Origin of the sequence: Nodularia harveyana UHCC-0300, from assembly GCF_034931085.1 — a bacterium.
Taxonomy (GTDB): domain Bacteria; phylum Cyanobacteriota; class Cyanobacteriia; order Cyanobacteriales; family Nostocaceae; genus Nodularia; species Nodularia harveyana.
Genome location: NZ_JAYGHG010000002.1, coordinates 44,179 through 159,521, shown reverse-complemented (window position 1 = coordinate 159,521; position 115,343 = coordinate 44,179). Strand labels below are relative to the sequence as shown.

Genomic DNA, 115,343 nt, shown 5'->3' with positions numbered 1-115,343 from the left:
GCGATCGCAAGCAAGCACAAGATAAAATAAAAGCATCACTTTTAGAAAAAGAAGTGCTGTTAAAAGAGATTTACCATCGAGTCAAAAATAATTTACAGGTTATTTCTAGCCTACTCAACCTGCAATCTGGATATATTGATAATGAGGAATATATGCTGGTATTTCAGCAAAGTCAGCAGCGTATAGCTTCAATGGCTTTGGTTCATGAAAAAATGTATCGTTCAGCAGATTTAGCGAAGATTAATTTAAGAGAATATGTCGAAGATTTAGTTTCTAGTCTATACAGTTTTTACGACTTTAATAGCAATATGATTAGTATAAATATTAATATTGATCATGAAATAGCCCTGGGCTTAGATACAGCAATACCTTGTAGTTTAATTATTAATGAACTAGTTTCTAATGCTTTTAAGCACGCATTTGTTGGGAGGAAAGAGGGTGAAGTTAATATTGATATTAATAGACATTCGGAGAACAAACTTTTACTAATAGTTAAGGATAATGGTATTGGTTTACCTCCAAACTTTGACTTTCAAAATACAGCCTCATTAGGTTGGGAACTGATAGATGCTTTAAGCAGTCAACTTTCGGGAGATATCAATATTAAAAGCGATATTGGAGTAGAATTTAAATTAGATTTCCCTTATATTTTAGATGAAACTTGATGAGATTATGATGAATTCAAAAATTTTAATAGTTGAAGATGAAGCGATTGTTGCTAAAGATTTACGTAATCGGCTGAAAAAATTTGGTTATGTGGTTCCTGCTGTCGCTCATTCAGGAGAAGAAGCAATTAAGAAAGCTCTAGAATTTTGCCCAGATTTAATCCTAATGGATATTAGTTTAAAGGGGAAAATGGATGGTATAGAGGCGGCCTATGAAATTCATAAGTATTTAGATATCCCTATTATCTATCTCACAGCTTATGCAGATGATCAAACTTTAACCCGTGCCAAAATAACAGATCATTTTGGCTATTTACTCAAACCTTTTAAAGAAAGAGAACTACAAATCAATATTGAGATATCTCTGAATCAATATCAACTAAAAAAGCAATTAACAACCAATCAAAAATGGTTATCTACACTGCTTAACAGTATCAGCGATGGTGTAATTTCTAGCGACTTGCAGCAATTTGTCACTTTTATGAATCCTGTTGCTGAAAGTCTCATAGGTTGGAAACAAGAAGAAGCTTGTGGAAGACATTTATCTGAAGTATTCAATATTGCTCACGCAGTAACACACGAACCAGTGAAACTTGAAATGACAAAGGTTTTGCAAGATGGTGTTATTGTTAATTTACCAGTAGAAACTGTTCTGCTTGCTAAAAATGGGGCAGAAATTCCTATTGATAATAGCTTTGCACCAATCAAAGATGATCAAGATCAAATTATTGGGTCAGTGTTGGTTTTTCGAGATGTGACTGAGCGCGAACAGGTTATTAAGGCTCGTCAAAAGGAAGTTGAACAAGAGCAACTTTTAGTACAGCTATCGGAAATTAATCGACTTAAAAATGAGTTCTTAAGTTTATTTTCCCACGAATTGCGATCGCCCCTGACTAATATGAAGGTGATCATTAAAATGTTACAAACATCTTTCGTCTCTCCAGATAATCAGCGCTATTTAGCTATGTTATCAGAAGAGTGCGATCGGGAAATGAGACTAATCAATGATTTATTAGATTTACAAAAGTTAGAAACTCAAGGCTCTGTAGCAATTAACACAGATGTCTTGGTATTGGAACAGTTCATACCTTGGGTTATTTCCCCGTTTAAAGTTCGCGCTCAAGAAAATGAGCAAACTTTACAGTTAAATCTTCCTTCAAATCTACCGACACTCTTATCCGACCCTACTAGCTTAGAGCGGATATTAGGAGAGTTAATCCATAATGCTTGCAAATATACTCCCAGTGGTGGAGATATTATCCTCAGTATAGATCATAATTCCGCAGAAATACCCCCAAAAACTGTAATCACTCTTCGTAATTCTGTAGAAATTCCTACAGAAAAATTACCCCGAATTTTTGATAAATTCTATCGCCTTCCTAATGCAGATATTCGGAATCAAGGTGGTACAGGATTAGGGTTATCGATAGTACAGAAGTTAGTGGAACAACTCCAAGGAATCATCGAAGTTGAAAGTAGCGCCGGATGGACAACCTTCAGGGTAATATTGCATGATTTAGTTATTTCTAGCAGTTAGTAAATTTGTCTGAAATCAACTATCTTATGGAGGAAATAAATAATCAGATTAATTTTTAATTCTCTATCAGATTTATCTGGTTATTGTCTTATCATATAACAACATAATTGAATAGATACTTTAGGAAGATGACTCTAATACAAACTAGGTTTAGATTTATTTTAGTATGTCGAATAACTGCTTTCTATGGAGGTTTAGCATTTGGCTAAACCTTTTTTATGCTTTCAAAGTCAATACATATCAAGTTGTCAAATATGTATAAATGTCCTATGGGATAATGAAATATAGAAATAGTAATCTTAAATTATACTTTAGTAATTTGTTAAGGAAAACAATAATCGAGGTTTGCTTTATACTAAAACTTTTTTATGATTCCAACAGCACTGTTTATCAGATTTTTTGTTATTTGCATACATCCTTTAGGAGGATGAACTAATGGCATAGACAGTTTAAATTACTATTGTTGTAGTAAATGCTTGGTATATATAAGGGCTTGGATAAACCAAGCCTTTTTTTTGAAAGCTTAGTCAAATAATATCAAGTGGGTATGAATATTTTTATTAAAATATATTTCCGTTGTTTTCCCTGTAGGTATACAAAGTAAAATCCAAAGAACTTGCGTCAATTAGTGAACGGTTTAATTTTAAAATTTGTAAATTCTGATAGACTCTCCAGTTGAGTAGAGAGTTTAGGATAAATATCAGGTAAATCTGCGCTAGGAGTCAGTAAAAGTAAAAGTGACGCGCTGACCATAGTGGAAATTCACCTCTACAGCCCCACAGAGATGGCTGAGTTAGATTTGCCGGATTTGTATAGTTCTTTAATTCCATATCGTAAATTTATGACACTCAAACTCACAGTTCCCAATATGGCTTGTTCTGCTTGTGCGAACAATATTACTAATGCAGTTAAGGCTGTTGATGCCAATGCTACCATTCAAGCTGATCCTGAAACCAAGTTGGTGAGCGTAGAAACTCAAGCATCAGAAGCTGCAATTAAGGATGCTTTGGCTGCTGCTGGCTATCCAGTGGCTTAAAAATATCAGCTGTTGCACATTTATAGCTGGGTATTAGGGACTCTACTCAGTTGCAAACTAAATGTGTTTCAGCTGATGAATGCAATTTCTGCTCTACACTGGTTTACTTAGTATGGATACTCTGACTCTGAAGCTGCGAGGTATGAGTTGCGCCTCCTGTGCGAATAATATTGATGAAGCAATTCGGCTGGTTCCTGGGGTGATTGACTGTAATGTTAATTTTGCTGCGGAACAGGCGACAATTAGTTATGACTCAAAACGCACTGATGTAGAGACAATCCAAACTGCTATTGATGGTGTGGGATATTCTTCTTCTCCGCTTCAAGAAAATGTATTGGCTGGAGAAGATGAGACGCAGAAAGAAATTAAGTTAGCCGAAGAAAGGGAAATGATCCGCAAGGTGATTGCTGCTTGTGCGATCGCTATAATTATGTTTGTGGGTTCTATCCCGATGATGACTGGGCTACACCTGCCGTTTATTCCCGCCTTTCTGCATAATAATTGGGTGCAGTTAGTGTTGACTACCCCTGTGCAGTTTTGGTGTGGTGGGAGTTTTTACGTGAATGGCTGGAAAGCCTTAAAACACCGGACAGCCACGATGGATACGCTGATATCAGTGGGGACAGGTGCAGCATTTCTCTATTCTGTGTTTGTGACTCTGTTTCCTGGATTTTTGATATCTCAGGGTTTAATTCCTCATGTCTATTATGAGGTGGCGGTGATTGTGATTGCTTTAATTTTGCTGGGGCGATTATTAGAACATCGCGCTAGGGGAAAAACTTCGGAAGCTATTCATAAACTGATTGGACTACAACCTAAAACTGCAAGGGTAATCCGTGATGATGGGGAAATTGATCTTCCCATTACCGATGTGAGAATCAATGATGTGATTTTGGTGCGCCCTGGGGAAAAGATTCCTGTAGATGGTGAGGTGATTAGTGGTGCTTCTACGGTAGATGAGGCGATGGTGACTGGTGAAAGTTTAGCTGTGCAGAAGCAAGCAGGTGATGAGGTAATTGGGGCGACGATTAACAAAACTGGGAGTTTTCAGTTTCGGGCGACACGGGTGGGAAAGGATACGTTTTTGGCGCAAATTGTCAAACTTGTACAGGAAGCACAGGGTTCCAAAGCGCCGATTCAAAGATTAGCAGATCAAGTTACGGGGTGGTTTGTCCCTGTTGTGATGGCGATCGCAATTGCTACTTTTGTGATTTGGTTTGACTTTATGGGTAACTTTACCCTCGCAATCATGACAACGGTGGGTGTGTTAATTATCGCCTGTCCTTGTGCTTTGGGTCTAGCGACTCCGACATCAATTATGGTGGGGACTGGCAAAGGTGCGGAAAATGGTATTTTAATTAAGGATGCCCAAAGCTTAGAGCTAGCACACAAAATTCAAACTATTGTTCTCGATAAAACCGGGACTTTAACTGAAGGAAATCCCACGGTTACAGACTTTGTATCTGCCAATGGTACAGCTAATCACAATGAACTCCAGCTTTTACAGTTGGTGGCGGCGGTGGAACGTAATTCTGAGCATCCCTTAGCCGAGGCGGTGGTAAAATATGCCCAATCCCAAGGGGCGAGTTTAACTGAGGCGAATGACTTTGCTGCTGTGGCTGGTTGTGGTGTTCAAGCTATGGTTGCAGAAAAGTTGGTACAAATTGGGACAGAACGCTGGATGGGGGAATTGGGAATTAATACTGATGATCTCCAGGAATATCAACTAGCCTGGGAATCGGCAGGGAAGACTGTAATTTTAATGGCTGTAGATGGGGAAATTCAAGGGGTGATGGCGATCGCAGATGCTCTCAAACCTTCTTCGGCAGCAGCAGTAAAAACACTGCAAAAGTTAGGTTTAGAAGTAGTAATGTTAACTGGAGATAATCGCCAAACTGCGGAGGCGATCGCCCAAGAAGTTGGTATTCAGCGAGTTTTCCCAGAGGTACGCCCAGAGCAAAAAGCCGCAATGATTCAATCTCTGCAAGGGGAAGGAGGAAAAGTTGTGGCGATGGTGGGAGATGGGATTAATGATGCACCTGCACTCGCACAAGCAGACGTAGGAATTGCCATTGGGACGGGAACTGATGTGGCGATCGCTGCTAGTGATATTACTCTGATTTCTGGAGATTTACAAGGCATCGTCACCGCCATTCAACTCAGCCGGGCTACCATTAACAACATTCGCCAAAACCTGTTCTTTGCCTTTATTTACAACATCATCGGCATTCCGATAGCTGCGGGAATCCTGTTTCCTTTCTTTGGTTGGTTACTCAATCCCATTATCGCCGGGGCTGCAATGGCCTTATCTTCTATCTCTGTGGTGACGAACGCTCTGAGATTACGCAAATTTAAACCAAAAGTCCTCTCTGTAACTGTACAATAATTCCACCAATGTTCAACAAAAATATACTTTGGGCTAGTTTGACAGCCTTCAGTCTATCTCTAGGAACTGCATCAGCAGCAATTCCACCCGGTGAAACTCAGCCATTTCAAGCCATCGAGCAACCTTTGGGATTGAAAATTGGTGTCACTGTTGGCGGTTTAGCCTTAATTGGTTTAGAGCTATGGTGGTTTCTGTTTAGTAAATCATCAGCAGCAACCAATGGCAAACAAGAGTAGTGAATTTTGGAGAGGGAAGCGATCGCAGTTCCGTATAGTAGGGTATAGCGATCGCTTGATTGATTGATCCCTAGCCACAGGGATCGATCATCAAAATTGTAATTCTCTTTTGGGCATAAATGATTGCAGTGGCCAGCCCCTCATCTGCCCTAAATCCCGGTTCAGCTTAGGCAAAACTCTTTCTCTGACTCGGTTTTACATCTCCCCTGCGATTTGGAAACTCTTGGCCTCTGTGCTTTCTGCTTCCCTAACTTATCAGTAAATTCTGGATTAAAATTGCTTAGAACAGATAAATTTGTGATGATTACTGAAATTTTTCCCTTCCGTTTTGAGGTCAACACCGTAGCGATCGCAGGTGCAACTTTATGGTCATTGGCGTTATACTTAGCCTTTTCCTCAGTGCGGGAAAAGATCATTGATCTGTTAAATCGTTGGTTTAATTTTGCCGAGCGATCGCTTTATACCAGCCAAACCGAATTTGAAAAGACACGGGAAGCCAGAGAATCCCAAAACGCTTTTTACGCCTCACTACTTAGTATTCTTCCCTTTCTTTTAACTGGCGCTTTATCCAACTGGCTGATCGATATTAGCTTAGGACGCAGTTGGGGCATCAGCATGGGTATAATGGCTTGTATTATTTGCGGTGTCTATGAACTAGGTAGACAAAATGCTAGTTTTCCCGATTAAACCCCCAAACGCGAACCCTACTACACAAACAAAAGTTCCCCTAAATTTCCTTCTTCCTTCTTCCTTCTTCCTTCTTCCTTCTCCCAAGGGGAGACGCTACGCGAACGTGTCCTTCGTGTCCTTCTCCCAAAGGGAGAGGCTAGCGCCAACGTGGTTCGTTCCTCCTAATATTTCAGCGCATCCTTAACACAGAATTAGTGTAAATATAACCACGACTTTTCATTAAACCCAGGTCGCTGGATTTCGTTTAGATGGTTCCGCAAATTCTAGTCACCAGGGCTAATTGATAAAACCTCAGTTACTAAACTGACTAACCTTTCGGCTGCACCACTTTCTCCCCTGACACTGCGTAATTTTGCCCTAATTGCTGCCAATTTTTCAGGATGATTCAAAAAGTCCAAAACCATTTCTCCTACCTCTGGCGGCTGGAGTTTACCCACTAATTCTGGTACTATCTCCTCCTGCGCCCAGATATTCGGCCATGCTAATAAACCTTTATTCCTTAATACCAGCCAGTTAATCACCTTAGCGAAACTAGAACCAACTCCCGGTAAATTAGCTAATAGTCCCGGTAAACCATCCCAAGAACGCATCGCATCAAGTTGTTGTGTCGGTATCATCACAATCATCGGTACAGCTAAAGCACCGAGTTCAGCTGTGTTCGCCCCGACAGTGGTTAAACAGATAGCACATTGGGATAGGATTTCATAGGCGGGATTTTCTCTGCACAACTCCACGCACAAACCCTTTTCAGTTTGCAAAACCGGCGGCTCAGACTCCACTAAACTAGCTGAAAATCCACCAAATATCTGCACCAAAGGATTTTTTTCAGAGTCCGCAAAACTAGCTAAAGTTTGTAAATCCAATGTTGGCGCAACGGGAATCACAAATTTGGTTTCGGGTCTTCGGGCGTGAATATATTCTGCGATCGCCAAAGATAATGGTACACCTTGAGCTAATTTTGCCGCCTTCGACCCAGGAAGTAAACCAATTATTTCAGTTTTGGGGTCAGAATCAGGAGTGGAAATCTGCTCAAGTTTCTGCGCCTCTAGCATTAAATCTCCCACAACCGTGAATTTATGAGCATATTTAGGGGAAACTTTTTCTGCAACTTTACCTTGCATTACTGCGAAACGGTCAATCAAATTATGCCAACGTGCATCCCATTCCGCGTAAACCACTGTGGAATAGCCGAGTTTTTTACCAATGACTACGGGAAAAATTTGATCACCACCCAAGAAAACCACCACACCGCGATCGCGCCAGTCCCAATTTTCCGCAGTCTTACCCCACAGCAAAAACTGCCAAAAATCCTCTGCTGCTTGGACTCTATCTACTTCTGGATAGGAAAGGGCGATCGCCCCTTCCTTACCCGTAGCATTTGGACAAGGAGACAAAACCACAGAAATCCTCACCACAGCAGGATCATCCCCTAATTCTTGCCGCAAAGCCTTAACAACAGGACGCACCCAAGTAGTCACCTCACCGGGTCCATTCGAGAGAATCACAATATCAACTGGTTTAGTCATTAGTCATGGGGTTTTGAAATCACGTAATATCATTTTCATACATGAAATCAGCAACGCCTACAAAAAGTTCATTAATGAAATTTAACGCACCTTAGCAAGAGGGGCGATCGCACTCCCAACTTATTCCTAAATGGCGATTAATTGTTGCTTTCCATTAACGATAATTTGCGTTTATTTTCCATACATTCACGCAGATAAAGATTAATTAAATTCAAATAAGAAATACCTGTTTCTTGAGCTATTTCTTCAAAGTATTGAATAATCTCCTTTTCTAAATCAATTGTAACTTGTTCTTTTAATTCTTTAGAATAGGGATTTTTAACAGATGTAGAAAAATCATAATTTTCTCTCATAGGAACTCCTGATATTGTTTTTGTTCTAGTTTATTTGCTTTTCTAGCTGAAATAATCCGAATTATTGTATCATTTTCTCGATAACAATGACAAACAACTAAAAGGCGATAATAAACACTGATTCCTAATAAAATAAATCTATCTTCACCTTGAGAATGATCGGGATCATAAATTAAACGAGCATTATCATCAACAAAGGCAGATTTTGCTTCTTCAAAAGAAATTCCATGTTTTTGAATATTACTCTCGGCTTTTTGTGAATCCCAAGTAAATTCCAACTTATTCATTATTATACTAAATTTAAAATTTCTATTCCTAAAATTTACATTATGATTATGCCACAAGTTATAGATTATTCAGGCGATCTCTCACAAGTACCACAATTTTCGGCGATCGCAATTCCAACTTATACTTAAATGGCGATCGCAGTGGATTAGTAAAATTACGGAATTTACGCTATAAAATACGGTTAACCGTATGGCTGATGTATTATTTTTTATCTAGAATAGGGATAGTAAATAACAAATCAAACTAAAGTAGGTGCAAATTATTATTGTGAAAGACTTTGACAAATATAAATTAATTGGCAAAAAATTAGATGATGCAATTCAGATTTTACAAAATGAGATATCAGAAGAATATGAGCTAAGAACTTCACTTTATGACGGTACTGATGATAGCAAGCGTCATACAAAGCCATTAAAAAAACCTATTATTCTTTTATTGCATAGAGACAATATAGTTAAGTGGGTAGAGATTTATTGTAATTAATGAACTTGCCAAAATAGAAATTACAGTTACAGGAGATTAAATAAAAGTTCACACCCTTAACTGTTGATGTACAACGGTTAAGGGTTTATTTTATCATTGATCATTTATCGCACTACCTCCATCTACCTCCATTTTAGGCGATCGCTCTCCCAACTTATTCCTAAATGGCGATCGCACTCAAACGACGAATAAAGCCAACAAGTGAAAATTTATACCACTTAAAATCTTTAAGGAAAGCAGTGGAGGCATTTATTGATGGCATATTCGGCTATTAAATCGCCTGTTTCAAGATCATAAACTGGCACAGAGAAACCATCACGTAATTTATGAATTTCAAGAACTCCAATGTTAACAAGACCTATAAAGTCTTCTAAATTAGAAAGTACGAGGTTATGAGATCCTAGAAATTTATCCGAACCCACAAGATGAAGTTCTTGGGTGTCCGGATTTAAGATGTAGTCGAATCCTATATCTTGAAATTCTCGGTATATCTTTGAATTTTTTAATTGTTTGCCGTAAAGTCGCTTCCTAAGATTATTCATTATCTTCTCTCTCTTTTCTCTTTATTACAAGGATGTGCAATGTTGAGCAACAAGTGTAGGTCTATCTAGTTATTATACAAAAATCTTTTGTATAAAACCACATGGTAAGCATTACGGGCGAGTCTTCTCAAGTTATGCAGAAATTTTCTTGCTTGATAATATCTCTATCAGCGCACTATACAGAAAAATTGAGCGGTAAGCGATCGCGCTATCTTAGCCTGACACGTAATTGCCCTATCCAGTTAGAACTAGATAGGACAAGATTAAGTGGAAAAACGCGATGAATTTACCTAACCTTTAAAGACTCGATAAATTCCATAGCCAGCAAGACCTGCTAATGCGCCAACTGCCGCCCCAACAGGACCTGCTGCCGCTCCAAAACCTGCACCGCCACCAACCATACCAGCCGCAGTCACACCAGTTACAGCAACTACACCATATCCTGCTGCCGCACCAGCACCTGCTGCACCCGCAGCTTTTGCCGCTTCATCCATAATTTCCCTCCTAACAGTAAATCAATTTTATTGGACAAAATTATAGTTCCCAAAACTGAGGACTAACTGCACAATTGAGGCAAGCGATCGCCCAACTTATTTCTCAATGGCGATACCTACGGCGATGGAAGCTATCGCTTTCTAGGAGAGCGATTTTTAACTCTCGGTTATCGGCTTCTGTCTTTGGGCGACTTGCATAAGCAGCCGAAGTGCTTCATTAACCGCGTCACTTGTTGGAAATGCTTGAGCAACATCAGGATCGAGCAACACTACATTCGTTCCTGTCCTGTAGCGTTCGACATATTTTCCTTTAACGCCACCCTTCATCTTACTAAAATCATACTCAGGACGTAACTCGTCCCCTAGCTCTTGATTACTCTCCATCTTCGTAAAATCTCCGCTCATTTCGGGTTGCCTCTCGTGCGCTGATAATCCGAACGCCATCTGCTCGATCTGTGTGAGATACAATTAAGATGCGAGCCTCACTAGATAATCCAATAATAACGTAACGCTCCTCACTGAAAGAATGATCTGGGTCAGAGAATGTCACAGATAAAGAATCGTTGAAAACGGTAGATGCTTCATTGAATGAAACACCATGCTTTTTCAAGTTTAAGTTTGCTTTATCTGGATTCCACTCAAATTGCATCTAAATAAAACTTGTTACGGTGCTTCTAAAATCTAAGTTTAATATCAAATTTAAATACTAAAATCTAATTAACCTTAAAAAGGTGCGTTACATTTCATTAACGTACCCTACAAGATAGGCGAACTGCTTGCAGCAGCGCTTCGCTATCGCTCTCCCAATATCCCCAATTTTAGGCGAAGTTAATAAAATTGCACTTATTTGTTATAATATTATTTGTGGTTAATAAGAGATAAATTATCTTGTGAAATCTACATTTAACTGGAATCCAGAACAGACTTTACTCGAAAAACTTATCAATCTGGCTAGTAAACGTGGTCAATCACCAGAATCAATTATTAGTGAAGCTGTCAGATCATACCTGGAAATCCAATCACTAGAAACAGTTAATGATGCTGTATCTGATCCATTAATTGGCTTATTTGCAGCCACACCTGATTTAGCTCTTAATTCCGAAGAGATTCTCCAAAATGATGTGACAGAAAAATCAGGTTGGACATGGAAAGAACCCCAGCAGTAGCTGATACTGGCTTTGTTGTAGCATTGTTGAATCGTTTGGATACAATGCACAATAGTGTAGCACCAGTATATGTACAACAAAAACAAATTTTATTGCCACAAACAGTATTAGCAGAAGTGGCTTATTTAGTAGGACGTAATGCAGGTTCAGCAACATTAGTCGCTTTCTTAAAAGGAATATCTGCAAGTAGATTTATTTTAGTAGCTTTGACCGATCAAGATTTAGTGCGTGTTGCGGAAATTTTGGATGAATATGCAGATAGTCGGATTGATTTTGTAGATGCAAGCGTTATGGCTATAGCTGAACGTTTTAATATTAAAAGAATATTGACTTTAGATCAGCGAGATTTTAGATTATTTCGACCTCAGCATTCTGATTGTTTTGAAATTTTGCCTTGAAGAAAAGAATAGTTAATTAATATATAAGCGCGATCGCACCCCAACATCCCTAAACAGCGATCGCACTGTTTTCTATTCCACCTTCACCAGCGTTAGATATTGTCAGTGTTAACTCCCATCACATTACTATTGCCAGTAATATTGCCACCCTCAAGTGTGCCAATTAGAATATTTTTGTCGGATCTGCTCTGTTGTCGCAAATACCCTGCTTCACGAATCGCTTTTCTTAGAGCTTCGTTGGGAGTTACATGATCCTGTTCTGCAAGTTGCTCAAGGATATCGATCTCCTCATCTGAAAGCTCAATAGTAAGTTGGAATAATGTCATTTTCCCTCTTTTTAGATGTTCAAAAGCGAATATATCAATGCGTTTAGGTCAAGCATTCAATCCGATTGAGATGAACTTCATGAGAACACGCCTCAAAGGAGCTTATTCTACCAAATCATCCCCAAATGTAAAACAAAACCCTTTAAAACATCTTCCCCCGAAACCATAGCAGGAGAATCCAAAACCTCAACCTCTTTTCCCGGTCTATAAATCTCCACTTGACGAGATTTCCGATTAATTAATATCCCCAAACGCACACCATTATCTATATATTCCTGCATCTTTTCCTGTGTAGTCTTCAAACTATCACTAGGAGAAAGTAACTCAATTACAAAATCAGGAGAAATGGGAGGAAACTTTTGTTTTTCTTCATCACTTAAAGCATTCCATCTTTCTAACTTGATCCAAGAGGCATCAGGAGAACGATCTGCACCATTTGGTAACTTAAAACAAGTAGAAGAATCAAAAACTATACCCTTCTGATTTTGATCATTCCAAATCCAAAGTTGAGCAGTAATACCCGCATTACGATTTCCCGTTTCTCCTCCCGTTGGTGGCATAATTATTAACTCTCCATTTGCATTTCTTTCAAATCTCAATTCCGGGTTATTTTGACATAGGTGAAAAAACTGCTCATCAGTCATTTCTATTAATGATTTCAAATTGACAGTTAAAGCATTCATGGTCATATCCTCATTGAATGTTCAGGGAGAAAATTTAACTATCTCATATCCTATTTTATATTATTAGTTACTAATTAATAGCTTTATTTTGTCATACTCTTGGAGTTCCTGGTGTCAAATAGAACTACAAAATGTCAAATTTGCTGAATAATTCCGTTATTTAATAACTAAGTAATTATTTAGCTATGTAAACAAAATTTAAAATCAGGTGAGAGAATCTGCATTCTTTGTTAAGATTTGCTAATAATTATGTTGTTTTCTATATCATTTTGTGTCAGATATAGGATAAAACCCCCACAGAATCAGAGTTTTCTGCTAAAAAACTCTTATTGCCGAAAATAATTGAAGTTACAAACGGCCATATCAGCCATGATGAACTTCACGAGAACACGCCTCAAAGGAGCCTATCTGAATGTTCACCCAGGTCAAGTCCACAATTAGACATATTGCACCTGACGATTTACGGGGACGTAAGTTAATCAAGGTCGTTTACATTGTCCTTGAGTCCCAATATCAAAGTTCTTTATCGCAAGCAGTGCGGGAAATTAACGCTAATCATCCCAGCGTAGCGATAGAAATTAGCGGTTACTTGATTGAAGAACTACGCAACTCAGACAATTATGAGGACTTCAAGCGCGATATAGCCACCGCTAATATATTCATTGCTTCTCTAATTTTTATTGAAGACCTAGCACAAAAAGTAGTTGCGGCGGTTGAACCCCATCGTGATAACCTAGACGTATCGGTTGTCTTTCCCTCAATGCCCGAAGTAATGCGCCTCAATAAAATGGGTAGCTTCTCTTTGGCGCAATTAGGACAATCGAAGAGTGTTATCGCCAACTTCATGAAGAAGCGCAAAGAAAAATCTGGCGCTGGTTTCCAAGATGGAATGCTGAAGTTGCTGCGAACCCTTCCCCAAGTGCTGAAATTCCTCCCCATTGATAAAGCACAAGACGCGCGTAACTTCATGCTGAGTTTTCAGTATTGGTTAGGTGGTTCAGCCGAAAACCTGGAAAACTTCCTATTAATGTTGGCTGATAAATACGTCCTCAAAGGGGAAGACAAAGAAAAATTAGCTGCTGCTGAATATGAAGCACCAGTTGTTTATCCTGACATGGGTATTTGGCATCCTCTAGCGCCAAATATGTTTGAAGATGTGCGAGAATACCTGAATTGGTATGATGTCCGCAGGGATATTTCCCGAAACCTCAAAGATCCCCTCGCACCATGCGTAGGTTTGGTTTTACAAAGAACTCACCTTGTTACCGGAGATGATGCACATTATGTAGCAATTGTCCAGGAATTAGAATCATTAGGTGCAAGAGTTCTCCCTGTCTTTGCTGGTGGTTTGGATTTCTCTAAACCAATAGAAGCTTATTTCTATGAACCTACAACTAAATTACAGTTAGTAGATGCGGTTGTTTCCTTAACTGGTTTCGCTTTGGTGGGTGGACCCGCTAGACAAGATCATCCTAAAGCTATAGAAGCATTAAAACGCCTCAACCGTCCCTACATGGTGGCTTTACCTTTGGTCTTCCAAACCACCGAAGAATGGCTAGAAAGCGATTTAGGTTTACATCCCATTCAAGTAGCTTTACAAATTGCTATTCCTGAACTTGACGGCGCAATTGAGCCAATCATATTATCAGGTAAAGATGGGGCAACAGGTAAGGCGATCGCACTCCAAGATAGAGTAGAAATCGTAGCTCAACGGGCATTAAAATGGGCTAACCTGCGACGCAAACCCAAATTAATCAAAAAAGTCGCCATCACCGTTTTCAGCTTCCCCCCCGATAAAGGTAACGTGGGAACTGCTGCATATTTAGACGTATTCGGTTCTATTCATGAAGTCATGAAAGGACTGAGAAACAACGGTTACGATGTCCAAGACATCCCCGAAACCGCGCAAGAGTTGATGGAACAAGTCATCCACGACGCACAAGCACAGTACGCAAGTCCTGAACTCAACATTGCTTACAAAATGTCAGTCCCCGAATATGAAGCACTGACACCATACTCCCAACGCTTAGAAGAAAACTGGGGACCACCTCCCGGAAACCTCAACAGCGATGGACAAAACCTCTTAGTTTATGGTAAGCAATTCGGTAACGTCTTCATTGGTGTGCAACCCACCTTTGGTTATGAAGGCGACCCCATGCGCTTATTATTCTCCCGTTCCGCTAGTCCGCACCACGGTTTTGCAGCGTACTACACCTACCTAGAAAGGATTTGGGGCGCTGATGCTGTGTTACACTTTGGTACACACGGCTCGTTGGAATTTATGCCTGGTAAGCAAATGGGGATGTCTGGTGATTGTTACCCAGACCAACTAATTGGCACAATTCCTAACCTGTATTATTACGCAGCTAATAACCCCAGTGAAGCGACAATTGCTAAACGTCGCAGTTATGCAGAAACCATTTCTTACCTCACACCACCTGCGGAAAATGCCGGTTTGTACAAAGGTTTGAAAGAACTGGGTGAGTTAATTGCTTCTTACCAAACTTTGAAAGATAGTGGACGCGGTGTTTCCATTATTAACGCTATCATAGACAAAGCCCGTATCGTCAATCTGGATCAAGATATTCACTTACCAGACACTGATGCTAAGGATATGAAACCCGAAGAACGGGATAATGTCGTTGGTAGCGTTTATCGCAAGTTGATGGAAATAGAATCCCGCTTGTTACCATGTGGACTACACGTAATTGGTAAACCACCGACAGCAGAAGAAGCGATCGCAACTTTGGTAAATATTGCTAGTCTAGATCGTGAAGAAGATGATATCATCGGTCTACCCAGCATTATTGCTCAGAGTCTGGGACGCAACATTGAAGATATCTACAGAAGTAACGATGCCGGCATTTTAGCTGATGTGCAGTTATTACAAGATATCACCCAAGCTACCCGCGCAGCAGTCACAGCCTTAGTCCAAGAACAAATTGATGCAGAAGGTAGAGTTTCCCTAGTTTCCAAGTTGAACTTCTTCAACATGGGTAAAAGAGAACCTTGGGTAGAATCTCTATATCAATCAGGTTTTAACAACGTTGACACCTCTGCGTTAAAACCCCTGTTTGAATATTTGGAATTTTGCTTAAAACAAGTTTGTGCAGATAACGAACTCGGTGGACTTCTCCAAGGTTTGGAAGGTGAATATATTTTACCAGGACCCGGTGGCGACCCCATCCGTAACCCTGACGTATTGCCCACAGGTAAAAATATACACGCCCTAGACCCCCAATCTATCCCCACATCTGCGGCTGTTCAATCAGCGAAAGTTGTTGTTGATAGGCTGTTAGAACGGAATAAAGCAGAAAACGAAGGTAACTGGCCAGAAACCATCGCCTGTGTCCTCTGGGGTACAGATAACATCAAAACCTACGGGGAATCACTGGCACAAATTATGTGGATGATTGGTGTGCGTCCAGTTCCCGATGCTTTGGGACGGGTGAATAAGTTGGAATTGATATCCTTGGAAGAATTGGGTCGTCCGAGAATTGACGTAGTAATTAACTGTTCTGGTGTCTTCCGTGACCTGTTCATTAACCAAATGAACCTCCTTGACCAAGGTGTGAAAATGGCCGCAGAAGCAGATGAACCTGTGGAAATGAACTTTGTCCGCAAGCACGCTGTGAAGCAAGCAGAGGAAATGGGAATAAATCTGCGTCAAGCAGCAACCCGTGTTTTCTCCAACGCTTCCGGTTCTTATTCTTCTAACATCAACTTAGCGGTGGAGAATAGCACTTGGGATAGTGAAGCGGAATTGCAAGAAATGTATTTGAAACGCAAATCTTTCTCTTTCAATTCTGATAATCCTGGTGTAATGGATGAGTCGAGGGAGATTTTTGAAACTTCCTTGCAAACTGCTGATGCAACTTTCCAAAATCTGGATTCTTCAGAAATCAGTTTAACAGATGTTTCTCACTATTTTGACTCTGACCCCACCAAGTTAGTTGCAAGTCTGCGTAAAGATGGGAAGAAACCAGCTTCTTACATTGCAGATACAACTACCGCGAATGCACAGGTGAGAAGTCTATCAGAAACTGTGCGTTTGGATGCGCGGACTAAGTTATTAAATCCCAAATGGTATGAGGGGATGTTGTCTCACGGTTACGAAGGTGTGCGCGAACTTTCTAAACGGTTGGTAAATACCACTGGTTGGAGTGCGACTGCTGGCGCTGTGGATAACTGGGTTTATGAGGACACGAACGAAACCTTCATCAAAGATGAGGAAATGCAGAAACGTCTGATGAATCTCAATCCTCATTCTTTCCGCAAGATTGTTTCTACTTTGTTGGAAGTCAATGGTCGCGGTTATTGGGAGACGAGCGAGGAGAATTTAGACAAGTTGAGAGAGTTGTATCAGGAGGTAGAAAATCGGATTGAAGGAATTGATTAAAAATTCTCAGTCTAGATAACGCGTAGCAAGTTTAGGGACATGGATATCTGTGTCCCTATTTTTTATGTATTTATGATGATAAATTAATCACCCAGAGTAACCAACTGTTTTGAGATTATTCTTTTAGTTGACCTATTGATATCACAATATGATATCATAATAGTGAGGTCGTAACCAATTACAAATTAAAGAAAGGTGTTAACAAAACAATGAAACATTCTGGAAAACTAGGTTCAACGCTTTTAAACTTGATATGTGATGTTAGTAGCTTTATTGAAAGGTTACAACTTTCTCTCGCTTGGCTGGCTTATGAACCAGTAGTAACATCACCGGGGAGTAATGAATCTAAATAGTAAACAAAGAAAAACTTTAGAATTAATTTTTACAAATCCTGTACCAGCAAACATTATTTGGCAAGATATAGAAAATTTATTTGCAGCTTTGGGTGCTGATATTAGTCAAGGTAGCGGTTCAAGAGTTAGAGTTAAATTAAATGATGTTAGAGGTTATTTTCATGAACCACATCCAGAAAAAGAAACCGATAAAGGAGCGGTTAAATCAGTGAGAGAATTTTTGACAAAAGCAGGAGTTGAACCATAATTAGTTGATTTATAATTAGTCCATATTGAAGATTTGGGGTAATTCCAAAAATTGCCCCTACCACAATAAAATCTAGTTGAGGTTATTAGAGTTATGTTGACTTATAAAGGATATACAGCATCAATTGAAGTAGATGTAGAAGCAGGAATACTTTTTGGTCGTGTTCTTGATATTAATGATGTAATTACTTTTAAAGCGAAAACTGTAGAAGAAGCACGTCAAGAATTTGAAACTTCTATTGATGGTTATTTAGCTTTTTGTGAAGAATTAGGAGAAGAACCGGATAAACCTTTTTCCGGTAAATTACCATTTCGTACAACTCCAGAACATCATCGGAAAATTTTTATTGCAGCTAAAAAAGCTGGAAAAAGTATCAATGCTTGGATGGATGAAATTTTGACTAATGCTGCTGAAAAATCAGTCAAAGCATAGATTATTATATGGATAATATAACGTTGTATCTACCTCCAATAATTCAAATAACTCATGATCAATTTTTTGAATTATGTCAAATTAATGAGTTAATCAAAATTGAACGCAATGCTGATGGTAGTCTGATATTAAAACCTTTATTGGGCGGTATATCTAGCAATATTAATGCAGAGAATTAATTATGATCATACTCGTCAGAAAAAAACAAGAATCCAATTCTTCTAGATCCTCTTCAAATCCCTCATTTACCAGTTCCTTTAACGACTTACAAAACATTTTTTCAACTTGATTTTCCCAAAGATATGATATCAGAGAATCAGTTAAAAATGCTTGTTTATGATGTAGAGCAAGAGGTAATTTTTAAATGGATACATTAACTAGATATCGCCAGCTTGTACAAGAAATATTACAGGAATATAGTAAGCAAAGACCAGCTTACGGCAATATAGAAGTTGAGACAATTTTTGATACAGTACGTGACCATTATCAAATAGTTAATGTTGGTTGGGAAGGTCAAAATTGGGTACATAGTTGTATCATTCATATTGATATTAAAGGTGATAAAATTTGGCTGCAATGGAATGGTACAGAAGATGATATTGCTGCTAATTTGGTAGCTGCGGGAGTTCCCAAGGATGATATTGTGTTAGGTTTTCAGTCTCCTTTTATGAGGCAGTTTACAGAATATGCTGTAAGTTAAAATATTTAAGGAGTATTGATTATGAATAATTTGCAAGATATTACTCAAGATAGATTAGTAAGACCAATACATCCAGGTGAAGTAATTGCAGATATTTTAGATGATTTAGATATTAATCCTAGCAATTTTGCAGAAATTTTAGGAGTATCGAATCAAACAATTCAGAAAATTATTAATGGTGAAAAATAAATTACTGTGTAAATTTTTTGTACCAAACCGAAGGCGATCGCCTGTGCTAGAATCAAGCAAATAAATTGTAGACTTCGGGGAAACGGGAGCGGTTCAATCAAAAAACCAGATTAAAGCATGAGTGTCTAGGACATATTTCATAATATATTATGACCAGTCTAGGCTATCCTCAGTATCCCCATGAAATTCAGTAATTTCAAAATCCGCTTCCTCTGACTGATGATTTCCAGAAAACATACCAAACTGTATTTTTTTGGTGATTTTTTGGTGATTTTTTGGTGATTTTAAAAAGGTGACAATAACAAGACTTTCTGAGATATCAGATGGTAATTCTTTAAGTTCTACTTTACCATCTTTGTAAATTCCTTCAATTGCTTGCAACATACTTTTACTATCAGAAAATTTGGCTGATGTTATTACCTTAACTCAACTGTACACCATATATAAGTCATCGCTCTTTTGAGATGTGAGAATGCGTTAGCGAAACTGACCGAAGGTATCGCTTTTTGGGGTGTGGGGATGTGCGATCGCGCCAGCGCTAAATTATTAATTCGCTGTTGATGTCTAATTTACCACATTAATTCTTTTTTAAATTATCCAAATAATAGTGTCATTAGTAGTAATATCACTTAGGAAAATCAATTTATTTACATACATAATTACCATGACGACTTCATTTTCATGTCTGCTTACAGCGAAAAAAAACATATCGGAAATTAAAGGGACATTATCTAATGCAACTATAGATAATCAAGGACCAAAAGGTAACACATCAGTACACATTACTGGTGCAGATGATTCCTTTGTTTCCTTTGGTACTGAGATTGGTCAATTTGGCAGCAACGATTTTACCGTAGCTTTTTGGGTGCAGACAAGTGAATCCCATCGGTACTTTGATATAGCAGGAAACCGTACAGCCGGGTCTCATGGCAACTTTTTCTGTATTCGGATGACCGGTAAACATGAATCACGACCAGCTGGTATAATTTCAGTAGAAGTAGATCAAGATCAGAATGGTACTAACTATATAGCTGTAGACAGTAAAACTGCTGGGTTCAATGATGGCAAATGGCATCATATAGTAGTAGTACGCCAAGGTACATCTCTGAAACTTTATATTGACGGAGTAGTTTCAGGCAATACTACAGGCAAAGGAGTAACCAATATTGCTAATGGTAACGCTTTTAAACTAGGCCGTTCTCTTGCAGGATTTGAGAATAAATTTGCAGCTAACGCTCGATATAGTGGTTTTAGTGTTTACGACACAGCCTTGAATGAGAGTGATATCTCCAGCTTATTTTCTGGTGATGAAACCACCGTACCTGCTCTGATAGGTATTGGTATGGGTAATCAATTATGGACAAGAAAGACCTTAACCAGCAACTGGGAACATATTCCTAACAGTGGTGCAGTCTTAGGAATTACAGCCATGCCAGACGGTACTATCGTTGGTATTGGCATGAATAATCAACTATGGACAAGAAAAACCTTAACCAGCAACTGGGAACATATTCCTAACAGTGGTGCAGTCTTAGGAATTACAGCCATGCCAGACGGTACTATCGTTGGTATCGGTATGGATAATCAACTATGGACAAGAAAGACCTTAACCAGCAACTGGGAACATATTCCTAACAGTGGTGCAGTCTTAGGAATTACAGCCATGCCAGACGGTACTATAGTTGGTATTGGCATGAATAATCAACTATGGACAAGAAAAACCTTAACCAGCAACTGGGAACATATTCCTAACAGTGGTTCTGTTTTGGGGATTACAGTCATGCCAGACGGTACTATCGTTGGTATCGGTATGGATAATCAACTATGGACAAGAAAAACCTTAACCAGCAACTGGGAACATATTCCTAACAGTGGTTCTGTTTTGGGGATTGTATCTTATTCAGGTGTAGCAGCATCTGCTTCCAGTGTTGCAAATTTAATATCAGGAACAAAGATTAAACTCAAGTCGTGGAAAGGAGATTATTTACATCGTCCTGACTCACAACAAGGTGTGACAACTTGGAATACTGGTATTGGTAATGAGTGGGTTGTCGAGTTAATTGGTGACAACAAAATTAAACTGAAGTCGTGGAAAGGGGATTATTTACATCGTCCTGACTCACAACAAGGTGTGACAACTTGGGGTACTGGTATTGGTAATGAGTGGGTTGTCGAGTTAATTGGTGACAACAAAATTAAACTGAAGTCGTGGAAAGGGGATTATTTGCATCGTCCTGACTCACAACAAGGTGTGACAACTTGGGGTACTGGTATTGGTAATGAATGGGGACTGGAAGTTATTTCTACAGATGCTGAATTTATTAAACCCGCACCAGAACCAACACCAGAAACACCAGTTACTGACTCAGACGAATTTACCACCACTGCAACTCAAGGTGTAACTATTTCCAAATTAGTTCATAAAGGTCAAGTCAAACGGACTCAATCGGATGAATATATAGAGATTAGCAACACTGATAAGACTCCATCTGATATTTCTGGTTGGAAAATCACCTCTGCTGGTAGTTCTAAACAAGTATTCACTTTCCCAGAAGGTACTATTTTAGAAGGTGGAAAAAGTTTCTGTGTTTACACAAATGAAGTACATCCTGAAACTGGTGGTTTCTCCTTTGGTAGTAAAAGCGCAATTTGGAATGATGCTGGAGACGAAGCTAAACTTTTTGATGCAGCAGGAAACAATGTTTCTACTTTAGCTTATGGTAGAAATACAGTAGCCGGAATCAAAAAAGAATTCAAAGTTCCGGAATTAAAGTTTGTTGCTACCTATAATGCAGTTAACAAACAAATGTCTTTAGGTGGAAAAGTCACATTTACCGAAGCTGTATCCTTAGCAATTCAGAGTTTTCTGGAAGATGACAATGAGATTGAAAGTCCTTTAGGATTAATTATGAATGATCCTGGTTCTTTTGACTTAACTGGTGATGTTACTAAAGCAATGGCTACTGAAAAAGTGCGTTCTTATCTGAACGAAGGTGGGGTATTGACTTTATATCCTACTGCTGAACTTAGCACCGCAGAAAATGGCGAAACTGTAGAAGAAAATTGGATTTTTGAGCTATCATTACCAGCAATGGGTGATACAATTTTTTGGGCAATTGTACCCCGTTCAGGTGAAGAAAAGGTCTATAACTACGGTTTTTCATAATCGGTTTCATAGTTAAAAGTTATCTGATTAAGGCGTTACTGAATTAAGAGTATGATTTTTATTCACGCAGAGTCGTAGAGAATAAGAGTCTAAGATCAGTGATTTCATGCTTCAATTCAGTAATGCCATTTTTTGAGTGTAATGCGATCGCACCAGCGCTGACTTTACTAATGAATGACAAAGTTAGCCGGGTCTTGGTCTCGTCGATGCTTAGTGGGAATGGGTTCTGGCTGACCATCACCTGCAAGGGCTGCGGTTTTTTCCAGGGATTCCCTCAATCGCTTGGCTGCATAGATAGACATATCTCGTGGTACATTAATGCGATCGCGCAGATATCTTAGAGCAACATCAGACCCCGATGGAGGTACACAGTCCTCACCAGTCATCATCTGTGTTAAAGCACAACGTAGCGCTTGATCAAACAACTGATCATCTAACGGGTTGACTCGGATAATATTCACACGGTGTTCGATAGTTCGTTTAAGAGCTTCCATCCGGGAGTTTTCCGGTTCTGGATAAGTAACATCTGGTAGCCCAAACCAGGGACCGTTATCCACCCGCGCTTTATTCACAAGCATCTGAGCTTCGCCGTTTTCCCAACAGCCCCCCATCTGGGGAGGTAAATCATGTGCATGGGTGTGAAAGTCGCTTTGAGTACCGCAGTAGGTCGGTCGGCTTTCCATAGCCGTAAACCATGCGCTCAGGCGAGGATTTTCCTCACGCAGAGAGTAGCCCTTGTAGTAGTAAAGGCTCGCATTCATCCGTTCGACATATGGCGTAAAAATCACATCGACGATGCCGAAACTGTCCAGAAAGTAAGGGCTTGGTGTGCGACCCAGAGCCTCCTCAACCCTAGCCACCACGCCGATAAATTGCTCTCGATTCCGTTTTTCTTGTTGAGAAGAACCTGCTCTAGAACACAGCCAAATACACCAGGCTCTAAATAAAATTCGTTCTAATTGACGTAGTGGAAGCACCTTGTCGTCTTCCATCCCTTGGTTCAATGGACCAAAAACCCTTTCCAAAGCGATCAAAATATCATCACTTTCCGTAATAATCCGTCCATCTAGTGCGATCGCAGGGAGCATTCCTGATGGGACCTTACGTTTGTACCAACTTTCCTTCTCCCCATAGCAAAACATTGTCACTTTTTCGATGCGGTAGGGGATCTGTTTTTCCTCTAGCCATAACCAAACTTTTTGACAGTAAGGACACCAAGCATGATTATCGCGGTACAGCGTTACCCGCACATCAGATTCAGTCCGACCAAACAAGCGTAACCGCGCTTTAGGATTCGTGGGACCATTAACAGTATCTATTTTATAGTCTGTGAGGGTTTCTAGTTCTTCCCAGCTTAAGGGTGTAGTAGTCATGGTGTGAGTTGAGTAGGGTAATACTTAGCACTATTCTTGACTCTACAATATTTTGAATTAGACCAAGGCTTAATTTAACTAATTTCCGCTACACCATAGATAATCCCACATAATAAATTTTGAGTAGGATGGTGAGGAAAACTAACTTTAACTGCCTATTTATTCAGCAAATAAAATAATTTTCCCCCAACCAAAATAGATTATTTCACTATATAAAAAGGTGAAGTGAAATATAAACTTCTAGGAAGTAATTTCAGATTCCTGATAAGTAGGAAAATCAATATAACCCTGTGGTACAAAAGAATACCAATCTTTCATTTCTGCGGGTGGATTCAGTGGCCAATTATGAGTAAAACGTTCCACCAAGTCAGGATTACTAATAAATGGACGACCAAAGGCTATTAAATCGGCAAGTTCACTTTTAATAGTCGCTTCTGCCTGTTCTTGGGTATAGCCACAATTACCCATAAGTGTCCCTTTAAAAACATTGCGGAACTCGGCTAATGTCATCGGTGTTCCTAACTCATGGAATCCAAAAGCTAACCCATCAAGTAAATGAAGATAGGCTAACCCATAACTATCTAATTGTTCAGCTATATAGAGAAAAGTTTCTCGGTAATCTGGAGAACCCATATCATTAAAAACACCATTCGGAGATAAGCGGACTCCAATCCGATTTGATGGCCATATAGTCAAAGTAGCCTCAACAATTTCTTTGAGGAAACGATAACGATTTTTCATATCTCCTCCCCACTGGTCAGTTCGCTGATTCGTTTTGGATTGTAGAAATTGATCAATTAAATAACCATTTGCGGCGTGAATTTCAATCCCATCAAACCCTGCTGCTTTTGCTCTTTGAGCCGCTTGACGATAATCCTCCACGATTAACGGTATTTCATCCGTTTCCAGCGCCCGTGGGGTCTCATAGGATTCTTTGCCATTGGGGGTGTGAACGGAATCTGCATTTATCTTAATTGCAGATGGTGCTACTGGCAGTTGACCATTTTCTTGAAAACTACTGTGTGAAGCTCGCCCACAATGCCATAATTGTAGAAAAATCGGCGTTCCTTGAGCGTGAACAGCAGATACAATCTCTTTCCAAGCTTCACCTTGTTCTTCTGAATAAATACCTGGAGAATTTACCCAGCCATTAGCCTGATGAGAAATCACAGTTGCTTCTGCGATAATCAACCCAGCCCCAGCACGTTGAACGTAATACTCTGCCATAAGGCTATTGGGCATACGTGTAACACCAGCCCTTGAGCGTGTCAGTGGAGCCATGACAACGCGATTTTTGAGTGTTAGATCTCCCATTTGAAATTGACTGAGTAAAGCTGGAGATACTGCTTGAGTAGTCATAGTTAATACTTCTAAGTTTGCACTCTTAGTTTTACCAAAAAACAGGGTCTAAAGCCTCACCATTTGAAGGTAACTTTTATGTGATAGAGTGTTCCAGGTGGAAATTTTATACATAAAATGACGATTTTAGAGTTCAAAACCAAAGAGAAAACAACTCAATACACTGTTATTTATGGAGCCATTACAACCGCTCAATTTATTTCCTTGGGTAATATTCCAATTGCACTTATACTAAAATTAGGCTATATTTAATAACATTTATATTATTTCACCGAACTAATGCAAAAAAGTATTTTCATCTAACCATGTTTTTGAGCGTTTAGATTTTGATGATTATAAGTATAATTGGATGTTATGCAGATAGTAAGATAAGAGAAAATTGAGTAGTTTACAAATTACCATATAATAGCAACCAAACCAGAATTAGTGATATTCTCATCGCAGGTCAATAACTCCACATCTTCACCTTTATTTCCTAGAACTAGTGCAGTTGCTACAACTTGCCTATTGTGCATTTCATCAATAGCAGATAATCTCATAGTCATTTCTACCACATCTTTATCAAACGGGTAAATTACCACACGGCTATCAGCTTCTACTATAGAAAATATATCTTTAGGATCAGGAATAGATGTTCTCCCTTTTTCCACAATCCAAACAGCCTCAGCTAATACCGTTGCCGGAATAATTAACTGAGAATTAGCTTGAGAAAGGATAAATTTAGCCTTTTCACTTAATAGAGAATTACCTTCGAGAAACCAAATTAAAGCATGAGTATCTATCACATATTTCATAACTAATTATCACCAATCTAAGCTATCCTCGATATCATCATAAAATTCTGCAATATGGAAATCTGCCGCCGTTGACTGGTGATTCCCGTGAAAAATCCCAAAGGACATCATTTGTTTTTTAGGTTGATTTTTTCTAGCATCTAAAAAAGTCACAATCACACGACTCATACCAATATCAGATGGTATTTCTCTAAGTTCCACCTTACCGTGTTTGTAAACACCTTCAATTGATTGCAACATCATTTTTACCAAAATAAAATAATCAGCATTACCGAATTTGAAGATGAAATGCTAAAACTAAATCTCTTTCACTCTTCCTCTCTGCGCCTCTGCGCCTCTGCGTGAAAAAAATTATCTTTCAACCTTAAAAATTGGGGACACCACCTACTAAAGTGAAGCATCCCCAAAAACCTATTGCCAAAGATAAATTAGGATAAACAAAATAATCCAAATCACATCGACAAAGTGCCAAAATAACGATGTCGCATTTACGCCAAAGTGACCAGAATCGTAGTTACCAGGAAGGAAAGAACGGACAAAAATAATTAACTGCAACAGAATACCGGTGAAAACGTGCAAACCGTGAAAACCAGTTAGCAAGTAAAACATCCCACCGTATACCCCGGAAGTAAAGCCAAATTCGAGGTTACTCCATTCAATGGCTTGACCTACTAAAAAGTAGCTACCCATTGCCATTGTAGCGGCGAGGTATATGCGAAATCCCTTTAAATTGTGGTTTTGCAGGGCGCGTTCTGCTAAGTAAATCACGAAGCTACTGGAAACCAGAATGACTGTGTTGATTGCAGGTTCTGTGATTTCTAGCCCGGAAACTCCGGCTGGTAGCCAGTTAGGAGTTGTGGTTTTGTAGACGATATATCCGGCGAAGAAACTCAGAAAGATGACGCTTTCCGAGAGGAGAAACACGATGAAGCCAAACATTTTGTTGCCTTCTTCGTCGTGTTCGTGTTCAACGCCTGTATGGTGGTGAGATATTTGCAATTCTTCTGGGTTGATGGAACTGTCCATTGAGGGAAATTCTCCTTTTTTTAAACGCAGAGGAACGCTAAGAAAAGCGCAAAGGTGCGCGGAGGTTTAGTCTGCGTTTTTTAATGCAGGGTTGTTGGCTGTTAAGGGTTCGGATTTACCGTAGCCGTAAGGGTCGGAGATGATGATGGGAATTTGTTCAAAGTTTTCCACTGGAGGAGGTGAGGAAACCATCCACTCTAGTCCTATGGCGTGCCAAGGATTATCCGGTGCTTTTTCTCCTTGCATCCAGGAAATTACCATGTTGAAAATGAAGGGTAGGGTAGACATTCCTAAGAGGAACCCGCCCAAGCTAGCGATAATGTTCCAAAATTCGTATTCTGGGGCGTAGGAGGAAACTCGGCGTAACATTCCTTGCAACCCTAATGGGTGCATGGGTAAAAAGTTGAGGTTAGTACCAATGAATGTTAACCAGAAGTGTAGTTTACCCCAGCCTTCGTGGTACATTCGTCCGGTCATTTTAGGGAACCAGTGATAGATGGCGGAATATAACCCCATCGTCACTGTGCCAAAGAGAACGTAGTGAAAGTGACCGACGACAAAGTAGGTGTTATTTACGTGTACGTCTACAGGTACGGAGGAAAGCATAATTCCTGTGATACCTGCAAAGACGAACATCACTAAAGCACCAAGGGAGAACAGCATGGCTGTATCTAACCGCAGTTTACCGCCCCAAATCGTGCCTAGCCAAGCGAATACTTTAATCCCTGTGGGTACGGATACAAACATGGTGGTCAGCATGAATATCAACCGCATCCAGCCTGGTGTACCACTGACGTACATATGGTGTACCCAAACAATACCACTGACTACGGCAATTAACATTGAGGAGATGGCGACGACTTTGTAGCCAAACAATGGTTTGCGGGCGTAGACAGGGAATATTTCGGAGAAAATGCCAAAGATGGGCAGAATAATCACGTAAACGGCAGGGTGGGAGTAAAACCAGAAGTAGTGTTGAAACATAACTGGATTACCCCCGTGGCTGGGGTTGAAAAAGGCTGTACCAGCTGTGAGGTCTAGTAGCAGCATGACCGCGCCTGCTGTAAGTGCAGGTAGTCCAAATAATTGGATAATTTGGGCGCTAAATACTGCCCAGACAAATAAAGGCATCCGGAAGAAGCCCATACCTGGGGCGCGCATTTTGACAATTGTGGTGACAAAGTTAACTGCCCCCATGATTGAGGATACGCCGGATATGGCTACTGCTAGTAACCACAAGACTTGACCATTAATTAGGTTACCTGTGGGGTTTTGCAAACTGACTGGGGGATAAGACCACCAACCGGATTGGGCTGGGCCACCAGGGACTAAGAAGCTACCCATGAGGAGTATCCCGACGACTGGTACCATCCAAAAGGCGACGGCGTTGAGTCGGGGAAATGCCATATCTCGCGCCCCAATCATTAGCGGGACTAGATAGTTAGCAAAACCTACTAGGGAAGGAAATGTCCACAAAAACAGCATAATAGTGCCGTGCATGGTGAACATTCCGTTGTATACGGTGCGGTCAACTAAGTCAGATTCGGGTGTAATTAGTTCTCCCCGAATCACCATTGCGAAGATACCGCCGATGAGAAAGAAGAAAAATGAGGTGACTAGGTATTGTATACCTATTACTTTGTGGTCGGTGCTAAAGCTGAAGTATTGCTTCCAGCCACCTGGGTTCTCACCATGGTGACTGATGCCTGGAAGAGGGATATTTGTCATTGGTGAGTTTCCTTTTAACCAGGATAATTGACTAGAGGAGATGCCGCAGGTGCTACGGTAGTCCAACCATTTTTGACTGACCGATTTGATGCTTGGGCATACTCTGAGGCGGCTTGATTATGGGCTGGGGTAAGTTTGTTTTTTGCAGCGCTGGTCAGCCATTCATGGTAATCTTCGGGAGATTCTACGATGACATTGGCTTGCATTGTGGCAAAGTATGTACCGCTATATTGAGAGTCGGTTAAGCTATACTTTCCTGGACGGATGGGTGTAAATTCAAAGTCAATGCTGTGGTTGGGAATAATATCCTGCTTGAGGCGGAATGCAGGAATATAGAATCCATGCAGCACATCTTCTGATGTTAGTGCTAAACGTACCCGGCGATCGCTTGGTAAATGCAATTCAGTACTAGTAATATTTTTTTCAGGGTAGTGAAACACCCACGCCCATTGTTTAGCCAGTACGTCAATGTTTTCCACAGGTTCAGCCAAGGCCATCGCTGGTTCATCTTCTGCGGCTGCATAGGCCGATTCCATGCCTATAGGATTATGCAAATGCACAATTTCCGTCGGCCCTTGAATACCCATTTGTTCATAGACTTGGTAGCTGTAATTAGCAATCCACAGCACCAACATAATGGGAATGGCTGTCCAGACAACTTCTAGGGCGATATTACCCTCAATGTGGGGGCCATCGGTGAAATCGCCAGTTTCCGCCCGATGAAACACAATAGAATACATCAAAGTACTGGTTACGCCCAAAAAGATGAACGCCCCCAAGGTAACTAAAAAGCTAATCAAATCATCAATTAGCTGTGATTCTGCTGCCGCTTGGGGGGGAAGCCAGGTATAAGCCTGTTTTCCTATCCAGAGACTGATGACAGTCACAATGGTTGCACCCACAAACACGGTGAAAATATTTGAAATCTTCCGCACTTCCATAATTTTTAGTCATTAGTTGTTAGTCATGAGTCATTCGTCGAAAATGACCAACATTGCTTACTTCAGCATGGTGTTGAGGTCTTCACCCAATCGCAATAAGCTATCGGCTGTGTTATGCACGCCAAATTCAGCGGCCATTTGCGCCCCTAGTGTGCCGTGGATGTACAGAATAAACATCACGGCTATACCTGTAGCCAGATAACTCCACTGCACTTGTTCGTCTGGGTCGTGACTCCAACTAAAACGCTGCCATCCTCTCCAAATGGTCATGCCAAAAATTAGCCCCAGCAAGAATACACCACCGATTCCATGCCACAGCATTGTTTCCATTGCCCGCATTCCCCAGGCACTTTCGACCTCACCAGGTGGTGTAGCCAACAGCATTTCATAAAAGCCGGCGGCGACAGTGAAAATGGTAATGATACTGGAACCTATCATGTTGTACCAGCCCACATCAAAGAAGTTAGCTGGTTGTACAGGAATTGCTAAAGATGTGAAGATCCACTTTTGTAAGGGGAAGACTTTACCTAAAATATCAAAGGTGATGCCAATGATAAATAGTCCCAAAGTCAGATGCACTAAGTTAGGATGAATGGGGATGGAGTAAGGTAATCCATTTGCTCCCATTGGGCTTAATTGATCAATGATTTCAGAGTTCATGGCAAGATACCTTCCTTGACTGCTTCAACAACTGGTACTGTGTGCAGTCCATATACCCAAACCAATTGATCTCCTAGATATACTTGCACGCCCACAATAGCTATTAAACACAACCCCGCCAACATATAAGGAAGTGGCACTTTTTCAGGGTTGCGGGTCCGAATTACATAGCGCCAAGCCGTAATTGATACGATAATTCCAGACAGCGACCAACCAATCAATGTATGTACATTTAATACTGATTTGGCTACGGCATAAGGTTGTGCTAAACCTGCTTCAAACTGACCAAAAATAATCGCCACAAAAATGGCAACTGTCGCCACCAACATATTCCACCAACTCACTTCAAAAAGATGAGTTTTGCCAGTAAGAGAACCTATAACATCACAGACAAATGCAAACAAAACCATCGCAATTACGAAGTGAACAACGATAGGGTGCATCGTATCTGGATACGGCAAATTGTGATCATTCAAAGATGTAAGATACTCAAGCATTGTGTTCTCCTGGACATATCTATTGCACCTCAGTCGTCAATATTGACAGCCCTCACACCACGAGAATTACTTGCACCTAACCGGAGTTTGTATGGCTAGGTTACACAGGCTATCAGATACCCATAGCAAAATCTGCTCAATGCCAAGATATAGTACTGCTACGTCTCTATTTTTAGCCCAAGGCGATGCAGTTACTATTTATCATCAATGATTGAGTTCAATTCATTTGTTCATGCCGATAATCTACAACAGCAATTTTTAATTTATCTCACGAAAGTGCTGTATTCTGTTTGATTTGTTTCATCTATTCTTTAGCTTAAAGATTTTTGAACTAATTGTCAAAATAATTAAGATAAACTTTAAAAGTTACTTACATAGTTCAAATAAGAATTTAAAGAATGTAAATTAAATTGCTATTTACTATATGTTGCACATATCAAAGGCTGAAAATGTACAATTTGGAACATTATGCAATTATTATTTTGTGATCTCAATTACTAACCTATATATTATTTAATTTTAAATTTCAAAGTAAAGATTAAATAATCCCGATCATATTTCTTATATTCAGCTTTATGCACATTAATTGAAAGGGGAATTTTAGTAATAGCTAAATGTTCAGTGAAGATGGGGATAAAGTCGGGAAAAACATTATATTTCCACTTCAAAAGTTTGACCTTCTACGGTTACTTTATCGCCTAATACTAATTTGCGTCCTCGTCGAGTTTCAACTATGCCATTGACTTTTACGCCACCATCAATAATTATCATTTTGGCTTGTCCTCCAGTTGAGGTTACACCCATAAACTTTAAAAACTGGTCGAGTTTAATCATTTAATTTGAGGAATTTATGCTGGATAATAATTTTATTTTAGGTCGAATAGTTCACCCTGTGGCCATCTTGTCCAGTGATTAGCTATGCTGGCAATATATTGGGTTGAGGGTGCAGAATGATCAGATATTGGCGACTGTTAAGGATATTTTGGAGTACTGCGATCGCAGCAGAGATGGAGTATCGCCTCAATTTTCTCATAGCTACTCTCACCAGTGTCGGTAATCTCGCAGGCAGTTTATTCGGATTGTCCTTATTTTACAGTAATGGCTACACCTTTAATGGTTGGTCATGGTCAGCCGCTTTACTGGTTTTGGGAATTTTTACGTTGTTACAAGGTTTTGCAGCGACCTTTCTCTCTCCCAACTTGAATCGCATTGTTCGCCATGTCCAGGAAGGGACATTAGATTTTGTTCTCCTCAAGCCTATCCCCAGTCAGTTTTGGCTTTCTACTCACACCTTTTCACCTTGGGGACTACCAGATTTACTGTTTGGCAGTATGATCATTGGCTATGCAGGTAAAAGCCTCGGTTTGGGAATCAATAATTACCTCATGAGTGCAGTACCTTTGATATTTGGCTTGGTAATTCTTTATAGCTTGTGGTTTATCCTGAGTGCAACTAGCATTTGGTTTGTGAAAATATACAATGCTACTGAAGTTTTACGGAGTTTCTTAGAAGCAGGTAGATATCCTATGGTAGCTTATCCCACTGCTTACCGCTTTTTCTTCACCTTTGTAGTGCCTGTGGCATTTTTAACAACTATCCCCGCCGAAGTCATGCTGGGTCGGGGTCAAATTAATTGGTCTATAGGTGCTGCTGTTTTAGCGGTGGTGTTGTTGTGGGTTTCCAGTAGTTTTTGGCGTTTAGCTCTGCGTTCTTATACTAGTGCATCGAGTTAGGGCGATCGCATAGCTAACGGCTAAAGCCGCATCGGACCTCCACAAATTTTTAGCTAAGTTTTGTGAAAATATTGCCTAATTTCCCAGAAACTTCTTCATCAAATATGATGTCATACAAGTATACTCAGGAAATATACTTGACTATTCACTGCTGAAAAATCCAAAAATATACAATATGAGTTCTCAATCTAATGTCACACTCACGATCACTCTTGCCAATCCCGACTTAGATGCAGAGGAACAAGAGCGGGAAACGCGAAATCTCTTGCGAGAGATCAAAGAGTTAGATGTAGAAAGTGCCGAACTCGTAGCAGTTACAGAAATACCCGAAGCCAGCAAGTCGGTTGGCGGTTTTCTGCTGGGGGTTTTACGAGCTGAAGTCAGTATTGACAATACGAAAAAATTTCTGGGATTTTTAGGCGATCGCCTCGGTAACAAAACCATTGAATTGGAAGTCGAAGCTAACGGTAAAAAACTGAAAGTTAAAGCTAGTAGTAGTCAAGAGTTAATCACTGCTATTGAACAAGCTCAAAAGTTTATTACAGGTAGCTGAGATACTGCAAGAGGAAAAATAGTAAGATGGCGAAAGTTGCACTGCTAATCGGAGTTAGTCAATATCAAGTTGGTCTTAACCCATTACCAGCAGCAGTCAGAGATGTAGAGGCAATGGAGCGAGTTTTAAAAGACCCAAAAATTGGTAACTTTGATGCAGTAAAAAAGCTGATAAATCCAGAAAGACAAGTAATGGCAGAAGCCATAGAACATTTATTTGATGGTCGTCAAAAAGATGACCTGATATTGCTATTTTTTTCTGGACATGGCATCAAAGACGAGAGCGGAAAGCTGTATTTTGCCACTCGCAACACCCGCAAAACTGACAAAGGCTTACTAGTTAAAGCCACAACAGTACCAGCTAGCTTTGTCCATGATGTCATGAGTAATAGCCGCTCCAAACGGGAGGTAGTGATTCTTGATTGCTGCTTTAGTGGCGCGTTTGCTGAGGGGATGTCAGCAAAAGAGAATGGTTTTGTGGATGTCAAGAATCAATTAGGAGGAGAAGGAAGGGCAGTTCTCACATCTTCCACTTCCACCCAATATTCCTTTGAAGATACAGGGACAGATACCTCAACTTACACGCGCTATATAGTAGAAGGATTAGAAACTGGAGCCGCAGATAAAGATGAAGATGGTTGGATAACTGTTGATGAATTACATGAATATGCTACTACAAAAGTGCAAGAAGCAGCCCCAGCAATGAAACCGGAAATATATGCGATTAAAGAAGGTTTTAAAATCAATCTTGCCAAAGCACCAAATGATGACCCTTATTTAAGATATCGTCGAGAGGTTCACTATTGGGTAGAAGCTGGTAAAGGTGAAATTTCTTTTATAGGTCGTGCTGCACTAGAAGAGCAAAGAAATCAGCTAAAACTAACAACGGCTGAAGCTGATGAAATTGAAAGGCAAGTTTTAGAACCTCGGAAAATTTACGAGCAAAAATTGGATAAATATAAGGAGATTTTCAAGAAACAAATCGAAATTGGATTTCCTCTGAGTGATCAATCTCTCAACGAATTGAAACGGCTTCAAGAAATATTAGGACTAACAGATGAAGCGATCGCCCTAATTACATCCCCTATACTTGCCGAAAAACTAGGTAATAAATATCCAAGATATACATCTATTTTTAGTTACATAAATGGGAAGATTTGGAATTATCTAGCGGGGGTAATTTGTGGAATAATTATAGGTATTACGTTAAGTGCTATGCGCCCTGAACCTATATCTAAATCTTGTCCCGTGCCTGAAGAGGATACAGGCGATAGAATTAGTATCGGTGAACAAATTTTATTGACACAAAATAAAAATTCAGATAAACAAGCCGGAGTTCAAGCATTTACTCAAGGTGATTGTACGACTGCTATTGAGAAATTCGAGTCTTATCGGAAAATAGAACCTGCTGATCCAGAAGCACTGATTTACTTGAACAATGCTAGAGCTATTCACAGCAAGAAATACCTCAAAATTGCTGTAAGTGTACCCATTGGCACAGAATTCGGTATAGCGAAGGAGATGCTGCGTGGTGTAGCTCAAGCTCAAAATGAGGTGAATGACATTGGTGGTATTAATGGCAAACTTTTAAAAGTGGCGATCGCTAATGATAATAATGACCCAGGTAAAGCCGTGGACATTGCTGAAAAGTTTGTTGAAGATACCGACATTTTGGCCGTCGTGGGACACAATTCTAGTAATGTTTCTAAAGCCGCAGCTTCAGTGTATCAACAAAAAGGGTTAGTAATGATGTCTCCCACTAGCTATGCCCAAAGTATTGCTGATAATGCCAACTATATCTTTCGGACAGCGCCCAGTGTTAAATCAATAACAGATATTGTGGCTCGTTATGCTATCAAGAATCTGAATAAAAGAAACTTTCTCATCTGTGTCGATAGAAATATAGATAATGGGTCAGTTAAGGAGAATTTTATCCAAGCACTCAAAGCAGCCGGTGGTACTATTAATCCTACAGATTGCGATATTGATTCCTCTAAATTTGACGCTAAGACAGTCATTTCTGAAGCTCAGGATAGTGGCGCTGATGGCTTAGTATTAGCTCACTATGTAGACAAAAGCCGCGACAAAAAAAGAACAGCTTTAGCTTTGCTAAAAGCTAATCAAGGGCAATTAAGTTTATTTAGTACTCCTGCAATCTTCACGAAAGAAAGCTTAGAGGAAGGAAAATACATTAAGGACATAATAATCTCTGTACCTTGGCATTCTACACCGTTTCCTAATGATGCTTTTGCGTCAAATGCTCAGATATTATGGAAAGCTCCGGTGAGTTGGCGAACGGCTACGTCTTATGATGCAACTAAAGCGATTATTGCAGGTTTGCAAAAAAGTAATACCCGTGAGGGACTAAAAGAGGCACTGCGAGATTCAGATTTTTCCGTTGATGGTGCAACGGGAACGATTCAGTTTGATAGATCAGGCGATCGCGTGAAAAGTCCCATGTTCTTAGTCCAAGTTCAACAAAAACCTGGCACTAATACCTATGAGTTTGTGCCGATTAAGGATTAGTTTACTTGTAATTGAAATGTGAAATCAAAAATTATTATAAATTACTGTTGAGCCAAGTTCTAAAATTACGCATAGCTTGACTTCTCCCAATAGTTAAACATTGCTGAACATATTCATTAACTAATTCCACAATGGGGATATTAGGAAAATTAGGACTAGATGGCACTTTGATATACTTTCCTTCCTGTAGCAAAGAAATTTCTAAACCTTCCTTTGTATATCGCCACAGTTCAGGAACTCCCAAAATCTCATAGTTATCAAATCTAGTTCGGGAAGTAATATCAATTTCAATGGCTAAATCTGGTGGTGGATCTACAGTTAAATCAAGACGATTTTTACCAATTACAGCAGCTTGATTTTGAATATAAAAACAAGTATCTGGTTCCACTGCTTGGCACATTTGTTCATTTTTTAGTGTAGTAGAACCAAAAGGTTCAAAATCAATTTGGAGTGTTTCTAGCAAGATTTTAACTAAATCTCCAATATATTCTTTATCTTTTTCGTGTTCAGGTAAAGGAACCATAATTTCTAACCAACCATCACTATAAGAAATACGTGCAGCCCGTTTTTCTCCCATTTCTACCAAAATATTCTCTAATTGCTGCCAACTAATATCTTGTAGCAACATTTCTTGTCCAGGCTTGACGATAATCTGTTGTAGTTCTAAGAGCATACCGCCTCACAGAGTGGGTGTAGATATTATTCTAAATCCTGCTGGGAAATTTACGCGACGATGCTCCGCTCTGCCAAAGGCGATCGCTCAACCATAATCGCATTTGCTCAAACACTCTCTAAAATTCGGTAAAATCAAAACTCATGGGATTATAGACAGGGAGATACAAGGGTGCCTACACTGGGAGTTAACATTGACCACATCGCCACCATTCGCCAAGCCCGGCGGACAGTGGAACCAGACCCCGTAGCGGCGGCGGTACTAGCAGAATTAGCAGGTGCAGATGGAATTACAGTACATTTGCGGGAAGATCGGCGACATATTCAAGACAGAGATGTGCTACTCTTGCGGCAGACAGTGCGATCGCACCTCAACTTAGAAATGGCCGCCACCGATGAAATGGTAGCGATCGCCCTAGACATTAAACCCGATTACGTCACCTTAGTCCCCGAAAAGCGCGAAGAAGTAACCACAGAAGGCGGATTAGATATCGTCGGACAAATTGCTAGAATAGGTGAGATAGTTGATAAATTGCAGAGCGCTGGTATTCCTGTTAGTTTATTTATTGACGCACAACCTGCACAAATTGAAGCATCTGTCAAGGTACAAGCACAATTTATTGAACTGCACACAGGACAGTACGCCGAAGCCAAAGACGAAAAACATCGCCAGCAAGAATTAGCCATATTAGCTCAAGGCTGCGAAAAAGCCATAAAAGCCGGCTTGCGCGTCAATGCTGGACATGGACTCACCTACTGGAACGTTTATCCTGTAGCCACACTACCAGGAATGGAAGAACTGAACATTGGTCATACCATTATCAGTCGAGCCGCATTAGTAGGAATAGAGAGAGCAGTCCGCGAAATGAAACAAGCAATTACAGTGAACAGTAAACAGTTATCACAATTTTCTTTCTAGCCTGATAACTGATAACTGACACCTGATAACTGAAAAAGAGGGGTTGTAACTGCGAAATCCGGAAATTTGGAGTTAAATCTTTCAGCAGAACTTCTATGACCTCAACAGATTCCAACAGCCTTCCCCTTTGGGTACAGCACAGAGATAAAGTACTAGAACAAAGCACTGATATCGAATGGCGCTATGGCAAATTTCCCGACTATACCCGTTCCAACGAAAATATCGCCAAAGAAAGCACACGCAATCATCCCGAAGGTTCACTAGAAGCCATAGTGCAGAACTTGGTGAGAACCTTCGATGTCGAAGCTAACTTTAAAACCAACCCCCAACAGTGGATATCGGTTGTCAACGACAAGTTCCGCATGAGTACCAATGGAGGTCCAGGCTACACAGTATCAGATTTAGTCGAGTCAGGAACTTACAAACTCCTAATTGGTAACACCCAACATTACAAAGCTGCTGAAGAAGACTTTGAAACATCCACAAACCTCTTCCATACAGCATTTCCTGAAGGATTTACCTGGGAAGTCCTAGAAGTGTTCTCAGCCCCACCCACAGTAGCCTTTAAATGGCGGCATTGGGGACATTTTAAAGGTGCATACAAAGACCACGCCCCCACAGGAGAAACTATAGAAGTAATCGGTATGAGTATTGCTCGTGTCACTGATGACTTGAAAATCCTGTCCTTGGAACACTATTATGACAATACCAAGTTCTTAGAAAAGCTGACAGCAAGCGGCAAACAAGCAATTGGTGAGCCAAAGCAGAAACCAGCAAATTTTTGGAGTTTTTTCCAACAATTGTGGAATTGGCAAGGAAAACCGAAAAGTGACCAAGGAAAAAGCAGTGCTTGTCCTTTTAGTGCTTTCATGAGGTAATTACGGTTTAATTATTTTTTAGGGGTACAGTGCTACATCCTGTACCCTGAAATTATTGAATAGTAAGCAAAGGTTGAAAAATGCAAACATACTATTACGTATTGGCCAGTCAACAGTTCCTGATACACGAAGAACCCACCTCAGAAGTGCTGAAAGAACGCACTCGTCACTACCATGAACAAGAAAAAGAAATTGATTTTTGGTTAGTCAAGCAGCCAGCCTTCTTGGAATCACCAGAAATGGCAGAGGTAAAAGCAAAGTGTCCTAAACCAACAGCCGCCATTATTTCCACAAATTCCCAATTTATTACCTGGCTAAAACTGCGATTAGAGTATGTGATTACAGGAGAATTTCAAGCTCCTTCTGGGACCATATCAGATCCTTTGGCATCACTGACATCTGTATCCTAATATCCAAGTTCGTAGTAAGAACTTTAGTTCTAATTTTCTCATACCTTTTTTGTCAGGAATCTTACCCAATTTCTGGATTTGATTCTGCTGATGGAGACACTTCGCAAACCTGATTCATAAAAGTTTAGCAACATCGCCACCGCAGCTATCCGACAAAATTGGTATTAGCACTAAAGTGCTTACTACAAACTCTCATAGAAACGAAGAAAATTTGAGGCGGCTTACAACCTCTCCTGAGTAGCCGTACAAAAAACTTATTTTTGAAATCTTTGCCCAAAATCCAGTTTATGATTCCCAAATTCTTAAAAAAATTTGATCCTTTATCTACCACCTTAGCACTTGCAGCCGCAGGGTTTATCGGTAGCATGACTCCTGTCACTGCTCAACAAAATATTCCTATTTGTCAACCTCCCCGCCCTGGGGAATATCTTTTGTTGGTAGTTAGTCCCACTGTCAATAGTCAGCAACAGCTACGTAGTGCCTTACCAAATCAAATTCAAGGGACAACCTGCCAATATCTCAATGATACCGTGACGCGGATAGGTGGGTTTAACAGCATTGACAATGCCAATCGTTGGGCAAAATATGTCAATAATATTGTCGGCTTATCTGCCATCATCACGACACAACCCACAGCAGCTAATGTCACACAAGTACCAACTCCACCTCAGACAGTCAGCTTTAACCCCCAAGTCCTCGGAGATGGTTATGCTGTATTAGTGGAGTATTTTAACAAACCAGAACTGGCAAATAGCATACAACAAGTACTGGGAGGTAACATTGGATTTGCTTCCTACGGACAACGCCCATACTTACTGGCAGTTTATACTGGAAACCAACAAGAAGCATACACAACCCTGCAACAACTCACCGAACGGGGGTTTTTTGCAGTTCTAGTAGATGGCAGTAAAGTTATGTTACTGCGCTCATCTGTCCGTTTATAAGTTAGTAAGCAGACCTAGCTAACCAATAAATGGTGATACCCAAGGCTGAACCAGCTATCACTTGCACTGGTGTATGCCCTAGTAGTTCTTTGAGTCGGTCTTGACTAAAGTCTGGTTTTTCATGGAATAATTCATCAATCATTTGATTGAGAATTCGTGCTTGCTTACCAGCAGCTTGGCGAACTCCGGCGGCATCATACATGACGATGATGGCAAAAACCATAGCTACAGCAAATTCCGGCGATGCCCAACCCAGACTTTGCCCGACACCAGCTGCAAGAGCTGTTACCAAAGCTGAATGGGCGCTAGGCATACCTCCAGTGGTGACTAAAACACGCACATTCAGCTTACGATGTCTGATTAACTCAACTACAAGTTTCAATACTTGAGCAATTAAACAAGCTACCAGAGCAACCAGCAGCACCCGGTTATCTAAAATATTGCCTATGTCCTGCATGGTTTTTTGGTGAGATTAGTATAAATTTAGCAGCAATTATTTCCTGAAGAAACATTTTTATGTAACCCATAATCCTAGATCAAATCTGGATCTAGTTATTGCGACTAGTGATAAAGTGAGCCAGCGCCTGGAGTGGCTGTGCTAATTTACCAAATGTTGCCAATTCCTCACAGGCTGCTTGCACTAGCTGTTGAGCTTTGGCGCGTGATTCTTCTATTCCCCACAGGCTGGGATAGGTAACTTTTTTAGCTATGAGGTCTTTACCAGCAGTTTTACCTAATTGCTCCTGAGTCCCAGTGATATCGAGAATATCATCTATGATCTGAAATGCCAGACCGATGTTTTGAGAATAGCGAGAAAGTCTTTCTATGTCTTCAGAGGAAGCGCCGCCGACAATACCGCCACAAACAACACTGGCTTCTAAAAGGGCTGCCGTTTTATGGTTGTGAATAAAATTCAGGGTTTCTAGAGAAATATCTAACTTACCTTCTGAGTCTAAATCAACTACTTGACCGCCCACTAAGCCAGCCGCACCCAAGGCTTTACCGAGACGAGCAACTACTTTTAAAACTCGCTCTCTAGAAACGGTTTCAGGGGTTTGAGTGACAACGAATTCAAAAGCGTAAGCTAACAAGCCATCACCAGCTAAAATGGCGATATTTTCACCATAAACTTTGTGATTTGTCAACCTGCCACGACGATAATCATCATTATCCATTGCTGGCAGGTCGTCGTGAATTAATGACATTGTATGAATCATTTCCATCGCGCAGGCGGTGGGCATGGCCATTTCAATTGTCCCGCCGATCATTTCACAGGCTGCAAGGCAAAGAATTGGACGTACACGCTTACCTCCAGCTAATACCGAGTAGCGCATGGATTCATAAATCTTTTCGGGATAAATTACGGGAAGAGCCTGATCCAGGGCAGTTTCACAAAGCTGTTGCCGTTCTTTGAGATAGGGTTTGAGGTTAAAGGTGGCTGTCTCTGTCATTTTCTGGAGGTTCTCAGCTGCGACCATTCTTAATTCCTTCAATTTTAGGCGGTTGGCTGTTTGTCTTATCCGTCACAATTTTACGCTCTGGGGTGGAAAAAGTGGTGAGTTAGGTGTGAGGAGTTAAAAATTTAGAATTAATAACTCATTTTGCCTTTTTCAAATAACTGGCAACTGTATTTTTCAGTAACATGGCTACAGTCATGGGTCCAACACCACCAGGAACTGGAGTGATATATTCTGCCACACCAGCAGTTGATTCCCAGTCAACATCGCCGACTAAACGACTTTTGCCACTGGCATCTGTGATGCGATTCATCCCCACATCTACCACAACGGAGCCTGGTTTGACCATTTCGCCGGTAATTAATCCTGGGCGACCTACCGCAGCAATGATCAGATCAGCATTTTTTGTGATGTTACTAAGGTGGAGGGAGCGCGAGTGGGCAATAGTCACAGTCGCATCAGCTTCTAGTAGCATTAAGGCCATGGGTTTGCCTACTAAAATACTGCGTCCCACCACTACAACTTGTTTGCCCTGTAAAGGAATTTCATATTCTTGCAATAGTCGCATCACACCAGCTGGGGTACAACTGCGTAAACCAGTTTCTCCCCGTACTAGCCGCCCTAAGTTGACTGGATGCAGTCCATCAGCATCTTTATCTGGGTCGATTGTATTCAGCAAGGCGACAGAATCTAAGTGGCTGGGTAGAGGTAACTGCACGAGAATACCATCTACACGTTCATCTTGGTTGAGTGCAGCAATTACTGCTTCTAGTTCCCTTTGGGTTGTTTGTGTGGGAAAATGCTTGCCGAAAGAAGCAATACCGACTTTGGCGCAAGCCCGTTCTTTGTTGCGTACATAAGCAGCTGATGCGGGGTTATCTCCCACCATTAATACAGCTAAACCAGGCGATCGCCCAATTTTTGCTTGTGTTTCTGTTGTCATAGCTGAAAGTTCTTGATGAATTTTTTCAGCTAAGGCTTTACCATCGAGAAGTTTGGCAGTTTTTGTTTCCATTAAAATCCCCACAAGACTCGCCTTTAGTCTATATTTCAGGCGTTACTGCTTAATGTCGTAGCGTCTTTATATTCACAAGACTATACTCATATTGTTTATTTTCTCAGATTAACTGCCTCATCGGAACAGCGAAGATTTGAAGAATCATCCCCAAAATGTACGCACCGGAACTGAGTTCATGCAAATAACCCAAAATTTTCCCAGATTCAGGCTTTTTCCCGCCTCACAGAGATATGGAGTTAGTATGATTCCTTACCGCCAGGGGATTACTTTATTAATTGTTGTGGGTCTTTGTGGTTGTAGTTCTTTTACAACACCAAGTTTCAAAGCTGGTCACTTCAGTATTGGTAGCAATGTCACCTTGATTGAGGAAATTAAACCAGAAACAGACCAGGAGACTACAGTTTACATCCAAGGTAAGATCGAAAAGCAAGTACCGTTACTTGAGCAATGGGCATATCAAATTAACGACTCCACAGGCAAAATTTGGGTAGTTACCGATCAACCCAATCTTAAAGAAGGCGAGCAAGTAGTAATTAAAGGTAGAGTTCGCTACAAGAGTATTCCCTTGGCTGAACAAGAGTTTGGGGAAGTCTATATAGAGGAAATTTAAAATTATCAGGAGAAATTAGCGGTGAAAATGGATGAATAATCAACCAATTCATGTAGCGATCGCAATTCTTTACCAAGAAGATAAATTTCTCATGCAATTGCGAGATAATATCCCTGGTATTTTCTATCCTGGTTACTGGGGTCTATTCGGTGGACATCTGGAAATTGGTGAGACACCCGATATCGCAGTAAAACGAGAAGTTATGGAAGAAATCGGCTATACCCTCCCAAAATTCTTTGAATTCGCTTGTTATGCAGATGATGCAGTTGTTCGTCATGTCTTCCATGCGCCCCTCCTAGTCGAATTAAATCAACTCAACTTAAACGAAGGTTGGGATATGGGATTATTAACACCTGAAGATATTCACCAAGGTGAGTGTTATTCCCCCATAGCCGATGAAATCAGACCTTTAGGCGCTATACATCAAAAAATTATGCTGGATTTTATTAGTCATTAGTCATTGGTCATTGGTAAAAAACTTCCCCCCTGCTCCCTGCTCCCTGCCCCCCTGCCTCTTCTCCCCCACACTCCCCCAGTCAAGTGTTGAAATTCCGGTAAAAAACCGTACTTAAACCGAAACTTCTTCCCTAGATGAATTCCCTAGACTAAAATAGTAATAGAGGCAAAAATATTAAGCTGCTGAGTTTAAATGCTCAGTTGAATATAAGCAAAATGGGATTCTTTGACTCTGATATCGTTCAGCAAGAAGCAAAACAGCTATTTGAAGATTATCAAGCCCTGATCAATCTTGGCAACAACTACGGCAAGTTTGATCGTGAGGGTAAAAAGCTGTTTATTGAGCAAATGGAAGCTATGATGGATCGCTATCGCGTCTTTATGAAGCGATTCGAGCTATCAGAGGATTTTATGGCGCAGATGACTGTGCAGCAACTCAAAACTCAACTTGGTCAATTTGGAGTAACTCCCCAACAGATGTTTGAGCAAATGAATATGACCCTAGAGCGCATGAAAAGCGAACTAGAAAAACAGCAGTAGTGGATTGTGAACTACCCATCCACAATCCCTGCTTACTTATGATCTGGGGCGTTTAAAGTTAGAAGGTGACTTAAAGTTCTCCGCAGGTACACCTTTGAGGGCTTGCTGCATAAAATCTTTCCAGATGGGAGCCACCATACCACCACCAGTTGCACCTCTAGATAATGGTCTGTTATCATCTCTACCTACCCAAACCGCAGTTGTTAACTGTGGCACAGTGCCGACATACCAAATATCCCTTTCCGATGAAGTAGTTCCTGTTTTACCAGCGCTGGGGCGACCTATATCGGCAGCTTTGCCAGTTCCTGACGTAACTACTGAACGCATGATATCGATAGTGGTTGCTGATGCCCATTGATCCAGGACCAACTGGGGTTTAGGTGTATTATCTAGTAAAATATTGCCACTACTATCAGTGACACGCGCCATAATTGTCGGTGGTGATTGCCAGCCATAATTAGCCAGGGTAGCGTAAGCACTAGTTAATTCCAAAGGTGTAATACCTATAGCTCCCAGGGGCAAAGAAGTTACAGGAGCCATCGGACTTTTGATTCCCAGGGTACGTGAAACCTCTACAACTTTATTCATACCCACAGCCATACCCAGTCTGATAACTGGAATGTTGCGAGACTGAGCTAAGGCCGAGCGGATTGAGATTGCTCCTTGAAAACTATTATCGTAGTTCTTGGGACTGTACCAACCGCTACCATCTCGATAACTCACTGCTGTATCTTGAACAATGCTGTTTGGTGTATATTTACCAGTAGAAAAGGCAGTATAATATACCAATGGCTTAAAGGCAGAGCCTGGTTGACGCTGGGCTTGGGTGGCACGATTAAACTCGCTACCTCTAGAGTCTATCCCCCCTACCAGTGCTTTCACAAAATGGGTTCGGGGATCTATCGCTACTAGGGCAATTTGATTATTTCGCAGCCCTTGACGGTTTAATCTTGTACTCCATTTACTGACAGTATTTTCTGCCATTATTTGAAAATTAGTATCAACAGTGGTTTGTACGCGCATTCCACCCTTAATTAGCGCTTCCCGCCCAAATTTCTGGACTAATTCTTGAGATACAGTATTAGTTACGTAGGGTAAAGCGCTACCTTGAAATGACCTAATTTTTCCAAATTTCAGTTCTTGCTTTAAAGCATCATCATATTCTTGCTGGCTGATCCACTGCAATTCCAGCATCCGACCCAAAACTTCCCTTTGTTTGCGTTTTGCTAGTGTCATGCTTGCAAAGGGGCTGAATTCTTCTGGCGCTTGGATTAAACCCGCCATCATTGCTGACTCACCCAAGGTTAAGATTTCTGCTGACTTTTCAAAGTAACTGCGTGCTGCTGTTTGGACACCATAGTTATTATGACCCCAATAAACTTGATTGAGGTACATTTCCAAAATTTGGTCTTTGCTCAGAATTTGTTCTAGCCTAATGGCCAGTACTCCTTCGGCTAATTTACGAGTATAGGCACGTTTTTGAGATAAAAATAAATTTTTCACCAGCTGCATGGTGATGGTAGAACCGCCTTCTCGTACACCACCTGCGGCCAGGTTAGTGATTAAAGCCCGTCCGATACCACTGGGGTTGATGCCATGATGATCGTAAAAATGACCATCTTCACTGGCTAGAACTGCGCGTTTTAGATGAGGGGAAATTCTATCTAAGGCCATGACTTCTCGGTTGGCTTCACCGTGAAGACTGGTTAAGAGTTTGCCATTAATGTCATAAATATAAGTTGTTTCTGATGGTAAAAAGTTACGCAATTGTCTCACGTCTGGCAAATTACGGAAACTAATAGCCAGACCGACTAGGCCTCCGGCTACAATAGAGCTTGCCAGCATGGTGATTGAGAGGATAGTACCGCCAGTTATTTGGCCAACCCCTTTCAAAAACTCAAAACCTGATGAAGTCTGACGTTGCGGTTGTTTATTTGTAATAGTCCTAGAAGACGACACGGCGTTCTCACTTCCTCACTTGTAAATATAACTGTAATTCATTCAATGAAGCTTGGCGGTTAATTGTTGGCAATTATCTAAATTTGGTTGAAGTACGGACAAATTGCCAGCGAACATAACCAACCTAACTTATAAAGTAAAAAGGGTAGTTAATCACGAATCTCTGAGTATGACGCAAAATTTTTCTTGGCTACATCGTGGAATAGTAGAAATTTTCCCCCAACCAACTGATGCAGATTCTGAAAGTGAAAGTTTAGAGAAGCGCTTGCTAACTACGAATCGACCTTTGAGGATCAAATTGGGAATTGATCCCACTGGATCTGATATTCATCTTGGTCATAGCATACCAGTACGGAAACTGCGGGGTTTTCAGGATGCTGGTCATACAGCTGTTCTGATTATTGGGGATTTTACGGCTCGGATTGGCGATCCTACAGGTAAGTCTGAGGTGCGTCGTCAGCTAACAGAGGCGGATGTGGCACAAAATGCTCAAACTTATCTGGATCAAGTGCGCCCTATTTTGGATTTTGACACACCGGGTAGGTTGGAGGTGCGTTATAACTCAGAATGGCTTGCTGGGCTGGATTTAACTAAGGTTCTGGAGTTACTCTCTACTATGACGGTGAGTCAGATGTTGGCTAAGGAGGGATTTGCTGAACGTTATAAAAAAGAGAATCCTATTTTTATCCATGAGTTCCTATATCCATTGATGCAGGGCTATGATTCTGTGGCTGTTGAGGCTGATGTGGAATTAGGGGGAACTGATCAAAAGTTTAACATTGCTGTAGGGCGAGATTTACAACGGCATTTTGGACAAAAGCCCCAATTTGGTTTGCTGTTACCGATTTTAATTGGTACGGATGGTGTGCAGAAAATGTCTAAGTCTCTGGGTAACTATGTTGGGTTGTCAGAACATCCGGCGCAAAAATATCAGAAGTTACAAGGTGTTCCTGATAGTTTGTTATCTCAGTATTTTGAATTGCTGACGGATTTAAGTTTGGAAAATTTGCCAGAAAATCCCCGCGATCGCCAAATGCTTTTAGCTTATGAAGTTGTGCAACAATACAACGGTGAAATTGCGGCTAATGAGGCGAAGGATGCGGCAAAAAGTGGCGGTAAGGAAGGGGCGCTTCCGGAGTTCTCTCTGGCTGGGGTGTCAGATTTTCCGGTGAAGTTGGCATATCTTCTGAATGTGACTGGTTTGTGCAAAAGTACCGGGGAAGGTAAACGAAAAATTCAAGAGGGTGGGGTACGCTTAGATGGCGATCGCATGACTGATGTTGATACCATTTTTGATCAGCCTAGTGAATTACACGGACGAGTGCTGCAAGTTGGTAAAAATAAGTTTGTGCGACTTCTCAATAACTAATGACTAGACCAATGAGTAATAACCAAATAATTGTGCCGTTGGATGTAGCGGATCTAGAAAGTGCGATCGCCCTTGTAGATCAATTACCCCAAGTCAATTTCTGGAAGGTGGGTTTAGAGTTATTTACTAGTTCTGGCCCCAAAATTCTGGAAGTTTTAAAATCTCGGCAAAAACGGATTTTCTTAGATTTGAAATTTCACGATATCCCTAATACTGTAGCGGGGGCTTGTCGTGGTGCTGCTAGTTACGGGGTGGATTTACTGACAATTCACGCCACTGCTGGTAAAGATGCTTTAAAAGCTGCTACCGAAGCAGCACAGGAAGGAGCCGCACAAGCAGGTGTGAAACCACCCCAATTAATCGCTATTACCCTACTGACCAGTATTTCTTCCCGTCAATTGGCGTTTGATTTAAAAGTGCCTTTAGAACTGCCAGAATATGCTTTAGAAATGGCACTAATGGCGCAGGAATCGGGGTTAAATGGGGCTGTGTGTTCCCCCCAGGAAGTCGCGCAGTTACGCCAAACTTGTGAAAATGACTTTTTGCTGGTTTGTCCAGGTGTCCGCCCCTCTTGGGCAGATAAAGGAGATCAAAAGCGATCGCTCACCCCCGCCCAAGCCATACAAGCCGGTGCAGATTACCTCGTCATTGGTCGTCCCATCACAGCTGCGGCTCAACCTGAGTTAGCCTGGAACCAGATTGTGGAAGAGTTAGCAACAGTGGGATGAAACCAAAAGTCAAAAGCAAAAATTATCGTTTGTGGCTAATCGCTTGCGGCTTCTGGTTGTTAGCAGCCAACACACTGTTTTCCCTCACTCACAAAGCCACCGCTACCACTAGCCTGAGTTCCGTTTGTTCTGCACAAAGTTTAGAAAACTTAACACCTCAGCTATTGCACGATTTACCAAGTTATGCAAACCGCGTCACTCAACGCGCCCGCCGTCGTAGTCGCAGCAGTGACATTTATAGCTATATGCTGGTAGCCGGAAAACCTGAATTTGCACCTCTACCCCTGAACACAGACCCGCGCAAAAGTACAACAACCGGAATAGAACAGGTTTTTTTCACTACTTTAGAAAGGCAGTATATCGCTGGAAAGCCGGTAGAATCCCAGCAATTTCACTGGGTTTTATTGACAAAAGGTAATACTGGGTGGCGTTTGGTCATGATGTTTACTCAAATTGGTGCTGATTCACAGGAACAACTAATATCGCCTCCCAGAGATAGTAGTAACGGTGTTGTAGCTCAAGCTGTTAAAACTTGGTTGCGAGATTGTCGGGCGGGTAGTGTGAGGATAAATCCCGGAATTTAACCAGGACCACCGCCATCAGGACCACCGCCATCAGGACCACCGCCATCGGGACCACCGCCATCGGGACCACCACCATTTCTTCGATTAGAATTAGAGGACTTTTTGCTACCAAATGAAGCAGAAGTAATTGCAATGAAGAATATCAGCAACATAACAACCACTGACAATATAATTAACCACGACATAATCCTTCTCCTTTGCTAACGGATTTACTCCATCAACTATATTTCCTTTAGTCGCCTTTGATAATTTCATCCAATTTAGCGGGGACTGCTTGCATATCTTGCCACATTAACCATTTACCTTTTTAGCAATTTCACTGACTATTATTAAGAAATAGTAGCGGACAGTGTGCGGATACATACCGTAATTTATTATTCACCATCACAACCACCACCATCAGAGTCACCACTATCGCAACCACTGCTGCTGTCATATCCACTACTATCAAAAAAACTGCTACTACCTGAGTCATAGCTGCTGGAATCGGATGTATTTGAGGTACTGTAATCACTTTTGCGGTAGGGAGAATTTCTTTGATAACGATTACTAGAATTTTGGTTACGAGGTGAAGCATCAATTAATTTTTGGATTATGTACAGTAATATCCCACCTAAGACAATCACCAGCAATATAGTTGAGTTCCACATAATTTTTCTCCTGTGCTTACCAATTCACCTGATCAACTACAGTTCTTTCAGCAGCTTTTCCTGATTTTATCATTTAGCTAAATTGAACACGGGGTTTAAAAAATTATGATAGCTATTCCTCAACCACCCTCAAAAATGACCGTCCAGGAATATCTGACATGGGAACCCCAACAAGATATTCGCTATGAATATGTCAACGGCAAAATTTTTGCCATGACAGGTGGGACAATTCCTCACAATGATATTGCTCTTAATCTTTATACTGCTTTACGCCCTCATCTCCACTCTAAAGGCTGTCGAGTGAATGTGTCAGATGTGAAGGTGCAAGTTACTCCACAAAGTCCTTACTACTATCCTGATCTTATTGTCAGTTGTGATCCTCAAGACCTCAAAGCTCACAAATTTATTCAATATCCTCGGATAATTGTTGAGGTTCTTTCCCCAGGAACTAGCGCCAGAGATAGAGGTGAAAAATTATCTGATTATTTAACAATGCCAACTTTACAAGAGTATCTCTTGATTGACTCTGAAAAAATTTCTGTTGAGCGTTACTCACGAGGGGAGGGTAGAATGTGGCTTTATTATCCCTATATACCCGGTGACATTATTACTTTATCAAGTATTGAATTTGAGTGTCCTATTGAACTCCTCTATGAAAATGTTATATTTCCAACTGAACAATAACTAAAACAACAAGGCCAAATTAATACTTGATCATATTCAGCATCATCTCCTGTATTCTGAAGCTGTAATCACTCTTCCATACAAGCTTGAATAAATTACTTATCGGCATTGGAATGTTTGTTGGTTCTACTATTGGTAGCTACGTTCCACTTTTATGGGGTGGAAGTTTGTTATCAGTTGTTTCAATCTTGTTCAGTGTGATTGGAGGTATATTGGGAATATTGATTGCCTACCGTCTCTCGAAATATTTAGGGTTTAGTTGAATTAATGAAGGACGACATACTTTTTCTCCTGTGTTGATAGATACACTGGCTCAACTACATTTCCTTTAACCGTTATTCCGGATTTCATCTAATTTAGCGCGGACTGCTTGCATATCTTGCCACATTAACCATTTAGGCTTACCGACTTCTTTAGAAGGATTACGTAGCAAATAAGAAGGGTGAAAAATCGGCATACACAAACGCCCTGACCACTCTATCCACTGACCGCGAATTTTCGTAATTCCCCGCTTATCGCCAGTGATACCTTTAACCGCAGTTGCACCTGTGAGTAAAATTATTTTCGGGTCGATGAGGCGAATTTGTTCTAGTAAGTAGGGTATACAAGCCGCCATTTCGTCAGGGTTAGGGGTGCGGTTTTCTGGTGGACGACATTTATTAATATTGGCAATATATACATCTTGTTCGGTACTCAGATTCACAGATGCTAATATTTTCTCTAACAATTGTCCTGATCTACCGACAAATGGTAAGCCGGTTTCGTCTTCGTTTTGACCTGGTGCTTCCCCTATAACCATGATGGGTGCTTGGAGATGACCACGCCCAACCACAGCATGAGTCCGATTTTCTGCCAAACCACAACGCTGACACTGATTACAATCTTGTGTCAACTCGGCGATATTGTTGTATGTTCCGGGAGGAATGGGAATTTTGGCGTTGGTGGGAATTAAATTTCCTGGTGGTGAGGGGAAGTCATTGAAGAGGTTGAGTTGAATGTCGCTCATGAAAACCGGGATTGGGGATTTAGTACCAGATGGAACTATTGCTGACTGAGTGTTAATTTTACCATTGTATAGATGTCAGTGGCGATCGCCACGCCCCTCTCATCCCACATCTGGCAAACTCAAAATATTTATTGATCAACCTTCGGCGTTTTCTTGCGATAATTGCCAAAGGGTAGGGTTTGTCCTGTGACTTTTTCAAGGGGAATAGATGACGATTAAGCGGTTACTTTTATTTTTTGTCCTGACACCGATAGCAGTTCTGTTGTCTCTGTCGTCTTTATTTGGTAGTTTGCAGGAACCTCAGTTCCAAAGTCGTTTAGAACTATACCAAACTAACATCGCTCTCCAAGCACAAGCCTGGCAGCCAGAAGACAATAGTAACGAAAATTTATCAGCAATTAAAGCAGCGATCTTGGGAGAGAAGCCGCTAGAAATTGCTACCACCCAATATCAACAGGTGCGTGAGTCAGTTACCAAAAATTTTGAGAAAGCTGAAAGTAAACTCAGCGAATCTAAATCTATTCCCCTACCAGCTAAACCTCTAGGAAAAGAACCTCCTGAAACTCAGGTTTCTGCTGAAGAAAAGCAGGAAAAGTTGCAGCAGTCCCTTGAGAAACTGCAAAAATTACAGGCTGATTTAGATTTACATTTAGGCATTTTACAAGCACAGCAAGGAAATACAGATACAGCCATCAAGACTTGGGAAGAATTACAGCAAACCTCAGAAGTTAATCCGGAATTGGGAGACACTGCTGCTGTCTTGAGTGGAATATGGAGTGATCCTCCTCGACTGCTACCGAACTCCTCAGAGTTGATTAACGAAAATTTAGACGGTTGGTTTCGCTCTAGTTCTTTAAGTAGACTTTACGAAATCCAGCAACGACAAGCAGCTTTATCAACAGTTCTAGCCGAAGAACAGGAAGCCGCGATCGCATCTGTGGTGAAATTAGCGCTAATTGCCACAATTCCCACAGTCACAGCATTAACTGGTCTGATATTACTGGTTGTTTTGATTGGTCAGCTGTTGATTAAGGGGAAAGAGTCCATATTGGCGCAAAATGCTGATTTACCTTGGTCAACGCCTTGGGATACGGAAACGATTTTACAGGTTTTTGTGGTGGGATTTTTCTTTATGGGGCAACTCCTAGTACCAGTGTTGCTCTCCCTATTGCCGATTCCTCGACCCATTGAGAATGTTCGCCTCCAGGCTTTGTCTGTTTTAGTCAGTTATGTGATGGTAGCATTAGGGGCGCTGTTGGTGCTTTATGTATCTTTGAAGCCCTTTTTTCCCCTACCAGAAAATTGGTTTCGCTTCCGGTTGCAGGATCGCTGGATTTTCTGGGGATTGGGGGGTTACTGCACAGCGTTACCGATAGTGGTGGTGGTGTCGTTGATTAATCAGCAATTATGGCAGGGTCAGGGTGGTAGTAATCCTCTGTTACAATTAGCACTGGAAAGTCAAGATACTCTAGCTCTGGGAATATTTTTCGCTACAGCTGCGATCGCTGCGCCGATTTTTGAAGAAGTGTTATTTAGGGGTTTTTTACTACCTTCTCTGACTCGTTATGTCCCTGTTTGGGGAGCAATTATTTTGAGTAGTTTGTTGTTTGCGATCGCTCACCTGAGTTTTTCGGAAATTCTGCCTTTAACAGCATTAGGAATGGTTTTAGGAGTAGTTTACACGCGATCGCGCAATCTCTTAGCTCCTATGCTCCTTCATAGTCTTTGGAACAGTGGAACTTTGCTGAGTCTATTTATTTTGGGTAGTGGTAATTAATCAAACTTAATAACACGGTTGCCGTTCTCAAAACTATTTGCTTACATTGCATATATAAGCATTTTAAACTTGGAATTGATGGAGTGTAATTCGGCTTCTGAATTACTGCAATACTTGTATCAAATTTGTTTCCTATCTGATGAGGAAATGCATCTACAAATCATACAAGTAATTTCAAATTAAAAGTATGCTAATGAACAGCAAACAGTGTGCAGTTAGGGATAATTACACCTCAGTACAAACCATCAGTTACTTGCAAATCTGTACAAAGACTAGCCAAAATTTCCTGGTAACAGTGCATAAAATTGGGCAAATAGCACAATATTACCAACATATTGGAACTTAGGTTTTTAAGTTGTAAAATTCAGCGCATAAATTCTGTCTAATCCCATCATAGGGAAGCTTTGAAACCTGTATTTATTACCTATCTGAGCTAAAATCAGGGCTGAGTTTGGCTAATTTTGTATATTCCATGAGTGTAGAAATAGGGTGTAGTAAATGAAGAAATAATTTATTACAGATAAATCTATACTTCATCTACCTAAAAAATTCCCAAATTATCACCATTTTTGTATATTTACCTAAAAAACATCTCTGTATAATATTTTTAGTTTGGTATTTAAACTATACAAAGACTATTTTAATATTGAAAATCAGGCGCATTTTTACTAATAAAAGCTTCAAGATATGTTTACTAAATGAACATATTTTAAAGCTTTAATTTGACTAAAATGAATTTTTTATAATCACTTGACTAGGATAAAAATAATATGGCAAATTTCAATCCCTCTCAACCTACTAAACAACTGATTGCTGGTTACTGCGGTATTATTTTCGGAGGATTGGGAGCGCATAAATTTGTTCTAGGATATGCTCCAGAAGGCTGCATTATGCTGGTAATAGCTCTAATTGGCGGTTTTTTCACCTACGGTATTAGCTTGTTAGTTATGCAGCTAATCGGCTTAATTGAAGGGATGATCTACTTAAACAAAACTCCCGAAGAATTTGTTAATAGCTACTTTATCAACAAACAAGGCTGGTTCTAAAAACTTTCAGAATATCTGTGTTGATCTGTGGTCAATTATTCCTATACCTAGCCCAGCCTGAAAATGTTATATGCTGACAATTAAACGTAAATATCTCAGTTGGATGATGTTTCTACTGGTGGGTATGTGCTACTTCAGCATCATGTCCAGTTTAGACATCAACTATTTTTGGAAGAGTCTAATAGCGATCATGCCCATACAGGTGGTATCTATAATTTATATAACTTATCTGAAATGGACTCGCAGCTAAACAGAATTTACGCAAAAACTCTTTTAAACCCTCTTAACTTAGTGTCCTTTGTGGTTTGTTTTTTCATAATTTTGCGTAAGTCCTGCTAAATTAATAAAATTAATATGATTGACCTTCTGTCATATTGCCGAATTTCGCCTACGCTCAAGAGAGAGACGCTTTTATTGAGGCGTTGAAGTTTTGTAGCGAACCCAACACTTGTCATGCAACTTGTCCCGAAAACAACGCTTACTCAAGAACCAGCCCCGACTGTAGAGAAAATTATCCTAGATGTTGGGGGGATGAAATGTGCGGGATGTGTAAGCGCTGTAGAGCGACAGCTCACCCAATATTCAGGAGTCAAAAGCGCCTGTGTGAATTTGGCTACAGAAGTAGCAGTGATCGAAACAGAACCAGGCAAAGTAGACCCAGATGCACTAGCACAGCAATTAACATCAGCCGGATTTCCTTCTCAATCTCGTCAAGCTAGGGAAAAAGCAACAGGGGATTTAGAAGATCCAGAAGCACGAAAGCGCCGAGAAATGCGTGGGTCATTTCAGCAGTTAATTATTGCGGGAATACTGCTGGTGTTGTCAGGAATTGGACACTTTGCCGATATGGGTGGACAAGTCCTGCCAATATTGAATAACATCTGGTTTCACTGTGGATTGGCGACAGTAGCAATACTGATTCCTGGTCGCCCCATTTTAATAGATGGTTGGCGGGGATGGCGGCGAAATGCTCCTAATATGAATACCCTGGTGGGATTGGGAACGCTGACAGCCTACACTGCTAGTTTAGTTGCACTACTGTTTCCCCAAATGGGTTGGGAATGCTTTTTTGATGAACCTGTGATGATGCTGGGTTTTATCCTCCTGGGTAGGACTTTAGAGCAACAAGCTAGAGGACGCGCCGCAGCCGCTTTTAAAGAATTGCTGTCACTCCAACCACAAACTGCACGATTGATTGTCAACCCAGATCAGGAAAAGGTCGGTTTGGGAACAAATATTGTGGAGATTCCAGCCGAAAAGGTGCGGGTTGGGGAATGGTTGCAGGTACTACCAGGAGATAAAATTCCTGTTGATGGTGAGGTGCGGTTTGGGCAAACGACGGTGAATGAGTCCATGCTGACTGGGGAAGCCGTACCGGTAATTAAGCAGTCTGGGGATTTGGTAGCCGCAGGAACTCTTAACGAGTCAGGTGCGATCGCCATTTTCGCCACTCGGACTGGTAGCGATACCACTTTGGCGCACATTGTCTCACTGGTAGAAGCCGCTCAAACTCGTAAGGCTCCAGTGCAGAAATTAGCTGATACGGTAGCCGGTTACTTTACCTATGGTGTGTTGACTGCTTCTGTGTTGACATTTATTTTTTGGTACTTTTTTGGGACTCACATCTGGGCTGATGTGACTATCTCTGGTGGTATGGAAATGATGAATCACTCGTCACTAGAGGCGATGAATCCGGTTTCTACCCACTCTTCCTTGCTGACTAGTTTAAAACTAGCGATCGCCGTGATGGTTGTGGCTTGTCCCTGTGCGTTGGGATTGGCGACACCTACAGCAATTTTGGTGGGAACCGCCATAGGCGCTGAACGAGGTCTATTAATTAAAGGTGGGGATGTTTTGGAAAGAGTACACCAGTTAGATACAGTGATTTTTGATAAAACTGGTACTTTGACTACAGGTAATCCCACTGTTACCGATTGTTTAACCTTTGGGGAATGGGAAAATCATCAACCTTACTCTCTCCTACAATTAGCAACAGCTGTAGAGAATGGCACTTATCACCCCTTGGCTAAAGCGATTCAGCAAGCCGCCCAGGAGCAAAATTTATCGATTCCTGATGCTGTAGATTTCTACACAGAACCTGGTTTGGGTGTATCTGCTATTGTCGAGGGTAGTTCTGTACTTTTGGGTAATTGGGATTGGTTGAGTCAGCACGACATTTCTCTGAGTGACTCTGCACAACAAATGGCTAATCATCTGGCTGAAAATGGTAAAACCGTGGTTGGTGTGGCCGTTGCGGGTCATTTGGCCGGACTAATTGCCGTTCAAGATGCTCTCAGACCGGATGCTGAGGCTACAGTTAACAAGTTACGTGATCTGGGTTTACGGGTGATGCTGCTCAGTGGCGATCGCTTAGAAGCGGCTCAGGCTATAGCTCAACAATTAGGAATAGATAAAGCTGATGCGATCGCCGGGGTGATCCCCAGTCAGAAAGCGGCTGTCATTGAAGAATTACAAAGGAAATCTGCATCTAAAGTCGCCATGATTGGTGATGGTATTAATGATGCTCCGGCTCTATCACAGGCAGATGTAGGAATTGCTTTATACTCTGGCACAGATGTGGCCATGGAAACGGCAGAAATAATCTTAATGCGCGATCGCTTAAATGACGTAGTGGCATCAATACAACTCAGTCGTGCCACCTTCAACAAAATCCGCCAAAATTTATTCTGGGCATTTGCATACAATACCATCGGCATTCCTTTAGCAGCCGGGATATTGTTACCCAAATTCGGATTTGTCCTCAGCCCTTCTGGGGCGGCGGCATTAATGGCTTTTAGTTCTGTGAGTGTTGTAACTAACTCAATTTTATTGCGGAGAGTCGTTCATCGACTGTAGTTATCAATCTTTTAATGAAATGCTGTTTTTCTGCCATCTCAGGTTACACTTAAGTATCGATACTTAAGTATCCTCATGATCTGTGACTGCTGCTTATGTAGTAACACTAGCATTGACTAAAACTGCAAAGTTTTATTGTTCCTAAGAATAGGAAGTTTTGATCATATTCACCAATATATCACCATAGTTCCTGAAATATGGCAGAAAAAAATGTCGCATTTCCTCATCTGCTGGACTAGAAACCTATCTGTGTAACCCGTAGTAAATGGTTTTTCTGTGGTCTTTCCTAGATAGTAATCGCAGCCATACCCGTCAGGTATTGACGGGTAATTTTTCTAGCACAATAAGCCCGCTTCTCTATAATCAAAGCCTTGATTATTAGACTAATCCCGCCTGAGTTGAAACCAAACATAGTGTACTAGTTCACACCATTTGTAGTTAATCAATTCTATGGCTAGGCCACTCCACCTATGGGTTTAACTGACAAACAGAGAAAAACGCTATCTTCATAATTTTTATGACTTCGAGTACAACCAGTTTTAAGACTAATGTGTCAATGGAAAGTAAAACTGATGAAAGCCACCGACTGATTATTGAGGATAATCAAGGTCGTAAGGAATTTATTTTGCAACAAACCATTTACTCTGTTGGCAGAGGTAAGGATTGTAATATTCGTTTAGCGTCTCAATTTGTCTCTCGTCGTCACGCCACATTAGTGAGAATGCAAGGAAACAATCAGAACAGTTATTATTATCGGATTGTAGATGGTGATGCGACAGGCAAGCCCAGTGCCAACGGTCTAATTATTAATGACAATAAAATTTCAGTTCATAATCTCAAAAATGAAGATGAGATAGTTTTTGGCCCACGGGTACGTGCTATTTATTATCTCTTAAGAAATAGTGATATCTCGGAAAGAACAGATGGTGACGAGTCTGAGATTACAGTCATAAATCATCGCAGGGATGAAGATGAAGATGAAGATACATATACATAGGAGGGAATAGGTTGGAAAGTAGCTAATTAGTCTGTTTTTGTCACCACTTTTTTGGCGGTTGAGAAGGTTAAAATAGGGATTTAAGGTGCATTTGCATGATGAAAGTAGCCATTACTGGAGCAACGGGATTTGTCGGGAGTCGTTTGGTAGAACGACTGCACAAGGAAGGTCATAGAATACTGGTGTTAACTCGTAATACTTCCTCTGCTCAAAAAAGTTTTCCCCCACAGGCTTTTCCTCATGTAGAAATTGTTGCCTATACGCCAACAGTCTCTGGCTCTTGGCAAGATAGTCTTGCCGGTTGTGATGCTGTGGTTAATTTGGCTGGGGAACCCATTGCAGATGAACGCTGGACACCAGAACAAAAGCAGAAAATCCTCAATAGTCGCCAGCTAGGGACACAAAAAATAGTGGAAGCGATCGCCAAAGCTAATCCTCAACCCTCTGTGTTAGTCAATGCTTCGGCTATTGGTTACTACGGTACTAGTGAAACAGCTACCTTTGAGGAAACTAGTTCATCTGGTGATGATTTTCTGGCTCAAGTCTGTCAAACCTGGGAAGCGGAAGCAGAAAAAGTTAAAGATGCTGGTGTGCGCTTGGTGATTCTCCGTTTAGGTATTGTCCTGGGGAATGGCGGCGCTTTGGGCAAAATGATTACACCTTTCAAACTTTTTGCAGGTGGTCCCCTCGGTAGTGGTCGCCAGTGGTTTTCCTGGATTCACTTAGATGACTTAGTTAACCTGATTTTGGTAGCTTTAACTCAACCAGCAATGGAGGGCGTATATAATGCTACTGCTCCCCATCCTGTGCGGATGGCAGAGTTAAGCCAAACTTTAGGAGCCGTTATGCAGCGTCCCTCTTGGTTACCTGTTCCGGGGTTTGCTCTAGAAGCTCTGTTAGGAGATGGGGCGATGGTAGTTTTAGAGGGTCAACAAGTTATACCTCAACGTACCTTAGTGGCTGGCTTTGAGTATGAATACTCTGATTTAAAACCAGCATTATCACAAATAATTCAATCAGCCTGAAATTTGCGAGAAACCCAACTGATTAAACCACTTAGAAGAGCGCCACCCATGAGGATACCAATTGCGGGGTTAAATAAAGGTTGCCAAAGTTGATGCCATAAATCTAAACCTAAGTGTACTCCCGCAGCATCACCAATGGCGGCGATCGCTAACCAACCAAAGCCAAATAAAACTAAGAATACATCAGCAACTAAAACGAGGTTTAGCCAGTTTAATAATTTTTCTTTCATAAGGGGAATGGAGATTGGGGATTGGGCAGTGTGGGGAGTGTGGGGAGTGTGGGGAGTGTGGGGAGTGTGGGAACACTTCGACTTACTTCGACTACGCTCAGTACAAGTTGCTCAGTGCAAGTTGGGGATTGGGTATTAGGAAAACATTTCCCCCCTGCACCCCTTCGACTGCGCTCAGGGCAAGCCTGCCCCCTGCCCCCCTGCACCTCTGCTGCATCTGGAATCTAGACTTAATTATTCAGATAGCCAGGTTTTGACTTTTTGTAAACTTTGCCAATCTGGTTTTCGACTTAAACCATCGGCGATGCTATCGTTAATTTCTTTCTCCCATTCTTCATTGACAAAAATTAACTGTTTGGCCATGTCGATGTGTGGTCGTAGTCCTTTTTCACCTATTTCCAGCATTGACATAGCCAAGTTAATTCTGGCCTGTGGGTCCTGTGGATTTAACTTTACCGCCCTTCGTGCCGCTTTCGCCGCCAATCTCGGTTGATTGTCTAGCAAATACAACCAAGATAAACAAATCCAGGCTGAACTTGTTTCCGGGGCGCGATCGCATACTTCTTTAAATACTGGGATTAAAGATGCTGCTTCTTCACCAGCTTTATAGCGTTCCAAACCTGTATCAAACAGGAATTCAACTGTTTGAGCCATAGCAAATCAGTTAATAGTTATAGAGTCAACAGTAAGTAGTCAGTAATCAACAGTGATTACAAATGACAACCGACCACTGACAATCTTACACTCCAAATGACTTACCGCAACCACAGGTTTGAGATGCATTGGGGTTAGTGAATTGAAAACCACCACCAATCATGGCATCGCTGTAATCGAGCATTAAACCATAAAGGTATAGTAAGCTTTTGCCATCACAAACAATTTTGAAGCCATCGTAATCGAAAACTTCATCTTGAGGGGTGATCTTGCTGGTGTCCTCAAAATCCATCATATAAGACATCCCCGAACAACCACCTTGACGGACTCCTACTCGTAAGCAGAGTTCTTGACCTTGCTTTTCTTGCAAGGATTTTACCTGAGCTAAGGCGGTTGCGCTTAGTTGAATTCCACGCTGTTGAGACTGAGTTGCTTGTGTCATGTTACGGTTTCAACTCCTGAAGTACTGTGATGACTAACCTTTGAGTTTTTATCCTTATTCTAGCGATGTTGAGATATTTAGTAACTAAATTGTCAACAATAGTTCCAAAGCAGCCACAACTTTTTATTCTAGAATTGAGAGATTGGGTCTGTTTAGGTATTCGGTATTTTTAAAGTTCGGTCCTTGTGGCAAACACCAATTCCCCCGATTCTTCATTTGTAATCAGGAATATTTCACCCAAGGCTAGTTATCCCCCACAGTCTACTGCTAAATAGCTTATTTTTGCTAAATCTACTTTATGACAAGTTTTAATCGCTCTACCAGTCGTCGGTTGAAAACACTAACTCAAATTCCTTCTGTATGGGAGGGCGATCGCCGTCCAATGTCATCATCACCAACTTCCGATACTGACTTGGAGGCCAATGGTGAATGCATTCTTTGGGTAGATGGTTCACAGGGTGTTGTCCGAGGAATGGATGTGGTATCTCCTGAAACAGGCCCAGAAGCCATTGTTCGGACTTTAATGCGTGCAATGGAGCATCCCCACAGCCCTGCTAAACCCGCCAGACCCCAAAAAATTGTCGTCAAAGACCGGGAAATTCAGTTTTACCTGCGCGGTGTGCTGCAAGATTTAGATATTGCTATTGATTACGTCCCGGAATTACCCTTAATTGACGAACTATTTCGTGGGTTTACGGAAATCCTCGATAACCAAGTTCCCGATTTACCTCCCCAGTATGCACAAGCTTTGTATAATCAAGCCCTAGCTCTTTGGCAGACGGCTCCTTGGGAATTTTTAGAAGAACAACAAATCTTATCAATAGAGATTAATAATTGGGATGTTGCCACACTCTATACCTCAGTGATGGGGATGCTAGGAATGGAGTATGGAATTTTATTTTATCGTTCAGAAAACTCTCTCAAGCAGTTTCGTGCCGCAGTTTTAGAAGCTGATGAAGCACAAGAACATTTAGAAGAAGCTTTCCTGAAACAGGATTGTCTATTTCTGACTTTTGAAACTGAAAATGATCTCGACGACGATGAAGATGAAGATTTAGCCGATTTGCCTACATCAGAAATTGAGCCAAGTTTCGGCAATATCCATCCACTAGAAGGATTGCGTTCTGTTTTATATGAAGAAGAGGCAGTTGTAGCTTTTGTGGCTCTGGAGAGCTTGAGACGCTTTATCCGCGATTACCATTATCAGCTGAATCATGAGACTTTTCCTAGCCTCAGCCGTCGCTATCGCATTTCTCCGCCCAAATCCAACTCAGAATCAATTAAATCTTTGTATGTGACTGTCTCCACTATGCCGAAGTTAGCAGCAGAATTAGAAGAAATGGCAGGTTTTGGGATGGAGGATGAAGACTTTGCTGATTCTCCTAGCTGGAGAGATGAGTAATAAACTAAGTCTAAGCTCGTCTTTGTCTGTTGAGGATGCGAATTTCCTTAGTCGGCGATCAATCAGTTTAATTTAAACCTCTGATGGTAAATATCGCCGCCGCTAGAGGAGTTAAAGCTATTTGCTGCAATCAGCGAGCCATGATTGGGATTGCTTGGAAACTGAAAATGGTGATTTTTTAGATGATGCTCCAACTTATAGAGAAGCACCTCAAAAATGGCATCAGCAAAATGAAAATATCAATGACTACTGCGGTTTGATGATTACCCAACTAGTTATAACAAGAGCTTCCTGTGGTCGTCCTCTCTAGCAATATCTGATGATTTTCTTTCAGGGGCGATCGCATTCACCTAAAATTTTAGGTCCTGGCACTCTTTCAATCATGCCTCAACTTTAAACCCACTAATTTCCACAGATCAAGATCCACTGTGATTTATCTGTGGTTTTTCGCCTCCACTAGAGTAGATATCCGGAGCTATTTTTGAGGTTTTATGCCAATAGTCAGGGCTTGCAGGATGCTCTGCAACTTTTGAGGGGATATCATTTACCACTTGCTGATAATTTGATTAATTCCGTATATTGTTTTTTCAGGGAACTTATTCAGCAGCAACTTGCGTCGTGTTTCATGGGAAATTCAATTATATATTTCCAATTCTCCAACTGCTTATAGACACAAATTTTTAGGCAATTGGTGAATTTAAACTCAAAACCTAGAGGAACAAAAATATGAGAGAACATTCAATGTTATCAAAATTATAAACAGAGAAAATTATGAGTTTTAACCAGCTCATATCCCTAAATCAAAAATTCTCAGGAAATTCTCTAAAATTGCAGGTTCATAGTAAACGCCACTGGAAAAATAAGCAATAAATTATCCTTTAATTAGTCAATAATCACCGTATGCAATTCTTTGGTTATTGGCTGGCTATGGATACAGTTTTATGACACTAGACAGATGAAAAAATCACTTTCATCTTGAATAATATCACTTGTTAGTAATTACTTTCAGGTGATGATTAACCATAAAACAGATGCATATACATCATAGCAGGTCTAACTAATAGAATCCTGTGGACTTGTAGCACATATTTTTTCAGAGTCTTTACTTACCTGCATTGCGAGAAAATTTGAGATTCTGTTGATCAAGAATAATTGAGCCGACTTGATTTCGTCAAGAGTAAGTATCTCAAGTGTATTTAGCGAATTGAATTGTCAGGCTTTGATGAACAACTTCCAGGTCTAAATATCTTGACCAGAGAGTGTGGGATATCTCGGCTGTTACAATATTAATTCTAGTCTCATATTTTATTGAGCAAGAATCAATACATTTGACCAAGATAACTTTTTTAGTGTTAATGACATTGCTTGTTTATTGACACAAACTCTGATAATCTAATCGTCTTAATCTTCAGTTAATCGTTCTTTTGCATGGTGTCAACATACAGCAGATAACATGATAATGACTAATAAAAAGTGGGCCGTAAAACGTATAACTGTTAACTTGGCAACACAAGAAGCAGAAAAATTAGAAAGATATTGTCAACAAACAGGTAGACCTGCAACAGATGTAATTCGTGAACTAATTAGAGGGCTGACTGTATCAAGTGATAGCAATGAAGCTAATAATTAGGGACGATGAATGTGGGGTAATTTCTACCAGGAAGAGACACAACTTATTCGGTGGGTAGCTTTTATTTGGCAATAGACGAAATCACGTCACTCAATCTACCCATCGGTGTTTCAACTAGTTGATAGTTGTTACTGTCAAATTCATTATAAATCTAGGTTTTGGTGAAGCAGAAAAATTTTTCTTGCCAGATTGCCAATACTCGCCACTGGTATTTTATATGAGTTGAACAGGATCAACAAGTCTAATAAATAGTTGGAGGTTGAAAAACTGAATTGAGACTAAACAATCAACAGCCCACACTATTCTTCAGACATTGCTGTCTCTGCGGTCTAAACACGCGAGGATTCTAACTTAACACATAGTGAAGTTGAATAAGTAGCCAATTCCGACACTAACCCAGTTACAATCTGTAAAGAAACTGAAAGGGTAAGATGGAATAATGCGTGTTGCAATTGTGGGTGCGGGACTGGCTGGGCTAGCAACCGCAGTAGATTTGGCTGATGCTGGTTATGAAGTCCAGATTTTTGAGTCCCGCCCATTTGTTGGTGGTAAAGTCAGTAGTTGGGTAGATGATGATGGCAACCATATTGAAATGGGCTTGCACGTGTTCTTTGGTTGTTACTACCAGCTATTTGAGTTAATGGAAAAAGTGGGGGCGTTGTCAAATTTACGCCTGAAAGAACATACCCACACTTTTATTAATAAAGGGGGGCGCACTGGTACTTTAGATTTTCGCTTTTTTACTGGTGCGCCTTTCAATGGATTAAAGGCATTTTTTACGACTTCTCAACTATCATTACAGGATAAACTCCAAAATGCGATCGCCTTGGGTACTAGCCCCATAGTTCGGGGGTTGGTAGACTTTAACGGGGCGATGAAAACTATCCGCACCCTAGATAAGGTTAGTTTTGCTGAATGGTTCCGCAGTCATGGTGGTAGTGAAGGTAGCATTAAACGGATGTGGAATCCCATTGCTTATGCTTTGGGATTTATTGATTGTGATCATATTTCTGCCCGTTGTATGTTGACAATCTTCCAGTTTTTTGCATCTAAAACTGAAGCCTCAATTATGCGGATGCTGGAAGGTTCTCCGAATGAGTATCTGCACCAGCCTATAGTCAAATATTTAGAAGCTAAAGGGACTCAAATTCATACCCGTCGCCAAGTCCGGGAAATTCAATTTACTGAATCTGAGGGAGAAACTCGCGTCACTGGTATAGCTGTTGCAGAAGGTGATAATACAGAAATCATTACTGCTGATGCTTATGTTTTTGCTTGCGATGTCCCAGGCATTCAGCGAATTTTACCCCAAGAGTGGCGTAAATGGTCAGAATTTGATAATATTTATCAATTAGATGCAGTTCCTGTAGCAACAGTGCAGTTGCGATTTGATGGCTGGGTAACAGAACTCCAAGATGAAGAACAACGCAAACAGTTAGATCATGCTGCGGGGATAGATAATTTACTCTATACTGCCGATGCTGACTTCTCTTGTTTTGCTGATTTGGCTTTAGCTAGCCCCAGTGATTACTATCGTCCCGGAGAAGGGTCGTTGTTACAGCTGGTACTTACACCGGGAGATCCTTTTATTAAACAAAGTAATGAGGCGATCGCGCAACACGTCCTCAAGCAAGTTCATGAACTGTTCCCCTCATCACGAGAACTAAATATGACTTGGTATAGCGTTGTTAAACTGGCGAAATCTCTCTACAGAGAAGCACCAGGAATGGACCCTTACCGTCCTAACCAAAAAACACCAGTGAATAATTTCTTTTTAGCCGGTAGTTATACTCAGCAAGATTACATCGACAGCATGGAAGGAGCAACTATTTCCGGACGGCAGGCGGCAAAAGTAATTTTAGAGAACATCAAGAAATAACCAACCGCACCAGGCACACAGGAAGCAAAGGAAGCAAAGAAAATGGCAGATTGGTTAGAGCATAGTGTGCAAGTTGAAGTAGAGGCTCCTATAGAATTAGTCTGGGGTCTGTGGTCAGATTTAGAGCAAATGCCCCGTTGGATGAAGTGGATTGATTCAGTAAATATTTCCCCAGAAGATCCAGATATATCTCTATGGAAACTCAACACTAATGGTCTGGAATTTAAATGGAAATCCCGGATGCTAAAAGTGATCAAACAGCAAATTATTCAATGGGAATCTGTGGATGGTTTGCCGAATCAAGGAGCAATTCGCTTTTACGATCGCCACGGTAGTAGTATCGTCAAAATGACAGTTTCCTATGCTATCCCTGGGATTATCGGCAAAATTATGGATAATTTATTTTTGGGTGGGGTAGTTGAGTCTACTATTCAAGCTGACTTGGAAAGATTTAAAGAATATGCTTTGAATGTCCAGTCTAATAGTTAAAACAGTTCTCTCACTACCCCCGGCAATTTGAAACTATGGGGCGTTACACACTGTAGGTTTCGGTAGTGCATCGCCCGTGTTTGAAACAATCACCAAGTGGGGTCACTATACAAATTAATTGTCATTTCTGTGCGCCCTGGGAGAACTGATGAAAGACAAGCGCGAATGACATCGCCGTTGTCCAGTTCTACTGTGCAAGCATGACAAGATCCCATGAGACAACCGGTGGGAATAAACACCCCAGCCCGTTCTGCTACATCTAACAGAGGTTCTCCCACTTCGGCATTAACAGTAATATCATCTGGCAAAAAGCGCACGGAAATAGTCATGGAATAATCTTTGATTTAGGGTAAAAAGGGCGTTAAGTTCAAATGGGTTTCAATTTGCGTGGCGATGGAGTCTAAAATCTGTTCTCGCTGTTCTCGATAGTTAGCTACACCGGTGGGTAAGGATTTTAAACCTCTTTGTTGACGGAGGCGATTTAACCAAGCACGTCGCCAAGGGCCATTATCAAATAGTCCGTGGAGATATGTACCCCAAATAGATTGACAGCTATCTACTAATCCTAAATTAGGATCATCGAATAAAGGGTGGTAGGTGGGTTTATCTTCTGGTTGTTCTATGCGCGATCGCCCTTGGTGGATTTCAAAGCCATTCACTGGTAAACCCATTTGAGGATAGTTGGAACTAACTTGGCGCTGACGGGCAATTTTCTGGCCAGTAATCACTGTTCTAATGGGTAAAAGATTTAACCCCTGAAATCTTCCGGCTTGTCCTTCTACTCCTTCTGGATCGGCGATAATTTGCCCTAACATTTGATAGCCACCACAAATCCCCAAGACTGTCCCACCAGAGGCTGCATAGTTTTGAATTGCTGCTGCCATCCCAGTTTTTTGCATCAGGATCAAGTCGGTGATTGTGGTCTTGGAACCTGGGATAATTACTGCATCAGGATGTCCTAATTCTTGCTTCAAACCGAGGAATTTAAGGGACACAGTTGCTTCTGATTCCAAGGGGTCAAAATCGGTGAAGTTGGAGATTCTCGGTAAGCGAATGACGGTGATATTCAGGTCAGTATTGGTTTTATATGATCGACGTTCTAACAGATCCAGGGAGTCTTCGGCGGGAAATACTTCTTGAAAATATGGGATGACACCGACCACAGGTATGCCAATTCGTTCTTCTAACCATTTGATTCCTGGTTCTAGGAGCGATCGCTGTCCCCGGAATTTGTTAATTACTATACCTTTAATTAATTGACGTTCTTCTGGTTCTAATAACTCTAAAGTTCCGACTACGTGAGCAAAAGCACCACCACGGTCAATATCAACTACTAATATAGTTGGTGCATTTAAATATTTGGCGATCCGCATATTAGTTAAGTCGCGGTGCTTGAGGTTAATCTCCGCCGGACTTCCTGCGCCTTCACAGACGAGCAAATCAAATTCTGTAGATAGGTATCTAATGGATTCTTCTATTGCTTGCCAACCAATATCAAAGTATTGTTCGTAATAGTCTGCGGCTTTGACTCTGCCTACAGGTCTACCTTTGATAATGACTTGGGATGTCATATCTCCCTGGGGTTTGAGTAAAATCGGGTTCATTTCTACCGAAGGAACAATACCAGCCGCCCAAGCTTGTACGGCTTGAGCATAACCAATTTCTCCCCCATTAGCGGTGACATAGGCATTCAAGGCCATATTTTGACCTTTAAAGGGAGCCACTCGTAAACCGCGCCGGGACAAAATGCGACAAATAGCTGTAGTTATCAGTGATTTCCCTGCGTGGGATGTTGTTCCCACTACCATAATTGCTTTCATAATTAGTAATTAGTAATTAGTAATTCGTAGTGCCTCTTTTAGAGGAGCTTCGCTAACGTAATTCGTAATTAAAAAGGTAGTCTAAACCAGTAGATTAGGGCATTGTATAGGCGATCGCTCCAGGAAGGATTAGACCAATTTTCACCCTGGAATTGTTCCACTAACTGATGACCTAAAGGAGTGAGGCGATAACCATCGGTAATTCCTTGACCATCGACTTCTCGCCGCAAAACACCGACTTGAATCAGCCAGCCCAAATCATTATCACAGGCTAATTCTGACAAAGGGCGTTGAGTGTAACCATGCTTAACACCATTTTCCATTGCGATCGCACCTAATGTTACACTTTGCTGTCGCATGGCTTCAAATAGCACAATATTAAAGGGAGAACAAACAAGCGATCGCCGCGCCCTTTCTACTGTGTTACTGGTATAAAAAAAGTTTTTCCGTTTTTGAGAATTAATATTAGTCATTAGTCATTAGCCCTTCGGCTACGCTCAGGGTAAATCATTGGTCATTTGAAAATTACTACTCCCCACACTCCCCATACCTCCCACACTTCCCACACTTCCCACACTCCCCATACCTCCCACACCTCCCACACTCCCCACACTCCCCACACCTCCCACACTCCCTACTCCCTCACTCCCTAGTAGTACTTTCTCTGATAAGTCACTTAAACATTGTAAATTATTGTAAAATTTCAAAGTCATCAATTTAAAACAGGAAAGGTTCATTATGCCTCTAGCAGTTGGTACAGATGCACCTGCATTTACCGTCAAAGATACTAACGGCAATACCGTTTCATTATCTAGTTTTGCTGGCAAAACAGTTGTATTGTATTTCTATCCCAAAGATGACACTCCAGGCTGCACCAAACAAGCTTGTAGCTTTCGGGATGCTCAATCTCAATATTCCGGTAAAGATGTAGTAGTGCTGGGAGTCAGTGCTGATGATGAAGCCGCTCATCAGGCCTTCACTCAAAAATATAATTTAAACTTTCCTCTGTTGGCTGACACCAACCAAAGTTTAATCAAAGCTTATGATGTCGATGGCGGTGGTTACGCCAAGCGTGTTACTTACGTAATTGACCCTAACGGCAAAATTATTCATGTTGACGCTAGTGTAAATACCACTACTCACGCCAGTGATGTTTTAGCTGCACTGGGTCTGTAGTTTTAAGATTTTGAATTTAACCTCAACTCCACCAATTTAGGTTTCGGGGTTGAGGTCTTGATCTGAATTTTAAGGTACTTGAGTTTCTTCAGTGGCACTGGATGGTGATTCTATCTGGGACTGTTGCTGTTCTTGAAAGGCTTTTTGTTGCCTAGCTCTAAAATCTGATGCGGCTGAGTCTAGTTTTTCTCCTTGCTCGTTAGCATTCCAGTTGATAGTCCCCATCTGTGCGCGATGAATGATATCAAATACATCGAGTTCACCTGTGTTAGGAGCAGCAAAGGGATCACTATTCTGGTTTGTACCACGATCCACTGAGTTGAATTGAGCCAAACTTGGTTCAGCGACCAACAGGGAAGTGAAGCAAATTCCAGCGACAGTTAGCAGTGAAATTTGAGTAACTGATAAAAATGGTTTTTTCATAGAGTTTTAACCCTTAAATTGCTGTAACGAATCTAGTTGTGATCTTACGCCAGACTCCGCCGCAGTCGGGGTTGAATGCTCAATAAAGCTACAACGGCAAAGCCAAACAACACCAGCAGCGCTCCACCAAAGGTAACATTACCCCAAGGAGCTTGCATGACTACACTATCTAGTCCCCAATTGCTGTGAAGATAAAGATAGCGAATGGGTTCAATGGCAAAGCTGAGAGGATTGAGGGTAGCGACAACTTGCAACCACTGAGGCATGAAGGATAAAGGAGCCAAGGCGGTACTTGCAAACAGCAGAGGCAGGTTAGTGACAAAAATTACAGCAATTAATTCAATGTGACCGGGTAAGGCAAAGGCTAAACCCAGGGAAATGGCTGTGACACCTAATGCTAGTAAAAAGACAATTAAGGCGATCGCACCTAAACCCAATAAATCTGGTAGACCCGCCCCTAGAAAAGCTGCTGCTGCCACAATTACGGCTGCTTGTAACAAACTTTGGCTAATGATAAAAATCGCCGAAGCGAAGACAATGGAAAACCGTGAGGCTAAAGGTGCTACCAGTAAACGATTTAAAAAACCGAATTCCCGGTCAAACATCACAGGTAAACCGGCATTCAAAGCCCCCGCAAAAGCTGTAAAAACAATTACGCCAGCAGCGAGGAATTGACCGTAGTTTCCAGTAGTACCAAACAAACCCTTGGGGGCATTTTGGAACAAAGCACCAAATAGCACTAACCACATGACCGGCTGAATAATTCCGGCCACTAAGGTTGAGGGACGGCGTTGTAATTGAATAAACAAGCGACGAGTTAAAGCTAAAGTCTCTTGGATTAGTTCACCCAAAAAATTGGGGGCGACATTCACATCCGCTTGTGGTGATGCTAATTGCTGCCAATTCATCTCAGATTTAGTAAGACTCATAATCAGTTATCAGTTGACAGTTATCAGTTATCAGGTTTAAAAGCCTTTACCTCATGTTTTGCTTTTTCTCAGCTTTAGGGTCGCGGGTACTAACTGCGGCCAGTTCTGCATCTAATAATGTGCGTCCGGTGGCGGCGAGGTAAACGTCATCCAGGCTGGGGCGAGATTGAGCAATGCCAAAAGTAGGTAAGCCGGCAGTGTTTAAGGATTTCTGGATGGTAATCAGAGCATCACTTTGGGGTGTGACTACCAAGTTGAGGGAATTACCTTGAGCGCTGTTAATAATTACTTCTTGCACAAAGGGTAAATCTTGCAAGAGGTGTTTGGCTTTTTCCGCTTCTTCTATGGGAGAAAATTCACGGATTCTCAAGGTGATGCGATCGCCCCCAACTTTATCCTTTAATTGAGAAGGCGTACCAGATGCAATCACTACCCCACGGTCAATAATTGCTACCCGATCCGCTAAAGCATCAATTTCCTCTAAATAATGGCTGGTAATTAATATCGTTGTGCCAGAAGCCCGTAACTGGCGCAGGAAATCCCATACCACGAAGCGGCTATCTATGTCAAGCCCCACGGTTGGCTCATCTAACACCAAAACATCTGGGGCGTGGAGTAAACCAGCCGCCAAGTCTAGGCGCTTGCGTAAACCGCCGGAGTAGGTTCCGGTTTTTTTATTGGCGTATTCCTGTAAACCCAGCAAATCCAAAACCATCTCAATACGCTGTTTGGCGATCGCGCGGGGGATATGGTACAGAGCAGCTTGCAGTTGCAGGAGTTCTTTACCAGTCAGCACTTTATCTAATGCGACTTCTTGCGCCACATAGCCCAGCTTTTGTCTGGCGATTCTGGGGTTATCTATGACGGAGGTTCCGGATACTTCAATTTTGCCAGCATCCGGTGTAATCAGAGTACATAATGCGCGTAGAGTGGTGGTTTTACCAGCCCCGTTGGGACCGAGTAACCCAAAGATTTCTCCTGGTTCCACCTGAAAGGATACATCTTTGACAGCAACTACTGCGCCGTAGCTCTTTTGCAGATTTTCAATTAAAACGGCGGGAGCCATGAGAGCATAACCCCTAAATATACAAATCTCAACAATTCTATTTCTATTGTAGTTGAGTAGTGAAGGGTCAGGCGATCGCTGCGTTACCAGGTTGAAGATTTGTTAAGCCCATCTGTGGAAATCACAGCCAAAAAAGCAGGGCTAAATCAAGATAGGGCGGGTGCTGGGGAGATTGTAACGGATTGTAACAGCCTCTCTATTTTTGTCGCTGGAAGCTAGAGAAAGCTTCAAGGGGTATTGGTTGGTAAATAAAAGTAAATTTGGATTTTTACCCTTGAATTTTTGGCTTTTTCCCTTTATTATCTTATTTAAGCTAAGTTTTAAACGATTAACTCGCTGGCAACTAGTACGGAAAATAAAAGTTACATTTGAATACGTCGCAATGACATATATTGAAATTTTCCCGGTGACTTACTTAATAGGACCGACGCATTTTCGAGAAACATCGGGGTTTGAGATTGCTTCCTTACGTCGCAATGACATATATTGAAATTTTCCCGGCGACTTACTTAATAGGACCGACGCATTTTCAAGAAACATCGGGGTTTGAGATTGCTTCCTTACGTCGCAATGACATATATTGAAATTTGACTTACTTATCTAAGTAATTGGGAAATCAAACATTTCTGGTTAAAGATATGCCAAACTTCTTGAAATTACTGCTAACTTTTTGTTTTGAGATGGAATTTTATCTCAAAATTGCTATTAGTTGTACAATTTTGCAGCAAGTCAATTATTTACTATTAAATAATTTACAACTTAATTTCATTAGCCAAGTTGTATTATACTGGTTGATTGGTTCTATCTCATTCTATAGTATTGGGATTTTGATAGAAAAAATCATCAAAAATCACAATATTTGGACTGAAAAACTAACTGTAAGAGTCAAGAAAGTAAAAAAGCAATCATTTCCTAATTTTACTTTAACAGGGATAATTACAGGAGAAATAAAAGCCTTCATTGCCGCATTAATCATACTATATTTAGCCCCACAAGTTGATCGAGGTAATAGTTTAGTTGTAAATCTGGGATGGTTTTTCATGAGGATAGTTGTAGCTGATTTTTGTTTCTATGTTTGCCATAGACTATTACATACAAAATCCCTTGTAAAAATCCATCTTAAACATCATGAATTTAAAGACTCATCAAGTTTCGTAGCTGGACATAAGAGTTTTCTAGAATATATTATTGTAACTATCGCAGATATTTTACCTATTTTTATATTTGGATATGATATTACTCAACTATGTGCATGGACTGTAATCGGTAACATTTATAACTTAGAAGGACATAGTTCTTTATCAATATTTTTCATACCTTCAGATTTTCATGATCTTCATCATACAAACTTTCAGGGTAACTATGGTATTCATAGCTTCTGGGATAGAGTCTTTAAAACTCTGCAATCTATTAATAAAAAACAAGGAATCATGTTTCCTACAAATTTAACTGAATCTAAAATGAATAGTATCTTTGATAATTCCCAAGGTCCAGCAGCAGTTAATAAGTGATATGGGGGAGGGAAACAAATCAGATACCGGACTCCTCAAAGAAATCCGGTATCTTTGGGTTAATTACTCCCCATATTGTTCACCAGTCACCTTACCGCGAAACACAATGTACTGGTAAAGGTTGTAAAACAACATCACTGGAATCAAAAAGCCGATAAAAATAATCATGATCACCAAAGAACTGGGGTCAGCAGATGCTTGATAAATCGTGATTTTATTCGGAATAATATAGGGAAAAACAATTAAACCTAAACCCAAAAAAGTCAGCACAAACAAAAGAATTGTCCAAACAAAAGGCGCTTTTTCATCTCCACTGTTCAGACTTTTCAGAAGTTGCCAAATTAGCAAAACCCCCAAAATAGGAATTACCGCAAAGATATAAACCAGGGGTTGTTGAAATAACCGTGACCTAGCACCCTCATAAATAATTGGTGTAGTAATAGTGATGAAAATCGCCCCGATTAAAGTTGTCCAAGCGGCGATTTTAGCAGTTTTAAAATGAGTAGCCTGTAATTCTCCCGTAGTTTTCCAAATCAGATAAGTGGAACCAATCAACACATATCCTTGAATCAAAGTTAAAGCCACCAACACAGAGGGAATACTCAACCAGTCCCAAGTTGTACCAATAAAATGTCCCGCCTCATCAACATTAATTCCCTTGAGTACAGCACCCAAAGCGAAACCTTGACCGAGTGCGGCGGTAAAACTTCCCGCTCCAAAAGCGAAATTCCAGAAAAATTTGCGGTTAGATAACTCCCGAAATTCAAAAGCCACAGCCCGAAAAATAAACCCAAAAACCATTGTGAGCAGGGGAATATATAACGCCGTAAAAATGGTGCTATAAGCTAAAGGAAACGCGCCAAAAAGTGCGCCCCCCAACAGAACAAGCCATGTTTCATTCGCATCCCAAATATTACTCAAACTAGTCATCAAAATTCCCCGGCGTTCCTCATCAGAAGAAGTGAGAGACAATATCCCCACCCCCAAATCAAATCCATCTAGCATCACGTATAGTAAGAGGAACAAAGCCAAAATTACAAACCATACTTGGGGAAGAAAATATTCAAGTGTCTCCATACAATTCCCTATTGAGATGTTTGTCAAAAATCCAGAGTAGGGTGGGTTAGACGGCGACAAAACTTTGCACAATACTCAAAATATATTTCCGTCGTAACCCACCTTTACAGCTTGGGAGTGAGGGCGGATTTATTTATATCCTGGTTGATAGGAAAGCATATTTGTCAACCCTGTATTTCCGTCGTAAACCCCCGAAACATCCCCCCCCAAAGCCTATTGTTCTGCTTCCACCGGACGTTCATCCGGTCTAAACTCTCCAGGTGCAGTGTCCACTGCGGGTTTATTAACTTCTACTCCGGGGATTGGTAAATCCAGATTTGGTCCTTGACGAATAATCCGACTACCGAAATATATAGCTGCAATAAATAGCAAACTGTAGACTATAACAAAGCTACTGAGTGAAACTAAAACATTGCTAGACGGTACATTAGACACAGCATCAACGGTGCGGATTTGTCCATAAAGTGTCCAAGGTTGTCTACCCACACAGCGCACAATCCAGCCGGATTCTATGGCGATATATCCCAGAGGTGCGGCTAATATCCAAGCCCGCATCAACCAACGTTGTTGAATAATATTTTCTGGTGAAAGTTTACCGCGTAGCCATTGCAAAGTGCTTAACAGCATTAACCCAGCCAAGAAAAAGCCAATGGCGATCATGGTGCGGAAGGCGTAATAAATTAAACCCACCATGTGGGGACGATCTTCTGGTTTCCACTCCTTTAAACCCCGTACTGGTTCTGAAAGGTTTTGCTTAAATTCCAGAATGTAGCCCAGCGCATTGGGAACGGTGATTTCCCAGTCATTTTTCTGGGCTTTTTCGTTGGGTATAGCGAGTAAACTCCAATCAGCAGGTTGTCCAGCTGGGGAGGATTCCCATTGGGCTTCCATTGCTGCGAGTTTGGTGGGTTGATAGTGATAAACTTGTTCGCCGCTTAAGTGTCCAATATATATCTGTAATGGTGCGACTGCGATCGCAGCTGCTAAAGCAATCTTTAAAGACCGAGTAAAAAAACCTTGGTGGCGTTGCTTTAAAATATACCAAGCGCTAATACCACCAATCACAAACAAAGAAGTTTCTAGTGTGGCGAAAAACATATGCAGCACACTATTAACCATGAAGGGATTTAAAACTGCTTGAAAGTAATCACTGACGACAAATTTACCATCAACCATTGCTCCACCCGCAGGAGTTTGCATCCAGGAATTAGCTGTCAAAATCCACAGAGTTGATAAATTCGCACCTACAGCTACCAAGATGGTCGCCAGATAGTGAATTATGGGACTGACCCGTTCCCAGCCGAATAACATAATCCCTAAAAATGCCGCTTCTAGCATAAACGCCGAAGAAGCCTCAAAACCGATAACACTACCAAAAAAGTTTCCGACAGCTTCAGAAAAGGGTCCCCAATTTGTCCCGAACTGAAATTCCATCGGGATACCGGTTGCGACACCAATCCCAAAGTTAAGGACGTAAAACTTCGACCAAAAACGAGCATGAAGATAGTAATCAGGGTTACGAGTTTTTAGCCACACTCCCTCCACGATAACTAGGTAAATCCCCATCCCTGTAGTGAGGACAGGCCATATCATATGAAATAGTGCAGTGAATGCAAACTGCATCCGTGATAACACCAGTGAATCAGATAAAAATTCCACTAATTTCCTACCTTAGTTAGCCACACTATTTAGGATAAAGGATAAACTGCTAATGCCGCTACGCGCAAAATTTATACTTGGGATAAACCCACTGGCTGAAAAGGCAGAAATTCATCTTACTCATATCTCAAAGTCTTGAATTATAAAAATCCAATTGCAAATTTAATTTATCGAAGTTGAAAATGGACGAAAATATTAAACTGATAATTAAAGAAAATCTCAAAAAATCCATTAGAAAATTTTTTAATAATAAAAAAGTAAGTTAATTAATTGTTCCTTGGATGTGAACAAAGATATCTGGGTTGAAAATGAGTTTTGGGATTTTTGCTCTGGAACAGAAAACACATTTGAGCAACTTAAATTACTTTTTATTGAATTAGGTCAAGAAAATTTCGCCGCCGAATTTTATGATATTTTTTATCAAAATGAATCTTCAGAAAGTTAGATTTCCAGTCACGCCAGTAGGGTGTGTTAGCGACAGCGTAACGCACCAAGACCTGGAAGACGGTGCGTTAGGCTAAAGCCATAACACACCCTACATATATTTAGCATAGAGATTTCATTGTTGTTAGCGGATGCTACTAACTAGCTATCAAGATAAAATTATTTTTCATTACAATGAATTATACCTTAAAATCATCTAAATTCTGGTTAATTAACTAGAAAAAGTTGAGCCTGCAAAAGCAGGCCTTGTTTATGTTGTTTCAGGCTCTAGCCTGAAGGAATCACGAAATTATTAATTTACTAAATCTGGGAAAACCTCTTGTACGGCCGGATGTACTAAGCGATGGTTCTGGACATTTAAGCCTTTAGCTAATGCTGGGTTAATATCTAATGCTTTGATGCCGAGATTTGCTAACTGCACAACATAGGGTAATGTACTGTTATTTAGTGCTTGTGTTGCTGTCCAAGGTACTGCACCGGGCATATTAGGAACGCCATAATGTACGACACCTTCTTCAATGTATACAGGATTGGTGTGGGATGTGACGTGTAGTGTTTCCACGCAACCACCCTGGTCAACTGCAACATCTACAATTACAGAGCCTGGGTGCATTTGTTTCACCAATTCGCGGGATAATAATATGGGCGCTCTGCGTCCTGGAATTAATACAGCACCAATGACTAAATCAGCTTGTTTAATAGCGGCTTCGATGTGAGCAGAGTTGCTGTAAAGTAATTCTACTCTGGAACCAAATAGGGTTTCTAGATAAGATAAACGCTCGACATTCACATCTAAGATTTGTACAGCAGCACCCATACCTACGGCAATTTTAGCGGCTTCTGTACCGACAACGCCGCCGCCTAAGATGACGACTTTTCCGGCTTTGACTCCGGGGACACCACCTAAAAGCACTCCTCTTCCACCTTGCTGGCGTTCGAGAAATCTGGCTCCAAATTGTACTGCTAGGCGACCAGCAATAATGCTCATGGGGCTAAGGAGTGGTAGTTTGTTGGCTCCGGGTTGTTCTACGGTTTCGTAGGCGATCGCACAAGTGCCACAATTAATTAAATGCTCGGTTAATTTGCGATCGGCTGCTAAATGCAGATAAGTAAATAATATCTGGTTTTTATGTAAAAAGTTATACTCTTGAGGTAAAGGTTCTTTAACTTTGACCACTAATTCCCGATTCCAAGCTGCTTCCGGTGTAGAGACAATCTCAGCCCCTGCGTCCTCATAGTCTGTGTCTGTAAATCCCGCACCACTACCTGCTTGAGACTGAACAAAAATGCTATGACCATTTTCTCGCAGTACCCGGACACTAGAAGGACTCAACCCGACTCGAAACTCCTGATCTTTAAACTCTTTAGGAACGCCGATTTCCATGTTCCGCCTCTAATGATTTTTTGTTTCACTTTAGCTTGCCAGTATCAGACTTGCAGTTCAGTATTCGGGATCACTAACTACAAAGTTAGATTTTTTAATTCCTGATCTTGACTAATGCCCCAGTGTTTATACAATATATAAAAAATAATTACAAATTGTTACAATACTGTTGGTAGGGCTTTCTTTTTGCCAGTAACGCTGATAGCAAGAACTGCGATCGCCCCCATCTGTTGACTGTTTTAACACCCATTTGCTAAAAAGAGGTTTCGAGAAAATGACACAATCACAACCAACAATTACCCCCAAGTTAGAAGATCCGAAATTTGGCTTTAATGAATATGCGGAACGCTTAAACGGCCGAGCCGCAATGATTGGCTTTTTATTAATGATCGTCATTGAATACTTCTCTAATCAGGGTGTGCTAGCATGGCTAGGCCTGAAATAGTCATAGTAACTAGCATCAAACTAGAAGTTGTCAGCTAGTAATTAGAAGTCTGGGAACCAGCTGGAAAAACTGGCTGGTTCTGAAAATGTCGGTAATCACGAAACTTCTCAACAGAACTTAGCGTCTACACAGCCAAAGTACAGAAAAATTGTTGGTATTATTTTAAAGTTTTTGCCTAAACTCACTAATTAGTTATGCAAAAACCACGCCAGGATAGTAAAAAAAGATTTAAATGTTTATATTTAGCGGAATCTATCACTGTCGAAATGGCGGTTATTCCCTTGTAAGTGATTTAAAGCCAGTCATAATAAATATATGAAGCTACAGCGTGTTCGCCTAGCACTCTGCTACAGATGACTGAGGGATAACTGCTCCCATGCTCCCGATGAAGTCAGAAATCAACTCTAGTTTTGTCTAGTTTTGAGATAGCAGGTATTCTTGATCAAGTAACACATAAGGTAATCTGGATAAACCAAGTTGTGATGAATGCTGTCTTACCTCGTTTTTTAACGTCAGCGTACAGAAGAGATCCGATAATCAGCGTATTAATGACAGTAGGTGTGGTGGATGCGCTGATTGGAGGACTAGATGATAGTTGGTCATTATTTGCTGTTGGTCTGGGAACAGCCGGGATCAGCCTAGCTTTTAAGTTATGGCGGATGCAGCAAAGACTCCCTCTAGCCGATGAACCGGTAGTACAACATTACTTACCTCAGCAATCATCTAGCTCTACTCTACCAACTCTGACTATTTCTAAGAAAAAACCACACCGCTAAAGACATAAATCGGTAATTTTCATTGGCGTAAGTATCTTAAAAGTGAGGAAAAATAGTGAGGAGTGAGGGAAAAAATGGTGATGGTTCCGGACTGCACCCCTACATGATTATGGCATTGATGGCAGCGATCGCCTTTCCAGTGACTTTGTGGACAGGGTTTGAAGTTGCTAATGCTAATGATGGTGTGGAATTAATACCACAGACTCAATTCAGAACTGCAATTACCAATCCCCAACTGCTTTACAGTTTCGCTGGACATAAAGGAAAGGTGCAATCTCTAGCCTTTAGTCCCAATAGCGAAATTCTAGCTAGTGGCGGTGGTGAAAATGATGGGATTATCGAATTGTGGAATAGCGCCACTGGTGAAAGAAAGGCGCGGATTAACAAAGCGCATAAGTCTGGGGTGCAGTCTTTAGCTATTTCGCCCGATGGTCAAACTTTGATTAGCTGTAGCAGTGATAATAGAATTAATCTTTGGAATCTGAGAAATAATCGCTTTAGTCGCTCTTTTGTAGGACACAGCACTAATGTGATGTCTTTAGCTGTGTCTCCTGATAGTCGAGTTCTTGTCAGTGGTGCTTTAGACGGGATTCGGATGTGGGATCTTTTACAGCAGCGTCCCCTGGCGACCTTAGCACGCTTTGATAATTCTATATATACACTAGGAATTAGTCCTGATGGTCAGACTTTAGCTAGTGGTGATAATAAAGGTGTGATTAAGCTGTGGAACTTGAATACTGGGGAATTAATCCGTGAATTTCAGGCACATTCCCAGATAGTAACCACCTTAGCTTTTACCCCAGATGGTGCTAATTTTGTCACGGCTAGCGGCGATCGCACCATTAAAATTTGGAATCTCAATTCTAGCCAGCCAGTGCGTACCCTCACAGGACATAATAACTGGGTGAATGCGATCGCCATCAACCCTGACGGACAAACTTTAGCCAGTGCTGGCAGAGATGGTATAAAGTTGTGGAATTTAACTACAGGAGAGTTAGTAAATACACTGATTGGTCACTCAGATTGGGTGAGTGCGATCGCCTATAGTCCTGATGGTAAAATCCTCGCCAGTGGTAGTTTTGATGGCAGAGTTAATATTTGGGGATCTGCACCAACTAGTAATTAGCTCTGATTGTTTGTGTCATAAAATTAACTCTTTACTTCGGTGGGTTAGCAACAGCTGAACCCACCCATTAATCACAAAAGATTATTCTGCATCAGCTGCTGTCACTGTTCCTGGAAAGCCTAATATCTGCTTAATCAATTTCTGTAAGATGAGAGAGAAATGTCTTTTCTAGGAAATATACAACATCAATAAAATTATAAAAAAAGCCCCCATCTGGAGGCTTATTTATTTGGTTAGAGTGAATAACTAATCATCAAGACTTAAAGTAAGTAGATTAATCCAAACAAAATAATCCAAATTACGTCAACAAAGTGCCAATAGATTTCAGCAGCTTCAATACCAAAGTGCTGTTCATTACTATAGTGACCGGGAACGCGCGATCGCCACAACACAGCCACAATAGCCAAAACCCCGATAGTAACGTGCAGACCGTGGAAGCCAGTTAAAACATAAAATGCACTAGCAAACAAATTGGTAGTCAGACCAAATTCCAGATGGGCATATTCATATACCTGACCCACCAAGAAAGTCGCACCCATCAAAGCTGTAATTGTCAACCAAATTTGCATACCCTTGTTATCATTCTTTTTGATAGCAGTATCAGCATTGTGCATCACAAAACTGCTCGCAATCAGATTGATAGTATTAATTCCGGGTAGTAATAGTTCTAATTCTGGCGTACCTTCTGGAGGCCATACAGGTAGAGTAGAACGAAAAGCTAAATAAGCTCCGAACATCCCCACAAAAATCATTCCTTCAGCGATCAGAAACATCACTAACCCAAACAGACGATGATCTGGATGTGCTTCATGATGACCATCTACAGTTGCGGAATGATGATTCAGTTCAGTTTTCCCTGGGTCAATTATTTGACTTTGCATGAATCTTTAAAAATGTATTGTAACTTGACTGGGGACTAGGTACTGGGAAGTTTCTTCCCCCCTGCACCCTGCACCCTGCCCCCCTGCCCCCATGCTTCTTCTTAAACGCCAGGTTCGATGTTTAACACCGGTTGCATATCTGCTTCCTTTGTACTTACGCCATAGTCGTAAGGACCAGTAGCTAACACAGGGAGTTCCTCAAAATTCTCAATGGCTGGTGGTGAAGTAGTCATCCATTCCAGGGTGAGTCCCCGCCAAGGATTATCACCAGCTTTTGGTCCATACCACCAACTCCAAATAGCATTGATGATAAAAGGTAAGGTGGAAATCGCCAGAATATAAGATCCGTAGGTACAGATTTCATTCAAAGAGGTAAATTTGGGGTCATATTGAGCAATGCGGCGGTTCATTCCCATCAGCCCTAGCTTGTGCATGGGCAAGAAAGTCATATTTAGACCGACAATCGTTAATACCGCGTGAACTTTGCCCCAAAATTCGTTCATCATCCGCCCAGTCATTTTGGGGAACCAGTGGTAAATGGCGGCAAAAATCCCTAAAACGCTACCACCAAACAGAACATAGTGCAGGTGTGCTACGACGAAATATGTATCATGAACGTGAATATCAAAGGGGACTGCGGCTAACATCACACCACTGATCCCGCCGATCACGAAGGTACTTAAGAAGCCCATCGCAAAAATCATCGGACTATTCAAGCTGATTTTGCCACCCCAGATAGTTGCTAACCAACCAAAAATTTTAATTCCGGTGGGTACTGCAATGATCATGGTAGTGATCATAAAAAACATTCGTAACCAACCGGGGACACCACTGGTAAACATATGGTGCGCCCAGACGATTAGCCCTAAGAAACTGATAGCTAGGGATGAATAGGCGATCGCCTTATAGCCAAAAATTGGCTTCCGGGCATGAATTGGCAAAATTTCGGAAATCGCCCCAAAGAAAGGCAAAATCATGATGTACACCGCCGGGTGGGAATAGAACCAGAACATATGCTGGTAAACCACCGGATCACCCCCACCAGTGGGGTTAAAAAATGTTGTCCCTGCTAATAAGTCAAAGCCCAGGAGAATCAGCGCCCCTGCTAGCACTGGTGTAGATATCAGTACCAGAGCCGAAGTTGCCAACATCGACCAGCAAAACAACGGCATTTTATGCACTCCCATACTGGGAACACGCATCTTGAGAATAGTAACTAGAAAGTTAATCGCTCCCAAAATCGACGACGTACCCAATAGCAGGACACTCATAATCCAAATCCCCTCACCGACTTTACCTGTTACCAAGCTCAAAGGAGGGTAGGAAGTCCAACCCGCATCAGGTGCATCACCCAGAGCTAAACTAGCTATGAGCAAAATCCCGGCTGGGGGAATCATCCAAAAGGCTACAGCATTCAAGCGAGGAAATGCCATATCTCTCGCCCCAATCATCAAGGGAATCAGATAGTTAGCAAATCCAGCACCTGCTGGCACAATCCACAAAAAAATCATGATTGTGGCGTGCAGTGTGAATAGACTGTTATAAATTTCTGGGCTGACAAAATCTACTTCTGGGGTACGTAGTTCTGTCCGTACCAAGTCAGCCATTACGCCGCCAATGCAGTAAAAAACAAAGGAAGTAACCAAATATTGAATCCCAATCACCTTATGGTCGGTGCTGAAACCAAAAAAGTCTCGCCAATGTCTTTCTGCCGGTTCTTCTATATGAGGCGGAGTATTGGCAGTTTTTTCTAACTGAGTTTGTGTCATAGGAATTAGTTATCAGTTATCAGTTAACAGTTATCAACTGATGATGACCAGTGTGGACTTGATGGACTTGATTGATTATTTCTGTATGTATTCCCATGTCCTTAGTGTAAGGAGTGAGAAATTCATCTGGGGATAAATCTCTGGAATTAACAGCAACAGCTTGATTTAAAGTGTCATTGCTAGCAACTAATTGTTCTTGCATCCAAGCATCATAAGCTTCTTGGCTTTCTACTACTACTTGGCTTTTCATCACACCGTGGTAAGGGCCACAAAGTTCGGCACAAATCAGGTCATAACTACCAATTAATCTGGGTGTGAACCGAATCTCGCTTTGTCTACCGGGGATAGCATCTTGTTTCAAGCGGAACTCTGGAACCCAGAAAGCATGGATGACATCATTAGCTGTCATATTGATTTGGACTTCCCGACCGACTGGAACGTGTAACTCACCTGTGGTTATGCCTGTATCAGGATAAGTAAAAATCCACGCATATTGTAGACCAGTGATATTAACTCGGAGTTCTGGCGGTAGATCCTCTCTTTCAGGAGTAGCCCCAATTCCGGGAGGAGTATCGCTTAAAGTGGCCGCGATCGCACTCCCTGGCATTGTCATAGCTTCCTGAGTTATCGGAGCTTCATGGACTGAATGAGGATCAAAGCCACCGATATCGTTGTAGACCTCAAAACTATAAACAGATATACCGAGAACGATAATGGCTGGGATTGCCGTCCAGAGGATTTCTAAAGGTACGTTGCCCTCAATTGCTGGCCCGTCTTCATGATCACCTGCCCGGCGACGATATTTAATTGCTGAGTAAATCAAAATACCTTCGACAAGTAAGAATATACCTGTGGAAACGATCATCATCGTGTTAAACAAACCATCCACTAACAAAGCTTCGTCTGTGGCGGCTGTTGGTAACAGACCGTGATTTTGACCGTACCAAAGGCTTACTAGCGTTAGTACGACACCAATTATTAATGTCCAGATGGAACTTGGAATCTTCACGGTTTACTTAAATGAATTTACTACGTTATCTCTATGCTACTCACTTACTAAGGTAGTACAGGCAATAATATTTGGATTCTCATGGTTTTAAGATTTTATTAATTTTTCTAGTTAATTTGCTGATTCTGGGTACAAGAGATTTATTAGATACTGCCAAAATTAGATGTAACTCAGTAAAAATCCGTGGGAAAATTTCACAAAGAATTTAGATCAATTATTAACAGGTTAAAAAATACCTAAAGCTCCGGCTAAAAGTAGCGAAAGTGATCCAAAGTATAAGTGCAAGATAAGTGCAAGCTAATCTTTTCAACTCTGGCTCATACGTTAGGGTGTAGATGGGTCAGTACTAAAAAATTGAAAATTTTAAGAGAGCTACCACTAAGAGCGGGCGGAAGGTATTCTTGATGAATGAATTTGTCCTAGAACAACAAAATGAAGCGGCAGCCGAGCAGCGAAAGCCCAAGGAAGTGATTCGTCGCTTGGTGTGGAAAATGTGCATAGCCACCCTAATTTTGATGGCCATAGGCAGTGCTACCCGTGTGATGAATGCTGGACTGGCTTGCCCCGACTGGCCATTATGCTATGGGGAACTAGTTCCAACAAAACAAATGAATCTTCAAGTTTTCTTGGAGTGGTTTCACCGATTGGATGCCGGATTAATTGGTTTAAGCGCGATCGCCCTAGCTGGTTTATCCTGGTGGCATCGCCGTTTTTTACCAACTTGGCTGCCCTGGGCATCGACATTTGCCCTGTTTTTAATAGTCTTCCAAGGTATTTTAGGAGGACTCACCGTCACTCAACTGTTGCGGTTTGATATTGTTACCGCCCATTTGGGAACGGCGCTATTGTTTTTCACTACCTTACTCACTGTCGGTCTCGCCCTCACCCCCTATCAAGGAACTGGAACTGTCGGTAAGTTACCTTGGTTGGGTTTAAGTGCCGTTATTTTTGTTTACTTGCAAAGTATACTAGGCGCTTTGGTGGGATCTCGCTGGGCATTACACCAATGCTTTGGCGACTCTCAGCTGTGTAATGTGATGTATAGCCATATTTTTGGCTTGCTACCGCCAACAGTGGCTACTTTGTCCGTAGTATTTATCTCCTGGCGAACACCGGCACTCCATCCAGCTTTGCGACGACTGGCAAATCTGGCTGGTGGGTTGTTGATGTTACAAATACTTTTGGGAGTTGCCACTTTCCGATTACATCTCCAAGTCGAGCTACTGACGGTTTCTCACCAAACTATTGGGGCTGTTTTGCTGGGTAGTTTAGTAGCTTTTACAGTTCTAGCAGTGCGCGACTGGAGTACAAGCCGTGAAATCAACGCTTACCCTGTTGGTTCGACCCGGACAACAGCAGATGGATCGAATGCATAAATTAATTCCAGTTCGTTTGCTGATTCCTGTGATGATTGATGACTAATAGCTCATTAATCATTTAGTGATCAAAAGGATTTGAGATCACATCTAGAACCCGTAAAACCATAAAAACTAAAACTGCTTGCACTCCCACAAACATTTTCAATTTTCTGAGACAGTCTGAGCGTAGGGAAAATGGGGGAGCCGGGAAAATCATTCCCCATCCTCCTTATCTTCTTCATATTCCCTCAGCCTCAGTCAATATTTTTAATGTCAACTCCGTAGGAGTAGGAGCTGCATCAAAGTTGTTGAAAAATAAGGAACAAGAGCCAACATGATTGAGACTAATGTCTCTCGCCACCACCAAACATTTCTGCAAGTTATCCAAAGCTACTACCAACTAACAAAGCCCCGGATTATTCCGTTGCTGTTGATTACTACGGCTGGAAGTATGTGGATTGCTGCTGCGGGACAAGTAGATCCATTGTTGCTGCTAGTAACTCTTACTGGTGGTACTTTGGCTGCTGCTAGCGCTCAGACAATTAATTGTATCTATGACCGGGACATTGATTATGATATGGAACGGACGCGCCATCGTCCTCTTCCTTCTGGTAAGGTGCAGCCTCGTGATGCGCTAATCTTTGCGATCGCCCTGGCGGTGATGTCTTTCACGCTACTAGCAGTATTCGCAAATTTACTGGCTGCTGGTCTAGCTTTTTCTGGCATTGTCTTTTATGTCTTAATCTACACCCACTGGCTCAAACGCCACAGCACTCAAAATATCGTGATTGGCGGGGCGGCTGGTGCAATTCCTGCCTTGGTGGGTTGGGCTGCGGTCACGGGTACTTTAAGCTGGTCTGCATGGTTAATTTTTGCCATAGTTTTCCTCTGGACACCTCCCCACTTCTGGGCGCTAGCGCTGATGATTCGGGATGATTACGCTAAAGTTGGTATCCCCATGTTGCCTGTGATTGAGGGGAATATGGTAACTGTTAAACAGATTTGGTACTACACAATCACCACAGTGGTAGCCACTCTGTTACTAGTTTATCCCTTGCACGCCAGTGGATTTGTCTATGGGGCGATCGCAGTGACTCTGGGAGGATTATTTATCCACAAATCTTGGCGTTTATTACAAAATCCCGACGAGCGGACTGTAGCTAGAGAGTTGTTTCTTTATTCCATCTCTTACATGATGCTGTTGTGTTTGGGTATGGTGATCGATAGCCTCCCTATTACCCATAGTCTCATCAGTACGGTAATGAGCCAGCTACATTTCATTAGTTAATTAGTGGGGTGCGATCAGCCCTTTCCCATAACCCAAAATTTTCGGGTGGGTTGGCGACATCGTAACCCACCTTCGTCTATTCTGCTGGAATATGGTTTTAATATGCCGATAATAACCAGAGAATTAACCCAGTACCCAACACACAAATAATTCCCGTCGCCCCAGCTAGGGGTTTTTTGTTTTTACCAGTCCACCATTCCCCAGCTTTACCAGTATAGGTAATTAGTTCGGCAGTATCTACAGTGGCGATCGCCCAAACTAATGCTGCGTGTAATCCCCAAGCCATACCCAAACTACCGCCATCAACAATCCTCGCCAACACCAACATCATTCCCATCAGCCATAATCCAGGAATTTGCGGTTGAGTTTCCCTTTGCTCCCAGACTAAATGCAAAAGGGCAAAAATTAAACTAGAAATTGCACCAGCTACCCATACTGAGTAATCACGCTCTAACTCAGTTAACAAAAAACCACGAAAAACTAACTCTTCTATCCCCCCAACTAACAACGCTATCAATAAAATAGATGGCAAAATAGATGGTATCAACTTAATATTTGATTTTTCCAAATAGCACCAGCCTAGCCAGAATTGACAAGTAAACATGATTGCGAGGCTGATGACTCCCAACCCAAAACCTAGCGCCAGGGAACTGAGTAGAGAAACATTCGCCACTAACCCGTAATCTGAAAAGGATTTATGCAATAGCCAAATAACACCCCAGAGAACCAGGGGAGCTAAAAGGTAAAGTGGCACTAATAAAGGTAATTTTTGTTCTGGCTGTAAAGGTTTATTCGGTTCCCATTTAAGTGTAATTGCTACTATTGCTGCTATTGGGAACCAGCATCCTATCCAGCTGATAAAAAATGTCATCACTACAACCAGCACTGATGCATCTTCTATAAATGCTCGGAGATTATTGGCTATGTTTATGAAAATAGACACAAAAAAACACGATAGACTGCTTGCTTATTTATCAAGACTCTACTAAAGTCTGTGATTTCTGCAAGGGGTCTAATCGTATTTTCACAATCTTATAAAATTTCAGCCAATATAATTAGCAGTTAGCTGTAGTCATAGGAATCAGTTATCCAGCCTTCACCTTCAACTTATTCATAGCATCAGCAAACTTACTCTTACTCATCCGAATCTTCATCTGACTCTGAAGAGTCTATATCTTCTGAGGTGGCTTTTTTATCAGTTTCACCAAGTTGAATCAAGTGAATATGCTTATATCCCAGTCTAATTTCAAACTCATCTCCCGGCTTTAAGTTCATTGCCTTAGTGTAAGTAGCACCAATCACAATTTGACCGTTTTGATGAACGCTAACACGATATGTCGGTTCACGACCACGGCCATCTTTGGGTGCTTCAGGACTAAGAGGAATTCCTCTAGCCGATAGCAAAGCGTCATAAAAATCTGTGAGATTGACGCGAACTTGATTATTCTTAGTAACGGTGTAATAGCCGCACTGCTTGGCTCTTTCTCGGCGGGGTAAAGTAGATAGTTCTTTTACCTTAGCAAGCAATGCTTTTCCAGTTAATGGTGCGGTTGCAGTTTCAGTCATTACGCTCAAATTTTCCTTACTCTCTCCAAACTGATAAACGAAATTGTTTCATGCCAGTATTTGACTACTCATGACTGTAGGGTGAGGAATTTATTCCTCTTTATAGGTTGAGCTATCAGTGCCTATATTAGGGTTACCCACAACAGTTTAGAGGTCATGGTGTCCACAAATATTAATTTTGGTGATCTTACAGCACTTTTCACAATAATTCGCCATCGGAAACCAATTGATTTTCTCTTTTGGCGCTACTGTAGTGGTGTAATTTTCAGCCCCCTTCACAAGTCGTTTGAATGCTACTACAAATAAGTCGTAGACCCAATAAATTGCAGGCTTTCAACTTTCAGTGCTGGCCTTTATTGCCCTTGAGTTGTTAGGTTTTCCCTACTCTGACTCTCCAGCCCAGGACAGCATAGTATTTGAATAGGCTCTTACGGACATACACCTTTGTCCTACCTGTAGAGACATAAATATTTTGGTCTCTACATTACGAATTAACAAATCAGGATTAGACGTGCTGATGCAGCTATTGGTACTGGATTTGTTGCTTCATAATTTTATATTAAATACTAGCATGAACTAATAATAGCAAAATAATTGTTTAGTTTTAAAATTAAATTACTAGGAGACTTTAATCTCAAAATCTAACCTTGGGGTGGCAAAAAGGGCTGAGGATTTTTCTTCCGCTTTATTACCCTAGTGAGTATTGCAGCATGGCTTTTATAAAAATTAATCTAAATTTAGACGAACAGTTTTGACAAGTGAGTTAAATGCCAGACTTCCTTGATTTGGTAAAAACAAAACGAAGAGAGGATATTCTCTTGGTTTATTCTCACCAAAAACAAAGCAGACAGAAATTATATACGTCTGTCTTGGGGAAGAATAAATTTCCCCATATTTTTCAAATGATTGATTGTCAGCAGATGTTTATCCACAATTTTAGTAGTTCCATACCCACAAAAACTGCCCTTTTCAACTAGAATAGGGACTTTTACAACCAATGCCTCCCATTAGTCCTAGCATCAAGATATATTGAGAAACATCATGGCATTTAGTTGGGATATCTTGACTATGCAGAAAATCAACTTATGTTTTCGCCTGCACAACCTATTTGCCCTTGTGCCGCCAAACAAGTAAGTTAAATGCTTCCCTCACTACCCTATTTCCCTGTGATTTTAGAGCTTGAGAAGAATCTCACTTGTCAAACTTCTGCAAATTAAATTTTAATGGTTATCCTTAAACTAGAATCAGTTACGCTTTAATGAGCAGCTTATTAACAGTTGGCTGGCAATAGGGGAACAGAGTGTAGCTCAATTTGTCCAACCACCAGCCTTGACTCATGATTTCTGCGGCTAGTAATCTAATTTTAAGATTTTGGTTAGTGATAATGGAAGTTCTATTTAAAATCATTCGGCAGCCACAAAATTCTTCTCCTGTGGTACAAAGTTACCTTTTAGAGGTAGATTCTGGCAATACAATCTTAGATTGCCTCAATAAAATTAAGTGGGAACAAGATGGAACACTAGCTTTTCGCAAAAATTGCCGCAATACCATTTGTGGTAGCTGTGCTATGCGAATTAATGGCCGATCCGCTCTCGCTTGCAAGGAAAATGTTGGGAGTGAATTGGCTCGATTCCCAGAAATATCTGGTGAGGAGAATAACGCCAACAAGATTCGGGAAATTACGGTAGCTCCTTTAGGTAATATGCCCGTGATTAAAGATTTGGTGGTGGAAATGAGTAGTTTCTGGAATCATTTAGATGCAGTAGCTCCTTATGTTAGTACAGCAGCAAGAAAAGTTCCAGAAAGGGAATTTTTACAAACACCTCTGGAGCGATCGCGTTTGGATCAGACTGGCAATTGTATCATGTGTGGTGCTTGTTACTCTGAATGTAATGCGCGGGAAGTGAATCCAGATTTTGTTGGTCCTCATGCTTTGGCTAAAGCCTATCGTATGGTCGCCGACTCTCGTGATAGTGACACTGAAAATCGCCTCGAAAGTTATAACGAAGGAACTCAAGGAGTTTGGGGTTGTACTCGTTGTTTTTACTGTGATTCAGTTTGTCCAATGGAAGTATCGCCATTAGAGCAAATCACTAAAATTAAACAGGAAATTCTGCAACGGAAAGAAGCTCAAGACAGTCGTTCTATTCGTCACCGTAAAGTATTAGTAGATTTGGTGAAAGCAGGTGGTTGGATAGATGAACGTCAATTTGGGATTCAAGTTGTTGGTAACTACTTTCAAGACTTAAAAGGATTACTTAGCCTTGCACCTCTGGGTTTGCGGATGATAGTTCGGGGTAAATTTCCACTTCACTTTGAACCTTCCCAAGGTACTCAAGAAGTGCGATCGCTCATCGAATCTGTGCAAGAAGTAGAGAGTGGGAAGTAGGAGGAAGAATCAGAACCTTTAACGAGGATCTTGAAATATATTTAACCTTTGTCCCGATTGTTCATAAACTAAAACATCCCATTGCCCATTGTTACTATACTCAAACGCAATCCTACGACCATCAGCACTAATAGTAGGGTTGCGGACTTCTGCTTGCAAATTATTCGTTAAATTTCTGGATTGTCGCGTTTCTCGGTCATAAAGAAAAATGCTAGATCGCCCCTGACGACTCGCAGCAAAAACAATGTAGCGACCATTTTCAGCCACACTAGGAGCAGAGGCGATGGTATCTAAGGAATTTAAACCCGGTAAATTGACCAAAGATCGGGTGATTGTATCAAACATATATACATCTTGACTCCCCCGGCGATCGCTCGTAAACACAAGATATCTCCCCGCAAATTGGGGATTTAGTTCCGAGGCTGGGCTATTAAGACCTCGACCACCAGGATCAAAAGGATAATTCATCAGGCGAGGATAGCCAACACAGCCACCCAATAACCCCAAGCTCCCAACAAATATAGGTATAAAAATAGTTTTATGATTCATTAGCCATGAGTCAATGGTCAAAACTCATACCATTTATTCAATTAGTTTACACTCGCACCACTAGGAATATCTAACTCAATATTCGGTCCCCGGTCTAAAACTTCAACATCCCACTGACCACGCCTAGCACTTTCAAACACAATATAACGTCCATCTAGACTAATACCAGGATTTCTCACCCAACCGCGATAAGTAGGAGTAACAATTTGTGACTTTTGCGTAGCTCGATCATACATTGCCACCACAGGTCTACCTTGATCACTGGTCAGATAAGCAATATAACGTCCGGTATAACTCAAACTCGGACTTTCAGTAATTGTCTGTGGTCTATTTAAACCTGGTGTATTAACCAACCGTTGTTCTTGCAAATCATAAACCAAGAGTTGGTGACTACCATTCCGATTAGATATAAACGCCAAAAAGCGCCCATTTCCACTTAAAGCTGGTTGCTCCTCAGTGTAACGACTATTGAGAGAAGTAGAGCCTATAGGTATATTGTTAGCACTGCAAGATAACAATAAACTACTAAAGCTAAAAACCAGGCTCCAATAAATTGGTTTTTGGAGCCAAAATCTAGGCGTAAGTCTTTTCACCTCAATTGTTTTCCATCGCCTCCAGACCTAATATTTGCCCAAAATAGCTAAATAATATCATCATCAAAGTCAGTTGAATTATCTGGCTCCTCATTGGGTTTTTCCATCGGGTTATATGGTACATATTCAGTTGGTATAGCATCATCATCCTCACGGGGTCTCCGCGAACTCGACTCAGCCGGTGGGCGACGCTTTCTAGTTCTGGGCGGAATATCCTGGTCAGAAGTTTCTGGACGCGGTGGTCTATTACTACCACGACGAGAAGATTTTCTCACCTCCCCTCCTGGACTTTCCCAATCATCAACTGGCTTAGTAGAATTACTCCAATCTTCTTGCTCAAAACTGTCAGAACTGCGACTTACACGACGGGCAGAACTAGGACGACGCTTTCTCTCTCCAGTTTCTGGTTTTTCCCTAATGCTCCGGCGTTCTGTACGGCGTGGTGGTTGCTCCTCATAGTAGTCATCACGAGGAGAACGAGTATCCCTGCTACCCCGAATCCGAGGACGTACAGGGGGTTCTTCTTCTTCATAAGGCAGTGGTTCAAATTCATCCTCCACCTCAGCATCATATCCTCTGCGATTGTAAGAATAGTTTCTGCTAACTTCTCGCTCATCATCCACAATAGGAGTGTTACGTTTAGCTTGTTGAGTAGCTATACCCCGCAAACGAATACTTTCAACCGCAAAAAACACAGTTGAACCCACTAACAGCAACTGTCCAAATTGCAAAATTGGGTCTAAACGCCATCCTTGGAAAATCAGAATAAAGCCGCACACCAAGCCCACAGCTGCAAAAAAGATATCTTGATCTCTTGACAATTCTGGACGCACAGTGCGGAGAAAATACAGTGCTGCCCCAGACACAGCCAGGAAAATTCCTAGAATACTGGCTGAGTTCGTCCCAAAATTGACTTGAGCCAGAACGGTGGCTGAGTTCAGCCCAAAATAGATCATTGTTGTTTTCCAAATGTCAAGTCTATATTAGCGAGTCACAATTAAAATCACTACTCTAATCAGGCACAATATACACAATATATCTAAGCTTCAAAGCCTCTGGCAAACAGAGCGCTTGAAGTTGTTCACCGCCAGATCAAAAAGCCGATGTCTGTCAGCTAAGTATACCTTGTCCTCAGTGAGAGGACTGGATGCTTTTAGTGCAATTCGGTAAGGGGATATAACTGACAGACAATCGGTGGAAAATGAGAGTCAAAGCGACTCTCCCCAGCATTATGAGCGCTGGATTTTATCTTTTTGGCTAATGAAAATCAGCCCAACTGTAGTGGGGACTACTACAATCAAACCACCCCAAAGCAGACTCCAAAGAAAATTTGCTAATGAAGGCGTCATAGTTTTAAACCTTTTTTTTACACACTTCATCATAATTCTAATATGCTGTCTCACCAAAAAAAATGCTGAGTGCTGAGACATGAGCTATTGCTGCTGTACAAAAAACTGTCCTTGGTTAAAATTAAAGAAAGAATACTTAACAAAGCTGCCAATTTGCTGGCTGTAGCCTAAATTCTTTCTAAGTTCACAAATAGTAGCTCAAACCGATGACTGGTGTTAACCTGAGTATTTGGATTCTCAGCCCTGTGTTGGGACTGATGATATTTTTGTTTATTTTCCGCATCATTCTCACTTGGTATCCACAAGTAGACCTCAATCGTTTGCCCTTTAACCTAATAGCTTGGCCTACTGAACCCTTTTTAGTGCCATTGCGAAAGCTAGTACAACCCATAGGTGGGGTAGATATTACCCCGATTCTTTGGGTAGGAATTTTCAGCCTGATTCGGGAAATTCTCCTCGGTCAGCAAGGATTACTCACTATGATGACTCGTTTTTAGGGAGGAAGAGGCAGGGGGGAAGAGGTGGCTTTATCTCCCACATTTCCCAGTCCCCAGTCCCTAAAGTTTCATCTCCTGGACAAAATTAGTGTAGACATTACCTTGCAAGAATTGTGGATGTTCCATAATCTTTTGATGAAATCCAATAGTAGTCGGAAGTCCGGTAATGGCACACTCTCGCAAGGCGCGTTTCATACGGTTAATTGCAGTGGCGCGGTCTGGTCCCCAAACAATTAATTTACCAATGAGGGAATCATAATAAGGGGGGATTTGGTAATCGGTGTAAACATGGGAATCAATGCGGACACCGGGACCACCAGGGGGAAGATAACCACTAATCCGCCCTGGTGCGGGACGAAAATCATGGTCTGGGTCTTCGGCGTTAATTCGGCATTCGATCGCATGACCCCTTAAGATTACTTGGTCTTGGGTAATCTTCAATCTTTCACCTTGGGCAATACGGATTTGCTCGGCAACTAAATCTACTCCTGTAACCATTTCTGTGACAGGATGCTCAACTTGAATCCGGGTGTTCATTTCCATAAAGTAGAACTTACCAGACCGATCTAGAAGAAACTCCACTGTTCCCGCCCCAGTAAAGTTGATAAACTGGGCTGCTCTGACCGCAGCCTGTCCCATTTTTTCTCGAAGTTCTGGGTCAAGTGCTGGACTAGGAGCTTCTTCTAGTAACTTTTGATTGCGGCGCTGAATTGAGCAATCCCGTTCACCCAAATGAATAACGTTACCGTAATTGTCTGCCAAAATTTGAAATTCAATGTGGCGGGGACGTTCAATAAATTTTTCGACATAAACGCCAGAATTACCAAAGGCGGCTCCGGCTTCTCCTTGGGCTGCTAGGAAAAGCTTGACAAATTCACTTTCAGAACGAACTAAACGCATTCCTCGGCCACCGCCACCAGCAGTAGCTTTAATCATTACCGGATAATCCATACCCTTGGCAATTAGCAATCCTTCTTGCTCAGATTCGACTAGCCCATCACTACCTGGTACGGTTGGTACTAGGGCTTTTTGCATGGTTTCTTTGGCTGTGGATTTATCTCCCATGAGCCTGATGGCTTCGGGAGTGGGGCCAATAAAGGCAATATGATGGTCTGCACAAATTTCGGCAAATCTGGCGTTTTCTGCTAAAAATCCATAGCCAGGATGGATGGCGGTAGCATTACGTGTGAGGGCGGCAGAAATAATGTTGGGAATATTCAAATAACTTTTAGCGCTAGCAGGTTCACCAATGCAAACTGCCTCGTCAGCAAGTTGGACGTGGAGAGCATTCCGGTCAACGGTGGAGTGAACCGCAACTGTGGCGATGCCCATTTCTTCACAGGCTCGGAGAATGCGAAGGGCGATTTCTCCCCGATTAGCAATTAATATTTTGTCAAACTTCATTTTTTAGCTTCGATATCAGTACCAGTAGATGGTTATTGTCTCCCATCCCATGTGCCACAATGCTTTTGCTTTATCTCAAATTATGACAGGAGTTTTTCTCGCCGTATCCTGAGCAAAGTTGAGAGAGGATTTGGCTTCCTGTCTCTACGGGGCTTAACTAGATTAACAATATTGCATTTGTTAGTCTGGAGTTGCTTTCCTTAACTAGTTTTTTGTGAGGGTAGTTGGCATCTTATCCTGTAGAGCTACTAAATTTTTGTCCGTTATATATCCTCCTTCCTGAAATTGGTGTCTACTTCCACTTAATTTATTGGTAAGTTTTACTAAATTTAAGTATTTTCTGCTTATATTTTTTGTTTGTGTGCTATGCTTTAATTTCTGGATAACCAGCGCGGATGTGGCGGAATTGGTATACGCGCACGCTTGAGGTGCGTGTGGCTTTGCCTTGCGAGTTCGAGTCTCGCCATCCGCATTTTCTAGCTGAAAGGGACGTTGCGATCGCAGCGTCTTTTGACGTTTTTAGGGATCAACTTGCTACAGGAAGCAAAATTTTTGTGCTTTCATAGAAGTAGGTTAACTTTTGTGAAGAACATTGACTGCAATTTTTACAGGTCAAAATAACTCAACGTTGCCAACAGCATGGCATAGGCTGACTCCAATTTGGCAAGGGGGAGAGGCGGTTATTCAAAAAGGCTTGCCGCACTCACAGTTAGCACCTGCATGGCAATTATTACTTTTAGGTGACGGCTCTCCCACAAGGCATTTACAATTACTTACTGGCGAACCCACAGAAGTAGATGTGATTGATATGTCTTTGATTGGCATGAACTCAGATGAAGCGCCAGAACTGATTCAAGCTGTACCAGGGCCACGACTGCGGCGACAGGTATGGTTACGCACGGCTTCCGGTCAGCGATTAGGCTATGCCACTTCATGGTGGGAAGCTAGTCATGTAGATGAATTTTTGCAAAATCGTTCACTACCAATTTGGGCAAGTTTAGCACGTATTCGTACAGAGTTATATCGGGATATTCAAGGCATATACTACGGTGATTCGGCGGCGTTAGAGTCGGGTTTTGAGGTATCTGGACCTTTTTGGGGTCGTCATTACTTGTTTTGGCATCACGGACAGCCCCTGACTTTAATATACGAAGTATTTTCGCCTTATCTAACCAAATACTTGGGTCCGACAAAAGTGAATTGGGCTAATGAGTCTAGTAGGGGTTAAATACAGCATGAATTTAGAGTGCCGTCTAGGATACATCTTGCAGGTTTTGGAAGTTAGTTATACCCTCAAAGTGCTGGGAGTGATGGATGTATCTTTGCGGAGTTAAGTAGAACAGTGTAAATAATTAAAGGTTTGTAGTCAGGACTTTAGTCCTCAGATAAGGGCTGAAGCCCTTACTACACAATAAATTACTACCAATTTTACATTGCTTAATATAGTTGGATTTATTCCCACCTACCTACTTAATCCAGAGAAAAGGTATCCCAGAAAACTTGTCTGCTCAATTCAAGGCTAAGGTATAGGTTTCGATGGCTCTGCCTATTGTGTCTGTGATTAAAAACAAGAAAATTCAGAAACCATCTCTGCTGCTGACACTACTGACTGCTGGATTATTAATTGGTGCGGGGAGTGCAGCATACTGGTTTTTAACCCAGAAGCAAATATCTTCTAGAGGCTTACCTGTAGGTGTAAATATTATTCCTCAAGATGCCTTGTTTACGGTTTCTTTAACTACTGATGCTCAACAATGGCAGAAATTGCAGGAGTTGGGAACAACAGAAACCCAAGCAAAAATTAATCAAAATTTAGTCCAGCTGCGCGATCGCTTTCTGACTAATAATGGTTATGACTTTCAGAAAGATATCGCTCCTTGGGTAGGAAACCAAGTTACCTTAGCAATTTTGTCTCCACCGACAATCCCACCTGCACTCAAACCAGTGGAAAATAATGGAGATGCGGGTAGCGCTCAACAGTCGATGCTTATATTACCTGTGAACAACCTCGAAGCAGCAAAAAGCATTTTGACAGCACCTAAAACCCTAAAACAAGGTAAATGGACTGAGCGCACCTATCAGGGAATTACCATTAGACAAAGTGATAATCAATCAGGGGAAAAGCTTTCAGCCACATTACTAGATGAAAAGTTTCTCGTAATTACTGATAGTCCCCAAGCTACGGAACGAGTAATTGATACATATAAAGGTCAAGCATCCCTAGCAACAGTCGGTGGTTTTAGGGATAACTTTGCCAAAATTTCTAATTATCGCCCCTTTGCTCAGTTTTATGTGAATGTGCCAATGGCTGCCAAAATAGCTGCGGCGGCTCCCAATCGTCCTTTACCGGCTCAGGTTTTAGCTCAATTGCAAAATAACCAAGGTTTAGCAGCATCTATGACTGTGGAACCGGAAGGAATCCGCTTTAAGGGCATTTCATGGCTAAATCCCCAAAGTCAGCGCGTATTGAAGGTGGAAAACAAGGCTGGGAAGATGCAAAATCGTGTACCAGCCGAAACCTTAATGATGCTGTCTGGGGGTAACTTAAAGAGGTTTTGGGAAGATTATGTTTTAACATCACAAAAAAATCCCCTGTCGCCCATATCACCGGAACAGCTGCGGAGTGGTGTGAAGTCACTGACTGACTTGGATTTAGATCAAGATTTTCTGAGTTGGATGCAAGGTGAGTTTTCGGTGGCGGTGATTCCCAATAGCTCAAGTGATGGTGCTTCCCAGGATTTCCGCGCAGGTTTATTATTCATGGCACAAGCAAAAGATGCTGCTAATGGCGAAAGCCTACGGGAGTCTGCGGAAGCATCTTTGAAAAAGCTGGATGAGGTGATGAAAAGCCAGTATCAGTTCCAAATTCAACCGATTACAGTTAATGGTAAACCGGTTGTAAATTGGATTACTCCGTTTAATACTTTAACTGCTAGCCGTGGCTGGTTAGATGATGATATTGCTTTTTTAGTGGTGGGCGCTCCCATTACAGATAAAATCCTGCCAAAGCCCGATAGTAACCTAGCCAGTACTTCGCCATTTCAAAATACGGTTCCCAGGGAACTGAATCCTATCAATGGGCAGTTTTTTGTGGATATGGAAATGGCTGTTAAAAACTTTACTCTCAATAATTTATTTCCTGAACAACAAATTTTTCTAGATGCAACTCGCTCAATTGGGGTGACATCTGCTGTCAGCGATAACCGCAGCACTCGATACGATATTTTTATAGTTATGAAAAAAGGTGAGAGTTCAGCAGTTGCACCTAGTTCTGGAGATGAAGGTGGGGCGAGAGGATCTGAAAAGAAAGTGCTGAGTGACTGAAAACCATGTCCAATGAGTCTCTAAACGGATAGGATCAGAAGAGTAAGAATGGCTATTTGCAGGAATTAACTAGGGAGAACACTTTATGAATCTGGTTGCACTCCAGAACTGGTTGGACAATGCCACGTTTGCTGTATTATTTTTCACCATGCTGGTGTATTGGGTAGGAGCCGCTTTTCCTAGTATGCCGATACTTGCTACTTTGGGAACTGCGGGGATGGCGATCGCTAATTTGTCTATTGCTACCTTATTAGGGGCGCGATGGATAGAAGCTGGCTATTTTCCTCTGAGTAATCTCTATGAATCGCTGTTTTTCTTGGTTTGGGGAATTACCGCCGTTCATCTGTTTGCGGAGAATACCAGCCGTAGCCGCTTAGTGGGAGTTGTCACAGCACCTGTAGCAATGGGAATTACTGCTTTTGCGGCTCTGACTCTACCATCAGAAATGCAATCAGCAGAACCTTTAGTGCCAGCGCTGAAGTCTAACTGGCTAATGATGCACGTGAGTGTGATGATGTTGAGTTATGCGGCGTTGATGGTGGGATCACTATTAGCGATCGCATTTTTAATTGTGACTCGCGGTAAAAACATCCAACTTCAAGGCAGTTCTGTCGGTAATGGCGGCTATCGCTTGCACAAAGCAGGTGAATTAATTTCTCCCCCAGCAATAACCCCAGTAGAAAACAATGGCTTTTCCACTTTAGAAAGTAATAGCAATGGTAAGGGTAACACTGCTGTTTTAAATTTAGTTACAGCTACTGATTTGACTTCTGTAGTCACTACCAAAGAACTACTTGCTTCCGGGGTCAGCGCTACACTAACACCACAGCGCCTGAGCCTAGCTGAAACTTTAGACAATATCAGTTATCGCGTCATTGGACTGGGATTCCCCCTAATTACCATTGGTATTATTGCTGGTGCGGTTTGGGCTAACGAAGCCTGGGGTTCTTACTGGAGTTGGGACCCCAAAGAAACTTGGGCGTTAATTACTTGGTTAGTTTTTGCCGCCTATCTCCACGCCAGAATTACTCGCGGTTGGCAAGGTCGTCGCCCAGCTATTTTAGCCGCCAGTGGCTTTGTGGTCGTTTGGATTTGCTATCTGGGTGTGAATCTTTTAGGTAAAGGTTTGCATTCCTACGGTTGGTTTTTTTAAGCACCTCAGCTTTCACCCCTCCCCAGTCAGGAGGGGATAACATAGGAATTATTAGTTGAGTTACAAAAATATATATGGGAAATAAATTTGAGCATCTCAATCATAATGAGGTGGTGTCTGTAAAACCAGAAACTTTTCATAATTTAGATGTTTCTCGAACTTTTAAAGTCAGTGATTTATTAATAGCTATTATGGAATGTGTGGAAGCCGATAACACCAATGAAGCACCTTTATATAGTAAGGGTTTAAATTGTGAAGTGTTGAAATTAGGCGCTATGAAATGGCAAACGGGAAGAATTAGAATCTCTTTAGAATTTTGTCCCGATGAACCAGAATCACCACTAGCCGATATGCGTGAACAACTTAAACAAGTTGAAAACTAGTTTCCTAATCCAGAACAAGACCTCTCATTCAAGCGGAGATTGTTGAAGCACCGAATCGCGTAAAATGAGGTCATGAGGGGTTCAACACATTTCTGGTGATAGCCACAAAGCGACATTACGCACATAAGTTTTAATATCTTCTAAAGCCCGTGGTTCTGTTTTCATCCCATCTCCTGGTGGTTCATCCACAAATGTGGGACAGCCTTTGTTAATGTCCCAGTTGTAATCTACGAAGTGATGGAAACTGGAGTTAGCTACTACACGCCCCAGCCTATTACCCTCTGCATCTGTATAGTGGTCGAGTGCTACAACTAGATTAAAGTCCCGACCTGTAGCCAAACTTTTTCCTAGTGCAATTACTCGCGCATTTAGTTTGTCTGGATACACTCCAATACCACCCTCATGGGGATGTGTTGGAAAAAATTCGATGCTTCCAGAAGGGGAATGGGGATTTTTCAATAATTCGTGAATTGGTTCTACCAGGGTAATTTTTTGATAATCACCGTTAGCACCAGAATAGTAATTAGGCCAAGAAATATAAGTTGTATGGGGATCATCCCGACTCCAGCGAGAACTATCAGGATCGGGATTTTTGCTATTGAAATAATGAATATCGCCAATGTCAACTAAACCACACATTGAACACCCCATATCCTGATGATCCCGTGTGGTGAGAATTCCACTTCCACGTTGATGAAAGGCATTAATACCAGCAATATCTTTTTCTGTTAACCCATTCCCAGTATCTAAGGCAAATAGCCAAAGTTGATCAAAGTTTGATTCCCCTAGTGTACTCAAAATCGGGTCGTTACCCTCTGCATCTGCGTAGCGATCGCGTGCTTTGACTTCAAACAATGGATGTCCCGCTTCATCTTTAATAGATTCCAAATAATCCTTTAACAGCGAGAACCGGAAAATGCTCCAGTCATCTTCAGTTGTAGGAATAGTAGTTTGCAAAAGAATGCGAATTGGTTTTTTCATGGGTTCCGCAACTTGATTTTTGAGCCATTGTCATGCATTTAAGCAGATTTAGGGAACTTCCGGTCAATTTATTCACCTTTGCCTTAAATTCCCTCACAAACGTTTTTCAGCATCTGTCGTAACCAAATATTTGCCTGATCCTGATCTGTAAGTTTGCTCCAAAGCATAGAAATCATCCAGGGTTCAGTTTTGACAGGAATTTCAAAAATTTCTAATGTCCCTCGATATGCAAAGGATTCCACCAATCGTGATGGAACAGCACTCACCAAGTCACTGGATGAAATGATTTCTGGTAACACTAGTAAATGAGGAGTTGTCAAAGCAACTCGACGCTGGAGATTATATTTAGCAAGCACCTGATCGATTTCACCAATTTCATCTCGCCTGATAGTGAAAAGAGCATGAAGCAGATCAGCGAAGGTTTCCGGTGTAATGGCATCCTGGGTAATCATGGGATGTCCACGTCTACAGATACCGACAAAGTGTTCGGGAAATAATGGCATCTGCATTGTTTGTCTGGGTGGATTTTGGAAAACACCCAAGGCTATATCAATCTCTCGTTGTTCTAATAGTTCTCCCACACAGTCTTTAGCAAAACCAATCAATCGAAAATCAATATTTGGTGCAGTACGTCGGCAAAGTTCCAACAGCTTGGGCATGACAACGTAGCTGGTGTAATCTGAACTAGCAATAGTGAAGGTATTTTTAGCAATAGTTGGGTCAAATATTTTACTAACTGCTAATATCTGGCGAATTTGTTCTAGGGCGGTTCTGATATCAGGGGCAATTTCCAGCGCCTTGGCTGTGGGCTGCATTTCTCTACCAATACGGAGAAATAACTCATCTTGGAATAGCATACGTAATCTTGCTAGGGATGCACTCATGGCTGGTTGTCCTAGATACATTTTTTGGGCTGCGGCTGTCACGCTCCTTTCTTCAAACAGCGCTTCAAAGGCGACCAGGAGGTTCAGATCAATGGCAGATAAATCTATTAATCCCATCGATTAAGTATATTGTTTTAATCAATTTGATTAATTTAATTCAACTCAGTAAAGTGAACTTAAAAGTTGTTTAAAAATTAACAAAATGACAGTTCAAAAAAAGATTGCTATAGTTACAGGCAGTAATCGCGGGCTAGGATCGGCAATTTCGCGGAAATTATCCCAAATTGGCATTCAGGTAGTTCTCACGAGTCGTAATAAAACAGATGGTTTGGCTACTAAGGAGCAGTTATTGAGTGAAGGGCTGGATGTAGATTATCACCAACTGGATGTGACTAATGACAGCAGTGTGCAGGATTTTACAGACTGGTTGCGTGAAACCTATGGGAAATTAGATATTTTAGTCAACAATGCAGGCATAAATCCCACCACTAAGCCGGAAGAATCGAGCTTATTAACTGTTCAACTGGACACGATGCGCTCTACATTTGACACCAATATTTTGGCGTTACTGAGAATTTCTCAAGCCTTAATTCCGTTGATGAAGGTTCACAACTACGGTCGCATTGTCAATATTTCCACCGAAATGGCATCTCTTAACTCAATTTCGGGTGACTACTATCCTTTAGCTCCTTCTTATCGACTTTCTAAACTAGGGGTGAATGGACTAACTGTGCTTTTAGGTAAGGAACTTTTAGGTAGTAATATTCTTGTTAATGCCTATTCTCCAGGTTGGATGAAAACCGATATGGGAGGTGAAAATGCACCGTTTACGGCAGAAGAAGGAGCCGAAACCGCAGTCTATCTGGCAACACTTCCAGATGGGGGCGCGCAAGGACAATTTTTTGCAGAAATGCGGAAGTTTGGTGGACCAATTCAATTACAGTGGTAGATAAATATGGAAAATTCAGGATTACCCCCGATTTACGCGGATAAAACCGTGGATTTGGTACCAGCTAAAATTATTACTTCGTTTCCAGTTAATACTTTTCTCGAAAATTTAGCGATCGCTTCTGATGGCACAATATTTGTGACAAATCATGAAATTGGCCAGATTGTTCGCATTACTCCAGATGGTAATCAGCAGATTCACGCCAGTGTCTCAGGTAAAGTTAGTGGTTTGGCTTTTACTAGCAATGGCGGTTTGCTGGCGACTGGATGGAATGCTGATTCTCTACCAGTGATTTCGCTAATTACCGCAGATGGCACGGTAGAAACCTTGTTGACAATACCAGATGCCATATTTTTCAATGGTATTACCCCACTTTCCGGGACTCAGTATCTTACGGCTGATTCCTATCGGGGGGCAGTTTGGTTAATTGATACCGCCCAACGCCAGGCTTCAATTTGGTTAGAACATCCTTTGCTGGCTCGTAGCAGTCCAGAGAATGTGATTCCGGCTGCTAATGGTTTGAAGCGTTTTGGTAACTTCCTTTACGTTTCAAATACAGAAAAAATGTTGCTGTTACGCATTCCCCTTGTTGGAGATGCACCCGGTGAGCCGGAAATCTTGGTTGAGCAAACTAATATTGATGATTTTGCCTTTGATGTGGAAGGGAACCTTTACGGAGCAACACACATTTATAACAGTGTCGTGAAGATTACACCAGAGGGGATAACAACCATTATTGCTCAAGCCGAACAGGGTGTAATTGGCAGTACCGCAGTTGCTTTTGGTCAAACAGCAGGCGATCGCACTGCGATCTATGTTGTGATGAATGGGGGAATGTTTTTACCGCCGTCTACAGGGGTAGTTCCTGCCAATGTTGTCCGACTTGAAGTCGGAAAAACCGGATATCCTTTAGCTTAAGGCGAAAAATTACATTTGCTTGAGAGAGATGGAACAAGAAAATCACATTGTCACCGTAGTCATTTCACAAGTTGTCAAACCAGGACGCGACAGCGCTTATGAGGCTTGGTTAAAAAATATCACCAGTGTTGCTGAGACATATGCTGGCCACTTAGGTACAAATGTGATTCGTCCACACCCAGGCGTGCGTCCAGAATATGTAGTTATTTTTCGGTTTGACGGCTATGAAAATTTGAAGCTATGGATGACATCAGGCGATCGCCAATATTGGCTGACTCAAGTTCAAGAGTTAGTTGAATCTGACCCTCATATTCAGCAAATTAATGGATTATCAGCTTGGTTTTCTCTTCCCGGTCAACCACTCAAAACTCCACCTCGATATAAAACAGCCTTGTTAACTTGGGTAGCCGTATCTGTATTGATTAATGTGCTGAATAGACTTTTAACACCCATGCTTCGCAACTTACCTCCTGTGATAATTTCATTGATTATTTCCGCAATCATGGTGGGATTGTTAACTTATGTTGTCATGCCTTGGGTGAGTCGTCTATTTAGTTCTTGGCTATATGGGAAATCAAGAGGAGTTTAAAAAAATTATGACTGGGCATCTTGAAGGAATATGGATAAAATGTAAGCACTAAATAATTAGGGTGAGTTAGGCTGATATTCAATTATTTATTATATCAGTGAGTTAATTAATACATTTATAGGATTTGCGTAGAAATTACGGAATAACTAACCACAGAGACGCTGAGGACACAGAGCAATCAGTATTTGAGAGGTTTTTTTGCGTAAGTCCTGATTTAATTAAACAGCATCTATCACTATGGCAACTATGGACTTAGTGAGAGGGAATTTATATGGAAGATGGATTTGAGCGACTAAATCATGATGAAGTCGTGTATGTAGAACCAGAGATTTTTAATAATTTAGATGTTTCTGGTACATTTAAAGTTCATGATTTGATTGCAGCAATTAAAAAATATTTGGGAGCGGAGGGAACAAGTGAAGAACATTTGTATAGCCAAGGATTAAATTGCGAAGTTTTAAAATTTAGTGCCGATGGATGGACGAAAGGAAAAGTGAGACTTTCTTTAGAATTTTGTCCTGACGAGCCGGAGTTTCCCTTGGCGGAAATTTATCAACAATTTGAACAAATGCAAAGCCAATTATAACTGACCAAATTTTAACCACAAATACACACTGGTATAATCAAAAATATCTAGGTTTGTCTGCGGTTAATTAACAAAAATGGTATGGACTGCTCTACACGCGAAAATACATCGTACCATTCGTTCGCGCCACTTATTTGAAGGTCAGCAAAGGCTATTAGTCGCAGTGTCTGGTGGTCAGGATTCTCTGTGTTTAATTAAGTTGCTGTTAGATTTACAACCTAAATGGGGATGGGATATAGGTATAGCTCACTGTGATCATCGCTGGCGTACCGATTCTGAAGCGAATGCTGATCATGTGAAAAATTTAGCGAAAAGTTGGGGTGTATCTTTTTATTTAGCAACAGCAACACAGTCATTAAATAGTGAAGCGGCGGCACGTAATTGGCGATATGAAGCTTTAAGTGCGATCGCCCAAGATGATAATTATCAGTATATTGTCACGGGACATACTGCCAGCGATCGCGCCGAAACACTGCTTTACAACTTAATGCGTGGAACTGGTGCGGATGGCTTACAAGCATTAAATTGGGAAAGAACACTAAAGGCGGATATTTTCCTCATCCGCCCACTTTTAGAAATTACTCGCTCAGAAACGAAGGCATTTTGTCAACAGTTTAATCTGCCAATTTGGGAAGATTCCACTAATCAAAATGTCAAATATGCCCGTAACCGGATTCGCCAAGAGTTAATTCCATATTTACAAGCTAATTTTAACCCTAAAGTGGAATCGGCCTTGGCTCAAACAGCAGAACTGTTGCAAGGCGAAGTGGAATATTTAGAGCAAGTCGCCCAGAAGTTGAGGGAAGAAGCCAGCGAGGTGAATGGGACTGAGTTCAGGTTAAATCGTCAGGTATTACAGAAAGAACCATTGGCGCTGCAACGCCGCGTGATGCGACAGGTATTAAAACAGATACTGTTTGATTCTCCAAGTTTTGAACACATCGAAAAATTAACAGCTTTAATTACAGCACCAAACCGTTCGCAAACCGATCCATTTCCTGGAGGTGAGATCGCCCAAGTTCAAGATCATTGGATCTATTGGGTCAGTCCTAATTCTGAAATCTAATTTAACACTAGCTAAGAAGCTAACAACTCTGACTGAGAAATCAAATTTTGGAAAGTTTGACGCATTTCATTAATAGTTTGGAGTTGATGGTCACCAGTTTCCTGAACTTCAGCCAAAGAATTGGCAATTCCCTGGAGCTTATCCCGTAAATCGTTCAGAGAATCCTGAATTGGTTGTAATATCTCTTGATAAAGATTTACACGAACCCAAGATTCGGCTGTTGCTGTTTGCAGGGATACCAAGTTTGTTTCGATTTCCTGACATTCTTGCTGCTTTTGATTTTGCTCTTCAGCTTGATGGTCAATCATATCTTGATCGATTTCAATAGCAGTGCTGATTTGGGAAATCTCATGTTCTAACTTTTGTAGTTCTTCTGACTGCTGTTGTTGCTGGCTTTTGATCTGTGACAGAATCGGTGCAAAATCAATTTGAGGCTCTTCTTCTATCTCATCAACACTATGTCCTTGTCGCCGTAGCAATATATTTTCATGTTGCTTAATCAGCTTTTGCCGTTGTAACAAATTGCGGCGTTGTCCTACCAAAGTTTTGTTTAACATCTGGTAGAGGTCTTTTTCATCCGTCAATTCCGTTTCTAAGTCGATTTTCTCTTCTTCCGGTGCTTCCTCGATTTTCTTTTGTAATGTTTCTATGGTTTCCTGCTTATATTCCAGTTCTTGTTCTTGATCCTGGACAAAGCTGGAGTCCATTTCCAACTTCTGGATTAAGGTTTGTATTATCTGCTGTAATTCTTCTAAGGAGATATGTTCTAGAGTTTCTAGATCAACTTGCTGCATGACTAACACATCGCCAGAAGCGCCCAGAGAGCGAATTTGCTGATGTAATAAATCCTGATATTGCAGTTGTTCTTTAATTTTCTGAACATAATCTTGCTTACTGGCAAGAGTTACTCTATTCACCGCTAACTGAGCTTTTTGCTGTTCCAGTGAATTCTGTGCTTCTTGCCATGTATTTTGGCGATCGCTGAAAGTTTGCGATAAGCGGATAATATCTGCCTCTTGTTCAGTCGCTAGAGTTTTTTGTTCCTCTAGTTTTTGCCAATTTGAGTTTAAAGTGGCTTGCTGGGTTTCGACTAATTCCAAAGCTAGATTTAGATGTTCCCTCACCGTTTCCGTCGGTGCAACCCCATGAGACAGGCGCTCAAGCAACTCGCTCATCACCCGACTTTGCTCGTCATCTAAAACCTTTCCCGGCTGGGAATCTGCTTGTAACTCCTGTAAGCGGCGTTGTTCACCCCGCAAATGTTCCCAAGCTCCTTCTAGTTCCTGACGGTTCCGATCAATTTCTGCTTGTAAGTTGGAAATCTGTTCGCCTTTTGCCTCAACGTCCTGTTTTTGTGATTCCAGGCGTTGAAACTCTTCCTCCATTTGTTGTAACTGTTCTAAACGAGCCTCCATATCCATTTCACGGCGATTCATCTCTTGCGCCTGAAAAGTTAGTGACTCTTTCCACTGATCAATTTCATCTTCCTTGAGCTTAAATTTTTCCAACTGACGGGAAAAATTTTGCAACATATTAACTAATGGCCGTCCAGCTTCTTGAATCCGTTGTACTTGACGATTCGGATTCAATTCCACCAGTACCAGTGCGCCATCATTTAATTTACTAGCGTCTTCAGCCGTAATTGCTTCTTCCGAAACAGGACTCCAATTTTGGTCGGTTCGCTGACACGCTAGCAGTTTCAGTTCGGTTTTAGGTCCACCACTGAGTAAGCCGCCTTTCTGCTTTTGTACTTCTGCTAAATACAGCACACCGTTTGTCCTCTTGTGTACTTGATGCCCTTCTGTGGGCGATATACCTGAAATAACTTTACTAATTTGTCTTAATTTAACCTAAATTGAACAAAGACAGAAACAACTGCATATAGACGCGAGATAAACGTCTTGATATTTATAGAAACAATTTAGTTATGCAATCACATTTTCGCTTCATGGCAGTAATCATGACTTCCGTGTTATCACTAGGTTTAGCAAACTCTATTACAAATATTTACAGATTGTAGCTAAATATAGCTGCTGATGGGGACTAGTTGTAAAAAAAAATAATATTGTGAGTAGTAATACGTGATTCATCTGCTAAAAAAGTAGAAACTTTCATCATCCAAATTAACAAGTAATGTCAATGGAATCATCAGGAGAGCCTTCAAGATAAATGCACGGAAATTTAAATGAAATAGATATTCGCAGTATCCTGCAATTAATTTCCTTAGGACAGCGAACAGGCCAACTGCTTGTGGAAGAGTCCTTTCACAATAGCGACAAACTGACAAATCATCAGACAGCTAGACATCAAAATTCGTGGAACGACGAAAACCAATTTTGGTTTGTCTTTTTCCTCAATGGTCAAATCATCTACTGTCAACAAGGTGATGCTGATTTGTCAAGGATTGATGACTACTTACATCATTACCGCATCGAGAATGTACTTAATGAACAGCAACTGGCCTCTCTAGGTTCACAGAATGCACCAGAATATGGGTATCTCTGGGAATTGTTAGAACGGAATATTATCGACCCCAAGGTAGCCCATAGTATCATCCACAGGTTGGTATATGAGACACTCTTTGACCTGCTGAGTTTACACCAAGGTAGTTTTATTTTCCGGCAGGGTGCAACCCTTAGCCCGCAGTTAACTAGCTTAGAAATTGCACCTTTAGTATATCAAATTACACAACAGATTCAGGAATGGAAACAGCTTTATCCACATATTCAGTCTGCTGAACAATTACCGATTTTAGCTGATATGGTTCAACTACAATCTTCATTGCCAGCAGCAACCATCAATAAGCTACAGCATTGGGCAGATGGTAAAAAAACTCTGCGTCAACTGGCTCGCCATCTTAACCGGGATATCTTGACAGTGGCTAAGGCCATATATCCATACGTAGAACAAGGGTGGCTTCAGCTAATATATTCAAACACAGTTAGCCCTCCTATCCACAGAAAAGATTCGGAAGTTAATCAGCAGTACAAAGGGCGAGTAGTATGTATTGACGACACCAAAACTATCTGTGAAACTATAGAGTCTATTTTAAAGCCACAGGGATATGATGCGATCGCCTTGACCAATCCTTTAGAAGCCATTAGTCTCATTTTTAAACTCCAGCCAGATTTAATCTTATGTGATATTGCTATGCCCAATTTGGATGGTTACGAAATTTGTGCCATGCTGCGGCACTCTAGAGCATTTCAAAATATACCGATTATCATCTTAACTGCCCAAGACAAATTTATAGATCGAGTCAGAGCGACCATGGTCGGAGCGACCGATTATTTAACCAAACCCTTCGGTGATACTGAGTTACTCATGCTCGTCGAGAAATACATCAACGTTTCATCTTATCTGGGAACACCCACAACACCGATACTGTGACATCACCGAACGCAGGCCATATTACAAAATCACCTGACTAAATTAGTGAAACAATAAAATTAATTTATACACTAAATATTTTCCAGAGAAGAAGAAATGTTCTCATCAGGAAAGCTGTCATCATGAAGACAGGCATTTATGAGTGCAGTTCTGATTGTGGATAGTATCTTACAACAAGTCCGAGGGTCAAAAGCATATTATCAGCGAACCGAACTTGTTCAGTTGTAGTGGTCAAGCTCAGTTTTCTCCGAGCAATTATCGAGAAAGTCAGGAAGGTAACTTACATTTACTCGCCACTGGTATCCAGGAGATTATGGCACTTAGTGCCAATATAATTATGCCCATACTTAATGCTTTTCCTCTGGTTTTGGGTAATCTAAACTAACGAGGTCAATTCATTTGGGTAGCCGATTTAGGTCAATTCCTCGCTGAAGCAACCTCATTACACACAGATAGAGCGGAAAAATCCGTGATTTTTAGCAAAGAACAAGAAATAATCTGAGATTTAGTATTACAACCAGTTGATACTATTGAACAGGGAAAAAAATATCCACTTTTCCTGTGTTCACTTAACACCCACAAGATGTAACACTTACTGATACCATAAAATCAGTGATACAAGATATTATTACAGAGTCATCTGATTCCAGTAGCAGGTTATTATTTAGTACATTAGTGAAACAATAAAATTAATTTATACACTAAATATTTTCGGGGGAGCAGGGAATGTTCCAAACAGGGAACGTCTACATCAGGAGAAAAATAGGGATTATATGAGTACAGTTCTGATTGTGGAAGACAGTATCGCACAACGGGAGATGATTACAGACCTCCTGAAAGCAAGTGGTTTAATAGTCACTCATGCCCATGACGGAGTAGAAGCATTAGAGGCGATTCAAACTGCCCCTCCGGATTTAGTGGTATTGGATATTGTAATGCCCCGGATGAATGGGTATGAAGTGTGTCGGCGATTAAAATCCAACCCTAAAACCCAAAATGTCCCCGTAGTTATGTGTTCTTCTAAAGGAGAAGAATTTGACCGCTACTGGGGAATGAGACAAGGTGCGGATGCTTACATAGCTAAACCGTTTCAACCAACAGAATTGGTGGGAACAGTCAAACAACTGCTGCGAGGATAAAAACGACATGGTTAGCAAACCTGACTTTTTAAGTGGTAGTGGTCAAGATCAGTTTCGTCCAGAATTGCGTGTAGAAAGTCCTGAAGGTGAATTACATTTACGGTTTTATATTGCCTCGCATCAGGAGTTGGCACTACCCGCCACTGGTATCCGCGAGGTCATGGAACTAAGTCCCGATAGAATCACTCCCATCCCTAATGCTTCCCCCTTACTTTTGGGTACTCTAAATTTACGAGGTCGAGTCATTTGGGTGGCTGATTTGGGTCAATTCCTCGGTGAACCAACCCCATTAAACACGGATAGAGCAGAAATTCCGGTGATTTCTATTGAGGAACAAGACACAATCGTCGGTTTAGCAGTAGAAGAAATTGGTGGTATGGACTGGCTGGATATCCAGAATTTAATGCCACCGAGTAATTCACCGGATACTATGACTCCGTTTTTGCGTGGAGAGTGGTTAATAGATGCTAATAATAAACAGTGCTTAAGACTGCTTGATCAAATGGCAATTTTGCGGAGTGCGAGGTGGGCAGGATGAAATTGGGAGGGAGCAAATGCCAGCTAGTTTAAACGATTATCTAGATTCATATAAACAGGCTTGTACAGCCTATGCACAACAAAACTATGAAGCTGCCGCCACTTTAGTTGATGAAGTGGTGCAAAATGTACCAAATGACCCAAACTGCCATTTATTACGCGGTCACATATACTATGTTTTGCAGCAGTACGATGTAGCCAAAAAAGAATACCAAAAGGTTTTGGAGTTATCTGAAGATCCAGAAATTATTGGTTTTGCTAATAGCGGCTTATTAAGTATCAATGAATACCAAGAAGATCAACTAGAGTCAGAAATTGTTACTGAAGAAAATCATCAATCAGAAGCAATAAATTTTAGAGAAGATTCTGCACCCCTAGACTCAAACTCAGGGGAATTAGGAGAATTGGGAGTATTTTCTGACCTAGATATCAATAGCTTTGAATTGAATCCCTTGGAGGATATTCAGCCATTTGATCTGGAAGAACTACCCCTAAGCAATCCATTTGAAATTTCTCCAGAGGGAGTTTCATTTGATGAAGATGAAACGCTAAATTCAACAGCATCTTTGAGTGCAGATCCTTTTGATTTGCATGAAAATCAAAACGGGAAAGAATCTCATGCTAATACAGGCAATGAGGAATTAGAATTACCCGTTTTATTGCAAGAAGAAGATGTAATAGAAAGGGTAGATGAGCCGGAAATTAACCATGATTTTTCTAATAGTGCCACGGGTGATTCTGATGAAATAGCCCTAGTTTATGATGAAAATATTGATGATCAAGCTTTTGCAGAAGTAAATCTGACGACAAATAATAATTTAGACGATAATCCTGAAAATCTGATATCTGAGGCTGAAGAAGAGTTAAATCTGCCTGATTTTGCAGTAGAAACATATAGCCAAGAAGAAGATTTAGGGATTCCAGAAGAGAATCTCAATAGTGATGATTTCATAGAAACCAACAGTTTGAGTAATAATTATCAAGCAAATCTATCTGATGCTGAGGTAAATAATTGGTTGGAAGAAATAGAAGTTGAACAAACAATTTCCGAGCCATCGTCAAATTTAAATGGAAGATATTCCATCAAAGATGAGGATACGGTAAGTCATGGAGATTTAGATATAAAAAACTTTGAAGGTGATGATTTTGATGACTTTGAGACATTTAAATCTGCCTTTGGCTCAGAGGACGATACAAGTGGTCTACTAAAGGAAGAAAACTCTCAGAGTAATATAGACTTTTTAGATGACTTTGATGATTTTGATGATTTAGAGAACATTCCGGGATTTGATTTAGCAGAAGCGGATTCTAGCTTTGGTGATGTCACGATACTTTCGGGTTCACAAGATACAGATAATCTGCAAAGTCAAGACTCGGAGCCTCATTCCAAAAAACAACCTAGCAAGAGCGAAGCTCCACGTTCGGGTAGCGTCAATACCGAAATTAATCGTGACGATGAACTGTTTTCTATCACTGGCTCTCATAATGGAGTGCAACAATCAGTTCCGGCATTTACCGAGGGAGATATCTCTCAGGTAGAACCCAACGTCAGCGTTGAGCAAGGCTGGTTAGCACCTTTAGAGAATGCTTCTCTAGATGTGAAACCCTGGCTTGTCGGTGGCATAGTGGGGATTTGTTCAGCTATAGCTGTAGCAGGTACAGTTAATTTCACAACTAACAACTTTTCTCCACCAGAACAACGGGAATCATTGACGAAGACAGGCTGGGCTATGGCATTAGCGGCGGGTGTTGCTGGTTTCGGGACGGCAACCTTTATGGGCAGTTTGACACTGAAGCAAATTCGCCGCACCACGAGGGATTTGCAAGCTCAGTTTGATGCAGTTCGCCAAGGTAATCTGAATGTGCAAGCCACTGTGTATTCTGAAGATGAATTAGGGCATTTGGCTACTGGCTTCAATGAAATGGCTCGTGTGATTTTTACAACTACATCAGAAGCTCAACGCAAAGCTGAGGAGCAGGAAGAAGCCAAAGAAAATCTACAACGGCAAGTAATTCGCCTGCTGGATGATGTGGAAGGGGCTGCTAGAGGTGATTTAACAGTTCAGGCGGAAGTGACAGCAGACGTATTAGGAGCCGTTGCTGATGCTTTTAACCTGACAATTCAAAACCTGCGAGATATTGTCCAACAAGTAAAAGTGGCAGCCAAGGAAGTAACAAAAGGTTCAACCAACTCTGAAACATTTGCTAGAGCTTTATCTAGTGATGCTTTGCGACAAGCAGAAGAGTTAGGAGTCACCTTAAATTCGGTGCAGGTAATGACTGAATCGATTCTGAGGGTAGCTGTGGCGGCGCGAGAAGCTGAAATTGTGGCTGGTGATGCTAGTGCGATCGCCATCAAAGGTGGCGAAGCAGTAGAAAATACCGTGGCGGGGATTTTAGAAATTCGGGAAACCGTGGCAGAAACTACTCGGAAAGTGAAGCGATTAGCCGAATCTTCCCAAGAAATTTCCAAAATTGTGGCGTTAATTTCTTCTATTGCCTCCCGTACCAATTTACTAGCACTCAATGCCAGTATTGAAGCTGCCAGAGCAGGTGAAGCTGGGCGTGGGTTTGCCATTGTTGCCGATGAAGTGCGTCAGTTAGCAGACAAATCTGCCAAATCCTTAAAGGAAATTGAACAGATTGTGATGCAAATCCAGAGCGAAACTGGCTCAGTCATGACCGCAATGGAAGAAGGGACACAACAGGTAATTAAAGGAACTAGATTGGCCGAGGAAGCCAAGCGATCGCTCGAAAATATTATTCAAGTAGCAAATCGCATTGATATTCTGGTACGTTCAATTACTAAAGATACCGTAGAACAAACGGAAACATCCCGCGCCGTCGCTCACGTTATGCAATCGGTGGAACTCACAGCCCAAGAAACCTCCCAGGAAGCCCAACGCGTTTCCGGAGCCTTACAACTGTTAGTAGGTGTTTCCGGCGACTTGATCTCTTCTGTAGAGCGTTTCCGCGTGGAAACCCTCGATTCCAGGTAATTAATTAGTCATTAGTAAATGACCAAAGGCCACTCAGCACTCACTACTCATAACTTTTGCTATGCTGCCGGAACAACAACAGCGGATTTTAGGTTACTTCATCGAAGAAGCCAAAGAACATCTGAATACGATTGAGCAAGCGTTACTGAATCTCCAAAGTACCTTGAATGACCCGGAAATGGTCAATGAAATTTTCCGGGCGGCTCATTCTATCAAAGGAAGTGCAGCTATGCTAGGCCTAAATAGCATTCAGCACACCTCCCACCGTCTGGAAGATTGTTTTAAAGTTCTTAAAGAACATCCGGTTCAGGTTGACCAAAAGTTAGAATCTTTATTCCTGGGTGTATGTGATACCCTCAAGGTACTATTAGAACATTTGAGTGGGCCGTTTGGTCTGTCTGAAGAGTCTGCTAATACTTTGATGTCAGAAACTGAGCCGGTTTTTGAATGGCTGAATGAGCATCTAGACCTGCTGGTACAACAAAGCACCAGTGGAGTAGCAATAGACAACCAAAAAATAGCAGTAGAAGCCAACGGTCAGGATAGTGTTAATATTACTGACCTATTCCTGCGGGAAGATATTTCCCATCTGCAAGAAGAGACCGAAGCATTACCGCAATCTTCATCAGCTTCAATCTCACCCGCCACAGCTAATGATTATGGAGATGAATTTCAAGCCCAGGTTTTACAAACACTGCGGCAAATGTTGCAACTGTTTAAAAAGCAGATAACCCCAGAATCACGGAACAGTCTTCAGGAATGCTGTCAGCAGTTAATCGAACTCGGTAAAAGGTGGGATTTGTCTCATTGGTGTAGTTTATGTCAAGCAGCAGCCAATGCGATCGCTAATCCAGAAAATACCTATCTCACCCTAGCCAAAATTGTCATTACCGAAATCAAACAAGCCCAAGAATTAGTTCTCCAAAACAGAGAATCTGAAATCCAAATTAGTCAGCAATTAGCAGCGCTGATAAACTTACCGGAACTCGATTTGTCACAAACTGAAGATTTGTTACCTCACCAGTCTATATCTGAGACCGAACTGATAGCAGATGAGGAATTGTCTTCAACTACTGATAATTCTGTAAGTGAGTCTACTACCTTACAGCCAACAGACAGCATCACTAGTCTAACTGAGCTATCCGATCAAATTCAGCCCAGTCAAGAGACTTCAACTGTATCTGAAACAGCTCTGGCTCAAATCTTATTAGATGGTCAACAACATCAAGATATTAGTAATATTGGACAAAATGGACCGGAAGTAGGATTAGCAGAGTTAAATACCCTGGCTGATTTATTTGAAGGTGAAACTCCAGAACTAGATGAAACCTGGGAAGAAGAGGAAAAGGTAGAAACTAGCACCACCAATGAATTAGGAATAGATTTAAATAACAACGATATTGAAGAGATTGATAACGATTTAGCTGATTTTCTATCCCTTAATGAAGATGAAAACGATAATGATCTGCAAGTCAGTCTCACTAAAACAGAAGAATTAAACGTATTATTCGGTAATAATCTTGGCGAAACAGAGTCTCTAGACCTGAACCAACCAATAACTGCGGAAACTTCCACCGAACCACTCCCATCTTTTAGTGATACGAATAGCTATGATTTAAACAGTGATTTATTAGCAGTAACACCAGATGAAAATGAATTAACACTGACAGGCGCAATTACTGACGCAGAGCAAATAGCCACTAACCAACATAACACCTTAGAAAAAACAGATGATGCAGATATAGAGGATATTTTACTGGATAATTCTACGGAAACTATCCAGCCAGATATTTTAAGTATAGATGCTTTATTTGATGATTTTGATCATACTGAAACTACTCCACAAGTGTCTCAGGATGAATCAGAAATTAGTGATTTATTTGATATAACACCTGCATCCGTAGTTGAATTTACTCAAGCAGAAGATAATTTCAACGATTTCTGGAATGAGGAAAGCACAACAGGACAACAAAATGAAATTCTTCCTTTAGTTGAAGAGGATGTCGCCAAAGCTTTAGAGGATAGTTTGTTTGCGGCGGCTTCTGGTAGTCTTTTGAGGAACATTGGGGAGCCAATATCATCGCCGTTAAGCAGTATTAAGACAGAAGATGAAGCGCTGAGTTCGGATGAGAATGATTTATTTGGGGACGATGCAGCCTTCAATTTATCATCGGCGAGTGATGATGATTTAGAGGAAATTAGTGCCTTTGCACAAGAATCAGAAGATGATTTATTTGGGGACGATGCAGCCTTCAATTTATCATCGACGAGTGATGATGATTTAGAGGAAATTAGTGCCTTTGAACAAGAGCCAGAAACTGTTGCGGAACCAAGACCTCTGAGTTCGGATGCGAATGATTTATTTGGGGACGATGCAGCCTTCAATTTATCATCGGCGAGTGATGATGATTTAGAGGAAATTAGTGCCTTTGACCAAGAGTCAGAAACTGTTGCGGAACCAAGACCTCTGAGTTCGGATGAGAATGATTTATTTGGTGACGATGCAGCCTTTAATTTATCATCGACAAGTGATGATGATTTAGAGGAGATTAGTGCCTTTGCACAAGAATCAGAAGATGATTTATTTGGGGACAATGCAGCCTTCAATTTATCATCGACGAGTGATGATGATTTAGAGGAGATTAGTGCCTTTGAACAAGAGCTAGAAACTGTTGCGGAACCAAGACCTCTGAGTGCGGAACCAAGACCTCTGAGTTCGGATGAGAATGATTTATTTGGTGACGATGCAGCCTTTAATTTATTATCGACAAGTGATGATGATTTAGAGGAGATTAGTGCCTTTGCACAAGAATCAGAAGATGATTTATTTGGGGACGATGCAGCCTTCAATTTATCGTCAACGAGTGATGATGATTTAGAGGAAATTAGTGCCTTTGAACAAGAATCAGAAACTGTTGCGGAACCAAGACCTCTGAGTTCGGATGCGAATGATTTATTTGGTGACGATGCAGCTTTTAATTTATCGTCAACGAGTGATGATGATTTAGAGGAGATTAGTGCCTTTGACCAAGAGCCAGAAGATGATTTATTTGGGGACGATGCAGCCTTCAATTTATCATCGACGAGTGATGATGATTTAGAGGAAATTAGTGCCTTTGACCAAGAGTCAGAAACTGTTGCGGAACCAAGACCTCTGAGTTC

At 41.3% G+C, this 115,343-nt stretch carries 119 protein-coding genes, 1 tRNA gene and 1 pseudogene (1 of these 121 running past the window's edge); 67 read left to right on the top strand and 54 right to left on the bottom strand.

Annotation, left to right across the window (positions count from 1 at the left end):
* From VB620_RS02340 to VB620_RS02315, 6 genes are all read left to right on the top strand, one after another.
* Positions 1-665 carry the final stretch of a PAS domain-containing sensor histidine kinase gene (locus VB620_RS02340; RefSeq protein WP_323194516.1) on the top strand. Its footprint begins 1,297 nt before the window's first position, so 665 of the gene's 1,962 nt are visible here — the last part of the coding sequence; its start codon lies beyond the left edge, outside the window; the stop codon is at positions 663-665.
* A gap of 7 nt (positions 666-672) precedes the next feature.
* Positions 673-2,202, top strand: coding sequence for a hybrid sensor histidine kinase/response regulator (locus tag VB620_RS02335; protein ID WP_323194515.1), 1,530 nt, complete (start codon positions 673-675; stop codon positions 2,200-2,202).
* A gap of 841 nt (positions 2,203-3,043) precedes the next feature.
* Positions 3,044-3,238: a heavy-metal-associated domain-containing protein gene (locus tag VB620_RS02330; RefSeq protein ID WP_323194609.1), complete on the top strand. Its 195-nt coding sequence runs from the start codon at positions 3,044-3,046 to the stop codon at positions 3,236-3,238.
* A gap of 112 nt (positions 3,239-3,350) precedes the next feature.
* Complete coding sequence (locus VB620_RS02325) at positions 3,351-5,624, top strand: heavy metal translocating P-type ATPase (protein ID WP_323194608.1); 2,274 nt, start codon at positions 3,351-3,353, stop codon at positions 5,622-5,624.
* 8 nt (positions 5,625-5,632) lie between these two features.
* On the top strand, positions 5,633-5,860 hold the full coding sequence (locus VB620_RS02320) for a hypothetical protein (RefSeq protein ID WP_323194514.1): 228 nt from the start codon (positions 5,633-5,635) through the stop codon (positions 5,858-5,860).
* 300 nt (positions 5,861-6,160) lie between these two features.
* The gene (locus VB620_RS02315) at positions 6,161-6,547 is read left to right on the top strand and encodes a hypothetical protein (RefSeq protein ID WP_323194607.1); all 387 of its coding nucleotides are present in this window, start codon (positions 6,161-6,163) and stop codon (positions 6,545-6,547) included.
* 266 nt (positions 6,548-6,813) lie between these two features.
* Here the strand turns inward: VB620_RS02315 and VB620_RS02310 are convergent, their stop codons facing one another.
* From VB620_RS02310 to VB620_RS02300, 3 genes are all read right to left on the bottom strand, one after another.
* Positions 6,814-8,076 carry a glycosyltransferase family protein gene (locus tag VB620_RS02310; protein WP_323194513.1) on the bottom strand — a complete coding sequence of 421 codons (1,263 nt, stop codon included), beginning with the start codon at positions 8,074-8,076 and terminating at the stop codon, positions 6,814-6,816.
* Positions 8,077-8,213: 137 nt separating this feature from the next.
* Positions 8,214-8,429: an antitoxin gene (locus tag VB620_RS02305; protein WP_323194512.1), complete on the bottom strand. Its 216-nt coding sequence runs from the start codon at positions 8,427-8,429 to the stop codon at positions 8,214-8,216.
* Complete coding sequence (locus VB620_RS02300) at positions 8,426-8,716, bottom strand: BrnT family toxin (protein WP_323194511.1); 291 nt, start codon at positions 8,714-8,716, stop codon at positions 8,426-8,428. Before VB620_RS02300 ends, VB620_RS02305 begins: the two co-directional genes overlap by 4 nt.
* Before the next feature lie 268 nt (positions 8,717-8,984).
* Between VB620_RS02300 and VB620_RS02295 the strand changes: the two genes are divergently transcribed.
* The gene (locus tag VB620_RS02295; protein ID WP_323194510.1) at positions 8,985-9,200 is read left to right on the top strand and encodes a hypothetical protein; all 216 of its coding nucleotides are present in this window, start codon (positions 8,985-8,987) and stop codon (positions 9,198-9,200) included.
* A gap of 227 nt (positions 9,201-9,427) precedes the next feature.
* Here the strand turns inward: VB620_RS02295 and VB620_RS02290 are convergent, their stop codons facing one another.
* The 4 genes from VB620_RS02290 to VB620_RS02275 form a co-directional block, all read right to left on the bottom strand.
* Positions 9,428-9,742 carry a hypothetical protein gene (locus VB620_RS02290; protein WP_323194509.1) on the bottom strand — a complete coding sequence of 105 codons (315 nt, stop codon included), beginning with the start codon at positions 9,740-9,742 and terminating at the stop codon, positions 9,428-9,430.
* A gap of 290 nt (positions 9,743-10,032) precedes the next feature.
* Positions 10,033-10,236 (bottom strand): hypothetical protein, encoded by a 204-nt coding sequence (locus VB620_RS02285; protein ID WP_323194508.1) that lies wholly within the window; start codon positions 10,234-10,236, stop codon positions 10,033-10,035.
* Between the two features lie 156 nt (positions 10,237-10,392).
* Positions 10,393-10,641, bottom strand: a complete 249-nt coding sequence (locus tag VB620_RS02280; protein ID WP_323194507.1) for a hypothetical protein — start codon at positions 10,639-10,641, stop codon at positions 10,393-10,395.
* Positions 10,610-10,885: a BrnT family toxin gene (locus VB620_RS02275; protein WP_323194506.1), complete on the bottom strand. Its 276-nt coding sequence runs from the start codon at positions 10,883-10,885 to the stop codon at positions 10,610-10,612. The genes VB620_RS02280 and VB620_RS02275 overlap by 32 nt, the downstream gene beginning before the upstream one ends.
* A 241-nt stretch (positions 10,886-11,126) precedes the next feature.
* Between VB620_RS02275 and VB620_RS02270 the strand changes: the two genes are divergently transcribed.
* A complete protein-coding gene (locus VB620_RS02270; protein ID WP_323194505.1) occupies positions 11,127-11,402 on the top strand; it encodes a hypothetical protein in 276 nt (91 codons plus the stop codon).
* Positions 11,381-11,800 carry a type II toxin-antitoxin system VapC family toxin gene (locus VB620_RS02265; protein WP_323194504.1) on the top strand — a complete coding sequence of 140 codons (420 nt, stop codon included), beginning with the start codon at positions 11,381-11,383 and terminating at the stop codon, positions 11,798-11,800. The genes VB620_RS02270 and VB620_RS02265 overlap by 22 nt, the downstream gene beginning before the upstream one ends.
* A gap of 92 nt (positions 11,801-11,892) precedes the next feature.
* On the opposite strand, the gene VB620_RS02260 is transcribed toward VB620_RS02265, so the two are convergent.
* A complete protein-coding gene (locus VB620_RS02260; RefSeq protein ID WP_323194503.1) occupies positions 11,893-12,126 on the bottom strand; it encodes a ribbon-helix-helix domain-containing protein in 234 nt (77 codons plus the stop codon).
* A gap of 107 nt (positions 12,127-12,233) precedes the next feature.
* A complete protein-coding gene (locus VB620_RS02255) occupies positions 12,234-12,809 on the bottom strand; it encodes a Uma2 family endonuclease (protein WP_323194502.1) in 576 nt (191 codons plus the stop codon).
* A 412-nt stretch (positions 12,810-13,221) separates the two neighbouring features.
* Here VB620_RS02255 and VB620_RS02250 point away from each other — a divergent pair, with 412 nt between their 5' ends.
* The 8 genes from VB620_RS02250 (at position 13,222) to VB620_RS02215 (ending at position 19,129) form a co-directional block, all read left to right on the top strand.
* Entirely contained in the window at positions 13,222-17,208 is a 3,987-nt protein-coding gene (locus VB620_RS02250; RefSeq protein WP_323194501.1) for a magnesium chelatase subunit H, read from the top strand.
* A 209-nt stretch (positions 17,209-17,417) separates the two neighbouring features.
* Positions 17,418-17,561 (top strand): hypothetical protein, encoded by a 144-nt coding sequence (locus tag VB620_RS02245; RefSeq protein ID WP_323194500.1) that lies wholly within the window; start codon positions 17,418-17,420, stop codon positions 17,559-17,561.
* Positions 17,548-17,808 carry a type II toxin-antitoxin system HicA family toxin gene (locus VB620_RS02240; protein WP_323194499.1) on the top strand — a complete coding sequence of 87 codons (261 nt, stop codon included), beginning with the start codon at positions 17,548-17,550 and terminating at the stop codon, positions 17,806-17,808. The genes VB620_RS02245 and VB620_RS02240 overlap by 14 nt, the downstream gene beginning before the upstream one ends.
* Before the next feature lie 93 nt (positions 17,809-17,901).
* On the top strand, positions 17,902-18,240 hold the full coding sequence (locus tag VB620_RS02235) for a type II toxin-antitoxin system HicB family antitoxin (protein ID WP_323194498.1): 339 nt from the start codon (positions 17,902-17,904) through the stop codon (positions 18,238-18,240).
* Between the two features lie 8 nt (positions 18,241-18,248).
* On the top strand, positions 18,249-18,419 hold the full coding sequence (locus tag VB620_RS02230; RefSeq protein ID WP_323194497.1) for a Uma2 family endonuclease: 171 nt from the start codon (positions 18,249-18,251) through the stop codon (positions 18,417-18,419).
* A gap of 36 nt (positions 18,420-18,455) precedes the next feature.
* On the top strand, positions 18,456-18,617 hold the full coding sequence (locus tag VB620_RS02225) for an element excision factor XisH family protein (protein WP_323194606.1): 162 nt from the start codon (positions 18,456-18,458) through the stop codon (positions 18,615-18,617).
* Positions 18,605-18,940 (top strand): XisI protein, encoded by a 336-nt coding sequence (locus tag VB620_RS02220; RefSeq protein WP_323194496.1) that lies wholly within the window; start codon positions 18,605-18,607, stop codon positions 18,938-18,940. The genes VB620_RS02225 and VB620_RS02220 overlap by 13 nt, the downstream gene beginning before the upstream one ends.
* 21 nt (positions 18,941-18,961) lie before the next feature.
* Entirely contained in the window at positions 18,962-19,129 is a 168-nt protein-coding gene (locus tag VB620_RS02215) for a helix-turn-helix transcriptional regulator (protein WP_323194495.1), read from the top strand.
* Positions 19,130-19,276: 147 nt separating this feature from the next.
* Here the strand turns inward: VB620_RS02215 and VB620_RS02210 are convergent, their stop codons facing one another.
* Positions 19,277-19,513 carry a hypothetical protein gene (locus VB620_RS02210; RefSeq protein ID WP_323194494.1) on the bottom strand — a complete coding sequence of 79 codons (237 nt, stop codon included), beginning with the start codon at positions 19,511-19,513 and terminating at the stop codon, positions 19,277-19,279.
* A gap of 280 nt (positions 19,514-19,793) precedes the next feature.
* Here VB620_RS02210 and VB620_RS02205 point away from each other — a divergent pair, with 280 nt between their 5' ends.
* Positions 19,794-22,295, top strand: coding sequence for a lamin tail domain-containing protein (locus VB620_RS02205; RefSeq protein WP_323194493.1), 2,502 nt, complete (start codon positions 19,794-19,796; stop codon positions 22,293-22,295).
* Between the two features lie 167 nt (positions 22,296-22,462).
* On the opposite strand, the gene VB620_RS02200 is transcribed toward VB620_RS02205, so the two are convergent.
* The 10 genes from VB620_RS02200 to VB620_RS02155 form a co-directional block, all read right to left on the bottom strand.
* Complete coding sequence (locus VB620_RS02200) at positions 22,463-23,668, bottom strand: glutathione S-transferase family protein (RefSeq protein ID WP_323194492.1); 1,206 nt, start codon at positions 23,666-23,668, stop codon at positions 22,463-22,465.
* A gap of 240 nt (positions 23,669-23,908) precedes the next feature.
* Positions 23,909-25,027, bottom strand: coding sequence for an alkene reductase (locus VB620_RS02195; protein ID WP_323194491.1), 1,119 nt, complete (start codon positions 25,025-25,027; stop codon positions 23,909-23,911).
* Between the two features lie 395 nt (positions 25,028-25,422).
* A complete protein-coding gene (locus VB620_RS02190; RefSeq protein WP_323194490.1) occupies positions 25,423-25,821 on the bottom strand; it encodes a type II toxin-antitoxin system VapC family toxin in 399 nt (132 codons plus the stop codon).
* A 9-nt stretch (positions 25,822-25,830) separates the two neighbouring features.
* Positions 25,831-26,061, bottom strand: coding sequence for a hypothetical protein (locus VB620_RS02185; RefSeq protein WP_323194605.1), 231 nt, complete (start codon positions 26,059-26,061; stop codon positions 25,831-25,833).
* Positions 26,062-26,232: 171 nt separating this feature from the next.
* Positions 26,233-26,847 (bottom strand): cytochrome c oxidase subunit 3, encoded by a 615-nt coding sequence (locus VB620_RS02180; RefSeq protein ID WP_323194489.1) that lies wholly within the window; start codon positions 26,845-26,847, stop codon positions 26,233-26,235.
* Between the two features lie 66 nt (positions 26,848-26,913).
* The gene (gene ctaD / locus VB620_RS02175) at positions 26,914-28,575 is read right to left on the bottom strand and encodes a cytochrome c oxidase subunit I (RefSeq protein ID WP_323194488.1); all 1,662 of its coding nucleotides are present in this window, start codon (positions 28,573-28,575) and stop codon (positions 26,914-26,916) included.
* Between the two features lie 14 nt (positions 28,576-28,589).
* Positions 28,590-29,516, bottom strand: coding sequence for a cytochrome c oxidase subunit II (locus tag VB620_RS02170; RefSeq protein ID WP_323194487.1), 927 nt, complete (start codon positions 29,514-29,516; stop codon positions 28,590-28,592).
* Between the two features lie 57 nt (positions 29,517-29,573).
* On the bottom strand, positions 29,574-30,176 hold the full coding sequence (locus VB620_RS02165) for a DUF2231 domain-containing protein (RefSeq protein WP_323194486.1): 603 nt from the start codon (positions 30,174-30,176) through the stop codon (positions 29,574-29,576).
* A complete protein-coding gene (locus VB620_RS02160) occupies positions 30,173-30,673 on the bottom strand; it encodes a DUF2231 domain-containing protein (protein ID WP_323194485.1) in 501 nt (166 codons plus the stop codon). The genes VB620_RS02165 and VB620_RS02160 overlap by 4 nt, the downstream gene beginning before the upstream one ends.
* 651 nt (positions 30,674-31,324) lie before the next feature.
* Positions 31,325-31,507, bottom strand: coding sequence for an RNA-binding S4 domain-containing protein (locus VB620_RS02155; protein ID WP_323194484.1), 183 nt, complete (start codon positions 31,505-31,507; stop codon positions 31,325-31,327).
* A gap of 116 nt (positions 31,508-31,623) precedes the next feature.
* Between VB620_RS02155 and VB620_RS02150 the strand changes: the two genes are divergently transcribed.
* The 3 genes from VB620_RS02150 (at position 31,624) to VB620_RS02140 (ending at position 35,484) form a co-directional block, all read left to right on the top strand.
* Positions 31,624-32,406, top strand: coding sequence for an ABC transporter permease (locus tag VB620_RS02150; protein WP_323194483.1), 783 nt, complete (start codon positions 31,624-31,626; stop codon positions 32,404-32,406).
* Between the two features lie 175 nt (positions 32,407-32,581).
* Positions 32,582-32,959 carry a hypothetical protein gene (locus VB620_RS02145; RefSeq protein ID WP_323194482.1) on the top strand — a complete coding sequence of 126 codons (378 nt, stop codon included), beginning with the start codon at positions 32,582-32,584 and terminating at the stop codon, positions 32,957-32,959.
* 26 nt (positions 32,960-32,985) lie between these two features.
* The gene (locus VB620_RS02140) at positions 32,986-35,484 is read left to right on the top strand and encodes a caspase, EACC1-associated type (RefSeq protein ID WP_323194481.1); all 2,499 of its coding nucleotides are present in this window, start codon (positions 32,986-32,988) and stop codon (positions 35,482-35,484) included.
* A 34-nt stretch (positions 35,485-35,518) separates the two neighbouring features.
* On the opposite strand, the gene VB620_RS02135 is transcribed toward VB620_RS02140, so the two are convergent.
* Complete coding sequence (locus VB620_RS02135; RefSeq protein ID WP_323194480.1) at positions 35,519-36,157, bottom strand: Uma2 family endonuclease; 639 nt, start codon at positions 36,155-36,157, stop codon at positions 35,519-35,521.
* A gap of 171 nt (positions 36,158-36,328) precedes the next feature.
* Between VB620_RS02135 and VB620_RS02130 the strand changes: the two genes are divergently transcribed.
* The 4 genes from VB620_RS02130 (at position 36,329) to VB620_RS02115 (ending at position 39,307) form a co-directional block, all read left to right on the top strand.
* Positions 36,329-37,075: a pyridoxine 5'-phosphate synthase gene (locus tag VB620_RS02130; protein ID WP_323194479.1), complete on the top strand. Its 747-nt coding sequence runs from the start codon at positions 36,329-36,331 to the stop codon at positions 37,073-37,075.
* 95 nt (positions 37,076-37,170) lie between these two features.
* Entirely contained in the window at positions 37,171-37,953 is a 783-nt protein-coding gene (locus VB620_RS02125; protein WP_323194478.1) for an ester cyclase, read from the top strand.
* Between the two features lie 80 nt (positions 37,954-38,033).
* Positions 38,034-38,363, top strand: a complete 330-nt coding sequence (locus tag VB620_RS02120; RefSeq protein WP_323194477.1) for an MgPME-cyclase complex family protein — start codon at positions 38,034-38,036, stop codon at positions 38,361-38,363.
* Positions 38,364-38,650: 287 nt separating this feature from the next.
* Positions 38,651-39,307 carry a hypothetical protein gene (locus tag VB620_RS02115; RefSeq protein ID WP_323194476.1) on the top strand — a complete coding sequence of 219 codons (657 nt, stop codon included), beginning with the start codon at positions 38,651-38,653 and terminating at the stop codon, positions 39,305-39,307.
* Position 39,308: 1 nt separating this feature from the next.
* Here the strand turns inward: VB620_RS02115 and VB620_RS02110 are convergent, their stop codons facing one another.
* The 3 genes from VB620_RS02110 to folD form a co-directional block, all read right to left on the bottom strand.
* Positions 39,309-39,764, bottom strand: coding sequence for a divergent PAP2 family protein (locus VB620_RS02110; RefSeq protein ID WP_323194475.1), 456 nt, complete (start codon positions 39,762-39,764; stop codon positions 39,309-39,311).
* A gap of 91 nt (positions 39,765-39,855) precedes the next feature.
* A complete protein-coding gene (gene crtE / locus VB620_RS02105; protein WP_323194474.1) occupies positions 39,856-40,785 on the bottom strand; it encodes a geranylgeranyl diphosphate synthase CrtE in 930 nt (309 codons plus the stop codon).
* A 118-nt stretch (positions 40,786-40,903) separates the two neighbouring features.
* The gene (gene folD, locus VB620_RS02100) at positions 40,904-41,779 is read right to left on the bottom strand and encodes a bifunctional methylenetetrahydrofolate dehydrogenase/methenyltetrahydrofolate cyclohydrolase FolD (RefSeq protein ID WP_323194473.1); all 876 of its coding nucleotides are present in this window, start codon (positions 41,777-41,779) and stop codon (positions 40,904-40,906) included.
* 244 nt (positions 41,780-42,023) lie between these two features.
* Between folD and VB620_RS02095 the strand changes: the two genes are divergently transcribed.
* From VB620_RS02095 to VB620_RS02085, 3 genes are all read left to right on the top strand, one after another.
* Positions 42,024-42,392: a hypothetical protein gene (locus tag VB620_RS02095; RefSeq protein WP_323194472.1), complete on the top strand. Its 369-nt coding sequence runs from the start codon at positions 42,024-42,026 to the stop codon at positions 42,390-42,392.
* Positions 42,393-42,423: 31 nt separating this feature from the next.
* A complete protein-coding gene (locus VB620_RS02090) occupies positions 42,424-42,849 on the top strand; it encodes an NUDIX hydrolase (RefSeq protein ID WP_323194471.1) in 426 nt (141 codons plus the stop codon).
* Positions 42,850-43,064: 215 nt separating this feature from the next.
* Positions 43,065-43,388 carry a DUF1825 family protein gene (locus VB620_RS02085; RefSeq protein ID WP_323194470.1) on the top strand — a complete coding sequence of 108 codons (324 nt, stop codon included), beginning with the start codon at positions 43,065-43,067 and terminating at the stop codon, positions 43,386-43,388.
* Positions 43,389-43,424: 36 nt separating this feature from the next.
* On the opposite strand, the gene VB620_RS02080 is transcribed toward VB620_RS02085, so the two are convergent.
* Positions 43,425-45,347: a transglycosylase domain-containing protein gene (locus VB620_RS02080; RefSeq protein WP_456153854.1), complete on the bottom strand. Its 1,923-nt coding sequence runs from the start codon at positions 45,345-45,347 to the stop codon at positions 43,425-43,427.
* 169 nt (positions 45,348-45,516) lie between these two features.
* On the opposite strand from VB620_RS02080, the gene tyrS reads away from it, so the two are divergent.
* From tyrS to VB620_RS02065, 3 genes are read left to right on the top strand one after another with little or no spacing between them, the layout of a single operon-like run.
* Entirely contained in the window at positions 45,517-46,716 is a 1,200-nt protein-coding gene (gene tyrS, locus VB620_RS02075; protein ID WP_323194469.1) for a tyrosine--tRNA ligase, read from the top strand.
* An 11-nt stretch (positions 46,717-46,727) separates the two neighbouring features.
* Complete coding sequence (pyrF, locus tag VB620_RS02070; protein WP_323194603.1) at positions 46,728-47,444, top strand: orotidine-5'-phosphate decarboxylase; 717 nt, start codon at positions 46,728-46,730, stop codon at positions 47,442-47,444.
* Positions 47,441-48,028: a hypothetical protein gene (locus VB620_RS02065; RefSeq protein WP_323194468.1), complete on the top strand. Its 588-nt coding sequence runs from the start codon at positions 47,441-47,443 to the stop codon at positions 48,026-48,028. The genes pyrF and VB620_RS02065 overlap by 4 nt, the downstream gene beginning before the upstream one ends.
* Here VB620_RS02065 and VB620_RS02060 read toward each other — a convergent pair.
* Positions 48,025-48,213, bottom strand: coding sequence for a hypothetical protein (locus VB620_RS02060; protein ID WP_323194467.1), 189 nt, complete (start codon positions 48,211-48,213; stop codon positions 48,025-48,027). The genes VB620_RS02065 and VB620_RS02060 overlap by 4 nt on opposite strands.
* A gap of 189 nt (positions 48,214-48,402) precedes the next feature.
* Complete coding sequence (locus VB620_RS02055) at positions 48,403-48,678, bottom strand: hypothetical protein (protein ID WP_323194466.1); 276 nt, start codon at positions 48,676-48,678, stop codon at positions 48,403-48,405.
* Between the two features lie 105 nt (positions 48,679-48,783).
* Here VB620_RS02055 and VB620_RS02050 point away from each other — a divergent pair, with 105 nt between their 5' ends.
* Positions 48,784-49,362 (top strand): Uma2 family endonuclease, encoded by a 579-nt coding sequence (locus VB620_RS02050; RefSeq protein WP_323194465.1) that lies wholly within the window; start codon positions 48,784-48,786, stop codon positions 49,360-49,362.
* Between the two features lie 328 nt (positions 49,363-49,690).
* Here VB620_RS02050 and VB620_RS02045 read toward each other — a convergent pair whose 3' ends face one another.
* Positions 49,691-50,368, bottom strand: a complete 678-nt coding sequence (locus VB620_RS02045) for a uracil-DNA glycosylase (RefSeq protein ID WP_323194464.1) — start codon at positions 50,366-50,368, stop codon at positions 49,691-49,693.
* 208 nt (positions 50,369-50,576) lie between these two features.
* Here VB620_RS02045 and VB620_RS02040 point away from each other — a divergent pair, with 208 nt between their 5' ends.
* From VB620_RS02040 to thyD, 5 genes are all read left to right on the top strand, one after another.
* Positions 50,577-52,145 carry a CPBP family glutamic-type intramembrane protease gene (locus VB620_RS02040; RefSeq protein WP_323194463.1) on the top strand — a complete coding sequence of 523 codons (1,569 nt, stop codon included), beginning with the start codon at positions 50,577-50,579 and terminating at the stop codon, positions 52,143-52,145.
* Positions 52,146-52,915: 770 nt separating this feature from the next.
* On the top strand, positions 52,916-53,191 hold the full coding sequence (locus VB620_RS02035; protein ID WP_323194462.1) for a TM2 domain-containing protein: 276 nt from the start codon (positions 52,916-52,918) through the stop codon (positions 53,189-53,191).
* A 453-nt stretch (positions 53,192-53,644) separates the two neighbouring features.
* Positions 53,645-56,047, top strand: a complete 2,403-nt coding sequence (locus VB620_RS02030; RefSeq protein ID WP_323194461.1) for a heavy metal translocating P-type ATPase — start codon at positions 53,645-53,647, stop codon at positions 56,045-56,047.
* Between the two features lie 556 nt (positions 56,048-56,603).
* Positions 56,604-57,044 (top strand): FHA domain-containing protein, encoded by a 441-nt coding sequence (locus VB620_RS02025; protein ID WP_323194460.1) that lies wholly within the window; start codon positions 56,604-56,606, stop codon positions 57,042-57,044.
* Between the two features lie 98 nt (positions 57,045-57,142).
* Complete coding sequence (gene thyD / locus VB620_RS02020; protein WP_323194602.1) at positions 57,143-58,069, top strand: thylakoid membrane protein ThyD; 927 nt, start codon at positions 57,143-57,145, stop codon at positions 58,067-58,069.
* On the opposite strand, the gene VB620_RS02015 is transcribed toward thyD, so the two are convergent.
* The 3 genes from VB620_RS02015 to VB620_RS02005 form a co-directional block, all read right to left on the bottom strand.
* Positions 58,057-58,299: a hypothetical protein gene (locus VB620_RS02015; RefSeq protein ID WP_323194459.1), complete on the bottom strand. Its 243-nt coding sequence runs from the start codon at positions 58,297-58,299 to the stop codon at positions 58,057-58,059. The genes thyD and VB620_RS02015 overlap by 13 nt on opposite strands.
* Before the next feature lie 234 nt (positions 58,300-58,533).
* On the bottom strand, positions 58,534-58,953 hold the full coding sequence (locus VB620_RS02010) for a tetratricopeptide repeat protein (protein ID WP_323194458.1): 420 nt from the start codon (positions 58,951-58,953) through the stop codon (positions 58,534-58,536).
* Between the two features lie 85 nt (positions 58,954-59,038).
* On the bottom strand, positions 59,039-59,395 hold the full coding sequence (locus VB620_RS02005; RefSeq protein ID WP_323194457.1) for a HesB/IscA family protein: 357 nt from the start codon (positions 59,393-59,395) through the stop codon (positions 59,039-59,041).
* A gap of 298 nt (positions 59,396-59,693) precedes the next feature.
* Here VB620_RS02005 and VB620_RS02000 point away from each other — a divergent pair.
* From VB620_RS02000 to VB620_RS01980, 4 genes and pseudogenes are all read left to right on the top strand, one after another.
* Positions 59,694-61,194 (top strand): annotated as a pseudogene (locus VB620_RS02000) (DUF6930 domain-containing protein).
* Between the two features lie 1,056 nt (positions 61,195-62,250).
* Entirely contained in the window at positions 62,251-62,427 is a 177-nt protein-coding gene (locus tag VB620_RS01990) for a ribbon-helix-helix domain-containing protein (protein WP_323194455.1), read from the top strand.
* 439 nt (positions 62,428-62,866) lie between these two features.
* Positions 62,867-64,306 (top strand): 9,9'-di-cis-zeta-carotene desaturase, encoded by a 1,440-nt coding sequence (zds, locus tag VB620_RS01985; protein ID WP_323194454.1) that lies wholly within the window; start codon positions 62,867-62,869, stop codon positions 64,304-64,306.
* Between the two features lie 42 nt (positions 64,307-64,348).
* Entirely contained in the window at positions 64,349-64,795 is a 447-nt protein-coding gene (locus VB620_RS01980; RefSeq protein ID WP_323194453.1) for an SRPBCC family protein, read from the top strand.
* A gap of 89 nt (positions 64,796-64,884) precedes the next feature.
* On the opposite strand, the gene VB620_RS01975 is transcribed toward VB620_RS01980, so the two are convergent.
* The 4 genes from VB620_RS01975 to VB620_RS01960 form a co-directional block, all read right to left on the bottom strand.
* Positions 64,885-65,124: a 2Fe-2S iron-sulfur cluster-binding protein gene (locus VB620_RS01975; protein ID WP_323194452.1), complete on the bottom strand. Its 240-nt coding sequence runs from the start codon at positions 65,122-65,124 to the stop codon at positions 64,885-64,887.
* A 15-nt stretch (positions 65,125-65,139) separates the two neighbouring features.
* The gene (gene cobQ / locus VB620_RS01970; protein WP_323194451.1) at positions 65,140-66,615 is read right to left on the bottom strand and encodes a cobyric acid synthase CobQ; all 1,476 of its coding nucleotides are present in this window, start codon (positions 66,613-66,615) and stop codon (positions 65,140-65,142) included.
* A 68-nt stretch (positions 66,616-66,683) separates the two neighbouring features.
* Complete coding sequence (locus VB620_RS01965; RefSeq protein ID WP_323194450.1) at positions 66,684-67,088, bottom strand: Npun_F0494 family protein; 405 nt, start codon at positions 67,086-67,088, stop codon at positions 66,684-66,686.
* Positions 67,089-67,112: 24 nt separating this feature from the next.
* Positions 67,113-67,328 carry a hypothetical protein gene (locus tag VB620_RS01960; RefSeq protein ID WP_323194449.1) on the bottom strand — a complete coding sequence of 72 codons (216 nt, stop codon included), beginning with the start codon at positions 67,326-67,328 and terminating at the stop codon, positions 67,113-67,115.
* Positions 67,329-67,353: 25 nt separating this feature from the next.
* Between VB620_RS01960 and VB620_RS01955 the strand changes: the two genes are divergently transcribed.
* Entirely contained in the window at positions 67,354-67,791 is a 438-nt protein-coding gene (locus VB620_RS01955) for a peroxiredoxin (RefSeq protein ID WP_323194448.1), read from the top strand.
* Positions 67,792-67,860: 69 nt separating this feature from the next.
* Here VB620_RS01955 and VB620_RS01950 read toward each other — a convergent pair whose 3' ends face one another.
* Genes VB620_RS01950 through VB620_RS01940 form a run of 3 tightly spaced genes read right to left on the bottom strand, consistent with a single transcriptional unit; the run spans position 67,861 to position 70,209 of the window.
* Positions 67,861-68,214, bottom strand: coding sequence for a hypothetical protein (locus tag VB620_RS01950; RefSeq protein WP_323194447.1), 354 nt, complete (start codon positions 68,212-68,214; stop codon positions 67,861-67,863).
* A 44-nt stretch (positions 68,215-68,258) separates the two neighbouring features.
* Positions 68,259-69,143: an ABC transporter permease gene (locus VB620_RS01945; RefSeq protein WP_323194446.1), complete on the bottom strand. Its 885-nt coding sequence runs from the start codon at positions 69,141-69,143 to the stop codon at positions 68,259-68,261.
* Between the two features lie 46 nt (positions 69,144-69,189).
* Positions 69,190-70,209 (bottom strand): ABC transporter ATP-binding protein, encoded by a 1,020-nt coding sequence (locus VB620_RS01940; protein ID WP_323194445.1) that lies wholly within the window; start codon positions 70,207-70,209, stop codon positions 69,190-69,192.
* A gap of 608 nt (positions 70,210-70,817) precedes the next feature.
* Here VB620_RS01940 and VB620_RS01935 point away from each other — a divergent pair.
* A complete protein-coding gene (locus VB620_RS01935; protein WP_323194444.1) occupies positions 70,818-71,720 on the top strand; it encodes a sterol desaturase family protein in 903 nt (300 codons plus the stop codon).
* A 63-nt stretch (positions 71,721-71,783) separates the two neighbouring features.
* On the opposite strand, the gene cydB is transcribed toward VB620_RS01935, so the two are convergent.
* Both cydB and VB620_RS01925 read right to left on the bottom strand, forming a co-directional pair.
* Complete coding sequence (gene cydB, locus VB620_RS01930) at positions 71,784-72,797, bottom strand: cytochrome d ubiquinol oxidase subunit II (protein ID WP_323194443.1); 1,014 nt, start codon at positions 72,795-72,797, stop codon at positions 71,784-71,786.
* Positions 72,798-73,010: 213 nt separating this feature from the next.
* Entirely contained in the window at positions 73,011-74,456 is a 1,446-nt protein-coding gene (locus tag VB620_RS01925) for a cytochrome ubiquinol oxidase subunit I (protein ID WP_323194442.1), read from the bottom strand.
* Positions 74,457-74,739: 283 nt separating this feature from the next.
* On the opposite strand from VB620_RS01925, the gene VB620_RS01920 reads away from it, so the two are divergent.
* A complete protein-coding gene (locus VB620_RS01920; protein WP_323194441.1) occupies positions 74,740-74,901 on the top strand; it encodes a hypothetical protein in 162 nt (53 codons plus the stop codon).
* A 291-nt stretch (positions 74,902-75,192) separates the two neighbouring features.
* Here the strand turns inward: VB620_RS01920 and ald are convergent, their stop codons facing one another.
* Positions 75,193-76,284, bottom strand: coding sequence for an alanine dehydrogenase (gene ald, locus VB620_RS01915; protein WP_323194440.1), 1,092 nt, complete (start codon positions 76,282-76,284; stop codon positions 75,193-75,195).
* 274 nt (positions 76,285-76,558) lie between these two features.
* Between ald and VB620_RS01910 the strand changes: the two genes are divergently transcribed.
* The 3 genes from VB620_RS01910 (at position 76,559) to VB620_RS01900 (ending at position 78,631) form a co-directional block, all read left to right on the top strand.
* Positions 76,559-76,729, top strand: coding sequence for a chlorophyll a/b-binding protein (locus VB620_RS01910; RefSeq protein ID WP_323194439.1), 171 nt, complete (start codon positions 76,559-76,561; stop codon positions 76,727-76,729).
* Between the two features lie 482 nt (positions 76,730-77,211).
* Positions 77,212-77,505 (top strand): hypothetical protein, encoded by a 294-nt coding sequence (locus tag VB620_RS01905; protein WP_323194601.1) that lies wholly within the window; start codon positions 77,212-77,214, stop codon positions 77,503-77,505.
* A gap of 55 nt (positions 77,506-77,560) precedes the next feature.
* Entirely contained in the window at positions 77,561-78,631 is a 1,071-nt protein-coding gene (locus tag VB620_RS01900) for a WD40 repeat domain-containing protein (RefSeq protein WP_323194438.1), read from the top strand.
* A gap of 260 nt (positions 78,632-78,891) precedes the next feature.
* On the opposite strand, the gene VB620_RS01895 is transcribed toward VB620_RS01900, so the two are convergent.
* The 3 genes from VB620_RS01895 to VB620_RS01885 all read right to left on the bottom strand — a co-directional run bounded on the left by VB620_RS01895 (position 78,892) and on the right by VB620_RS01885 (position 82,290).
* A complete protein-coding gene (locus tag VB620_RS01895; protein ID WP_323194437.1) occupies positions 78,892-79,512 on the bottom strand; it encodes a cytochrome c oxidase subunit 3 in 621 nt (206 codons plus the stop codon).
* Positions 79,513-79,613: 101 nt separating this feature from the next.
* Positions 79,614-81,281, bottom strand: a complete 1,668-nt coding sequence (ctaD, locus tag VB620_RS01890) for a cytochrome c oxidase subunit I (RefSeq protein WP_323194436.1) — start codon at positions 81,279-81,281, stop codon at positions 79,614-79,616.
* 19 nt (positions 81,282-81,300) lie between these two features.
* On the bottom strand, positions 81,301-82,290 hold the full coding sequence (locus VB620_RS01885) for a cytochrome c oxidase subunit II (RefSeq protein ID WP_323194435.1): 990 nt from the start codon (positions 82,288-82,290) through the stop codon (positions 81,301-81,303).
* Positions 82,291-82,694: 404 nt separating this feature from the next.
* Between VB620_RS01885 and VB620_RS01880 the strand changes: the two genes are divergently transcribed.
* Positions 82,695-83,666, top strand: coding sequence for a COX15/CtaA family protein (locus VB620_RS01880; protein ID WP_323194434.1), 972 nt, complete (start codon positions 82,695-82,697; stop codon positions 83,664-83,666).
* A 316-nt stretch (positions 83,667-83,982) separates the two neighbouring features.
* Positions 83,983-84,936 carry a heme o synthase gene (locus VB620_RS01875; protein WP_323194433.1) on the top strand — a complete coding sequence of 318 codons (954 nt, stop codon included), beginning with the start codon at positions 83,983-83,985 and terminating at the stop codon, positions 84,934-84,936.
* Between the two features lie 97 nt (positions 84,937-85,033).
* Here the strand turns inward: VB620_RS01875 and VB620_RS01870 are convergent, their stop codons facing one another.
* Both VB620_RS01870 and VB620_RS01865 read right to left on the bottom strand, forming a co-directional pair.
* A complete protein-coding gene (locus VB620_RS01870) occupies positions 85,034-85,807 on the bottom strand; it encodes a CPBP family intramembrane glutamic endopeptidase (protein WP_407674176.1) in 774 nt (257 codons plus the stop codon).
* 263 nt (positions 85,808-86,070) lie between these two features.
* Complete coding sequence (locus tag VB620_RS01865) at positions 86,071-86,502, bottom strand: AbrB family transcriptional regulator (RefSeq protein ID WP_323194432.1); 432 nt, start codon at positions 86,500-86,502, stop codon at positions 86,071-86,073.
* 1,384 nt (positions 86,503-87,886) lie between these two features.
* Between VB620_RS01865 and VB620_RS01860 the strand changes: the two genes are divergently transcribed.
* On the top strand, positions 87,887-88,891 hold the full coding sequence (locus VB620_RS01860) for a succinate dehydrogenase/fumarate reductase iron-sulfur subunit (protein ID WP_323194431.1): 1,005 nt from the start codon (positions 87,887-87,889) through the stop codon (positions 88,889-88,891).
* A gap of 18 nt (positions 88,892-88,909) precedes the next feature.
* On the opposite strand, the gene VB620_RS01855 is transcribed toward VB620_RS01860, so the two are convergent.
* The 4 genes from VB620_RS01855 to psbX form a co-directional block, all read right to left on the bottom strand.
* Positions 88,910-89,440: a TolB family protein gene (locus tag VB620_RS01855; protein WP_323194430.1), complete on the bottom strand. Its 531-nt coding sequence runs from the start codon at positions 89,438-89,440 to the stop codon at positions 88,910-88,912.
* A 41-nt stretch (positions 89,441-89,481) separates the two neighbouring features.
* Positions 89,482-90,033 carry a TolB family protein gene (locus VB620_RS01850; protein WP_323194429.1) on the bottom strand — a complete coding sequence of 184 codons (552 nt, stop codon included), beginning with the start codon at positions 90,031-90,033 and terminating at the stop codon, positions 89,482-89,484.
* A 47-nt stretch (positions 90,034-90,080) separates the two neighbouring features.
* Positions 90,081-90,989 carry a Ycf66 family protein gene (locus VB620_RS01845; RefSeq protein ID WP_323194428.1) on the bottom strand — a complete coding sequence of 303 codons (909 nt, stop codon included), beginning with the start codon at positions 90,987-90,989 and terminating at the stop codon, positions 90,081-90,083.
* Positions 90,990-91,262: 273 nt separating this feature from the next.
* On the bottom strand, positions 91,263-91,382 hold the full coding sequence (psbX, locus tag VB620_RS01840) for a photosystem II reaction center X protein (protein WP_323194427.1): 120 nt from the start codon (positions 91,380-91,382) through the stop codon (positions 91,263-91,265).
* A 206-nt stretch (positions 91,383-91,588) separates the two neighbouring features.
* Between psbX and VB620_RS01835 the strand changes: the two genes are divergently transcribed.
* Positions 91,589-91,879 carry a YggT family protein gene (locus tag VB620_RS01835; protein WP_323194426.1) on the top strand — a complete coding sequence of 97 codons (291 nt, stop codon included), beginning with the start codon at positions 91,589-91,591 and terminating at the stop codon, positions 91,877-91,879.
* Between the two features lie 60 nt (positions 91,880-91,939).
* Here VB620_RS01835 and accC read toward each other — a convergent pair whose 3' ends face one another.
* Positions 91,940-93,283: an acetyl-CoA carboxylase biotin carboxylase subunit gene (accC, locus tag VB620_RS01830; RefSeq protein ID WP_323194425.1), complete on the bottom strand. Its 1,344-nt coding sequence runs from the start codon at positions 93,281-93,283 to the stop codon at positions 91,940-91,942.
* A 391-nt stretch (positions 93,284-93,674) separates the two neighbouring features.
* Here accC and VB620_RS01825 point away from each other — a divergent pair.
* The 5 genes from VB620_RS01825 (at position 93,675) to VB620_RS01805 (ending at position 98,143) form a co-directional block, all read left to right on the top strand.
* Positions 93,675-93,755, top strand: a tRNA-Leu gene (locus tag VB620_RS01825).
* A gap of 120 nt (positions 93,756-93,875) precedes the next feature.
* The gene (locus VB620_RS01820; protein WP_323194424.1) at positions 93,876-94,511 is read left to right on the top strand and encodes a chorismate lyase; all 636 of its coding nucleotides are present in this window, start codon (positions 93,876-93,878) and stop codon (positions 94,509-94,511) included.
* 308 nt (positions 94,512-94,819) lie between these two features.
* Positions 94,820-96,607, top strand: coding sequence for a DUF3352 domain-containing protein (locus tag VB620_RS01815; RefSeq protein WP_323194423.1), 1,788 nt, complete (start codon positions 94,820-94,822; stop codon positions 96,605-96,607).
* An 85-nt stretch (positions 96,608-96,692) separates the two neighbouring features.
* On the top strand, positions 96,693-97,760 hold the full coding sequence (ccsB, locus tag VB620_RS01810) for a c-type cytochrome biogenesis protein CcsB (protein WP_323194422.1): 1,068 nt from the start codon (positions 96,693-96,695) through the stop codon (positions 97,758-97,760).
* A 74-nt stretch (positions 97,761-97,834) separates the two neighbouring features.
* Entirely contained in the window at positions 97,835-98,143 is a 309-nt protein-coding gene (locus VB620_RS01805; protein ID WP_323194421.1) for a KGK domain-containing protein, read from the top strand.
* Positions 98,144-98,224: 81 nt separating this feature from the next.
* Here the strand turns inward: VB620_RS01805 and VB620_RS01800 are convergent, their stop codons facing one another.
* The gene (locus tag VB620_RS01800) at positions 98,225-99,124 is read right to left on the bottom strand and encodes a hypothetical protein (RefSeq protein ID WP_323194420.1); all 900 of its coding nucleotides are present in this window, start codon (positions 99,122-99,124) and stop codon (positions 98,225-98,227) included.
* 83 nt (positions 99,125-99,207) lie between these two features.
* Positions 99,208-100,125 (bottom strand): LysR family transcriptional regulator, encoded by a 918-nt coding sequence (locus tag VB620_RS01795; RefSeq protein ID WP_323194419.1) that lies wholly within the window; start codon positions 100,123-100,125, stop codon positions 99,208-99,210.
* A gap of 85 nt (positions 100,126-100,210) precedes the next feature.
* Here VB620_RS01795 and VB620_RS01790 point away from each other — a divergent pair, with 85 nt between their 5' ends.
* From VB620_RS01790 to tilS, 5 genes are all read left to right on the top strand, one after another.
* Positions 100,211-100,957 (top strand): SDR family oxidoreductase, encoded by a 747-nt coding sequence (locus tag VB620_RS01790; RefSeq protein WP_323194418.1) that lies wholly within the window; start codon positions 100,211-100,213, stop codon positions 100,955-100,957.
* A gap of 6 nt (positions 100,958-100,963) precedes the next feature.
* Positions 100,964-101,875: an SMP-30/gluconolactonase/LRE family protein gene (locus VB620_RS01785; RefSeq protein ID WP_323194417.1), complete on the top strand. Its 912-nt coding sequence runs from the start codon at positions 100,964-100,966 to the stop codon at positions 101,873-101,875.
* Positions 101,876-101,903: 28 nt separating this feature from the next.
* Positions 101,904-102,464: an antibiotic biosynthesis monooxygenase gene (locus VB620_RS01780; RefSeq protein ID WP_323194416.1), complete on the top strand. Its 561-nt coding sequence runs from the start codon at positions 101,904-101,906 to the stop codon at positions 102,462-102,464.
* 271 nt (positions 102,465-102,735) lie between these two features.
* The gene (locus tag VB620_RS01775; RefSeq protein WP_323194415.1) at positions 102,736-103,050 is read left to right on the top strand and encodes a KGK domain-containing protein; all 315 of its coding nucleotides are present in this window, start codon (positions 102,736-102,738) and stop codon (positions 103,048-103,050) included.
* Positions 103,051-103,126: 76 nt separating this feature from the next.
* The gene (tilS, locus tag VB620_RS01770) at positions 103,127-104,116 is read left to right on the top strand and encodes a tRNA lysidine(34) synthetase TilS (RefSeq protein WP_323194414.1); all 990 of its coding nucleotides are present in this window, start codon (positions 103,127-103,129) and stop codon (positions 104,114-104,116) included.
* 11 nt (positions 104,117-104,127) lie between these two features.
* Here tilS and hmpF read toward each other — a convergent pair whose 3' ends face one another.
* Positions 104,128-105,885, bottom strand: a complete 1,758-nt coding sequence (gene hmpF / locus VB620_RS01765) for a pilus motility taxis protein HmpF (RefSeq protein ID WP_323194413.1) — start codon at positions 105,883-105,885, stop codon at positions 104,128-104,130.
* Positions 105,886-106,285: 400 nt separating this feature from the next.
* On the opposite strand from hmpF, the gene VB620_RS01760 reads away from it, so the two are divergent.
* The 6 genes from VB620_RS01760 to VB620_RS01735 all read left to right on the top strand — a co-directional run.
* Positions 106,286-107,506 (top strand): response regulator, encoded by a 1,221-nt coding sequence (locus tag VB620_RS01760; RefSeq protein WP_323194412.1) that lies wholly within the window; start codon positions 106,286-106,288, stop codon positions 107,504-107,506.
* Positions 107,507-107,660: 154 nt separating this feature from the next.
* Positions 107,661-107,891 (top strand): hypothetical protein, encoded by a 231-nt coding sequence (locus VB620_RS01755; RefSeq protein WP_323194411.1) that lies wholly within the window; start codon positions 107,661-107,663, stop codon positions 107,889-107,891.
* A 388-nt stretch (positions 107,892-108,279) separates the two neighbouring features.
* A complete protein-coding gene (locus VB620_RS01750) occupies positions 108,280-108,645 on the top strand; it encodes a response regulator transcription factor (protein WP_323194410.1) in 366 nt (121 codons plus the stop codon).
* A gap of 7 nt (positions 108,646-108,652) precedes the next feature.
* Positions 108,653-109,183, top strand: coding sequence for a chemotaxis protein CheW (locus VB620_RS01745; RefSeq protein ID WP_323194409.1), 531 nt, complete (start codon positions 108,653-108,655; stop codon positions 109,181-109,183).
* 16 nt (positions 109,184-109,199) lie between these two features.
* Positions 109,200-112,181, top strand: coding sequence for a methyl-accepting chemotaxis protein (locus tag VB620_RS01740; RefSeq protein ID WP_323194408.1), 2,982 nt, complete (start codon positions 109,200-109,202; stop codon positions 112,179-112,181).
* A 61-nt stretch (positions 112,182-112,242) separates the two neighbouring features.
* Positions 112,243-115,343, top strand: a 3,101-nt coding sequence (locus VB620_RS01735; RefSeq protein WP_323194407.1) for an Hpt domain-containing protein, incomplete at its 3' end; no start/stop codon positions are given.

What these genes read in the sequence shown, in the direction of transcription:
- VB620_RS02335 (WP_323194515.1), top strand. Translation starts at nt 673, where the DNA reads ATGATGAATTCAAAAATTTTAATAGTTGAAGATGAAGCGATTGTTGCT.
- VB620_RS02330 (WP_323194609.1), top strand. Translation starts at nt 3,044, where the DNA reads ATGACACTCAAACTCACAGTTCCCAATATGGCTTGTTCTGCTTGTGCG.
- VB620_RS02325 (WP_323194608.1), top strand. Translation starts at nt 3,351, where the DNA reads ATGGATACTCTGACTCTGAAGCTGCGAGGTATGAGTTGCGCCTCCTGT.
- VB620_RS02320 (WP_323194514.1), top strand. Translation starts at nt 5,633, where the DNA reads ATGTTCAACAAAAATATACTTTGGGCTAGTTTGACAGCCTTCAGTCTA.
- VB620_RS02315 (WP_323194607.1), top strand. Translation starts at nt 6,161, where the DNA reads ATGATTACTGAAATTTTTCCCTTCCGTTTTGAGGTCAACACCGTAGCG.
- VB620_RS02310 (WP_323194513.1), bottom strand. Translation starts at nt 8,076, where the DNA reads ATGACTAAACCAGTTGATATTGTGATTCTCTCGAATGGACCCGGTGAG.
- VB620_RS02305 (WP_323194512.1), bottom strand. Translation starts at nt 8,429, where the DNA reads ATGAGAGAAAATTATGATTTTTCTACATCTGTTAAAAATCCCTATTCT.
- VB620_RS02300 (WP_323194511.1), bottom strand. Translation starts at nt 8,716, where the DNA reads ATGAATAAGTTGGAATTTACTTGGGATTCACAAAAAGCCGAGAGTAAT.
- VB620_RS02290 (WP_323194509.1), bottom strand. Translation starts at nt 9,742, where the DNA reads ATGAATAATCTTAGGAAGCGACTTTACGGCAAACAATTAAAAAATTCA.
- VB620_RS02285 (WP_323194508.1), bottom strand. Translation starts at nt 10,236, where the DNA reads ATGGATGAAGCGGCAAAAGCTGCGGGTGCAGCAGGTGCTGGTGCGGCA.
- VB620_RS02280 (WP_323194507.1), bottom strand. Translation starts at nt 10,641, where the DNA reads ATGAGCGGAGATTTTACGAAGATGGAGAGTAATCAAGAGCTAGGGGAC.
- VB620_RS02275 (WP_323194506.1), bottom strand. Translation starts at nt 10,885, where the DNA reads ATGCAATTTGAGTGGAATCCAGATAAAGCAAACTTAAACTTGAAAAAG.
- VB620_RS02265 (WP_323194504.1), top strand. Translation starts at nt 11,381, where the DNA reads ATGGAAAGAACCCCAGCAGTAGCTGATACTGGCTTTGTTGTAGCATTG.
- VB620_RS02260 (WP_323194503.1), bottom strand. Translation starts at nt 12,126, where the DNA reads ATGACATTATTCCAACTTACTATTGAGCTTTCAGATGAGGAGATCGAT.
- VB620_RS02255 (WP_323194502.1), bottom strand. Translation starts at nt 12,809, where the DNA reads ATGAATGCTTTAACTGTCAATTTGAAATCATTAATAGAAATGACTGAT.
- VB620_RS02250 (WP_323194501.1), top strand. Translation starts at nt 13,222, where the DNA reads ATGTTCACCCAGGTCAAGTCCACAATTAGACATATTGCACCTGACGAT.
- VB620_RS02245 (WP_323194500.1), top strand. Translation starts at nt 17,418, where the DNA reads ATGAAACATTCTGGAAAACTAGGTTCAACGCTTTTAAACTTGATATGT.
- VB620_RS02240 (WP_323194499.1), top strand. Translation starts at nt 17,548, where the DNA reads ATGAATCTAAATAGTAAACAAAGAAAAACTTTAGAATTAATTTTTACA.
- VB620_RS02235 (WP_323194498.1), top strand. Translation starts at nt 17,902, where the DNA reads ATGTTGACTTATAAAGGATATACAGCATCAATTGAAGTAGATGTAGAA.
- VB620_RS02230 (WP_323194497.1), top strand. Translation starts at nt 18,249, where the DNA reads ATGGATAATATAACGTTGTATCTACCTCCAATAATTCAAATAACTCAT.
- VB620_RS02220 (WP_323194496.1), top strand. Translation starts at nt 18,605, where the DNA reads ATGGATACATTAACTAGATATCGCCAGCTTGTACAAGAAATATTACAG.
- VB620_RS02215 (WP_323194495.1), top strand. Translation starts at nt 18,962, where the DNA reads ATGAATAATTTGCAAGATATTACTCAAGATAGATTAGTAAGACCAATA.
- VB620_RS02210 (WP_323194494.1), bottom strand. Translation starts at nt 19,513, where the DNA reads ATGTTGCAAGCAATTGAAGGAATTTACAAAGATGGTAAAGTAGAACTT.
- VB620_RS02205 (WP_323194493.1), top strand. Translation starts at nt 19,794, where the DNA reads ATGACGACTTCATTTTCATGTCTGCTTACAGCGAAAAAAAACATATCG.
- VB620_RS02200 (WP_323194492.1), bottom strand. Translation starts at nt 23,668, where the DNA reads ATGACTACTACACCCTTAAGCTGGGAAGAACTAGAAACCCTCACAGAC.
- VB620_RS02195 (WP_323194491.1), bottom strand. Translation starts at nt 25,027, where the DNA reads ATGACTACTCAAGCAGTATCTCCAGCTTTACTCAGTCAATTTCAAATG.
- VB620_RS02190 (WP_323194490.1), bottom strand. Translation starts at nt 25,821, where the DNA reads ATGAAATATGTGATAGATACTCATGCTTTAATTTGGTTTCTCGAAGGT.
- VB620_RS02185 (WP_323194605.1), bottom strand. Translation starts at nt 26,061, where the DNA reads ATGTTGCAATCAATTGAAGGTGTTTACAAACACGGTAAGGTGGAACTT.
- VB620_RS02180 (WP_323194489.1), bottom strand. Translation starts at nt 26,847, where the DNA reads ATGGACAGTTCCATCAACCCAGAAGAATTGCAAATATCTCACCACCAT.
- ctaD (WP_323194488.1), bottom strand. Translation starts at nt 28,575, where the DNA reads ATGACAAATATCCCTCTTCCAGGCATCAGTCACCATGGTGAGAACCCA.
- VB620_RS02170 (WP_323194487.1), bottom strand. Translation starts at nt 29,516, where the DNA reads ATGGAAGTGCGGAAGATTTCAAATATTTTCACCGTGTTTGTGGGTGCA.
- VB620_RS02165 (WP_323194486.1), bottom strand. Translation starts at nt 30,176, where the DNA reads ATGAACTCTGAAATCATTGATCAATTAAGCCCAATGGGAGCAAATGGA.
- VB620_RS02160 (WP_323194485.1), bottom strand. Translation starts at nt 30,673, where the DNA reads ATGCTTGAGTATCTTACATCTTTGAATGATCACAATTTGCCGTATCCA.
- VB620_RS02155 (WP_323194484.1), bottom strand. Translation starts at nt 31,507, where the DNA reads ATGATTAAACTCGACCAGTTTTTAAAGTTTATGGGTGTAACCTCAACT.
- VB620_RS02150 (WP_323194483.1), top strand. Translation starts at nt 31,624, where the DNA reads ATGATCAGATATTGGCGACTGTTAAGGATATTTTGGAGTACTGCGATC.
- VB620_RS02145 (WP_323194482.1), top strand. Translation starts at nt 32,582, where the DNA reads ATGAGTTCTCAATCTAATGTCACACTCACGATCACTCTTGCCAATCCC.
- VB620_RS02140 (WP_323194481.1), top strand. Translation starts at nt 32,986, where the DNA reads ATGGCGAAAGTTGCACTGCTAATCGGAGTTAGTCAATATCAAGTTGGT.
- VB620_RS02135 (WP_323194480.1), bottom strand. Translation starts at nt 36,157, where the DNA reads ATGCTCTTAGAACTACAACAGATTATCGTCAAGCCTGGACAAGAAATG.
- VB620_RS02125 (WP_323194478.1), top strand. Translation starts at nt 37,171, where the DNA reads ATGACCTCAACAGATTCCAACAGCCTTCCCCTTTGGGTACAGCACAGA.
- VB620_RS02120 (WP_323194477.1), top strand. Translation starts at nt 38,034, where the DNA reads ATGCAAACATACTATTACGTATTGGCCAGTCAACAGTTCCTGATACAC.
- VB620_RS02115 (WP_323194476.1), top strand. Translation starts at nt 38,651, where the DNA reads ATGATTCCCAAATTCTTAAAAAAATTTGATCCTTTATCTACCACCTTA.
- VB620_RS02110 (WP_323194475.1), bottom strand. Translation starts at nt 39,764, where the DNA reads ATGCAGGACATAGGCAATATTTTAGATAACCGGGTGCTGCTGGTTGCT.
- crtE (WP_323194474.1), bottom strand. Translation starts at nt 40,785, where the DNA reads ATGGTCGCAGCTGAGAACCTCCAGAAAATGACAGAGACAGCCACCTTT.
- folD (WP_323194473.1), bottom strand. Translation starts at nt 41,779, where the DNA reads ATGGAAACAAAAACTGCCAAACTTCTCGATGGTAAAGCCTTAGCTGAA.
- VB620_RS02095 (WP_323194472.1), top strand. Translation starts at nt 42,024, where the DNA reads ATGATTCCTTACCGCCAGGGGATTACTTTATTAATTGTTGTGGGTCTT.
- VB620_RS02090 (WP_323194471.1), top strand. Translation starts at nt 42,424, where the DNA reads ATGAATAATCAACCAATTCATGTAGCGATCGCAATTCTTTACCAAGAA.
- VB620_RS02085 (WP_323194470.1), top strand. Translation starts at nt 43,065, where the DNA reads ATGGGATTCTTTGACTCTGATATCGTTCAGCAAGAAGCAAAACAGCTA.
- tyrS (WP_323194469.1), top strand. Translation starts at nt 45,517, where the DNA reads ATGACGCAAAATTTTTCTTGGCTACATCGTGGAATAGTAGAAATTTTC.
- pyrF (WP_323194603.1), top strand. Translation starts at nt 46,728, where the DNA reads ATGAGTAATAACCAAATAATTGTGCCGTTGGATGTAGCGGATCTAGAA.
- VB620_RS02065 (WP_323194468.1), top strand. Translation starts at nt 47,441, where the DNA reads ATGAAACCAAAAGTCAAAAGCAAAAATTATCGTTTGTGGCTAATCGCT.
- VB620_RS02060 (WP_323194467.1), bottom strand. Translation starts at nt 48,213, where the DNA reads ATGTCGTGGTTAATTATATTGTCAGTGGTTGTTATGTTGCTGATATTC.
- VB620_RS02055 (WP_323194466.1), bottom strand. Translation starts at nt 48,678, where the DNA reads ATGTGGAACTCAACTATATTGCTGGTGATTGTCTTAGGTGGGATATTA.
- VB620_RS02050 (WP_323194465.1), top strand. Translation starts at nt 48,784, where the DNA reads ATGATAGCTATTCCTCAACCACCCTCAAAAATGACCGTCCAGGAATAT.
- VB620_RS02045 (WP_323194464.1), bottom strand. Translation starts at nt 50,368, where the DNA reads ATGAGCGACATTCAACTCAACCTCTTCAATGACTTCCCCTCACCACCA.
- VB620_RS02040 (WP_323194463.1), top strand. Translation starts at nt 50,577, where the DNA reads ATGACGATTAAGCGGTTACTTTTATTTTTTGTCCTGACACCGATAGCA.
- VB620_RS02035 (WP_323194462.1), top strand. Translation starts at nt 52,916, where the DNA reads ATGGCAAATTTCAATCCCTCTCAACCTACTAAACAACTGATTGCTGGT.
- VB620_RS02030 (WP_323194461.1), top strand. Translation starts at nt 53,645, where the DNA reads ATGCAACTTGTCCCGAAAACAACGCTTACTCAAGAACCAGCCCCGACT.
- VB620_RS02025 (WP_323194460.1), top strand. Translation starts at nt 56,604, where the DNA reads ATGGAAAGTAAAACTGATGAAAGCCACCGACTGATTATTGAGGATAAT.
- thyD (WP_323194602.1), top strand. Translation starts at nt 57,143, where the DNA reads ATGAAAGTAGCCATTACTGGAGCAACGGGATTTGTCGGGAGTCGTTTG.
- VB620_RS02015 (WP_323194459.1), bottom strand. Translation starts at nt 58,299, where the DNA reads ATGAAAGAAAAATTATTAAACTGGCTAAACCTCGTTTTAGTTGCTGAT.
- VB620_RS02010 (WP_323194458.1), bottom strand. Translation starts at nt 58,953, where the DNA reads ATGGCTCAAACAGTTGAATTCCTGTTTGATACAGGTTTGGAACGCTAT.
- VB620_RS02005 (WP_323194457.1), bottom strand. Translation starts at nt 59,395, where the DNA reads ATGACACAAGCAACTCAGTCTCAACAGCGTGGAATTCAACTAAGCGCA.
- VB620_RS01990 (WP_323194455.1), top strand. Translation starts at nt 62,251, where the DNA reads ATGATAATGACTAATAAAAAGTGGGCCGTAAAACGTATAACTGTTAAC.
- zds (WP_323194454.1), top strand. Translation starts at nt 62,867, where the DNA reads ATGCGTGTTGCAATTGTGGGTGCGGGACTGGCTGGGCTAGCAACCGCA.
- VB620_RS01980 (WP_323194453.1), top strand. Translation starts at nt 64,349, where the DNA reads ATGGCAGATTGGTTAGAGCATAGTGTGCAAGTTGAAGTAGAGGCTCCT.
- VB620_RS01975 (WP_323194452.1), bottom strand. Translation starts at nt 65,124, where the DNA reads ATGACTATTTCCGTGCGCTTTTTGCCAGATGATATTACTGTTAATGCC.
- cobQ (WP_323194451.1), bottom strand. Translation starts at nt 66,615, where the DNA reads ATGAAAGCAATTATGGTAGTGGGAACAACATCCCACGCAGGGAAATCA.
- VB620_RS01965 (WP_323194450.1), bottom strand. Translation starts at nt 67,088, where the DNA reads ATGACTAATATTAATTCTCAAAAACGGAAAAACTTTTTTTATACCAGT.
- VB620_RS01960 (WP_323194449.1), bottom strand. Translation starts at nt 67,328, where the DNA reads ATGACTTTGAAATTTTACAATAATTTACAATGTTTAAGTGACTTATCA.
- VB620_RS01955 (WP_323194448.1), top strand. Translation starts at nt 67,354, where the DNA reads ATGCCTCTAGCAGTTGGTACAGATGCACCTGCATTTACCGTCAAAGAT.
- VB620_RS01950 (WP_323194447.1), bottom strand. Translation starts at nt 68,214, where the DNA reads ATGAAAAAACCATTTTTATCAGTTACTCAAATTTCACTGCTAACTGTC.
- VB620_RS01945 (WP_323194446.1), bottom strand. Translation starts at nt 69,143, where the DNA reads ATGAGTCTTACTAAATCTGAGATGAATTGGCAGCAATTAGCATCACCA.
- VB620_RS01940 (WP_323194445.1), bottom strand. Translation starts at nt 70,209, where the DNA reads ATGGCTCCCGCCGTTTTAATTGAAAATCTGCAAAAGAGCTACGGCGCA.
- cydB (WP_323194443.1), bottom strand. Translation starts at nt 72,797, where the DNA reads ATGGAGACACTTGAATATTTTCTTCCCCAAGTATGGTTTGTAATTTTG.
- ald (WP_323194440.1), bottom strand. Translation starts at nt 76,284, where the DNA reads ATGGAAATCGGCGTTCCTAAAGAGTTTAAAGATCAGGAGTTTCGAGTC.
- VB620_RS01910 (WP_323194439.1), top strand. Translation starts at nt 76,559, where the DNA reads ATGACACAATCACAACCAACAATTACCCCCAAGTTAGAAGATCCGAAA.
- VB620_RS01905 (WP_323194601.1), top strand. Translation starts at nt 77,212, where the DNA reads ATGAATGCTGTCTTACCTCGTTTTTTAACGTCAGCGTACAGAAGAGAT.
- VB620_RS01895 (WP_323194437.1), bottom strand. Translation starts at nt 79,512, where the DNA reads ATGCAAAGTCAAATAATTGACCCAGGGAAAACTGAACTGAATCATCAT.
- ctaD (WP_323194436.1), bottom strand. Translation starts at nt 81,281, where the DNA reads ATGACACAAACTCAGTTAGAAAAAACTGCCAATACTCCGCCTCATATA.
- VB620_RS01880 (WP_323194434.1), top strand. Translation starts at nt 82,695, where the DNA reads ATGAATGAATTTGTCCTAGAACAACAAAATGAAGCGGCAGCCGAGCAG.
- VB620_RS01875 (WP_323194433.1), top strand. Translation starts at nt 83,983, where the DNA reads ATGATTGAGACTAATGTCTCTCGCCACCACCAAACATTTCTGCAAGTT.
- VB620_RS01870 (WP_407674176.1), bottom strand. Translation starts at nt 85,807, where the DNA reads ATGACATTTTTTATCAGCTGGATAGGATGCTGGTTCCCAATAGCAGCA.
- VB620_RS01865 (WP_323194432.1), bottom strand. Translation starts at nt 86,502, where the DNA reads ATGACTGAAACTGCAACCGCACCATTAACTGGAAAAGCATTGCTTGCT.
- VB620_RS01860 (WP_323194431.1), top strand. Translation starts at nt 87,887, where the DNA reads ATGGAAGTTCTATTTAAAATCATTCGGCAGCCACAAAATTCTTCTCCT.
- VB620_RS01855 (WP_323194430.1), bottom strand. Translation starts at nt 89,440, where the DNA reads ATGAATCATAAAACTATTTTTATACCTATATTTGTTGGGAGCTTGGGG.
- VB620_RS01845 (WP_323194428.1), bottom strand. Translation starts at nt 90,989, where the DNA reads ATGATCTATTTTGGGCTGAACTCAGCCACCGTTCTGGCTCAAGTCAAT.
- psbX (WP_323194427.1), bottom strand. Translation starts at nt 91,382, where the DNA reads ATGACGCCTTCATTAGCAAATTTTCTTTGGAGTCTGCTTTGGGGTGGT.
- VB620_RS01835 (WP_323194426.1), top strand. Translation starts at nt 91,589, where the DNA reads ATGACTGGTGTTAACCTGAGTATTTGGATTCTCAGCCCTGTGTTGGGA.
- accC (WP_323194425.1), bottom strand. Translation starts at nt 93,283, where the DNA reads ATGAAGTTTGACAAAATATTAATTGCTAATCGGGGAGAAATCGCCCTT.
- VB620_RS01815 (WP_323194423.1), top strand. Translation starts at nt 94,820, where the DNA reads ATGGCTCTGCCTATTGTGTCTGTGATTAAAAACAAGAAAATTCAGAAA.
- ccsB (WP_323194422.1), top strand. Translation starts at nt 96,693, where the DNA reads ATGAATCTGGTTGCACTCCAGAACTGGTTGGACAATGCCACGTTTGCT.
- VB620_RS01805 (WP_323194421.1), top strand. Translation starts at nt 97,835, where the DNA reads ATGGGAAATAAATTTGAGCATCTCAATCATAATGAGGTGGTGTCTGTA.
- VB620_RS01800 (WP_323194420.1), bottom strand. Translation starts at nt 99,124, where the DNA reads ATGAAAAAACCAATTCGCATTCTTTTGCAAACTACTATTCCTACAACT.
- VB620_RS01795 (WP_323194419.1), bottom strand. Translation starts at nt 100,125, where the DNA reads ATGGGATTAATAGATTTATCTGCCATTGATCTGAACCTCCTGGTCGCC.
- VB620_RS01790 (WP_323194418.1), top strand. Translation starts at nt 100,211, where the DNA reads ATGACAGTTCAAAAAAAGATTGCTATAGTTACAGGCAGTAATCGCGGG.
- VB620_RS01785 (WP_323194417.1), top strand. Translation starts at nt 100,964, where the DNA reads ATGGAAAATTCAGGATTACCCCCGATTTACGCGGATAAAACCGTGGAT.
- VB620_RS01780 (WP_323194416.1), top strand. Translation starts at nt 101,904, where the DNA reads ATGGAACAAGAAAATCACATTGTCACCGTAGTCATTTCACAAGTTGTC.
- VB620_RS01775 (WP_323194415.1), top strand. Translation starts at nt 102,736, where the DNA reads ATGGAAGATGGATTTGAGCGACTAAATCATGATGAAGTCGTGTATGTA.
- tilS (WP_323194414.1), top strand. Translation starts at nt 103,127, where the DNA reads ATGGTATGGACTGCTCTACACGCGAAAATACATCGTACCATTCGTTCG.
- VB620_RS01760 (WP_323194412.1), top strand. Translation starts at nt 106,286, where the DNA reads ATGCACGGAAATTTAAATGAAATAGATATTCGCAGTATCCTGCAATTA.
- VB620_RS01750 (WP_323194410.1), top strand. Translation starts at nt 108,280, where the DNA reads ATGAGTACAGTTCTGATTGTGGAAGACAGTATCGCACAACGGGAGATG.
- VB620_RS01745 (WP_323194409.1), top strand. Translation starts at nt 108,653, where the DNA reads ATGGTTAGCAAACCTGACTTTTTAAGTGGTAGTGGTCAAGATCAGTTT.
- VB620_RS01740 (WP_323194408.1), top strand. Translation starts at nt 109,200, where the DNA reads ATGCCAGCTAGTTTAAACGATTATCTAGATTCATATAAACAGGCTTGT.